90 protein-coding genes and 1 tRNA gene (2 of these 91 cut by a window edge) are annotated in these 115,343 nt (G+C 37.7%); 60 read left to right on the top strand and 31 right to left on the bottom strand.

What is annotated here, in order from left to right; translation table 11 throughout:
• Positions 1–812 carry the 3' portion of a family 16 glycosylhydrolase gene (locus F0365_RS03615; protein WP_169932441.1) on the top strand. The gene continues 721 nt to the left of window position 1, outside the view, so the window shows 812 of its 1,533 coding nt (coding positions 722–1,533); the start codon falls outside the window, past its left edge; its stop codon occupies positions 810–812.
• Positions 813–937: 125 nt separating this feature from the next.
• Here F0365_RS03615 and polA read toward each other — a convergent pair whose 3' ends face one another.
• Together polA and F0365_RS03605 are read right to left on the bottom strand one after the other, a co-directional pair.
• On the bottom strand, positions 938–3,781 hold the full coding sequence (polA, locus tag F0365_RS03610) for a DNA polymerase I (RefSeq protein ID WP_169932440.1): 2,844 nt from the start codon (positions 3,779–3,781) through the stop codon (positions 938–940).
• Positions 3,782–3,958: 177 nt separating this feature from the next.
• A complete protein-coding gene (locus F0365_RS03605) occupies positions 3,959–5,233 on the bottom strand; it encodes an MFS transporter (protein WP_169932439.1) in 1,275 nt (424 codons plus the stop codon).
• 388 nt (positions 5,234–5,621) lie between these two features.
• Between F0365_RS03605 and F0365_RS03600 the strand changes: the two genes are divergently transcribed.
• From F0365_RS03600 to F0365_RS03585, 4 genes are all read left to right on the top strand, one after another.
• Positions 5,622–5,993 (top strand): endonuclease domain-containing protein, encoded by a 372-nt coding sequence (locus tag F0365_RS03600; RefSeq protein ID WP_169932438.1) that lies wholly within the window; start codon positions 5,622–5,624, stop codon positions 5,991–5,993.
• 543 nt (positions 5,994–6,536) lie between these two features.
• Entirely contained in the window at positions 6,537–6,908 is a 372-nt protein-coding gene (locus F0365_RS03595; RefSeq protein ID WP_169932438.1) for an endonuclease domain-containing protein, read from the top strand.
• Positions 6,909–7,249: 341 nt separating this feature from the next.
• Positions 7,250–8,518: a metallophosphoesterase gene (locus F0365_RS03590; RefSeq protein ID WP_169932437.1), complete on the top strand. Its 1,269-nt coding sequence runs from the start codon at positions 7,250–7,252 to the stop codon at positions 8,516–8,518.
• Between the two features lie 205 nt (positions 8,519–8,723).
• Positions 8,724–9,020, top strand: coding sequence for a thioredoxin family protein (locus F0365_RS03585; protein ID WP_169932436.1), 297 nt, complete (start codon positions 8,724–8,726; stop codon positions 9,018–9,020).
• Positions 9,021–9,135: 115 nt separating this feature from the next.
• On the opposite strand, the gene F0365_RS03580 is transcribed toward F0365_RS03585, so the two are convergent.
• Together F0365_RS03580 and F0365_RS03575 are read right to left on the bottom strand one after the other, a co-directional pair.
• The gene (locus F0365_RS03580) at positions 9,136–9,762 is read right to left on the bottom strand and encodes a polysaccharide deacetylase family protein (RefSeq protein ID WP_169932435.1); all 627 of its coding nucleotides are present in this window, start codon (positions 9,760–9,762) and stop codon (positions 9,136–9,138) included.
• A gap of 2 nt (positions 9,763–9,764) precedes the next feature.
• Positions 9,765–13,163 carry a DUF2723 domain-containing protein gene (locus F0365_RS03575; RefSeq protein WP_169932434.1) on the bottom strand — a complete coding sequence of 1,133 codons (3,399 nt, stop codon included), beginning with the start codon at positions 13,161–13,163 and terminating at the stop codon, positions 9,765–9,767.
• Between the two features lie 352 nt (positions 13,164–13,515).
• On the opposite strand from F0365_RS03575, the gene F0365_RS03570 reads away from it, so the two are divergent.
• The 6 genes from F0365_RS03570 to F0365_RS03540 all read left to right on the top strand — a co-directional run bounded on the left by F0365_RS03570 (position 13,516) and on the right by F0365_RS03540 (position 18,801).
• Positions 13,516–13,586 (top strand) — tRNA-Gln (locus F0365_RS03570).
• A gap of 310 nt (positions 13,587–13,896) precedes the next feature.
• Complete coding sequence (locus F0365_RS03565) at positions 13,897–14,337, top strand: hypothetical protein (RefSeq protein WP_169932433.1); 441 nt, start codon at positions 13,897–13,899, stop codon at positions 14,335–14,337.
• 146 nt (positions 14,338–14,483) lie between these two features.
• Positions 14,484–14,927: a hypothetical protein gene (locus F0365_RS03560; RefSeq protein WP_169932432.1), complete on the top strand. Its 444-nt coding sequence runs from the start codon at positions 14,484–14,486 to the stop codon at positions 14,925–14,927.
• A gap of 545 nt (positions 14,928–15,472) precedes the next feature.
• A complete protein-coding gene (locus F0365_RS03555) occupies positions 15,473–16,060 on the top strand; it encodes a DoxX-like family protein (protein WP_169932431.1) in 588 nt (195 codons plus the stop codon).
• Positions 16,057–16,740 (top strand): DUF4166 domain-containing protein, encoded by a 684-nt coding sequence (locus tag F0365_RS03550; protein ID WP_169932430.1) that lies wholly within the window; start codon positions 16,057–16,059, stop codon positions 16,738–16,740. The genes F0365_RS03555 and F0365_RS03550 overlap by 4 nt, the downstream gene beginning before the upstream one ends.
• Positions 16,741–18,054: 1,314 nt before the next feature.
• Positions 18,055–18,801, top strand: coding sequence for a hypothetical protein (locus tag F0365_RS03540; protein ID WP_169932428.1), 747 nt, complete (start codon positions 18,055–18,057; stop codon positions 18,799–18,801).
• 302 nt (positions 18,802–19,103) lie between these two features.
• Here F0365_RS03540 and F0365_RS03535 read toward each other — a convergent pair whose 3' ends face one another.
• The 4 genes from F0365_RS03535 to F0365_RS03525 all read right to left on the bottom strand — a co-directional run bounded on the left by F0365_RS03535 (position 19,104) and on the right by F0365_RS03525 (position 20,914).
• A complete protein-coding gene (locus F0365_RS03535; protein ID WP_169932427.1) occupies positions 19,104–19,541 on the bottom strand; it encodes a hypothetical protein in 438 nt (145 codons plus the stop codon).
• A gap of 21 nt (positions 19,542–19,562) precedes the next feature.
• Positions 19,563–19,763 carry a hypothetical protein gene (locus F0365_RS03530; RefSeq protein WP_169932426.1) on the bottom strand — a complete coding sequence of 67 codons (201 nt, stop codon included), beginning with the start codon at positions 19,761–19,763 and terminating at the stop codon, positions 19,563–19,565.
• 310 nt (positions 19,764–20,073) lie between these two features.
• Positions 20,074–20,301, bottom strand: a complete 228-nt coding sequence (locus F0365_RS16725; RefSeq protein ID WP_317169837.1) for a universal stress protein — start codon at positions 20,299–20,301, stop codon at positions 20,074–20,076.
• Positions 20,246–20,914, bottom strand: coding sequence for a universal stress protein (locus F0365_RS03525; RefSeq protein WP_317169836.1), 669 nt, complete (start codon positions 20,912–20,914; stop codon positions 20,246–20,248). Before F0365_RS03525 ends, F0365_RS16725 begins: the two co-directional genes overlap by 56 nt.
• A 147-nt stretch (positions 20,915–21,061) precedes the next feature.
• Here F0365_RS03525 and rimP point away from each other — a divergent pair, with 147 nt between their 5' ends.
• Genes rimP through infB form a run of 3 tightly spaced genes read left to right on the top strand, consistent with a single transcriptional unit; the run spans position 21,062 to position 25,706 of the window.
• Positions 21,062–21,529 (top strand): ribosome assembly cofactor RimP, encoded by a 468-nt coding sequence (gene rimP, locus F0365_RS03520; protein WP_169932425.1) that lies wholly within the window; start codon positions 21,062–21,064, stop codon positions 21,527–21,529.
• 8 nt (positions 21,530–21,537) lie between these two features.
• Complete coding sequence (nusA, locus tag F0365_RS03515) at positions 21,538–22,770, top strand: transcription termination factor NusA (protein WP_169932424.1); 1,233 nt, start codon at positions 21,538–21,540, stop codon at positions 22,768–22,770.
• 32 nt (positions 22,771–22,802) lie between these two features.
• Positions 22,803–25,706: a translation initiation factor IF-2 gene (gene infB, locus F0365_RS03510; RefSeq protein ID WP_169932423.1), complete on the top strand. Its 2,904-nt coding sequence runs from the start codon at positions 22,803–22,805 to the stop codon at positions 25,704–25,706.
• Positions 25,707–25,774: 68 nt separating this feature from the next.
• On the opposite strand, the gene F0365_RS03505 is transcribed toward infB, so the two are convergent.
• On the bottom strand, positions 25,775–26,143 hold the full coding sequence (locus tag F0365_RS03505) for a translation initiation factor IF-2 (RefSeq protein WP_240961868.1): 369 nt from the start codon (positions 26,141–26,143) through the stop codon (positions 25,775–25,777).
• Positions 26,144–26,332: 189 nt separating this feature from the next.
• Here F0365_RS03505 and F0365_RS03500 point away from each other — a divergent pair, with 189 nt between their 5' ends.
• Genes F0365_RS03500 through F0365_RS03465 form a run of 8 tightly spaced genes read left to right on the top strand, consistent with a single transcriptional unit; the run spans position 26,333 to position 37,814 of the window.
• The gene (locus F0365_RS03500) at positions 26,333–27,679 is read left to right on the top strand and encodes a c-type cytochrome (protein WP_169932422.1); all 1,347 of its coding nucleotides are present in this window, start codon (positions 26,333–26,335) and stop codon (positions 27,677–27,679) included.
• Between the two features lie 20 nt (positions 27,680–27,699).
• Entirely contained in the window at positions 27,700–30,768 is a 3,069-nt protein-coding gene (locus F0365_RS03495; protein ID WP_169932421.1) for a TAT-variant-translocated molybdopterin oxidoreductase, read from the top strand.
• A gap of 27 nt (positions 30,769–30,795) precedes the next feature.
• A complete protein-coding gene (gene nrfD / locus F0365_RS03490; RefSeq protein ID WP_169932420.1) occupies positions 30,796–32,232 on the top strand; it encodes an NrfD/PsrC family molybdoenzyme membrane anchor subunit in 1,437 nt (478 codons plus the stop codon).
• A gap of 12 nt (positions 32,233–32,244) precedes the next feature.
• On the top strand, positions 32,245–32,778 hold the full coding sequence (locus tag F0365_RS03485) for a DUF3341 domain-containing protein (protein ID WP_169932419.1): 534 nt from the start codon (positions 32,245–32,247) through the stop codon (positions 32,776–32,778).
• Positions 32,778–33,470 carry a c-type cytochrome gene (locus F0365_RS03480; RefSeq protein ID WP_169932418.1) on the top strand — a complete coding sequence of 231 codons (693 nt, stop codon included), beginning with the start codon at positions 32,778–32,780 and terminating at the stop codon, positions 33,468–33,470. Before F0365_RS03485 ends, F0365_RS03480 begins: the two co-directional genes overlap by 1 nt.
• 20 nt (positions 33,471–33,490) lie before the next feature.
• Positions 33,491–34,891, top strand: a complete 1,401-nt coding sequence (locus tag F0365_RS03475) for a quinol:cytochrome C oxidoreductase (protein WP_169932417.1) — start codon at positions 33,491–33,493, stop codon at positions 34,889–34,891.
• 21 nt (positions 34,892–34,912) lie between these two features.
• Positions 34,913–35,989, top strand: a complete 1,077-nt coding sequence (locus F0365_RS03470) for a cytochrome c oxidase subunit II (RefSeq protein WP_169932416.1) — start codon at positions 34,913–34,915, stop codon at positions 35,987–35,989.
• Positions 35,990–35,993: 4 nt separating this feature from the next.
• Complete coding sequence (locus tag F0365_RS03465) at positions 35,994–37,814, top strand: cbb3-type cytochrome c oxidase subunit I (protein WP_169932415.1); 1,821 nt, start codon at positions 35,994–35,996, stop codon at positions 37,812–37,814.
• 72 nt (positions 37,815–37,886) lie between these two features.
• Here F0365_RS03465 and F0365_RS03460 read toward each other — a convergent pair whose 3' ends face one another.
• On the bottom strand, positions 37,887–38,393 hold the full coding sequence (locus F0365_RS03460) for a peroxiredoxin-like family protein (protein ID WP_169932414.1): 507 nt from the start codon (positions 38,391–38,393) through the stop codon (positions 37,887–37,889).
• 206 nt (positions 38,394–38,599) lie between these two features.
• Between F0365_RS03460 and ruvB the strand changes: the two genes are divergently transcribed.
• The 10 genes from ruvB (at position 38,600) to F0365_RS03410 (ending at position 56,209) form a co-directional block, all read left to right on the top strand.
• Positions 38,600–39,631: a Holliday junction branch migration DNA helicase RuvB gene (ruvB, locus tag F0365_RS03455; protein ID WP_169932413.1), complete on the top strand. Its 1,032-nt coding sequence runs from the start codon at positions 38,600–38,602 to the stop codon at positions 39,629–39,631.
• Complete coding sequence (locus tag F0365_RS03450; RefSeq protein WP_169932412.1) at positions 39,628–40,983, top strand: cytochrome P450; 1,356 nt, start codon at positions 39,628–39,630, stop codon at positions 40,981–40,983. Before ruvB ends, F0365_RS03450 begins: the two co-directional genes overlap by 4 nt.
• A 176-nt stretch (positions 40,984–41,159) precedes the next feature.
• On the top strand, positions 41,160–43,448 hold the full coding sequence (locus F0365_RS03445; protein WP_169932411.1) for an NADP-dependent malic enzyme: 2,289 nt from the start codon (positions 41,160–41,162) through the stop codon (positions 43,446–43,448).
• 70 nt (positions 43,449–43,518) lie between these two features.
• Positions 43,519–44,100 carry a Holliday junction branch migration protein RuvA gene (gene ruvA / locus F0365_RS03440; RefSeq protein ID WP_169932410.1) on the top strand — a complete coding sequence of 194 codons (582 nt, stop codon included), beginning with the start codon at positions 43,519–43,521 and terminating at the stop codon, positions 44,098–44,100.
• Positions 44,101–44,145: 45 nt separating this feature from the next.
• Positions 44,146–51,324 carry a cell surface protein SprA gene (sprA, locus tag F0365_RS03435; RefSeq protein ID WP_240961866.1) on the top strand — a complete coding sequence of 2,393 codons (7,179 nt, stop codon included), beginning with the start codon at positions 44,146–44,148 and terminating at the stop codon, positions 51,322–51,324.
• Between the two features lie 185 nt (positions 51,325–51,509).
• Positions 51,510–51,887, top strand: a complete 378-nt coding sequence (gene gcvH / locus F0365_RS03430) for a glycine cleavage system protein GcvH (RefSeq protein ID WP_169932408.1) — start codon at positions 51,510–51,512, stop codon at positions 51,885–51,887.
• Positions 51,887–52,309: a VanZ family protein gene (locus tag F0365_RS03425; RefSeq protein ID WP_169932407.1), complete on the top strand. Its 423-nt coding sequence runs from the start codon at positions 51,887–51,889 to the stop codon at positions 52,307–52,309. The genes gcvH and F0365_RS03425 overlap by 1 nt, the downstream gene beginning before the upstream one ends.
• A 54-nt stretch (positions 52,310–52,363) precedes the next feature.
• Complete coding sequence (locus tag F0365_RS03420; RefSeq protein ID WP_169932406.1) at positions 52,364–53,092, top strand: energy transducer TonB; 729 nt, start codon at positions 52,364–52,366, stop codon at positions 53,090–53,092.
• A gap of 101 nt (positions 53,093–53,193) precedes the next feature.
• The gene (locus F0365_RS03415; RefSeq protein WP_169932405.1) at positions 53,194–53,994 is read left to right on the top strand and encodes an energy transducer TonB; all 801 of its coding nucleotides are present in this window, start codon (positions 53,194–53,196) and stop codon (positions 53,992–53,994) included.
• A gap of 100 nt (positions 53,995–54,094) precedes the next feature.
• Positions 54,095–56,209 (top strand): hypothetical protein, encoded by a 2,115-nt coding sequence (locus tag F0365_RS03410; RefSeq protein WP_169932404.1) that lies wholly within the window; start codon positions 54,095–54,097, stop codon positions 56,207–56,209.
• A gap of 12 nt (positions 56,210–56,221) precedes the next feature.
• Here the strand turns inward: F0365_RS03410 and F0365_RS03405 are convergent, their stop codons facing one another.
• Positions 56,222–56,617, bottom strand: a complete 396-nt coding sequence (locus F0365_RS03405; protein ID WP_169932403.1) for a group III truncated hemoglobin — start codon at positions 56,615–56,617, stop codon at positions 56,222–56,224.
• A gap of 128 nt (positions 56,618–56,745) precedes the next feature.
• Between F0365_RS03405 and F0365_RS03400 the strand changes: the two genes are divergently transcribed.
• Positions 56,746–57,459 (top strand): zinc metallopeptidase, encoded by a 714-nt coding sequence (locus F0365_RS03400; RefSeq protein WP_169932402.1) that lies wholly within the window; start codon positions 56,746–56,748, stop codon positions 57,457–57,459.
• 72 nt (positions 57,460–57,531) lie between these two features.
• On the opposite strand, the gene F0365_RS03395 is transcribed toward F0365_RS03400, so the two are convergent.
• Positions 57,532–58,896, bottom strand: coding sequence for a saccharopine dehydrogenase family protein (locus F0365_RS03395; RefSeq protein WP_169932401.1), 1,365 nt, complete (start codon positions 58,894–58,896; stop codon positions 57,532–57,534).
• Positions 58,897–58,949: 53 nt separating this feature from the next.
• On the opposite strand from F0365_RS03395, the gene F0365_RS03390 reads away from it, so the two are divergent.
• Together F0365_RS03390 and pckA are read left to right on the top strand one after the other, a co-directional pair.
• Entirely contained in the window at positions 58,950–59,345 is a 396-nt protein-coding gene (locus F0365_RS03390; protein WP_169932400.1) for a DUF423 domain-containing protein, read from the top strand.
• Between the two features lie 54 nt (positions 59,346–59,399).
• Positions 59,400–61,013, top strand: a complete 1,614-nt coding sequence (pckA, locus tag F0365_RS03385) for a phosphoenolpyruvate carboxykinase (ATP) (protein WP_169932399.1) — start codon at positions 59,400–59,402, stop codon at positions 61,011–61,013.
• Positions 61,014–61,133: 120 nt separating this feature from the next.
• Here pckA and F0365_RS03380 read toward each other — a convergent pair whose 3' ends face one another.
• Both F0365_RS03380 and F0365_RS03375 read right to left on the bottom strand, forming a co-directional pair.
• Positions 61,134–61,874, bottom strand: a complete 741-nt coding sequence (locus F0365_RS03380; RefSeq protein WP_169932398.1) for a uroporphyrinogen-III synthase — start codon at positions 61,872–61,874, stop codon at positions 61,134–61,136.
• 27 nt (positions 61,875–61,901) lie between these two features.
• On the bottom strand, positions 61,902–62,552 hold the full coding sequence (locus F0365_RS03375; protein WP_169932397.1) for a DUF4271 domain-containing protein: 651 nt from the start codon (positions 62,550–62,552) through the stop codon (positions 61,902–61,904).
• Between the two features lie 77 nt (positions 62,553–62,629).
• Here F0365_RS03375 and F0365_RS03370 point away from each other — a divergent pair, with 77 nt between their 5' ends.
• Genes F0365_RS03370 through F0365_RS03360 form a run of 3 tightly spaced genes read left to right on the top strand, consistent with a single transcriptional unit; the run spans position 62,630 to position 65,132 of the window.
• On the top strand, positions 62,630–63,361 hold the full coding sequence (locus F0365_RS03370) for a polyprenol monophosphomannose synthase (RefSeq protein ID WP_169932396.1): 732 nt from the start codon (positions 62,630–62,632) through the stop codon (positions 63,359–63,361).
• The gene (locus F0365_RS03365) at positions 63,358–64,698 is read left to right on the top strand and encodes a dihydroorotase (RefSeq protein ID WP_169932395.1); all 1,341 of its coding nucleotides are present in this window, start codon (positions 63,358–63,360) and stop codon (positions 64,696–64,698) included. Before F0365_RS03370 ends, F0365_RS03365 begins: the two co-directional genes overlap by 4 nt.
• Positions 64,695–65,132, top strand: a complete 438-nt coding sequence (locus F0365_RS03360) for a DUF4296 domain-containing protein (RefSeq protein ID WP_169932394.1) — start codon at positions 64,695–64,697, stop codon at positions 65,130–65,132. Before F0365_RS03365 ends, F0365_RS03360 begins: the two co-directional genes overlap by 4 nt.
• A gap of 1 nt (position 65,133) precedes the next feature.
• Here F0365_RS03360 and F0365_RS03355 read toward each other — a convergent pair whose 3' ends face one another.
• A complete protein-coding gene (locus F0365_RS03355) occupies positions 65,134–66,132 on the bottom strand; it encodes an NAD-dependent epimerase/dehydratase family protein (RefSeq protein ID WP_169932393.1) in 999 nt (332 codons plus the stop codon).
• An 83-nt stretch (positions 66,133–66,215) separates the two neighbouring features.
• On the opposite strand from F0365_RS03355, the gene tyrS reads away from it, so the two are divergent.
• Positions 66,216–67,514, top strand: a complete 1,299-nt coding sequence (tyrS, locus tag F0365_RS03350; RefSeq protein ID WP_169932392.1) for a tyrosine--tRNA ligase — start codon at positions 66,216–66,218, stop codon at positions 67,512–67,514.
• A gap of 110 nt (positions 67,515–67,624) precedes the next feature.
• Here the strand turns inward: tyrS and F0365_RS03345 are convergent, their stop codons facing one another.
• The 3 genes from F0365_RS03345 to F0365_RS03335 all read right to left on the bottom strand — a co-directional run bounded on the left by F0365_RS03345 (position 67,625) and on the right by F0365_RS03335 (position 69,388).
• Entirely contained in the window at positions 67,625–67,936 is a 312-nt protein-coding gene (locus F0365_RS03345; protein ID WP_169932391.1) for a hypothetical protein, read from the bottom strand.
• Positions 67,937–68,186: 250 nt separating this feature from the next.
• On the bottom strand, positions 68,187–69,194 hold the full coding sequence (locus F0365_RS03340; protein WP_169932390.1) for an acyl transferase: 1,008 nt from the start codon (positions 69,192–69,194) through the stop codon (positions 68,187–68,189).
• Between the two features lie 44 nt (positions 69,195–69,238).
• Positions 69,239–69,388 carry a hypothetical protein gene (locus F0365_RS03335; protein WP_169932389.1) on the bottom strand — a complete coding sequence of 50 codons (150 nt, stop codon included), beginning with the start codon at positions 69,386–69,388 and terminating at the stop codon, positions 69,239–69,241.
• A gap of 220 nt (positions 69,389–69,608) precedes the next feature.
• Here F0365_RS03335 and F0365_RS03330 point away from each other — a divergent pair, with 220 nt between their 5' ends.
• Positions 69,609–70,307 (top strand): response regulator transcription factor, encoded by a 699-nt coding sequence (locus tag F0365_RS03330; protein WP_240961864.1) that lies wholly within the window; start codon positions 69,609–69,611, stop codon positions 70,305–70,307.
• Positions 70,297–71,385 carry a sensor histidine kinase gene (locus F0365_RS03325; RefSeq protein ID WP_169932388.1) on the top strand — a complete coding sequence of 363 codons (1,089 nt, stop codon included), beginning with the start codon at positions 70,297–70,299 and terminating at the stop codon, positions 71,383–71,385. The genes F0365_RS03330 and F0365_RS03325 overlap by 11 nt, the downstream gene beginning before the upstream one ends.
• Here F0365_RS03325 and F0365_RS03320 read toward each other — a convergent pair.
• On the bottom strand, positions 71,289–72,398 hold the full coding sequence (locus tag F0365_RS03320; protein ID WP_169932387.1) for a glycosyltransferase: 1,110 nt from the start codon (positions 72,396–72,398) through the stop codon (positions 71,289–71,291). The two genes, F0365_RS03325 and F0365_RS03320, sit on opposite strands and share 97 nt — an antisense overlap.
• A 69-nt stretch (positions 72,399–72,467) precedes the next feature.
• Here F0365_RS03320 and trmB point away from each other — a divergent pair, with 69 nt between their 5' ends.
• The 3 genes from trmB to F0365_RS03305 are packed head-to-tail and all read left to right on the top strand — an operon-like array spanning position 72,468 to position 74,097.
• The gene (gene trmB, locus F0365_RS03315; protein ID WP_169932386.1) at positions 72,468–73,136 is read left to right on the top strand and encodes a tRNA (guanosine(46)-N7)-methyltransferase TrmB; all 669 of its coding nucleotides are present in this window, start codon (positions 72,468–72,470) and stop codon (positions 73,134–73,136) included.
• The gene (locus F0365_RS03310) at positions 73,136–73,762 is read left to right on the top strand and encodes a LysE family transporter (RefSeq protein ID WP_169932385.1); all 627 of its coding nucleotides are present in this window, start codon (positions 73,136–73,138) and stop codon (positions 73,760–73,762) included. Before trmB ends, F0365_RS03310 begins: the two co-directional genes overlap by 1 nt.
• Positions 73,759–74,097 (top strand): MGMT family protein, encoded by a 339-nt coding sequence (locus F0365_RS03305; RefSeq protein ID WP_169932384.1) that lies wholly within the window; start codon positions 73,759–73,761, stop codon positions 74,095–74,097. The genes F0365_RS03310 and F0365_RS03305 overlap by 4 nt, the downstream gene beginning before the upstream one ends.
• Before the next feature lie 54 nt (positions 74,098–74,151).
• Here F0365_RS03305 and F0365_RS03300 read toward each other — a convergent pair whose 3' ends face one another.
• The gene (locus F0365_RS03300; protein WP_169932383.1) at positions 74,152–74,925 is read right to left on the bottom strand and encodes a THC0290_0291 family protein; all 774 of its coding nucleotides are present in this window, start codon (positions 74,923–74,925) and stop codon (positions 74,152–74,154) included.
• 235 nt (positions 74,926–75,160) lie between these two features.
• Here F0365_RS03300 and gdhA point away from each other — a divergent pair, with 235 nt between their 5' ends.
• The 8 genes from gdhA (at position 75,161) to F0365_RS03260 (ending at position 87,882) form a co-directional block, all read left to right on the top strand.
• Positions 75,161–76,504, top strand: a complete 1,344-nt coding sequence (gene gdhA, locus F0365_RS03295) for an NADP-specific glutamate dehydrogenase (RefSeq protein WP_169932382.1) — start codon at positions 75,161–75,163, stop codon at positions 76,502–76,504.
• Between the two features lie 197 nt (positions 76,505–76,701).
• Complete coding sequence (locus tag F0365_RS03290) at positions 76,702–78,987, top strand: T9SS type A sorting domain-containing protein (RefSeq protein ID WP_169932381.1); 2,286 nt, start codon at positions 76,702–76,704, stop codon at positions 78,985–78,987.
• Positions 78,988–79,710 (top strand): DNA repair protein RecO, encoded by a 723-nt coding sequence (gene recO / locus F0365_RS03285; RefSeq protein WP_169932380.1) that lies wholly within the window; start codon positions 78,988–78,990, stop codon positions 79,708–79,710.
• Positions 79,707–82,109 carry a TonB-dependent receptor plug domain-containing protein gene (locus F0365_RS03280; RefSeq protein ID WP_169932379.1) on the top strand — a complete coding sequence of 801 codons (2,403 nt, stop codon included), beginning with the start codon at positions 79,707–79,709 and terminating at the stop codon, positions 82,107–82,109. Before recO ends, F0365_RS03280 begins: the two co-directional genes overlap by 4 nt.
• Before the next feature lie 138 nt (positions 82,110–82,247).
• Positions 82,248–82,883, top strand: a complete 636-nt coding sequence (gene pdeM / locus F0365_RS03275; protein WP_169932378.1) for a ligase-associated DNA damage response endonuclease PdeM — start codon at positions 82,248–82,250, stop codon at positions 82,881–82,883.
• 148 nt (positions 82,884–83,031) lie between these two features.
• Complete coding sequence (locus F0365_RS03270) at positions 83,032–83,877, top strand: hypothetical protein (protein WP_169932377.1); 846 nt, start codon at positions 83,032–83,034, stop codon at positions 83,875–83,877.
• Between the two features lie 131 nt (positions 83,878–84,008).
• The gene (mfd, locus tag F0365_RS03265) at positions 84,009–87,359 is read left to right on the top strand and encodes a transcription-repair coupling factor (RefSeq protein WP_169932376.1); all 3,351 of its coding nucleotides are present in this window, start codon (positions 84,009–84,011) and stop codon (positions 87,357–87,359) included.
• Positions 87,360–87,363: 4 nt separating this feature from the next.
• Positions 87,364–87,882 carry a TrmH family RNA methyltransferase gene (locus tag F0365_RS03260; RefSeq protein ID WP_169932375.1) on the top strand — a complete coding sequence of 173 codons (519 nt, stop codon included), beginning with the start codon at positions 87,364–87,366 and terminating at the stop codon, positions 87,880–87,882.
• A 321-nt stretch (positions 87,883–88,203) separates the two neighbouring features.
• On the opposite strand, the gene F0365_RS03255 is transcribed toward F0365_RS03260, so the two are convergent.
• The 11 genes from F0365_RS03255 to uvrC all read right to left on the bottom strand — a co-directional run bounded on the left by F0365_RS03255 (position 88,204) and on the right by uvrC (position 104,319).
• The gene (locus F0365_RS03255) at positions 88,204–88,638 is read right to left on the bottom strand and encodes a hypothetical protein (protein ID WP_169932374.1); all 435 of its coding nucleotides are present in this window, start codon (positions 88,636–88,638) and stop codon (positions 88,204–88,206) included.
• A gap of 90 nt (positions 88,639–88,728) precedes the next feature.
• Positions 88,729–91,959 carry a carboxypeptidase regulatory-like domain-containing protein gene (locus F0365_RS03250; protein ID WP_169932373.1) on the bottom strand — a complete coding sequence of 1,077 codons (3,231 nt, stop codon included), beginning with the start codon at positions 91,957–91,959 and terminating at the stop codon, positions 88,729–88,731.
• A gap of 116 nt (positions 91,960–92,075) precedes the next feature.
• Positions 92,076–93,707 carry a glucose-6-phosphate isomerase gene (pgi, locus tag F0365_RS03245; protein WP_169932372.1) on the bottom strand — a complete coding sequence of 544 codons (1,632 nt, stop codon included), beginning with the start codon at positions 93,705–93,707 and terminating at the stop codon, positions 92,076–92,078.
• 57 nt (positions 93,708–93,764) lie between these two features.
• Positions 93,765–95,018: a M23 family metallopeptidase gene (locus F0365_RS03240; protein ID WP_169932371.1), complete on the bottom strand. Its 1,254-nt coding sequence runs from the start codon at positions 95,016–95,018 to the stop codon at positions 93,765–93,767.
• Positions 95,019–95,987, bottom strand: coding sequence for a tryptophan 2,3-dioxygenase family protein (locus tag F0365_RS03235; protein ID WP_169932370.1), 969 nt, complete (start codon positions 95,985–95,987; stop codon positions 95,019–95,021).
• Positions 95,988–96,121: 134 nt separating this feature from the next.
• Positions 96,122–96,925 (bottom strand): DUF3108 domain-containing protein, encoded by an 804-nt coding sequence (locus F0365_RS03230; protein WP_240961861.1) that lies wholly within the window; start codon positions 96,923–96,925, stop codon positions 96,122–96,124.
• 86 nt (positions 96,926–97,011) lie between these two features.
• Positions 97,012–98,175 (bottom strand): 4-hydroxyphenylpyruvate dioxygenase, encoded by a 1,164-nt coding sequence (gene hppD, locus F0365_RS03225; protein WP_169932369.1) that lies wholly within the window; start codon positions 98,173–98,175, stop codon positions 97,012–97,014.
• Between the two features lie 114 nt (positions 98,176–98,289).
• The gene (locus F0365_RS03220) at positions 98,290–98,874 is read right to left on the bottom strand and encodes a hypothetical protein (protein ID WP_169932368.1); all 585 of its coding nucleotides are present in this window, start codon (positions 98,872–98,874) and stop codon (positions 98,290–98,292) included.
• A 21-nt stretch (positions 98,875–98,895) separates the two neighbouring features.
• Positions 98,896–100,053: a homogentisate 1,2-dioxygenase gene (locus tag F0365_RS03215; RefSeq protein WP_169932367.1), complete on the bottom strand. Its 1,158-nt coding sequence runs from the start codon at positions 100,051–100,053 to the stop codon at positions 98,896–98,898.
• 185 nt (positions 100,054–100,238) lie between these two features.
• Positions 100,239–102,533 carry a patatin-like phospholipase family protein gene (locus tag F0365_RS03210; protein WP_240961859.1) on the bottom strand — a complete coding sequence of 765 codons (2,295 nt, stop codon included), beginning with the start codon at positions 102,531–102,533 and terminating at the stop codon, positions 100,239–100,241.
• Complete coding sequence (gene uvrC / locus F0365_RS03205) at positions 102,520–104,319, bottom strand: excinuclease ABC subunit UvrC (RefSeq protein WP_169932366.1); 1,800 nt, start codon at positions 104,317–104,319, stop codon at positions 102,520–102,522. Before uvrC ends, F0365_RS03210 begins: the two co-directional genes overlap by 14 nt.
• A 224-nt stretch (positions 104,320–104,543) precedes the next feature.
• Between uvrC and F0365_RS03200 the strand changes: the two genes are divergently transcribed.
• The 8 genes from F0365_RS03200 to F0365_RS03165 form a co-directional block, all read left to right on the top strand.
• Positions 104,544–105,515, top strand: a complete 972-nt coding sequence (locus F0365_RS03200; RefSeq protein WP_169932365.1) for a type I phosphomannose isomerase catalytic subunit — start codon at positions 104,544–104,546, stop codon at positions 105,513–105,515.
• 392 nt (positions 105,516–105,907) lie between these two features.
• Entirely contained in the window at positions 105,908–106,204 is a 297-nt protein-coding gene (trxA, locus tag F0365_RS03195; protein ID WP_169932364.1) for a thioredoxin, read from the top strand.
• Between the two features lie 479 nt (positions 106,205–106,683).
• Positions 106,684–107,220, top strand: coding sequence for an FG-GAP repeat protein (locus tag F0365_RS03190; protein WP_169932363.1), 537 nt, complete (start codon positions 106,684–106,686; stop codon positions 107,218–107,220).
• A 165-nt stretch (positions 107,221–107,385) separates the two neighbouring features.
• The gene (locus F0365_RS03185; RefSeq protein WP_169932362.1) at positions 107,386–111,927 is read left to right on the top strand and encodes a T9SS type A sorting domain-containing protein; all 4,542 of its coding nucleotides are present in this window, start codon (positions 107,386–107,388) and stop codon (positions 111,925–111,927) included.
• 176 nt (positions 111,928–112,103) lie between these two features.
• On the top strand, positions 112,104–113,504 hold the full coding sequence (locus F0365_RS03180; protein WP_169932361.1) for an alpha/beta hydrolase family protein: 1,401 nt from the start codon (positions 112,104–112,106) through the stop codon (positions 113,502–113,504).
• Between the two features lie 154 nt (positions 113,505–113,658).
• Positions 113,659–114,045 (top strand): DUF2237 family protein, encoded by a 387-nt coding sequence (locus F0365_RS03175; RefSeq protein ID WP_169932360.1) that lies wholly within the window; start codon positions 113,659–113,661, stop codon positions 114,043–114,045.
• Positions 114,038–114,550 (top strand): GreA/GreB family elongation factor, encoded by a 513-nt coding sequence (locus F0365_RS03170; protein ID WP_169932359.1) that lies wholly within the window; start codon positions 114,038–114,040, stop codon positions 114,548–114,550. Before F0365_RS03175 ends, F0365_RS03170 begins: the two co-directional genes overlap by 8 nt.
• 331 nt (positions 114,551–114,881) lie before the next feature.
• Positions 114,882–115,343, top strand: partial view of an Mrp/NBP35 family ATP-binding protein gene (locus tag F0365_RS03165; RefSeq protein ID WP_169932358.1) — the start only. The gene runs 681 nt beyond the window's last position; only the first 462 of its 1,143 coding nucleotides appear in the window; it begins with the start codon at positions 114,882–114,884; its stop codon lies off the right edge, out of view.

The following is a 115,343-nucleotide window of genomic DNA, read 5'->3' as shown; positions in this document are numbered from 1 at the left end:
ATCAAGGACAAACCAAGCAATTTACTAGTGCTCGATTGAATTCTAAGTATGCATTTACCTATGGTAGGGTGGATGTAAGAGCAAAATTGCCTTTTGGTGATGGTACTTGGCCTGCCATATGGACTTTAGGTAAAAATATCAACGAAGATGGTGGGTATTGGGACAGTACTTATGGAACCACCAACTGGCCACTTTGTGGAGAAATAGACATTATGGAGCATGGATTGGGAGCTTTAAACCATGTATCTGCAGCATTACACACCAATTGTGCTGGATGTTCTGGAAACACCCGTAATTTTCAATCGACGACATTACAAGACGTGGCTAATGATTTTCATGTGTACTCCATGAACTGGTCGCCACAACAAATCACATTTTTAATAGATGATGTGCCTTTTTATATTTATAATCCTGCTGTAAAGAATATAGATACGTATCCTTTTTATGAAGACCAGTATTTTTTATTGAATGTAGCAATGGGCGGTATAGCGGGTTCTATAGATCCTAATTTTATACAAAGCAGTATGGTGATCGATTATGTACGTGTGTATCAAAATACTTTGAGTATAGCTGGAGAAAACACCAACGAGTCAGATCTAAAAATTTATCCTAATCCAGCCACAGATGTGGTGAATTTAGAAACTTCACAAGCCATAGATAGAGTAGATGTATTTGCTTTATCAGGCCAATTACTAGTGTCAGAAACAGAGGAAACAAACTCATTGGATATCAGCACTGTTAAAACGGGAATCTATATACTTAAGGTATACTCTAGTGGTATCATCATAAATAGAAAGCTCGTTGTACAGTAATATAGTATAAAGCAGGCCCATGTTTTTCTTTTAGGAAAGTAAATGAATCAAAAAAAAGCTCCAAATCAATTCATTGATTTGGAGCTTTTTTTCCACATTCCACATTCCACATTGCTCATGTCATTCTAATGCGCCTCTAACCAATTCTGTCCTATACCCACTTCTACATCTAGCGGCACCGACATTTTATAAGCGTTTTGCATCTCCTCTTGAATGAGTTTTTTCATGTCTTCTAGTTCGTCATTATGAATATCAAAAACCAATTCATCATGCACCTGCAGCAGCATTTTTGATTTGCAATTCATCTGTTCAAACTTTTTATAAATATTGATCATCGCAAGTTTAATAATGTCGGCTGCGCTTCCTTGTATAGGTGCGTTTACAGCATTACGCTCGGCTGCGCCTCGCACCACTGCGTTAGAACTATTGATATCCTTTAAATAACGACGCCTTCCCAATACGGTCTCTACATAGCCGTTTTCACGAGCAAAATTAACTTGGTCATCCATATACGCGCGCAGTTTAGGATAGCTCGCATAATAGGTGTCGATCAGTTCTTTAGCCTCGCCACGAGATAAATCGGTTTGATTGCTCAGTCCGAAAGCGCTGACTCCATAGATAATTCCAAAGTTGACTGTTTTGGCATTGCTACGTTGTTCTCTGGTGACCTCTTCTAAGGCTACATTAAAAACTTTTGCCGCAGTAGAAGCGTGAATATCTTCGCCGCTTTGGAATGCAGCCATCATATTTTCTTCTTCGCTTAAAGCAGCAATGATTCTCAATTCTATCTGAGAATAGTCGGCTGCGAGCAGTGTGTAGTTTTTATCTCTAGGGACAAATGCTTTACGTACTTGTCTACCGCGCTCCGTTCGGATAGGAATGTTTTGTAAATTAGGATCTGTAGAACTCAAACGTCCGGTTGCAGCTACGGTTTGCATATAATTGGTGTGAATGCGCTGTGTTTTAGGATTTACCTGACTGGGTAGTGCATCTACATAAGTGGATTTTAACTTTGCCAGACCTCTGTAGTCCAATACATTTTGAATGATTGCATGATCTTTAGCCAGGTAACTCAACACATCTTCGGCAGTGGAATACTGACCAGTTTTGGTTTTTTTAGGTTTGTCTACCAGTTGAAGTTTTTCAAAAAGAATAACTCCCAATTGCTTAGGAGAGCCGATGTTGAACTCTTCTCCAGCAGCTTCATAAATAGCTGTTTCTAATTGGGCAATGTCTGTTTCTAAAGCTCCAGAAAGCGAATTTAAAAAGGTTTCGTCCAGGTTGATTCCTTCTATTTCCATGGCGGCCAGTACATGCAGTAAAGGCATTTCTATATCTTTAAAAAGGCTGTCAGTTCCTGCACTAGCTAATTCTGGCGTGAAGTTTTCTTTTAATTGAAAGGTGATATCAGCATCTTCAACGGCGTATTCTTTTTGTTTTTCCAGTTCCACATCGCGCATGGAAAGTTGGTTTTTCCCTTTTTTTCCTATCAACTCCACAATAGATTGTGGCGTATAATTGAGATAGGTTTCTGCGAGCACATCCATGTTATGACGCATGTCAGGATTGATCAGGTAATGAGCCAGCATGGTATCAAACATAGGTCCTTTAGCACGCACTCCATATTTGTCCAATACTTTAATATCATATTTTAAATTCTGACCAATTTTTTCAATCTGCTCACTTTCAAAAAAAGGTTTTAGTTGGTCCACAATGCTTTGTGCTGTCTCTTGATCTTCAGGAATAGGAAGGTAAAAGCCCTTTCCTTTTTCCCATGAAAATGCAATTCCTACCAGTTCTGCAGCTAGCGGATCCAGGCCTGTAGTTTCTGTATCAAAACAAACACTGGATTGTTTCATTAAGGACTGCAAGAATAACTTGGTTCCCATTCCTTCTTCCACCAGCTGGTATAAATGATCGCTAGTAGCAAGTGTTTTACGACCTGTTGTTTCGGTTTCTGCGGCTGTTCCTGAACCAGGGGCATCAAAAAGGGAGAATTGTCCTGCGCCCGCGCTCGTAGAATTCGAACTCGCATTTGAACTCGAATTGGAAGAGCTCACTGCCGCAATCTCTTTAGAAAAAATCTTTGCCATTGTTTCCTTAGCGCGACGAAATTCCAATTCGTCAAAAATCTCATGAACGGCTTCTACATCTGGATCGTCCAGCTCGTAGTTTTTGGCATTAAATGTCACTGGACAATCCAGTCGTATGGTGGCTAATTTTTTAGAAAGAAGCCCCAGTTCTGCATTATCGCGTACCTTTTCCTTCATTTTGCCTTTTAGCTTATCGACGTTTGCTAGCAAACCTTCCATAGAACCATAAGTAGCAATGAATTTCTTTGCTGTTTTATCTCCTACGCCAGGCAATCCAGGAATATTATCACTTGCATCACCCATCATCCCGAGGTAATCGATCACTTGCTCTGGTCGCTCCACTTCAAACTTCTTTTGCACCTCAGGAATCCCCCATATTTCAATACCATTCCCCATTCGTGCAGGTTTGTACATAAAAATATTTTCAGACACCAGTTGCGCATAATCTTTATCTGGTGTGACCATATAAGTGGTGAAACCTTCTTTTTCGGCTTGTTTTGCAAGTGTCCCTATCAAGTCATCAGCCTCAATTCCTTCTTCTACCACAATAGGAATATGCATGGCTTTTAAAATACGCTGAATATAAGGAACTGCTATTTTTATCGCCTCTGGAGTCGCGTCGCGATTTGCTTTATAGTCTTCATAAAGCGCTACACGTTCATGACTGCCTCCCTTGTCAAAAGCAACGGCTAGAAATTCTGGTTTTTCTCTTCTGATCACGTCAAATAACGAATTGGTAAAACCCATAATGGCACTGGTATCCATTCCTGCGCTATTGATTCGTGGGTTTTTAATAAGTGCGTAATAACCTCTAAAAATTAGGGCGTAAGCATCTAGGAGAAATAATCTTTTATCGTCTGTACCGTTATTTGTCATCGTAAAAATTTGTGGAGGTTAAAGATAAAATTCTCAGCAGACTTAAATGCAGTTCCTATTATATAAAACGCATTTTTTATACACAGAAAATTTATTTTTTAGTAAAGATGTTGGATACGTGTTCCGCTTTCGCGAAAGCGGAATTACTATAAGAATCACAGAAAGAATAGTCGACTGTTATTCTACATCAGGATCCTCATTATCTTCAAAATCCTTTCTCAAATCCAGTTTTCTAAACGTAGGAGATACCAGTGCTGTGGTAACAACGGTAATCAAAGTCATGGTACCTCCGAAGACTACTGCTGTAACCGTTCCCATCAATTTTGCAGTGAGTCCACTTTCAAAAGCTCCTAACTCGTTAGAAGAGCCTACAAACATGGAGTTGACAGAAGCCACACGACCTCGCATATGATCCGGTGTTTTAAGTTGAAGAATAGTTTGCCGTATGACCATAGAAACGCCGTCAGTAACACCGCTAAAAAACAAAGCCACTACAGAAACCCAGAAGATAGAGGACAAGCCAAAAACAATAATACAGACTCCAAAACCAAAAATAGCCACTAGCAATTTCATACCTGCATTCTTGCTGATTGGGATATAAGCGGTTGCAATCATGGTGAGTATGGCACCTACCGATGGAGCGGCACGCAGCACTCCAAAACCTTCACTACCTACACATAATATATCCTGAGCAAAAATGGGCAGCAAAATAACCGCGCCTCCAAAAAGCACGGAAACCATATCCAGCGTTAAGGCGCCTAAAATGGCTTTGGTTTTGTAAACAAAACTCAACCCTTCTTTTAAACTTTTTAGGATGGGTTCATTAACTTTAGTATTTAATATTGGTTTTTTGGAAATTAGGAAAACGGTAAAAAAGGAAAGCACCACCAAACTAAAAACAATACACAAGGACCAATGCACACCAAACCAACTGATCGCAAAACCAGAAAAAGCAAGGCCAACAACAGAGGCGATTTGCCAAGCAGAACTGCTCCAAGTTGCCGCATTAGGATATGCTTTCTTAGGAACGAGTAGCGCAATCAATGAAAATAATATAGGGCCAAAAAATGATCTTAAAAAACCACCGAAAAAGACCAAAGCATAAATAGCATATAAAACAGTATCGGTAGACCAATCGCCAACGACTTCTGGCCAAGTCAATAAAAATAATCCCAAACTAATCAATGAAAAAGCACCTATACAAAGGGCTAGAAGATTGCGCTTTTCCCGTTGATCCACAATATGACCAGCAAACAAAGCCATGGCAAAGGCAGGAACAAACTCCATCAAACCTATAATAGCAAGAGACCAGGGATCCTTAGTGATAGAATATACTTGCCATTCGATTACAATAAACTGCATGGACCAACCAAACACTAATAAAAATCGCATGCATAGGAAAATATTAAATTCTCTAAATCGCAATGCAGCGTAGGGATCGTTTTTTGACAAAGTGTATGGGTGATGAGGTTTTGGTATATGTTGCAAAACTAAAACAACTGGAGTTCTTATTGCCACTTCTAGAGGTATAAAAAAGAGGAGCTTTTAAATCCCGATTTAAAAAAGCTCCTTTCCTTATTAAAGGAAAGGTGGGCAAATTGGAGCTTGCGGAAATTTGGTCGGAAAGGTTAATGCGGTGCTGGAAATGAGACCAAAATCAGATTGTTCTACAAAGATAAATACCGAATCAACCACTCTGAGATGTCTACGAAATCTCGAATTTAAAAAGCTCCTTTCCTTATTAAAGGAAAGGTGGGCAAAAAGAGCGGTAGCGAATTTTGGTCGGAAAGGTTAATGCGGTGTTGGAAATAAACTACACCGTTTTACCTATCTTCATATCATGAATCGTCGCAAACCCATTCACAACCTTAAGCCTCTAGAAAATAATAGAAAGCAATTGAGAAAGAGACTCACTGCTGCCGAAGCTTTTCTGTGGAATGAATTGAAAAACCAACAATTCCATGGACTAAAAATTAGACGTCAACATTCTATAAAAAACTATATTGTAGATTTTTATTGCGCACAGCATAAGCTTATCATAGAGTTAGATGGGAACTATCATGATGAACCCCTACAGCAAGAAAAAGATGAGGCTAGAGATCAAGAATTAATTGATATGGACTTGACTATAATGAGGTATGAGAATACGTATATTTTTGAAGAGTTGGATCATGTGTTAGAAGATATAAAAAAACATTGTGCGATAGAATAGAGTTTTTGAGAGAAGTTCAAACATCGCTCAACCACTCCGAGATTTCTACGAAATCCCACCTCGCCTATTCTTAGGCGAGGAGCTTTTAGATCTCGAATTTAAAAAGCTCCTTTCCTTATTAAAGGAAAGGTGGGCAAATTGGAGCTTGCGGAAATTTGGTCGGAAAGGTTAATGCGGTGCTGGAAATGAGATCAAAATCAGATTGTTCTACAAAGATAAATACCGAATCAACCACTCCGAGATTTCTACGAAATCCCGATTTAAAAAAGCTCCTTTCCTTATTAAAGGAAAGGTGGGCAAATTGGAGCTTGCGGAAATTTGGTCGGAAAGGTTAATGCAGTGCTGGAAATGAGATCAAAATCAGATTGTTCTACAAAGATAAATACCGAATCAACCACTCCGAGATTTCTGCGAAATCTCGAATTTAAAAAGCTCCTTTCCTTATTAAAGGAAAGGTGGGCAAAAAGAGCGGTAGCGAATTTTGGTCGGAAAGGTTAATGCGGTGTTGGAAATAAACTACACCGTTTTACCTATCTTCATATCATGAATCGTCGCAAACCCATTCACAACCTTAAGCCTCTAGAAAATAATAGAAAGCAATTGAGAAAGAGACTCACTGCTGCCGAAGCTTTTCTGTGGAATGAATTGAAAAACCAACAATTCCATGGACTAAAAATTAGACGTCAACATTCTATAAAAAACTATATTGTAGATTTTTATTGCGCACAGCATAAGCTTATCATAGAGTTAGATGGGAACTATCATGATGAACCCCTACAGCAAGAAAAAGATGAGGCTAGAGATCAAGAATTAATTGATATGGACTTGACTATAATGAGGTATGAGAATACGTATATTTTTGAAGAGTTGGATCATGTGTTAGAAGATATAAAAAAACATTGTGCGATAGAATAGAGTTTTTGAGAGAAGTTCAAACATCGCTCAACCACTCCGAGATTTCTACGAAATCCCACCTCGCCTATTCTTAGGCGAGGAGCTTTTAGATCTCGAATTTAAAAAGCTCCTTTCCTTATTAAAGGAAAGGTGGGTAAAAAGAGCGGTAGCGAATTTTGGTCGGAAAGGTTAATGCGGTGTTGGAAATACTCTAAATACATGTGATAAGCCATATCACTTTCACAGCAGTCGAAGTGTATAAAGTCTGTTTACGGAGCTAGTGATGAAGCGTAAAGTTTTTCACATGAAGGCTTTAACTCTATACCAACGTTTTAAAAATAAAATCGCATTAATTTTGCAACATGACCAGACTCCTTATTGTACTAGCGATTTTTATCGCTCTAGAAATTTATGCCTTTCAGTTAATACGCACCTTATCCGGAGACCACTGGTGGAAATGGGTCTACCTAGCGGTATCTATAGTGGTGATTCTAAATGTGATTTTACAATTTGTATTATATCCAGATCGCGCTCAAATATCGGACTCTAGGGATATAGCCACTACGTTGGTACTGGCCTTCTTTCTGTTAAAACTGGTATTTTTTCTATTTATGTTCGGTGAGGATATTTACAGAAGTATAGAAGGTTTGATCAGCACGCTTTCGCAGAAGCGAGAATCAGATCAATCCTTTTTGCCCAGCAGAAGAGCTTTTATTGCAAAAATAGGTCTGGCAGTTGCAGCTTTACCCTTTGGTGCGATTCTTTATGGAGCATGGCGTGGTAAATACGACTATCAAGTTAGGGAATACGAGCTGTCTTTTGATGATCTTCCAGAGGCTTTTGACGGTTATAAAATTACTCAGTTGAGCGATATTCACGTCGGTAGTTTTGACGATAGGGAAGAAGTGGAGTACGCTGTAAATCTCGCCAATGAACAACAAGGCGATGTGATCCTATTCACCGGAGATCTGGTTAATAATGAGGCGAGAGAAATGGAAGGCTGGGAAGATCTTTTCGGATCTCTTACCGCAAAAGATGGAGTTTATTCGGTTTTGGGAAATCACGATTATGGCGATTATGTTTCTTGGGAACCTAAAAACACTGAAAAATATACTGCCTTAGAGTTGAAAGAAGAGGCCAAAAAGGCTAAAGCAGAAAATATGCAGCAGCTTTATAAAATCCAAAAGGATATGGGCTGGCGTTTATTACTAGATGAAAATGAAAAAATCACTCGTGGCGCTGATTCTATTCAAATAGTAGGGGTTCAAAATTGGGGAGGTGGTCGCTTTCCTAAATATGGAGACCTTCAAAAAGCAGCTACTGGATTGACTAATGAAGAGTTTAAAATACTTTTGAGTCATGACCCTACACACTGGGATTTACAGGTCAAAGGAGACGATAAAAAATACCAGCTTACCTTAAGTGGTCATACACACGGAATGCAATTTGGTATTGAGATTCCTGGTTTTATCAAATTGAGCCCGGCCTGGTTTGTCTATAAAAAATGGGCTGGAATTTATAAAGAGGCCGATCAGTTTTTAAATGTGAACAGAGGTTTTGGTTTTTTAGGATACTCAGGTCGTGCAGGAATATGGCCCGAGATTACGGTGATTACGTTGAAGAAAAGTTAGGCATTAGGGATGAGGTATGTGGTTTTTTAAAATAAGCTTTGAGTTTTTGATTCACGTATAAAGGGAGTAGGTGATGAGGTCCTATTAATGGTGTTTAGTTTTTTGTAAGTTGTTCATCAACAAACAAAGTGGAACAGTCTATTAAAATTAGCTTGTGGTTACTATTATTGTTTTATGTACATTTGAATATACTTAATTTGTGATTATGTCAAAGTTCGGTGAGCTGATTAGTGCAAATGTTCCAGTGTTGTTTAACTTTTTTACGAACTGGAACGAAGATACGGTTGCCATGAATGCGGTGCTTCGAAATGTTGCCGCTGCTCTAGGTGATAAGGCCAAGGTTATTAAAATTGATATTGAGAAAAATCAAGAGCTTTCAGAGGCGCTTAGAATCAAAGGGGTTCCTACATTTATTATCTATAAAAATGGAGAGATGAAGTGGAGACAAAGTGGAGCACAAGATGATAACACCTTGATCCATCAACTACAAAAATTTCATTAGAGTATTGCCGACTTAGATCCATAAAACCGCTGTGCTGTAGGACTCCATAAGCAGGACCGACCCCCATTATATAAAACGCTTTGATCGCATAGGCGCTTATCTATTTGATGCGAAGCTAAGATCCAGAGATAACCCTACTGGTCCATCCATATTCTTTTAGGAATTCTAAGTACGTGGGTAAGATCTCTTCCAGCTGTTTCAAACACTTTTCACTATCATGAAAGACAATAACACTGCCGTTACGAGTATTCTTTTTAAGAGCCTTTAAACAAGAGTCTGAAGTTCTACTGGGATCAAAATCTCCTGAAAGAACATCCCAAAGAATGATCTGATAACCTTTTTCTTTTAAGCCTGTAGCAACTTTATCAGTTATGCGGCCATAAGGTGGTCTAAACAGGCTGGAGTTAACCAGTTGAGAACAATACTCCACATTGTTGAGGTATGCGTCTTTACGAGCGGTCCAAGCGTTTAAATGATGGAAGGTATGATTTCCCACACGATGACCTTTTTCTTGTATCCGATCATAGATTTCAGGGTTTTTAGCTACTTGATCTCCTATACAGAAAAACGTCGCCTGAAACTGGTGTTTTGCAAGTTGGCTCAAGACAAAGTCCGTTGCCTCTGGAGTGGGGCCATCATCAAAAGTAAGGTAGACATTTTTATGTTCCCGATCGCCATGCCAGTGGTAACTAGGAAAAAGGTTAGAAAACCAATCTGGAACACAATCTGGATACCACCCCATCTTTATTCAACCGTATCTGTAGGAATATCTTCTCTTACCGTTGTGACATTATCAACCGCATTATCAAGTAGGTCTCTCAACTCTGTTGCTGCAGCAGAATCGGGAAAGACGCCTTCTATGTTTTCGCCGTTTTTACTGATGTAATAGGCATCATTTAAATACCTGATGAAAGGTTTAAAGTATTCGTTATAGGTAGCTACATGCTTATCGATCATTTTTTGATCATTATAGAAAACAGGTACTTCAGTGATAGAGTTGTATCTAACAACTGCTTGTTGTATACGCGAGTAATTAACTTCTTGCTCAGCGAGTGTTAAAGCGTTGTAGTGATCCAATTCATCTTGGTATTTTAAAATGATCTTGTTCAATAAGTCTCTTGCTTTGTCTTTTCTGTCCAATTCATAATAGCCAGACACAAATGGTTCTAGCATGGAGTAGTTCCCATAATATTCTAAAGGCATGTGTTCCATTCCCAGATCTAAAAGTTCTTCAGCCTTTTTAAATTGACCGTCTTTTGCTAAAGCTTCAGATGCTCGTGCAATATTACTTCGGTAGCCCACACTGTTGCGTCTGGTTTCTACATCGTGATAAATAGTTGCTGAGCCACTATTACCCCATTCCCAATTTTTAATCACTTGATAGGCATAATCAGGATCTATTCTTCCCATATCAAATGGATCACGCCCATCTTCTGGAGTATATTTTATAGGGATCAATCGGTAGGCACAACCATCGAGTTGTAAATACTCCTTCATCCATATATAATCCTCATCACCGAAGGCGCCACCAGAGAAATAAATAGGGCGTTCCCAGTTGTTAGCATTGATAATGTCCAGCATGAACATTCTGTTTTTATAGATCACGTCGTCCTTTATATTGATGACTATTTCATCTACAATTCTATCAGCATCCTTTTGTAGTACGACACCATTTCTAAGAACTGCTTCTTTATTAACAGGTATGGTAATAGATCTTGTAGGGAAGGTATGCTCAAAGTGTTCATTACGCATTTGCTCCTGTGTGACTTTTTTATCACTGGCTACCCATTCCATCCATTCATCTAACTTCATGGTGTCAGGAAACATATAGGTAGCATCTTGAGTCAAGTCTCGCATGCGCTGCTGTATGCGTTCTTTGTCTGCATAGTACAAGGCATCGCGGGTTCCAAACTTGTATTTGCTATGGGTAAGCGTAGAAGGAACAGGTTCACTATCCCAAGCTTTCTTTTTCATATCGTCCATGTACCAGTCGGTACTTAATAGGGAGGTACACACGACACGCACATCAGTGCGGTAACCTTCCACTTCTTGTGCATACCACAATGGGAAAGTGTCGTTATCTCCTATGGTAAAGATCAAGGCATTAGGCAAGCAGCTGTCCAGGTATTTTTTGGCACTAGCGAGAGCGGTGTATTTGTCAGATCTATCGTGATCGTCCCAGTTTTGATATCCCATAAGTAGGGGTGCAGCGGCAAAACAAGCCGTTAAGGAAAGTACCTGTGCGAGTCTTGATTTCATGACATCGCACAGCATTTCATAAATCGCATAAACACCCATTCCTATCCACATGCTAAATACTAAAAAGGATCCTACATATGCATAATCTCGTTCTCTTACTTGAAACATTGCCTGGTTGAGGTATACGATGATGGCCAGCCCGGTAAAAAGAAACAAGGCTAAAGTCACATAAAAAGATTTCAAATCTTTACGTGCGTGAAAAACAGCTCCTAAGATTCCTAAAATAAGCGGTAAGAAGAAGTAGGTATTGCGGCTTTTATTATTCAGCATGTCATCACTTAGTTCGTCTTGTGTTCCCAGTCTCCATTCATCAATAAAACCTATACCGCTGAGCCAGTTGCCGTCATAGGAATCCCATTCTCCTTGCACATCGTTTTGTCTACCTGTAAAATTCCACATAAAGTAACGCATGTACATATAACTGATCTGGTAGTTAGCCATGTACTTCATGTCATTTACAAAACTAGGTTTATCTATATCTACAGCATCACGTAAGGAAACCAGGACATCTATATATTCTTTTATATCTATAGTACCGCGTTGCAACCTGCGCTCATAATCATCGAGCACCGACAAGAGTTCTTGGTTGTTTTTATATTGTTCTTTTACCGTATACTCCAGACCACCCATAAATTCTATATAGTTAGTGGCTCGGGAAGGGTCTGTCATGCGAGGGAAAAATCCTTTATGACGGTCGTTGGTATTAGGTATTGCATCTTTATAATTATTAACGATAACGTATTTACCCAAAGTGTAATCTTTTTCATACTTCGGCTTTTCATCTTTAAAGGCCTCGTTATCTTCTGTGTCGGGATCATCAGGATTGTATCCAGCATACATATCTGTAAAGGACTCACCGTAAAATAACCCAGGGGATGGGTACTGCTCCCTATTGTAATAAGCCAGTAGGGCACGCGCATCGTTAGGGGCATTCTCGTTGATAGGTGTTCCTGCGTTTGCTCTTATAGGCAACATGGTCCACGAAGAAAATCCTACTAAAACAAACATGATGCACAGCGTGATGGTGTTGAGGAGTGGTTTGTTACGCTTTCGCGAAAGCGAGATTAAAAAAGCAAATAATCCAATAATAAGTAATAGGGCGATAATGGTTCCTGAGTTAAAAGGAAGACCGATATCGTTGACAAAAAACACTTCTAAATAACCAAAAATACTGAGGGTGTAGGGAAGCAATAATTTAAAAACAAAAAGCAATACGGCAATAACGGCAACATTTGCCACGATAAAGTTGAAAAGGGTGATTTTCTTATAATGCTTAAAGTACCAAAGCAATCCTATAGCAGGAATGGTAAGAATCCCCATAAAGTGAATCCCGAAAGAAAGTCCTACGACAAAAGAAATAAGAATAAGCCAGCGGTCGCCACGTGGTAATAACATGTCGCGTTCCCACAACAAGCCTATGTAAAACAGGACACTCATCAACAGGGCAGCTGGCGCATAGACTTCTGCTTCTACTGCGTTGTACCAAAAGCTGTCCGTTACTGCAAAGGCAAGAGCGCCTACTGCCGCAGCTCCTAAAACCATGATATCATTTGCTTTATCCTTTAAAATATGTCTTTTTAACAAAAGGGTGAGCGACCAAAACATGAATAGAATCGTAAACGCACTAGAGAATACGGCTAGAAGGTTAACGGTATAGGCAATATCTGTAGCTTCCAACGCAAATATGGAAAAAACAGCACCCATCATTTGGTAAAGTGGAGCTCCTGGTGGGTGTCCTACTTCTAGTTTGGAAGAGGTAGCGATGTATTCACCGGCATCCCAGTAACTCACTGTAGGCTCTACCGTACTCCAAAAAACGAATAATGCTATGGCAAAGACAGCCCAGCCTATGATTTTATTTAATTGTGCGTAGTTGAATTTCATAGTTGTGATTAACTCTGGCGAAAATAAGATTTTATGACCTTACTATACATATAATACGAGGTATGATCTGAATTTATTGGATTAAAACACTGCTTTTTTTTATTCTGCTTCGTTTAAAGAATAGGTTGTGGCAGGTGTTTTTCCTTCACCCTAGCTTGCCATGATCACTTTTATAAACGCAAAATAGGGGGTTAGCGTATGTGATGGAGCCGTGATTTCATAAAAAGGTTCAGGTTGCTTATGGTTTTAGGGCTGATGAGAGCTGGATTTTTGGCTAAAAAAAGACTCCTTATAAATTTATACGATTTTTATTTGCTGAAATTGAGAATTGTTATAAATTTGCGACCGATTTTGTCCCATGGTGTAATGGTAACACTCCGGTTTTTGGTATCGTCATTCTAGGTTCGAGTCCTAGTGGGACAACTGATACAAACCCTTAACAAGCTATATAATAGCGAGTTAAGGGTTTTTTGTTTTACGATAGTACCAACTTGTGTACGAACATTACAAGTTGGTATGCTATTAAAACCCCTGACAGTGCCTTTTTTTACTTAGGAAAGTACGTCTAAGAATAAAGAATACCTTTTTAATTTGCAGTGGGGGATAGGGGAAGCTGCTGTATAAAGCATCCTTAAAACTGGTAAAGTATCATCAAACATGCGTTTATCCGGAGATTTTTAAGGGATATCTATTATATTTGAGTTGATATAACTAGTTGTAAGCAAGCTGAAAAATGAAAAAACTGACAGTAATGATTTTAACATCATTTTGTATTTTTGGTTGCACGGAAATGAATCGAACTGAAAATTTACTTGCCAAAGTTGATAGTTTAAAAATTAAGAATGATTCTTTAAACAAAATATGGACTGAAAAGAAACCTGAATCAAATTATTGGTTCGATGCGGCATATGACGGAGAAAAATTTATTGAAAGCGGAATTACCAAACCAGCGGAATTTATCGAAAAAAATCTTCGTGAAAAAACTGAATTGATTCCTTTACAAGCAGTTTTGGGCGGAACAATGACTTTCGGAAATATTCAACTTTTAAGCAAAGAATGGTTAATAGCAGACTTTGATGATGGACACGTTCAAGGAAGAGCAATTTATAAATACAAATTAAATAAAAAAGGACAATTGGAATTTGAATTACTGAATTCAATCGGATCTGAATAAAAAAAAGCCAGCTTACAGCTGTGTATAATTAATGGCTAGTTCTCGCCTACTTACGAAAATCCTCGCAGATTTTCTATTTGGTTTGTATTTGCTAAATTAGGTTCTTAAACACGCAACAAACCACATACAACAACGTACTACACCATTTGAAAAAAACATTCGTAATTATATTAACCTTAATTGGATTTGTAACTTTTGGACGAGAGAATAAACTTGACCGAATTAGAAATGAAATTAATTTACCAAGTTCAAAAGAGCTGCTCATTGGCAAATGGGTTTTTGTTAAGGCTGTTGATACTTTAGGTAATGAATTCAGAACGGAGGTTGTAAGTAAACCTATGACCGTAAGTATCATAATGTCTGATATCCAAATTAATAACGATTATACATTTCACGAATCACTTCGAATAGATCCTGAAAATATTTATAGAGGAACCTGGAAGATAAAAAATGATAATGAAATTCAATATAAGCGAGAAACGATTGCTGAAAATTCCAATACAGGATATACAACTGACGTTATAATAGAATTAACCAATCAGATAATGATAGTTCAAAACGAATCAAACTGTAAATATATATATATATGAAGGCTGCGGAATAAAAACGGTGTAGAACAACGTATGTGGCTTATAGCTAATTAGTTGAATAATAGAAGTTAAGGTATGTTTGCGAGTCTGCCAAATTTTTAAATTTGACTAATTGCCAAAAACAAAATAATAAGAAATGCGCCGTGGCGATCGGCTTGTGTATCATCCGAAAAGTTAGCATTTATTTATACGCTACATTTTATATACGAGACGTTATAGGGCATTTAAAAAAAACGACACTGTAATTTGAAAAGACGACCATTATATATTGAAACCAAAATAAAAAGTGACTTAAACACCTTGTGGACAAAAACACAAGAACCTTCCCTTCATCAACAATGGGATTTACGGTTTTCCGAAATAACATATGTATCAAAAGATGACCCGACCGAGCCACAAAAATTGGTTTTGGCATTAATGTAAATGGTATTGGAGAAAGTGTTGCAACTAAAACCAAAGACAATGGTGACAGTACCTCTGTTTTAAAGTTTTCATCTGACAACAACATTTCAATAATAAAACAAGGTTCAGGATATTGGAAATATGTGCCTGAAACGGACGGAATTAAATTCTTTACAGGTTATGATTACGAAACCCGTTGGGGACTTTTAGGCGAAATAATTGACAAAATCATTTTCAGACCATTAATGATTTGGGCAACCGCTTGGAGTTTTGATTGCCTTAAAAATTGGATAGAAAAAGGATGTCACCCAAAACAAGCCATCAAAGCACAATTATCGGTTTTGTTAGTAAATATTTCTCTTGGTATTGTATGGATTTATCAAGGACTAATTCCAAAATTGCTTTTCACTGACACAGGAGAATTAGAAATTTTAAGGCAATTAGAACTGTTTAGTGGTTACGAAAAAACTATTCTGACATTGATTGGAATAGTTGAAATCATTTTCGGATTTATATTAATTTTTATTCACAAGAAATCAATTCACTATCTGAATATTTTTGGTTTGCTACTTCTTGCTATGGGAGCAGTTTCTAGCAGTGTGATGATTTTTACACTTCCCTTTAATCCATTCTCATTAAATATTTCAATGATTACCCTTTCAATAATTGCATTACTGAATTTCAGATTTTTGCCAAAGGCGTCTAATTGTATAACTAATCCAAAGAAATGAGTTCAATATATCAGCAGGTTCTAGGTTCTAACTTTCAAAAACTTCACCCTCAAATTCAAAAGCGTTTTGGGTTTGACAGCAATGATAAAATTGCCTCAATTGGAAAAGGACTTATGCAAAACGTATGGTACGGAAAACCCTATACACTACCATTTCTATACATCGGGACTTGGAGAAACATAATGTTTCCACAAAAAGGAAAAGACATTCCTTTTACTATTGAGAATTTTGCATACAAAGACAAGTTTGGAAGAGAAACCGTTACTTGGGTTCGTAAGTATCAATTCCCCAAACGTGAAAGGAGGTTTGATGCAACGATGATTTATAGCGAGCAAAGAAAACGAATTGTGGACTACTTGGGAACGCATCAGCATCTTGCAGTCGATATTGAAATGACAGTTGCAGAAAACGGTGGAATAAAACTTCGCTCAGGAGAACAGCGATTTTATGAAGGTTTTTTAGGCTTTAAATTTCCAATGCTGTTTTCAGGGGAAGCAAATGTTTGTGAGTGGTATGACGATAAAGAGCAAAAATTTAAAATATCGGTTGTAGTAAGTAATAAAACTTGGGGGAACTTATTCGGCTACGAAGGAACATTTGAAACTGAATATATTTCTGTAAATTCACTTACGGACATTCCAAAAGACGTACTGCCAATAAGAGAAGAAATTCGGGAATAGAATCAAATTAGGAAGAAAAAACGCCCTAAAGCAAAGTATAAAAATAATAGGGCAATTGTCACTTAGACCAATGGTAAAAACGCTTTTACGAGGTCGCTACATTTTAAGATTTGGCTTTTGGAGAAAAAAAGACCTGCCTGACGGCAGGTAATAAGAAATCCGCAGTGGCGCACGGCTCGTGTATAATTCAAAAGTTAGCTTCTATTTAAATGCTATGTTTCATATACGGAGACGTTTTTTTGGATTATGAACAACGCAGACAGCGACCATTTTACCATATATAAAAAGCTTCAGTTTATAAAAATAAATAAAGGAAACCCGTTAGCAACAGTATAAATGTATTAAAAGACAGCCCAAACAAACGGTTATATAATATAAAAACATTAGATGTTATGAAATGCGATAATGACCATACTAGATTCAATTACTTCAAGTTATTAAAATCCTTTTGGATGGGCTATGAAAATATGAAATGTGAACAATGCAATACAACATTTGAACACAAGCTATTTAATAGATTTCTAGCAGGACTGATTAGTGGGGTTTCCATTTTAGTTAGTGTTCTAATTTTTGAAGAGCAATCGGTAGTAATATCTATGATGGCATTTATACTTACTGCACTCCTGTTTTCATTATTCACATCCTTTGTGATGAGGTTTAAACGATTACAATAGCAGGAAAATCATATTATTATTTTTAATAATTGGCCTTTGGTCTAGTGGCCAAACTCCAAATATGGTAGGCTACCATGAAATATCTATTAACGGAAGTGATATTAAATCCACGGAGAGTGATTTAATAACAACTTTTGGAAAACCGAACTCGATATCTCAACCAGGTATAGATGCTGGAGCTTTATCTACTGAATGGAATGGCGTCAAGGTAATCTTGTAGTAATGGGACGGAATAAAAATTCATTCTGTTGATGGAATTTTAGAAATAGGAGAGATAGAATAACGAAAAGTGAATACGTTAATAAAAACACCTCAAATAATGATTGACAAATTCACAACACTGTCAGAATTGTAAAAGGCATTCCCGAGCTCCTATAAGATTTAGGAAGAAAAACATAAAAAATATAACTCTAAAATCTTTCGTATTTGGCCGAATGAATTCAGTGATAGCAAATTTCAAATTAGTATTGAAAATGGAAAAATAACAGGGTTCCAGCTCTATCATCCTTGTTGATAAATGAAGGCCAAATGCTTAAATATCAAAAACAAGAGTCGGTTAAAATTTAATTTATCTATTAATATAACTTAAATTTGCACAATAAAATATCCTTTACAAAACCTTTAAACTACCACCTATATTTTGAAGAATTTAATAATGTTCAGTCTTGCCTGTATGATTGGAACAGCAGCTTTTTCCCAAGTAGGAGTAAATACAGCTAGCCCACAAACTACCTTAGATATTACTGCCGAAAATACCGATGCGACTACCGCTGAGGGTATTATTGCTCCTAGATTAACTGGGGACCAAATAAAAGGTAAGGATGCTAAATATACAGTGGCACAAACCGGTGCTTTTGTATATGTAACTGCAGCAGTTACCGGAACACCAGCAGGAAAAACTGTTAATATTACAACGACAGGCTATTATTATTTTGATGGAAGTCTTTGGCAGAATGTAGCTAAGACAGCCGTTGTTTTTACAGCCTCTTTAGGATCTGGAAGTGGATCCGTTACTAGTGCAACAGTTGCACAAAATGGTTTCAATACGGTTCCATTACCCAATATTACCAGAAATTTAGGTGGTGGAACTTGGACCGCGAGCAACAACACTTATAGAGTTCCTATTAGCGGCACTTATATTATAAAATCCAGTATCAGATTGGTGGACAATAGTGCTTCCCGAAATGTTTTTCAAGCAGTGGGCACTACAAATGCAGATATCCCTGATGGTATTTGGCAGACTAATCCAAGTGGTGCTCAGAGATGGACCATGCTGTATACAAGACTCGCTTATTTTAACGAAGGAGATTTACTCCGATTGTACATGTTTTCTGATGGTACGGTCGCTAATTTGTCTGACGCGTCTTTGAATATTGCTTTATTGTAAAACTAAAAGGAGCTCAGTTGGACCAAGTAAGGATATCAATTAAAGTTCTCAACTATTTTATTACAAGCAAAATACATATACCTACCTTCTTGTCTTCCCCTATCAAAAGGGAAAATAAAGAAGGTTACACGTCACTACTCTGTATACTTATTACCTAATGGATTCGGCATCGCTTTGATAAGCGCAGTTGGGGAACATTTCTTGAAATTTTATCCTGATGTCACTTTACCATAAAGGCATGCTGAATTTATACCACACACTATGGTGATTCTTCCAAAATATTAAATGTTGGGAATGAAATTTTAAACGCTGCGATCAATAATAACCATGCTGTACCGGTCCAGAGTTGCTCTACAAATACCGTTTCTACCTTGGTGTTTTTTAGTTTTGAAAAACACATAGTACTCATCTACCTCGTCCACTTTGGGGTGATCATTCTGTTGCTTCGTCTTGCGGTGTTCTAAATGCTTTATAAGTAATTTTTGATAGTGTTTTATAGGAGGCATTCCTTCTAGTCGATTTTCTCTAAAAGTAAGAAGAGGATCTTTCCTTTTATCTGCAACTCTGTGGAACCAGATATAATTTCTTTTAGGAGTAATGATACTTCCGAGCCATTCTATGGCTTTCAATTCAGGGATCTCCTTATACAGTAAGGAAGAAACAGTATCATTCACCCCATAAATTAAATGTTCATAGCCTAATACATAATCGTCATTTTCTTTCAATCCGGTCCATCGCATGCGATTATTAATTAATGCAGCTTAATGCATGTGTGGCTTCACCATCTCAGAGAGAATATAAAGCCGGCCATTTGTTTCTCCGTAAAGTTCAAAATCATTAAAAAAGGTGGATAGCGCTCCATACTTTTTATTAATGCTGTCCACATTAAATATTAAGTAGGACAAAACCACTCTTATATTTTCTTTATCGGTATAATGTATAGAAATGTTTGACTCGTTCATCAAGTATAGTTTTTAAGATTATACGTCAAGAAAGTATGACAAACAGAGAGAGAATCATTTGTTTTTACAGTTGCCCGTATGCTAAACCTCCGTGGCTTTTGTGCTCGGTTGGCACCCATAAAATGCGTTCTTTATACGGTGTCAAAGTTGCTGTTTTATTTAAATAGGATCATAAAAGCTTTGAAATTTTAAAAAGCAGGCTTGTTAAGAGGTGTTCTTTTATGCGGTGTTATTGATAAGTGCTGTAAAATAGGTACGTTGATTAGGAGTTGTTTTTATCTCGCTTTCGCGAAAGCGGGAGCATTCAAATTTACTTGATCCTAAAAGTAATCACAGGCAAGCTGGAGTGATTCACCACGTCTTCACTAACGCTGCCGTTGAAAAAATGAGACAAGCCTTTACGACCGTGATTTGCCATTCCGATAATATCACCTTTTACATCCTTAGTGTAGTTAAAAACACCTTCTTCTACAGAATTGTCGTTATATATGGTGTAATCGGTCGGTCGTACATTGACATTTTTTAAATACTCGGCCACCTTTGCCTCCGCTTCTCTGGTGCTCAAAAAATTGGAAGGGGTATTTACATAAAGAAGGTGTATTTACATAAAGAAGGTGTAGGTTGCATTTTGTTTTTTTTGCAAACGCGCTTGCCTCTTTCAAAGCGCTGGTAGCATTAGGGTCTAAATCTGTTGCGAAAACAAAATCATTGACATCTAATTTCTTTTTCCTGTCTTTTACAACGAGAACTGGAACTTCAGAGTTGCGCACTACTTTTTCTGCATTAGAGCCTATAAAAAGATTGCGCATTCCTTCAGTCCCATGACTTCCCATTACAATTAGGTCTGCATTATGACGTTTTACGGTGTTCATGATACCACTAAAAGCGGCTCCAGTTTCAACATCTCCATGAATAGTAATGCCCTGTAAGTAGTCTGCTTTTAGAAGATTGTCAAACTTTTCTTTTGCAAGTTTCATAAAAAACACGGCCTCTGGGAGGTTAGAACTTGCGTTATTTGCTAAATGTAAGGGTAAATCCAGCTGGTGAAGTAAAAATATTTCTCCGTTATTTTCACGTATAATATCAGCCGCAACCCTTAATGCGTTTTCTGCCTGAATTGAAAAGTCTGTAGGTACAATAATCTTCTTCATAATGGTGGTTTTGAATTACTTAAAGGTACAAAAAAATATAACTTTAGCATGCTGTTTTTTAAGCCTTTGGAAATACTTAAAAAATTAGTATATTTGCCAAGTATTTAAACAAACACGAGGGGACTAAAGTCCCCTCTTTTTATAAATATGTTGAAAGAAAAAGTAGAAAAATTATTAAAAGAGGCGTTTGAAGAGCGTGCAGATTTATTTTTGATTGATTTCAAAATGGGTGCTGGTAACGAGATCAAGGTCATTATTGATGGAGATGATGGTGTTAAACTGTCAGACTGTATGTTTTTTTCGAGAGCAGTAGAACATAATTTAGATAGAGAAGAATATGATTTTTCTATTGAAGTTTTAAGTGCCGGTGCTTCCTCTCCTTTGAGTTTTCCACGACAGTTTATTAAAAACTTGGGTAGAGATATTCAAATCGTGGATAGAGAAAAAAGAACTGAAACAGGTCTTTTAAAGCTAGCAAATGAGGAGGGTATAACCATTGTATGGAAGGCTCGAGAACCTAAGCCTATAGGTAAAGGGAAAGTTACTGTTGAAAAAGAGTGGGCTTTGAAATATGAAGACATTAAGCAAGCAAAAGTTGTTATAAAATTTAATTAAAAAGTAATATGGAAAATCTCGCATTGATCGAGTCTTTTTCTGAGTTTAAAGATGATAAAATGATAGATCGTGTCACGTTGATGGCGATCTTAGAAGATGTTTTTAGAGCCGCTTTGAAAAGAAAGTACGGTGAAGACGACAATTTTGATATTATTATCAATCCAGACAAAGGAGATTTAGAGATCTGGCGTAACCGAGTTGTTGTTGCAGATGACGAAGTGGAAGATGATAACTCTGAAATATCACTGACAGAAGCTCAGAAAATTGAGCCGGATTACGAGGTAGGTGAAGACGTTGCAGAAGAAGTGAAGTTGATACAACTAGGTCGTCGCGCTATTCTAGCATTGAGACAGAATCTTATAGCTAAGATTCATGAACACGACAATACCAATATCTTTAAACATTTTAAAGAATTAGAGGGAGAGCTTTACAGCGCAGAAGTACACCACATAAGACACAGAGCTATTATCTTATTAGATGATGACGGCAATGAGATCATTATGCCAAAAGACAGACAGATCCCATCTGACTTCTTTAGAAAGGGTGAGAATGTACGCGGTATTATTGAAAGCGTAGAGTTAAGAGGTAACAAACCTAATATTATTCTTTCAAGAACATCTCCTAAGTTTTTAGAGAAATTGTTTGAACAGGAAATTCCAGAAGTTTTTGACGGAGTTATTTCTATAAAAGCAGTAGTAAGAGAACCAGGTGAGAAGGCCAAAGTAGCTGTAGATAGTTATGATGATCGTATCGATCCAGTAGGAGCTTGCGTAGGTGTTAAAGGTTCTCGTATTCACGGTATTGTTCGTGAATTAGGAAATGAAAACATCGATGTAATTAATTACACAACGAATATGCAGTTGTACATTGCGAGAGCTTTGAGTCCTGCCAAGATAACTTCCATTACCATCAACGAAGAGACTAAAAAAGCTGAAGTTCGCTTGAGCCCTGAAGAAGTTTCTAAGGCCATAGGTCGTAGAGGTCACAATATTAGATTAGCTGGTAAATTAACTGGTTATGATATAGACGTGATTAGAGAAGGCGGTGAAGAAGACGTGGAATTAACGGAGTTTACTGATGTAATCGACGGATGGGTTATTGAAGAATTAAGTAAGATAGGACTGGACACTGCCAGAAGTGTCCTAGAGCAAGACGTTGCCGACTTAATAAAACGTACAGATCTCGAGGAGGAAACCGTATTAGACGTGGTTAGAATCCTGAGAGCAGAATTTGAAGATTAGATTAGAAATTAAAGTCAATCCTGAACCATTTTATGGCTGAAGTAAAAAACATGAGACTCAACAAAGTTCTAAGAGAATTTAATATCTCTTTAGACCGTGCTGTGGAGCATCTTAATTCCAAAGGAATAGAGATAGAGGCCCGCCCTACCACAAAAATAGACGGCAGCGTCTATCAAGCGCTTGCTGATGAGTTTCAAACTGATAAAAGCAAAAAAGTCGCCTCAAAGGAAGTAGGTGCTGAACGTCGCAAGGAACAAGAAGAATTGCGAATGCAGCGAGAAAAAGAACTTGAGGATAAACAGAAAAGACAAGAGATTATAAAAGCTAAGGCTTCTCTTGATGGTCCTAAACAGGTGGGTAAAGTAGATCTCAATGCTGGTAAAAAAGCAGAGAAAACTACAGAACAACCTGAGAAAACCGTAGAACCTGTTAAAGAAACTACTGCAATAGTAGAGAAAGCTTCTAAGGTACCTGAGCCAGTAGAAAAGGAGCAACCTAAAGGAACCGATCAGGTTTCTAATAGGCCTAAGTCTACAGGAACTACCATTAAAGGTAAAATAGATCTCAGTGCCAATAAATCATCTAGGCCCAAGGCTAGGAAAAAAGAAGAGGCACCTAAGAAGACGGAAAAAGAAACTCCAAAGGCCGCTGAACCGGTAAAAGAAGTTAAAAAGTCAGAAGAAACTATAGCTAAAGTGGCGTCAAAAGAAGCTGCTCCAAAAGAAGCTGCTCCAAAAGAAACGGCTCCTAATGAAGCTGCTGTTAAAATAGTTTCTGAAAATCCAGAATCTGAGGTAATTAAGACAGAGTATAAAAAACTTGGTGGTCTTAAAGTTACTGGAGAAAAAATCGACCTTTCACAATTTGCAAAGCCTAAGAAGAAGGCTGCAGATACCAATAGAGGTAAACGTAAACGTATTTCGAAGCCAGGTGCTCCTGGCGGAGGCGGTGCTCCTGGAAAGCGTCCTAGTAACCCAAGACGTGGTGCGCCGAGTAGTGGACCTGCTCGCAAGAACATTGTCAAAGAAGAGCCTACTGATGAAGAAATTCAGAAGCAGGTAAGAGAGACTCTTGAAAAACTTCAAGGTAAATCTTCCAAGTCGAAAGCAGCGCGTTATCGTAGAGATAAAAGAGATAGTCACCGTGATAAGGTGGATGCTGCAGAGCAAGCACAAGCCGAGGATAAAACCTTACAAGTAACAGAATTTGTTACTGTTAGTGACTTATCTATCATGATGGACGTACCAGTTAACAAAGTTATTGGTGCGTGTATGTCTCTTGGAATGATGGTGACCATGAATCAAAGGCTAGATGCAGAAACGATGTCTATCGTAGCTGACGAATTTGGTTTTGAAGTAGAGTTTGTAAATGCAGACATTGAAGAAAGCATTGCAGAGTTAGTGGATAGTGAAGAGGATTTAGTAACACGAGCTCCTATTGTGACTGTAATGGGTCACGTAGATCACGGTAAAACTTCCCTTTTAGATTATATAAGAAAAGAAAATGTAATCGCCGGAGAAAGTGGTGGTATTACGCAGCACATTGGTGCTTATGGAGTACAGCTAGAAAATGGTCAGAAGATTGCATTTCTAGATACACCAGGTCACGAAGCCTTTACGGCGATGCGTGCACGTGGTGCCCAACTTACAGACATCGCTATTATTGTCGCTGCGGCAGATGATGATATCATGCCTCAAACTAAAGAAGCAATTTCGCATGCACAAGCAGCGGGAGTTCCTATAGTTTTTGCCATCAACAAGATTGATAAGCCAGATGCTAATCCAGAAAAGATCAAAGAAAGTCTTGCTCAGATGAACTTATTGGTAGAAGATTGGGGAGGAAAAATACAATCTCATGATATTTCTGCTAAAGTAGGTACTGGTGTTAAAGAATTACTTGAAAAAGTGTTGCTTGAAGCAGAGTTACTTGACTTGAAAGCCAACCCTAATAAAGCAGCCTCTGGAACAGTGGTGGAAGCATTCTTAGACAAAGGTCGAGGATATGTATCTACGATTTTAGTACAAGCGGGAACTCTAAGAGTAGGAGATTACCTTCTTGCAGGTCCTAGACATGGTAAGATAAAAGCAATGCAGGATGAACGTGGAAACGAGGTTCTGGCAGCAGGACCAGCAACACCAGTATCCGTACTAGGTCTTGACGGTGCCCCACAAGCAGGTGATAAGTTCAATGTGTTTGAAGATGAACGTGAAGCAAAATCTATTGCTGCAAGACGTACACAACTTCAACGAGAACAATCTGTTCGTACACAGAAAACATTATCTCTTGATGAAATTGGTCGACGTATCGCATTAGGAGACTTTAAAGAATTGAACCTAATTCTTAAAGGTGATGTTGACGGTTCTGTCGAAGCTTTAACAGATTCGTTCCAGAAATTATCTACTGAAGAAATCCAAATAAATATCATACACAGAGGTGTAGGTGCTATTACAGAAACTGATGTGTTACTTGCGACGGCCTCTAATGCTATAATAATTGGATTTAATGTACGCCCTCAAGGGAATGCACGAGTAGTTGCCGATAGAGAAGAAGTAGATATACGTACTTATTCTATTATCTATGACGCAATCAATGATCTTAAAGATGCGATGGAAGGAATGCTTTCTCCAGAGCTTAAAGAAGAGATTACAGGTAATGCTGAAGTAAGACAAACCTTTAAAATATCTAAAATTGGTACCATCGCAGGTTGTATGGTAACAGATGGTAAGATATTTAGAAACGGTGGTGTAAGACTTATCAGAGACGGAGTAGTTATACATACAGGTGAACTGGTTGCCCTTAAACGTTTCAAAGACGACGTTAAAGAAGTGGCAAAAGGCTATGAATGTGGTATACAAATAAAGAACTACAACGAGTTACAAGAAGGGGATATTATGGAATCCTTTAGAGAAGTAGAAGTTAAAAAGACCTTAAAGTAATAAGAGTCTGTTATACAAAAAAGCGTCTTCATGAGAATGAAGACGCTTTTTTTATGCGATTGTTTTTGTTAAGGTTTTAAAATAAAGGCGTCTTTATAGTCCTCCTTTATATTAAGTAGGGCGCGATCTGCTTCTAATCTGCTTCGGTAAGTGCCAACCCAGATCTTGTGGTAAGGAGATTCCCATTTTAACTCAGCCTTCCAAGGGAGGTTTAAGGCGTCATAGTTTTCTTTAGTAGTGATCGCTTTATCACGATCTCCATAAAATAATTGTATGGTAAATCTATCTTTAAAATCTCCCGAGCGGTCCATTGCTATTTTAGTAGATATAAGCTGGTCGATTCTTTGCTTGTTTACGGGTTGAGATTCTTGTGCAATTACCTGAAATGCAACTGTGAACAAGGCTAAAGTTAGGAGTAGTGTTGATGGGTTCTTCATAGACATAGTAAGTGTTTTGTAGAATATCTTGCTAAAGCAGGAATTCTATTTAGAATAATTATAAATTATTTTCTTCGTTTATAAGGAGCAAAAATAAACGTTTTATGACCTATTTTTGCACCAGCATTTACGATACGGTAAAATACCGTAATTATTGTGTCAAAGTTATTGTAATATTCATTAAAGAAGATGATAAATAGGAAATTACATTTTTCCGCATGGCAGTTTTTGCTGGCGTTTGTTTTCGTAACACTTAATTCTTTAAGTGTATACGGACAGCAAGACGTTACCACCTCAGATGGTGAGCCTGCGGTACCTGTAGAAGCAGCCGGTGGAGCTGACGCAACAAAGGGAGAAGAACTCTTCAAAGCTAATTGTGCCTCATGCCACAAATTGTACAAAAAACAAGTTGGACCTGCTTTATATGGCGTTTCTCAGAAGTACGAAAAGGAGTGGTTGTACAAGTGGATCACAAACTCTGCCGAATTCATAGCTAGTGGAGATGCGCAAGCTATTGCTATCTACAACGAGTACAATCAATCTAATATGAATGCTTTTCCACAGCTTTCAACAGTAGATATTGATAATATTCTCGCTTACACAGATACCGAAAAGCCTGTTCCTACTATTGCAGTTGCTGGTGCAGATGGAGCAGCGGTTGCTGGATCGGGAGATAACTCAATGACCAACAACCTTATTTTAGGAGCACTTGCACTTGTATTGTTATTGTTGGTAGTTCTTCTTATCGTAGTAAATAAAACATTAAATAGATTTGCTGAAGCAAATGGAATTCAGACAGAATTTGAAGTTGATACGGAAGAGCGCACTCCTATATGGAAAGCTTTTGTACAAAATCAATTTTTGGTTTTAGTTACTGCCGTATTTCTATTATTAGCTAGTGCTTATTTTGGTTACGGTGCTTTGATGAGCGTGGGGATTGATCAAGGTTATGCGCCAGTGCAACCTATTCATTACTCTCATAGGATTCATGCTGGTACAAGCCAGATTGAGTGTAAGTATTGTCACTCTAGCGCTCGTGAATCGAAGCATTCAGGAATTCCTTCCCTTAACGTTTGTATGAACTGTCATAAATCTATAGCAGAAGTGGCACAGACTACGTACCAAGAAGGAATGGATGAGTACGGAATAGATTATAATAAAGAAATTGAAAAGTTATATGCTGCAACCGGTTGGGATACAGACGAACAAGCATTTGTAGGGGAAGAGCAGCCAGTGAGATGGGTGCGTATTCACAATTTGCCTGATCTTGCTTATTTCAATCATGCACAACATGTAACAGTAGGTAAAATAGACTGTCAAACATGTCACGGTCCTGTAGAAGAAATGGAAGTGATGTACCAATATTCACCATTAACAATGGGATGGTGTATCAACTGTCACCGGGAGACTAACGTAGATCTTCAGGGGAATGGTTATTATGAAAAAATTCACAAAGAACTTTCTGAAGCTCGTGGCGGTCGTCAACTGACTATCGCAGATTTAGGAGGACTTGAATGTGGTAAATGCCACTACTAATAAAATAGTTATAGAAATTTATGGCTACTACTAAAAAATACTGGAAAAGTACTGCGCAACTAGATGAAAGCAACGAGATGGTAAAAGATCTTGAGCAGAATGAGTTTGCGAGCGCTATTCCTACTGACGAGTTTTTAGGAAACGATCAGGCGATGGAGGAATCAAACACTTCACGTCGTGACTTCTTAAAATATGTGGGATTTTCAACAGCTGCAGCATCGCTGGCAGCATGTGAAGGTCCTGTCATCTACTCGGTACCTTATGTCAACCAACCGGAGCAAATTATTCCTGGTATGGCTAACTATTATGCAACTACCATTGCAAATGGTTACGATTATGCAAGTGTTTTGGTTAAAACTCGTGAAGGTCGTCCGATTAAAATAGAAAGCAATAGAGATGCTGCTTTTAGGGGTCATGCAAATGCCCGCGTACATGCGTCTGTGTTGTCTTTATATGATAACAACCGTTTAAAAGCTCCAATGATTAAAGGAGTGGAGGCTACTTGGGAAGAACTTGATCAACAAGTTGCGGCTCAATTAGCTCAATTAAATGGCAAAGAATTAGTCGTGCTTGCACAAACTTATGCAAGTCCATCGATGTCCAAAATCATATCGGAGCTAAAGGATACCTATAGCAATGTACGTGTTGTTACTTATGATACCATTAGTGAAGATGGTGCGTTAAATGCTTTTGAAGCCAAATACGGCAAAAGAGCTCTTGCAGATTATGATTTTACAAATGCAGAAACTATAGTTTCTGTAGGTGCTGATTTTGTAGGTGACTGGCAAGGTGGTGGATTTGACAAAGGTTACGCAAAATCTCGGGTACCTAAGAATGGTAAGATGTCTCATCATATTCAATATGAGGCAAACTTGACTCTTTCAGGGGCAAATGCAGATAGGCGTTACCCAGTTACTCCTACAGAGCAAAAGCATATACTTGCTGCGCTTTATAGTAAGGTTGTTGGTGGTGGAGCAAACGTTTCATTATCTGATAAAGTGGCTAAATCTGTTGAGCAAACGGCTATAAGCTTAAAAAGAGCTGGTAAAAATGGAGTGCTTCTATGTGGGATTCCAGATCAAGCAGCACAACAGTTGACGATTGCTATAAATGAAGCTTTAAATTCTTCTATTAGTGATACCGTAGCACCTATAATGACTCGTCAAGGTAATCGTAAATCAGTAGATCAGTTAGTGAGTGATATGAGCGCTGGTAAAGTGGGTGCCATTTTTATTGCTGGTGTAGATCCTTTATACAGTTATGATGATAGTGACGCTTTCGCGAAAGCTTTAGATAAAGTAGCTCTTACCGTATCATTTGCTTCTTCTATGAATGCAACAGCTGCAAAAGTAGATTATGTTGCAACTACTCCGCATTTCTTAGAGTCTTGGGCTGATACAGAAATAAAAAAAGGTCATGTGTTCTTAACACAGCCTACTATAAATACTATATTTAAGACACGTCAATTACAAGAGACCTTATTAAAATGGTCTGGTAATGAGCAGTCTTACAAGGATTACTTAAAAGAAACAACTAGTTCTACTGGAGCGAGTTGGAACCAGTCCTTACAAGACGGTTTTTATAAAAAAACTGCTTCTGATGTAAATATTACAGAAGATGAAGCAGTGAATGAAATGAGTAATGCCTCCGCATTAAATGCTTTGGCAAACGCCAAAAAATCTTCTGGATACGAACTTACTTTATATACCAAAACAGGACTGGGTGACGGTACCATGGCAAACAACCCGTGGTTACAAGAATTGCCAGATCCTATCACAAGAACAACTTGGGACAACTACGTTACTATTTCGCAAGCAGATGCTGAGGCGGTAGGTGTTGTCAATGAGAATGTTGCTAACGGTGCCCTAGATGGTACTCAGGTAGTAGTAACTTTAGACGGTGTAGAAAGAAAGTTTCCTGCTCTTATTCAACCAGGTCAGGCTGCTGGAACGATAGGGATTGCCCTAGGTTATGGTCAGACTGCTGCAATTCAAGAAGAAATGCAAACTGGTGTAAATGCATATCCTTTCTATAAGAACGGTGTTGCTGTACAAGCGGTTACTGTTAAAGATGCTGGTGGTAACCATCAGTTTGCTTGTACACAATTGCAAAATACCATGATGGGTCGCGATATAATTCGCGAAACTGATTTGGCTACTTATAGAACAGGAAATAAGGATAACTTTAATCCAATGCCTGAGGTTTCTTTGAACCACATTGAAACTCCAGTAACTTCTCCAGATGTTGATCTTTGGGAAAGTTTTGATAGATCGGTAGGGCATCATTTTAATATGTCTATCGACCTAAACTCCTGTACTGGTTGTGGTGCCTGTGTGATAGCTTGTCATGCAGAGAATAATGTGCCAGTCGTGGGTAAACAAGAAGTAAGAAAATCTCGTGATATGCACTGGTTGCGTATTGATAGGTATTATTCCTCTACTGATAGTTTTGAGGCTGATGAGGATAAGAAAGATGGTTTTGATGGATTATTTGGAGACAATGGGTCATTAGGAGGTTTTGGAGAGTTGGAGATTCCAGCAGATAATCCAGAGGTGTCTTTTATGCCAGTAATGTGTCAGCATTGTAATCACGCACCATGTGAGACAGTATGTCCAGTAGCAGCATCTTCCCATGGTCGTCAAGGTCAGAATCATATGGCTTATAACCGTTGTGTAGGTACTCGCTATTGTGCTAACAACTGTCCTTATAAAGTGCGCCGTTTCAACTGGTTCCTTTACAACGGGAATGATGAGTTTGATTACCACATGAATAATGATTTAGGTCGTATGGTGATCAACCCAGATGTTACGGTAAGAAGTCGTGGGGTAATGGAGAAATGTTCTCTTTGTATCCAAATGACTCAAATGACTATTCTTGAAGCTAAGAAGGATGGTCGCATGATTAAAGATGGAGAATTTGCTACGGCCTGTTCTAATGCTTGTTCTAATGGAGCTATTACCTTTGGTGATATCAACGACAAGGAATCGGAGATCTTTCAAGTAAAACAACAAGATCGTATGTATCACCTGTTAGAAGAAGTGGGAACTGAACCTAACGTGATGTATCAGGTTAAAGTGAGAAATATATAATTAACTAGGAAAACTAATCAAGACATTATGGCTCATTATGAAGCGTCCATAAGAAGACCTCTCGTTACAGGAGATAAAACATATTCTGATGTAACAAGAGACATTGCAGCGCCTGTAGAAGGTGAGGCAAGTAAGCAGTGGTGGATTGTTTTTACAATCGCTCTCATTGCCTTTCTTTATGGAATAGGATGTATTACTTATACGATCTCAACTGGTATCGGTGTTTGGGGGTTGAACAAGACCATAGGTTGGGCTTGGGATATTACTAACTTCGTATGGTGGGTAGGTATAGGTCACGCAGGGACACTTATTTCTGCGGTACTATTATTATTTCGTCAGAAATGGAGAATGGCAATCAACCGCTCTGCAGAGGCGATGACTATTTTTTCTGTAATTCAAGCAGGTTTGTTTCCCATTATTCACATGGGTCGTCCATGGTTGGCTTACTGGGTATTGCCTATTCCAAATCAATTTGGTTCTTTGTGGGTAAACTTTAACTCACCGCTCCTTTGGGATGTATTTGCAATTTCTACTTATCTATCCGTATCATTAGTATTTTGGTGGACTGGTTTGCTTCCTGATTTTGCAATGATCAGGGACAGGGCAATTACGCCATTTAATAAGAAGATTTACGGAATTCTTTCTTTTGGTTGGTCTGGTCGCGCAAAGGATTGGCAACGTTTTGAAGAGGTTTCTTTGGTGCTTGCAGGATTAGCAACACCATTAGTACTTTCAGTTCACACGATTGTATCTTTTGACTTTGCAACCTCAGTAATACCAGGTTGGCATACAACTATTTTCCCCCCTTATTTTGTTGCAGGGGCTGTTTTTTCTGGATTTGCGATGGTAAACACGTTGCTCATCATTATGAGAAAAGTAGTGAGTCTTGAAAACTATATCACTATACAGCACATTGAGTTGATGAATATTGTAATCATGATTACGGGATCTATAGTAGGTGTTGCTTATATTACAGAGTTGTTTGTTGCTTGGTATTCTGGAGTAGAATACGAGCAGTATGCTTTCTTGAACAGAGCCACTGGGCCTTACTGGTGGGCCTATTGGTCGATGATGACCTGTAATGTAATTTCTCCGCAATTCATGTGGTTCAAGAAATTAAGAACCAGTATCATGTTTTCTTTTGCGATTTCTATTGTGGTAAATATAGGTATGTGGTTTGAGCGTTTTGTAATTATTGTTACATCACTACACAGGGATTATCTTCCATCTTCATGGACTATGTTTTCTCCAACTTTTGTAGATATAGGTATCTTTATTGGTACTATAGGATTCTTCTTTGTGCTTTTCTTATTGTACTCAAGAACTTTCCCAGTTATCGCACAAGCAGAGGTGAAGTCGATCTTAAAAGTTAGTGGGAGTAAGTACAAGAAATTAAGAGAAAATAAAATGACGTCTAATGAAGGGACTTCTTCGGGAGATCCTATCGCACATCCTGGCGAGTAGAACTAAGATATTATGTCAACAAAAATGATACACGCTTTATATACTGACGATGATGTTTTGCTGAGTGCAGTAAAGCAGGTTAGAGATAAGCATTACCATATCGAAGAGGTGTTCACACCTTTTCCAGTTCATGGTCTTGAAAAAGCTATGGGAATTGCAGACACGCGTCTAGCGATAAGCGCTTTCTTGTATGGAATAGTTGGTTTATGTGTTGCTACGGCAATGATGAACTACATGATGATAGAAGACTGGCCTCAAGATATAGGAGGAAAACCTAGTTTTTCTTATTTACAAAATTTACCAGCTTTTGTACCTATTATGTTTGAGTTGACGGTATTTTTTGCAGCTCACTTAATGGTAATTACTTTTTATATGAGAAGTAGGTTATGGCCATTTAAAAAAGCAGAAAATCCCGACGTAAGAACTACAGACGATCATTTTCTTATGGAAATAGATACTCACGGAGCCGATGAAGAAGAAGTTACAAAGTTTCTTTACGACACTGGTGCTGTAGAGATAAAATTAATTGACAAAGAAGCACTCTAATGAATAGATTATTAAAAACGTTCTTTTTTGCTTTAGCTGCTTTGCTTATTGTCTCCTGTGGTGGAGATTCTAAGTCCGTGGCAACAGGTACAAATAGAAGTGTACAATACTTCCCGAATATGTACGAGTCTGTAGGTTATGAAACTTATCAAGAAGGGGAAATATTCCCAGGAAATTTGGAAGCGCAATCCCCAGTGAAAGGATCTGTTTCTCGTGGATGGTTGCCGTATGATTATGAAGATAATAATGATGGTTACGCTTCCGCTAAAGCGAACTTAAAAAACCCACTCCTTTACACAGAGGCAAATTTGGAAATTGGAGCTGAGTTGTATAATATTTATTGTGCGATCTGTCATGGGACAAAGGGGAATGGGAAAGGTCATTTAGTGACTACTGAAAAAATTCTCGGTGTTCCTAGTTATGATGCACGTGAGATTTCACAAGGTTCTATATATCACGTGATGTATTACGGAATCAACTATATGGGATCTTATGCTTCTCAGACTTCTATTGAAGAAAGATGGCAGATAGCGCAACACGTAGATGCACTCACTAGAGATTTAAAAGGACAGCCTCGTCAAGAGTTTGTAACAGTAAATGATGAAATTAATGTTTCTGATCTTATTATCGACGATAGTCAAGAAGGTGATCAACACTCTACAGAAATAGAAACAACAACTGAAGGCCATTAAGCCCTAGAAGATAGTGTAATATGTATAAGGTAACTAGCAAATTAAAGATTTTCGCAATCGTTCTGATGGTTGTTGGAGCACTGTTTACTGCGGTGGGATTTTGGGCAGTTCCAAGTTCGCAAGCTGTAGTTCAACAGATGATCGATGACGATGCTGCTGCTCATGGCAGTGGACATGGAACGGATTCAAACGAACATGGCGTAGCAGAGGATGCCCATCAAGATACAGGTCAAGCAGCTGCTCATAGCTCAGAAGAACATCCAACAGACGATGCTCACGCTGGTGGTCATGAGGACGAGCACGCAGAGCATTTATATCACCAACTACAAAACAGGCCATGGTCAGCGGTATATATCGCAGCTTTTTTCTTTTTTATGATTGGTCTAGGTGCTCTAGCATTTCTTGCTTTGCAAAAAGTTTCTCAAGCTGGGTGGTCTCCTGTACTTTTTAGAGTGATGGAAGGTGTAGGGAGTTATATATTACCCGGTGGGATTATCATGTTTATCCTCTTACTGTTTTCAGGTCTTCACATCAACCATATTTTTGTATGGATGGAAGAAGGGATTGATGTGGTAGGACATGAAAATTATGACGCACTAGTGGCTAGTAAAACAGGCTATTTGAATGTGCCATTCTGGTTGTTTAGAGCAGGGGCATTTCTTGTAGGATGGAACTTGTACCGATGGAATATTAGAAGATTCGGTTTAAAACAGGACGAAGCAAAGGATGGCGATATATCTTGGTATAAAAAAGGTTTTAAACACAGTGCTATGTTCTTGGTATTCTTTATGGTTACAGAATCTATCATGTCATGGGACTGGATCATGAGTCTTGATCCACACTGGTTCTCTACTTTGTTTGGATGGTATGTGTTTTCAAGTATGTTTGTCACTGCTATTACGACCATAGCATTAGTAACTATTTTCTTGAAGTCTAAGGGGTATTTAGAGTTTGTAAATGATTCTCATATTCATGATTTGGCTAAATTTATGTTTGGGTTTAGTATCTTTTGGACGTACTTGTGGTTCTCACAGTTCATGTTAATTTGGTATTCCAACATTCCGGAAGAGGTTACTTATTTTGTAACTCGTATTCAAGATTATAACATTCTTTTCTTCGGTATGGTGGCCATCAATTTCTTATTTCCAATATTGATACTTATGAATTCAGATTTCAAACGTGTTAATTGGTTTGTGGTTACCGCAGGATTATTTATTGTCATCGGTCATTATATAGATATATATGTGATGGTGATGCCAGCGACCGTGGGAGAATCTTGGTTTGTAGGTTTCCCAGAAATAGGTTCGTTCTTATTTTTTGCAGGAGTATTTATATTCTATATATTCCGTACGATTTCCAAAGCTCCTTTAATTCCTAAAGGGGATCCTTTTCTAGGAGAGAGTAAACATTTTCATTATTAAAAACAATAGAAGACATCTGTAATGACAGCATTTCTAATCATATTTATAGCAGCCCTTTTTGCCATTTCAGTTTGGCAAATATCTAAAATTGTATCTCTTGGTAAGGCACCAGAGCCAGATACTGACGCTGTAGAAGTCGCTAATGATGGCGATAATAAACGTCAAGGACAATACATGCTTATGTTCGGTATTGGACTCTATGTATTAATGATAGCTTGCTTTGTGGGTTATCAAGATTATTTTCTACCAGACGCTGCATCTGAGCATGGTGGAGAGTACGACGATTTGCTATTACTTACTACTGTAGTGATCATGATCGTACAGGTTTTAACACAAGGTCTATTGCATTGGTTTTCTTACAAATACCACGGTAGAAAAGGTCAAAAAGCATTATTCTATGCTGATAACGACCGATTAGAGTTTATTTGGACAGCTATTCCTGTAGTGGTGTTAGCCGGTTTAATTCTTTGGGGATTGTTCTCTTGGAATGATATAATGGACGCAAATATGGACGATGACCCTTTAGTTGTTGAAGTTTACGCCTACCAATTCGGTTGGAAAGTTCGTTATAGCGGTACAGATAATACTCTTGGTGATGCAAACGTACGTTTCATTGAAGGACAAAACATATTAGGTATTGACCCTACAGATCAGGACGGTATGGACGATCAAGTAGGAACAGAATTGCACCTACCTGTTAATCGACCTGTGATCTTTAAGTTTAGAAGTCAAGACGTATTACACTCCGCATACATGCCTCACTTTAGAGCTCAAATGAATGTGGTACCAGGCATGGTAACTCAATTTAAATTCAAACCTACGGTAACTTCTGAAGATTATAAGTCGACTGAATTTATGACTAAAAAAGTTCGTAAGATTAACGAAATAAGACGACAGAAAAGTAAAGAATTGATAGCTGAGGGTGATGTGGCTTTAGATCCATATGAATTTGAATACTATCTTCTTTGTAATAAAATATGTGGCGCTTCACACTACAACATGCAAATGAAAATCGTAGTGGAAAGTGAAGAAGATTACAATACGTGGTTAGAAACACAAACAACTTTTGAAAAAACTTTAGCTAACGCTGAAAATTAGAATTATGGGACAAGCTATTGCTGTTACTGCAGATCAAGGACAAAATGATGGTCATCACCATCACAAAGAAACCTTTGTTACTAAATATATTTTCTCTCAAGATCATAAGATGATTGCAAAGCAATATCTTATTACCGGTCTTATTATGGGGGCTATAGGTATTGCTATGTCGGTACTTATGAGAATGCAATTGGCAAATCCAGGTGAGCCAAACATGGTATTTCAAGCTTTATTAGGTAAATGGGCTCCTGATGGGGTAATGGATCCTAATATGTATCTAGCACTAGTTACTATACATGGTACGATCATGGTTTTCTTTGTACTTACTGCAGGTTTAAGTGGTACATTTTCTAACTTTTTGATTCCTTTACAAATTGGTGCACGTGATATGGCATCAGGATTCCTTAATATGGTTTCCTATTGGTTGTTCTTTATTTCGGCAACTATAATGATAGGTTCTTTATTTGTAGAGTTAGGTCCAGCTGCCGCTGGATGGACTATTTACCCTCCATTAAGCGCGCTCCCCGAAGCGATGGGTGGATCTGGATTAGGGATGACCTTATGGTTGGTTTCTATGGCTATTTTTATTGCATCTTCCTTATTAGGTTCGTTGAATTACATTGTCACCGTAATCAATTTGAGAACTAAAGGAATGTCTATGACGCGTCTTCCATTGACGATTTGGGCCTTTTTTGTAACAGCAATCATTGGAGTTGTTTCTTTCCCTGTATTATTAGCTGCTGCACTATTACTGATTATGGATAGAAGTTTTGGAACTTCCTTTTTCTTGTCAGACATTTATATAAAAGGAGAGGTGCTCGCACATCAAGGTGGTTCACCAGTTCTTTTTGAACACTTATTTTGGTTCTTAGGTCACCCAGAGGTCTATATTGTATTGCTCCCAGCTTTAGGGATTACATCTGAGGTTATAGCAACCAACTCGCGTAAACCTATTTTTGGATACCGTGCAATGATCGCTTCTATACTAGCGATTGCATTTTTATCTACTATCGTATGGGGACACCACATGTTTGTATCAGGTATGAACCCATTCCTTGGATCGGTATTTACCTTTACCACTTTATTAATCGCTATTCCTTCGGCGGTAAAAGCATTTAACTACATCACGACCCTCTGGAAAGGTAACTTACAAATGAATCCTGGAATGTTATTTTCTATAGGATTGGTTTCTACTTTTATCACAGGTGGTCTTACTGGTATTATTTTAGGAGATAGTACACTAGATATTAACGTACATGACACCTACTTTGTAGTAGCTCACTTCCACTTGGTAATGGGTATATCTGCTTTATATGGTTTGTTTGCAGGTGTTTATCACTGGTTCCCTAAAATGTTTAATCGCATGATGAACAAGAACTTGGGTTATGTACACTTCTGGTTAACAGCAATTGGTGCTTATGGAGTTTTCTTTCCAATGCATTTTGTAGGTATGGCTGGACTACCAAGACGATACTACACCAACACTAACTTCCCGTACTTTGACGATTTAGCAGACACTAATAAACTGATTACGTACTTTGCTATAGCAACTGCCTTTGCTCAGTTATTCTTTGTTTACAATTTTGTAAAGTCTATTTTCTACGGTAAGAAAGCTCCGGCAAATCCATGGAGCTCTAATACCTTAGAATGGACTACTGGTGACAAACATATTCATGGTAACTGGGATGGTCCTATACCGACTGTTTATAGATGGCCTTATGATTACAGTAAAGTAAATGAAGATGGTGAATACGTTATCTCAGATCAAGATTATGTTCCACAACACATTCCGATGCAGGAAGGTGAAGAAGAAATGAATCACTAAATAGTAAAGAATTATTTCAATAAAAATGCCGCTCCTAGAGCGGCATTTTTCGTTTTATTAGTAATAGGTGTATCAGACCTCTCCTCTTGCAGGATATTGTTTATTTTCTATATAATCAATTGCCTGAATGACATCGTCCAACTTCGGTCTTGTAAAAGGCATTGTCTGTACGGAAGAGAAGTATAAGGTTTGGTCAGCTTTTATTAAAAACATCCCTGGTTCAGAAAATAGTTCTGGCTCCTTTTCATTAATACCTGTGGATAAGTACAGTCCCCATTCTTTGGCTTGTTCTTTTGAAAGCCCATAACCTATAGGTAATTCTTCTACAGCCCATTCTTTTCCGGTTTTTTTAGATTTTTCTTCGCTATCCATACTGATGGCAATAACATGTATTCCTCTTTCTATAATTCTGCTTAGATTTTCCTTTACCTCTTCCAATTGCTTTCTACACACTGGGCAATGATATCCTCTGTAAAATAGGATTAGGGTATATTTATCTGCCTCTTGTTTTTTTAGGGACCAACTGGTATCATTGATAAGGGATAATTCTAAATGAGGTGTTTTTTCTCTTGGTTTCATTTTTTATTTTAAGATACACTTCTAAAGTGTCTGACCTTCACAAGGTCTTATTAAATGTACTACATCTTTTTAGTATTTCGCTTTCCTACCTGCTGGCATGTATGGCGGGAAAGTGAAACAGGGATTATAATTCATATATCACAATAGGCTCATACTTATTACAGAAATAATACAACTCACTGAATATGGAGTAGTATCTTTGAGATATGAATGAAAATATTGATCCTAGTGGTGACCATTTTTCCAATGAGGAAAACGACTTAGATAGAGCCTTAAGGCCATTGTCTTTTGACGATTTTGCGGGGCAAGATCAAGTATTAGAAAATTTAAAGATCTTTGTTGCCGCCGCTAATGGTCGAGAAGAAGCATTAGACCACACGCTCTTTCATGGACCTCCTGGTCTAGGGAAAACGACCTTGGCGCATATTCTAGCTAATGAACTAGGTGTGGGAATAAAGGTTACGTCTGGTCCCGTATTAGATAAACCAGGAGATCTCGCCGGATTGCTTACTAACCTAGACGAACGCGATGTTCTTTTTATAGATGAGATCCATAGATTAAGTCCTATAGTTGAGGAATACTTGTACAGTGCGATGGAGGATTATAAGATCGATATCATGATTGAGACCGGTCCCAATGCTCGAACAGTACAAATCAACTTGGCTCCGTTTACGTTAATCGGCGCTACCACGAGATCTGGATTGCTCACTGCTCCTATGAGAGCGCGTTTTGGTATTGCTTCTAGATTGCAATACTACAACACTGAAATACTTTCTACTATCGTAATAAGAAGTGCCGAGATATTGAACGTTCCTATAGTGCACAATGCAGCTATAGAGATCGCTGGTCGCAGTCGTGGGACTCCACGTATTGCAAATGCATTATTGAGGCGTGTGAGAGATTTTGCTCAAATAAAAGGTAATGGTACTATAGACATGGCCATAGCTAAATATGCGCTGGAGGCATTAAACGTAGATGCGCATGGTCTTGACGAGATGGATAATAAAATTCTCACCACTATTATAGATAAATTTAAAGGCGGCCCTGTAGGCATTACCACCCTGTCAACTGCGGTGTCTGAAAGTGCAGAGACTATTGAAGAAGTATACGAACCCTTCTTAATACAACAAGGTTTTATTATTAGAACTCCTAGAGGTCGCGAGGTAACTGAACATGCCTATAAGCACTTGGGGAGAGTGAAAGCAAACAATACAGGTGGTTTATTTAGTCAATCATGAGAAAAATAGAACAGATTCCAGCGCTTACTTTCCTTTCAAAATCACGACAGATTTATAAGGATCCGTTGCCATTTCATAGAGAGAATTTTAAAAAGTATGGCAATACGTTTAAAATAAGTCCCAAGCCAGGATTAATGATTCATTTTACCTGTGACGAAAAAATCACACAGCACATACTTCAAAAAAACCAAAAGAATTTCAATAAATCTACTTTACAAACGGAAGATCTTGGGAAGTACATAGGTCACGGTTTACTCACCGAGAATGGAGAAAAATGGCGTGCTAATCGCAAATTGATCCAGCCAGCCTTTTATAAAAAATCCATTTCGTCTCTGATGAGAACTATGGATGAAGTGATCCAGGAAGAATTTAATAAAATCAAAACAGACGAAGCAATTGACGTTTATGACGTCTTCAATGATTTAGCTTTTAAAGTTGTGGCACGTAGTTTATTTGATTTGGGTGATATCGATGATCTCGAAGGTAAAATATCAAGACTCCAGTTCATTACTGAGAAAGCTCAAAAAATGCTCATTAAAGAACTGAGGATTCCATGGATGAAATGGTATTTTGATCGGGAATGGCTTTCGGGAGAGAATAGCATACCCTATTCTTTAGAGCTTATTGAAGAAGCTCGAGATATTCTTAGAAACATCATTAATAACCGCAGGTCTAGCGATAGAGAACCTGGAGATCTTCTCGATATGTTATTGCACAGTACCTATGAAGATGGCTCCTACATGGAAGACGACCAGTTGGTCGATGAGATTTTGGTATTGTTTATTGCAGGTCATGAAACTACCGCAAATGCACTGAGTTTTGCCGCACAGTTGCTAGCTCAGCATCCAGAAACAATTGTTAAAGCGAGTAAGGAAATTGGTCATCTAGAAAATGAAGATCTGATGACTGGCTTGATGGCCATGCCGTATATCAAACAATGTGTGGATGAAACCCTAAGGATGTATCCTCCTGCATACGTGACTGATCGTGTTGCCTTAGAAGCAGATAGTTGTGAAGACGTAGAGATAAAAAAGGGCAGTATCTGGTTGATATCCTTTTATGAAATGCACCGCAGAAAAGATCTTTGGGAGGAGCCAGAGACTTTCCATCCAGATCGTTTTGCACCAGATAAGGCAAAGGCGTATAGAGATTTTTATTTTCCTTTTGGTGCCGGGCCTCGCATGTGCGTTGGGAATAATTTTGCGGTTTTTGAAATGATTTTGGTCATCGCTAGAATGTTGGAACGCTTTGAAATTACACCAGTACATGAGGATATCGATTACCATCCATTGATTACGTTGAGGCCTAGAAATGCGGATTTGGTTTTTAAAAAGAAACCAGACGCTTTATAAAGATTGGTGGTAGTTTTACTTTCTAATTTATTTTTAAAATAGGAGTTTATCCTTAGGTAGCTCAGTGCGAAAACAGCATCCCAAAATCCAAAATCCAGTTGCAATATTATCAAGTTCACAAATACTTAAAGCCACAATAGCATTACCTTTGTTTTTACTAAAATTCAAGTGGATTTATGAGTGAAGAAAGCAAAAGAAGAGAGGCCTTGGTATATCATGCAAAGCCTACTCCCGGAAAGATAAAAGTAGTTCCTACAAAGAAACACAGCAGTCAGAGAGATCTTGCGCTTGCCTACAGCCCTGGTGTAGCCGCACCTTGTTTAGAGATTGCAAAAGATAAATCAAATGTTTATAAATATACTGCCAAAGGAAATCTGGTAGCTGTAATTTCTAACGGTACAGCGGTTCTAGGACTGGGCGATATAGGTCCTGAGGCTTCTAAACCTGTGATGGAAGGAAAAGGATTGCTCTTTAAGATTTTTGCAGATTTAGATTGTTTTGACATTGAGGTAGATACCAAAGATGTGGAACAGTTCATACAAACAGTAAAAAATATCGCTCCTACTTTTGGAGGGATTAATCTGGAAGACATCAAAGCTCCGGAAGCTTTTGAAATAGAAAGAAGGCTCAAAGAAGAGCTGGATATTCCAGTAATGCACGATGACCAGCATGGAACAGCTATCATCTCTAGTGCTGCTTTATTAAACGCGCTAGAAATAGCAAATAAGAAAATAGAAGAGGTAAAGATCCTTATTTCTGGTGCTGGTAGTGCAGCGATTTCTTGTACGAGTCTTTATGTAAAATTAGGGGCAAGGAAAGAAAATATCATGATGTTTGATATCGACGGATTGATCACCAAAGATCGAACTGATTTAGGTCCAGAACAGATGCAGTTTGCTACAGATAAGCCAAAGATGAATTTACGGGAAGCCTTTAAAGGGACGGATGTATTCTTAGGACTTTCGGCAGGTAATATTGTGGATGGAGCTATGTTGAAATCCATGAATGAATCTCCTATTGTTTTTGCCATGGCAAATCCTACTCCAGAAATAGATTACCATACCGCGATGGCTTCTCGAGAAGATATCATTATGGCAACTGGGAGAAGTGACCATCCTAATCAAGTGAACAATGTTTTGGGTTTTCCATTTATTTTTAGAGGTGCGATGGATGTTCGAGCTACTAAAATTAATGAAGAAATGAAGTTGGCGGCCACCTACGCCATCGCGCAATTAGCCAAAGAACCCGTTCCTGAGCAAGTAAATATTGCTTATGGGGAATTAAAGCTAGCCTTTGGGAAAGACTATATTATTCCAAAGCCATTTGATCCTAGATTGATCTCAACTATTCCTCCAGCCGTAGCAAGAGCAGCTATGGAAAGTGGTGTGGCAAAAGAACCTATTACAGACTGGGAAAAGTACGAAGAGCAGTTGCTTAGTCGCATGGGGTCAGATAATAAACTGGTGCGTTTGTTATTGAATCGCGCAAGAACCAACCCTAAGAGAATTGTATTTGCCGAAGCAGATAACATCGATGTACTTAAGGCAGCGCAAATTGTAATGGAAGAAGGTATAGGGATTCCTATTTTATTAGGTCGTCGCGATATGATAGAAGAATTGATGGAAGACCTAGGCTTTGATCAACCTTGTATGATCATCGATCCTAAATCTGATGAAGAAAAAGCGCGTCGAGATCGATATGCTGATGAATTCTGGAAACTCAGACATAGAAAAGGAACCACACAATTTGACGCAGGAAAAACATTAAGGCAGCGTAATTATTTTGCCGCTATGATGGTGAAATTAGGAGATGCAGATGCGTTGATTACAGGCGTGGCACAATCTTACCCTATCTCTGTACGACCTATGATGGAAATAATAGGTAAAGCGCCTGGAGTAGATAAAATTGCAACGACTAACCTGATGATAACTTCACGAGGGCCGTTATTTGTGTCAGATACCTCTATTAACATCAATCCAGACGCATTAGAACTGGCTAAAATTGCTCAAATGACGGGTCGCACTGCAGCTATGTTTGGGATTTCTCCTGTAATTGCGATGACTTCTTATGCTAACTTCGGCTCTTCCTCGCATCCTCATGCGACAAAGGTTACTGATGCCGTTAAATATTTACACAAGTATTATCCTGATTTAGTAGTGGATGGAGAGTTGCAAACAGATTTTGCTTTAAATCCAGAGTTATTACAAAGTAAATTCCCTTTTTCTAAGCTCGCTGGCAAAAAAGTAAACACGCTGATATTCCCCAACTTAGAAAGTGCTAACAGTACTTACAAAATGCTCAAGGAATTGAACGGGATAGACTCGATAGGTCCTATCATGATGGGAATGCAAAAGCCGGTTCATATCCTGCAGTTAGGAGCAAGTGTAGATGAAATTGTAAATATGGCTGCAGTTGCCGTAATCGATGCGCAGCAAAAAGAAAAACACGCGAGTAAAAAGCAATAAAAGCCTTTATTGTCTTGACATTTGGTCGTTTATATTTTCTTACATTTGGCATCTTAAAATTTGTTAAATAATGATCGCACAACTGCAAGGAAAATTGGTGGAAAAAAATATGACAGATGTTGTCATTGATTGCGCTGGTGTAGGGTATTTGGTGGAAATCTCTTTACATACCTATTCTTTAATTCCTGAGGGGGAGGCTGTCAAATTATTTACCTATCAATTAGTCCGAGAAGATGCACACCGTCTTTTTGGTTTTGCTGAAAAAACGGAGCGAGAGGTTTTTAAATTATTACTATCCGTTTCTGGTATTGGAGCAAATACTGCTCGGACCATGCTATCGAGCTTAGATCCCAACCAAATTGCGCAGGCAATTGCCTCTGGAGATGTAAGAACCATACAGAGCGTCAAAGGAATAGGTGCAAAAGGGGCACAACGTGTCATTTTAGATTTGAAAGATAAAATATTGCAAGTGCTCGATAATCCACAATTAACAATGGTTTCAAGCAATACTGGAAGAGAAGAAGCGTTATCTGCTCTAGAAACCTTAGGATATATGCGCAAACAAGCTCAGAAAGTGGTGGATACAATTCTCTCTACTCAGCCAGATGCCACTACAGAACAACTTATAAAACAAGCACTTAAACAATTATAAGATTTGAGATATTGTAATAATAATCTGAGGACTTTTGTATTTCTTTTGTCTTTGTTTGTTTTCGCTTTCGCGAAAGCGCAAGAGCCACCAGAAACTCCTCAAGACTCTATTAAAACAGGGGTCCAATTAGGTTCCTTAAAATTGCCAGATCCACCTAGTATAACCACATTGTACACCTATGATGCAAATCTTGATCGTTACGTGTACTCCAGTTCTTTTAATGGTTATAACATTGATTTCCCATTTATTCTTACTCGTGAGCAGTATTTAGATCGCGTACTTAAGCAACAAATGAAGGATTACTTCAGAGAAAAAGCGGCTGCAATAGCTGGTAGAAATGAAGAAGATAAAGCTAAACAAAAAGATTTACTTCCCAACTTCTATGTGAATTCTGATCTTTTTGCTTCTATTTTTGGAGGCTCAGAAATAGATATCGACCCCCAAGGATCTGTAGAAGTAGATTTAGGTTTGTTATTCAACCGTTCTGATAACCCAAGTTTCTCGCCTCGTAATCGACAGAATCTTACTTTTGATTTCAATCAAAGAATTAATTTAAGTCTGGTAGGTAAGGTAGGAACACGTTTGCAGGTAAATGCCAACTACGATACACAAAGCACCTTTAATTTTCAAAATCAAATCAAGCTAGATTATACCCCTACTGAAGATGATATTCTTCAGAGTATAGAAGTAGGTAATGTCGCGATGCCACTTAATTCTCAATTGATACGTGGTGCACAAAGTTTGTTTGGTATCAAAACAGAATTGCAATTCGGTAAAACCAGCATTACTGCCGTATTTTCTGAACAACAATCAGAATCTAGAACCGTACAAGCTGCAGGTGGAGCGACCGTAAATGATTTTGATTTTTTCTCCCTAGATTACGATGAGAATAGACACTATTTCTTATCGCATTACTTTAGAGATAATTACGATAGTTCTTTACAGAATTATCCGTTTATCAATAATAATATACAGATCACACGTGCCGAAGTATGGATTACCAACAGAGGTAACAGAACTCAAGATGTACGTAACTTAGTGGCCATTCAAGATATAGGAGAATCGGACCCTGCTAACGTAGGACTAGACACAACACCTAGTGGATTTTTAAATGTGCCAGCTGGAAATTTCCCAGATAATGCAAACAACGACTTTAACCCTGAAGGAATTAACGGTGGAGCGCAAACGATTTTAAATTCTCAAATTCGAGATATAGCTACGGTACAAGCAGGTTTTGGAGGAGCAAACGTGAATGAAGGTTTTGATTATGTCACTTTAGAAAACGCTCGTAAATTAACGCCTCAGGAATATACGTTAAACACTCAACTGGGGTATATTTCCCTAAGGCAGCGATTGAATAATGATGAAGTTCTTGCGGTATCTTTTCAATATACCGTAGGAGGAAAGGTGTATCAAGTAGGAGAATTTGCAAACGACGGTATCATCGCAACAGACGTAGTCGCAAACCCCAATCCTAACCAGCCGCCAGTAAACAATCAAAGTTTGGTTGTGAAATTATTGAAGAGTAACCTAACTAACGTTAGCGAGCCTATTTGGGACTTGATGATGAAAAATATTTATAATCTAGGTGGTTTTCAATTGACCCAAGAAGATTTTAAACTAAATATCTTTTATCAATACCCGCCAGAGCTCAATTACATCACTGCAGCAGAAGGTACCATGACTAATCCAGCAGTCGCTTTACCAGCCGATGTGGATCAAACCACCTTGATACGGGTTTTTAACCTCGATAGATTAAATCAACAGCAAGATCCACAACCTGCTGGAGATGGGTTCTTTGATTTTGTTCCTGGACTCACCATAGACCCCCAAAATGGGCGCATTATTTTTACTACGGTCGAGCCTTTTGGTAGTCATCTGTTTAGAAAATTAGATAATACGCCCGGTGCCGGGCCAGAAGATTATAATGATCCTACTACTTATAACGCTAACCAAGCGCAGTATGTGTACAGAGATATGTACCGCACCACAAAAGCGCAAGCTTTGCAAAGTGCTGATAAAAATAAATACTTAATAAAAGGAGAATACAAAGCAACTGGGCAGGAAGGAATTCCTATTGGAGGTTTTAATGTTCCCAGAGGTTCTGTTACCGTAACAGCTGGTGGAAGAACACTTCAAGAAGGCATAGATTATACAGTGGATTATCAATTAGGTAGAGTGATTATTCTCGATCAGGCATTGTTAAATTCCAATACACCCATCCAAGTCTCTACAGAAAACAATTCTGTTTTTAACCAGCAAACCAAACGTTTTACGGGTATCAATGTAGAACATAAATTTAGTGAGGATTTCATATTAGGAGGGACCTTCTTAAACTTAAAAGAACGACCGATTACTCAAAAATCTACCTACGGATTTGAGCCTATCAATAATACCATTATGGGTGTCAACTTCTTGTACAATACAGAAGTTCCTTTTCTAACCAGACTGGCAAATAAACTCCCTAATGTAGATACAGATGTCGCCTCAAGTTTATCAGTAAGAGGAGAGTTTGCATATTTATTTCCTGGATCTCCTGCTGGTGATAATTTTGGGGGTCAAGCGGCCGCATATGTAGATGATTTTGAAGGTTCACAAACCTCTATTGATATTTTGACACCATTCTCTTGGTCACTTGCTAGTGTGCCTAAAGCTTTTGAAGGGGTAGGTAGTACAGCAAATCAACTGGCTTATAACTTTAGTCGTGCTAAGATGGCTTGGTATACTATCGATCCTATATTTTATGGAAACCAGCGACCAGCTGGAATTACAGATCAAGATGTTTCTGATTACCGAACAAGAAGAGTGTTTGTAGATGAAATTTTTCCTAATGTAGATTTACAACAAGGACAACAGCAAGTCATCAACACCCTGGACATGGCTTATTACCCTAATGAACGTGGTCAGTACAATTATAATCCGCAGGCGGCTGGGACAAACATACTTCCCAACCCACAAGATAATTGGGGTGGAATTATGCGCCAGTTTTCCAGTACAGACTTTGAACAGACCAATGTGGAGTATATGCAATTCTGGATTATGGATCCATTTCCATATGACAGCACCAATGATGGAGGAACCATATCCATTAACTTAGGAAGCATTTCTGAAGATATTTTAAAAGATAATAGGAAGCAATTTGAAAATGGACTACCTAATGATGGTGGTACCTTACTTACTACAAATACAGCTTACGGAAAAGTTCCAGTAAATCAGTCTTTAGTTTACGCGTTTGATACGCAAGGAGCCGAGCGTAATAATCAAGATATAGGTCTTGATGGGTACAGCGATAATGAAGAATTAACAGATTTTCCAGCTTTTGGGCCTCTAGATCCAGCGGGTGATAATTATGAGTTTTTTGTAGCAGCAAGTGGAGATATCCCTATGCGCTATAAGAACTACAATGGTACAGAAGGTAATTCACCGACAGCCGTTACTCAAGATAATCGCGGTTCTACCACCTTACCCGATGTAGAGGATATCAACCGGGATAATACGATGAATACTATTGATAGCTATTACGAGTATGATATCGACATCTATCCGGGAATGGACGTGACAAATAGCGAGTATATTTTTGACACAAAAACAGTTCAGTCCACACTACCTAATGGGAACCAGATCAGTACAAGATGGGTGCAATTTAGAGTGCCATTAAGTGATCCCAATCGAGAGGAAATAGGCGGTATTGCAGACTTTAGAGCCATACGTTTTATGAGAATGTACCTTACAGACTTTGAAGTAGATACGTTTTTAAGATTTGGTTCTTTAGATCTAGTACGTGGAGATTATAGAAGATTTACAGATTCATTGGACGAGACAGATCCAATCGCATCAGATGATCCTACCGTTTTTGAAGTAGAAGGGGTAAATATTGAGAACAATGAAGCTCGTACACCTATTCCATATAGATTGCCTCCGGGAGTAGAAAGGGAGGAGCTGAGAACTCAAAATCAAAACATACGCCAGAATGAACAATCCCTTGCTCTTAGGGTTTGTGATTTAGAAGCTGGTGATGCGCGTGGAGTTTTTAAGAACATTAGAATAGATATGCGTCAGTATGAGGCACTTCAGATGTTTGTACACGCAGAGTCTTTAGTCAATGAGATGTCTGCTGGAGATGACGAACTAGAAGCATTTGTTAGAATCGGTGTTGATTATACTCAAAACTTTTATGAAATTCGACTCCCATTAAAACCAACGGCATTTGGTACAGATGTGCGAGAAGAAATCTGGCCTCTAGCAAATAATTTTGATATAGATCTTGCTTTACTTCAAGAAATTAAAGCTCGAGTTTTAGGAGACAACGGTTTGAATATTAGTGATCTTAATTTCTTTGATCAGGTAGATCTTGATCCTAGTAGTGCTGGAGAAGAAAATCAACAAAAATATGGTATCAAGGGGAACCCTAATTTCGGTGATATACGCGCCATGATGATAGGTGTGCGTAATGCTACTAACAGTTCTATTTGTGGTGAAGTATGGTTCAATGAAATGCGACTGTCAGGATTGAAAAATCAAGGGGGTTATGCTGCGGTGATGAATATGGATGCAAACATTGCAGATTTTGCCAGTGTAAGCGCTACGGGAAGAAGAAGTACGATAGGTTTTGGAGCTATTGAGCAAGGGCCACAAGAGAGAAGTCGTGAGAATCTCACCCAATATGATGTCACCACTAATGTAAGTCTGGGTAAACTACTTCCAGAAAAATGGGGCGTTTCCTTACCCTTTTCTTATAGCATAGGAGAAGAAACGATTACACCACAATTTGATCCTCAGTTTGAAGATATAGAGTTAGAAACAAGACTTGATAACGCCATTAGTGATGCAGAGCGCGATGCTATAAGAGAACAGTCTGAAGATTATACTAGAAGACAAAGCGTTAACTTAATAGGGGTGCGTAAAGAACGAACTGGCGATGCAACACCCATGCCTTATGATATAGAGAACTTCACCTTTTCAGGCTCTTATAATCAGACCGACCAACGTAATTTTGAGGTAGAGAAGTTTCAAGACCAGTCTGTAAATGTAGGTGGAACTTATAATTATGCTTTTCCTAAAGCTGATTTAGAACCATTTAAGAATGTTAAATGGTTTGATAATTCCTATTTAAAATTTGTAAAAGACCTTAACTTTAATCCGCTACCTAATAATTTCTCAGCAGGGTTAAATGTATTGCGACAGTACAATACTCAAAAATTCCGTGATTTACAGTTGGACACAAACCCAGTAGATTTAAATGGAGATGGTCTCCCAGACGCTCAGAATATTACGCTGGCACCCTTGACCAACCGTAACTTTACCATGAATCACCAATATGCTATTAATTGGGATCTCACGAAATCATTACAGGTAAATCTCTCTGCAAATAACGACCGTTTGATACGTAGCTATGTAAATGAGGACAGTACGATTGATGAGACTTATACCTTATGGACAGACTTTTTTGACGAGGGAATTCCCAACTCGCACTCCCAACAATTGCAACTTACTTATAAGCTGCCTTTTGATAAGTTTCCTTTTCTTGCTTTCGCGAAAGCGAACTACACCTACACCTCTAACTTCAACTGGACTCGTAACCAGCAACAATTTGCGCAGTTGGACGACATTCCAGATTTAGGAAATTCCATACAAAATGCCAATACGCACCGTATTAATGGTACGCTAGACTTAGACAAACTTTACAAGTATGTTGGTTTAGAAAAAAAGAAATTTGGCTTTGCCGCAAACAATGCGACCAGATCTAGAAATAAGTCTAGAACGAGAACTAGAACACCACCGCCTCAAACCGAAGAAAAAAAGGCTGATCAACCAAAAGTTCCTAAAAAGAACTTCGGTAATCAAGCATATAATACGTTGATAGGCGTAGTGACTTCGGTAAAAAGAGCACAAATTAACTACCAAGAAACAAATGGTATTTTCCTACCAGGTTACACTCCAGATATAGGTTTTATAGGTACTTTAAAACCTACCTCGGGTTTTGTTTTCGGCAGTCAGGCTGAAGTGCGAGATCTTGCTGCAAGACGCGGCTGGTTAACGCTATATCAAGATTTTAACCAACAATATAGTGAGGTAGAGACACGTCAACTTGATTTTAATTTTAATGTAGATTTATTAAAAGATCTTTCTATTGATATTTTAGGAAATCGTGCCTTTCAAGAAACTTATTCAGAAAATTTCCGAATAGACGAAGACGACTTAACCTATCAATCGCTTACCCCTAACAACTTTGGTAACTTTAATATTACCAATTTAATGATAGGTACGGCCTTTCAAAGTAGCACTATAGACAATTCACCTACTTTTGATACATTTAGAAGCAATAGACTAGCCGTTGCTGATCGACTGGCGACTGAGTTTTATGGAACAAATGCTTTTACAAGAGATACAGATGGTTATCCACAAGGTTTTTCTAGAAATAGTCAGCAAGTATTATTGCCGGCCTTTTTAGCTGCTTATGAAGGTAGGGATGTTGGTAAGCAGGATTCTAATGCTTTTAGTGATATTCCATTACCTAACTGGACAGTGAAGTACACCGGTTTGATGAATTTAAAGTGGTTCAAGAAGAGATTCCGGAGGTTTTCCATCAACCACGGTTACCGCTCTAGTTTTACAATCAACCAGTTCCAGACCAATTTGGATTATGCAGAAGGTAATGGAGCGCTTACTTACCAAGATCAAGTAGGAACTAATGCATTGAATCAAAACGGCGATTTTAAATCTAGAAACCTATACTTCAATATCAATCTTGCAGAGCAGTTCAGTCCCCTTATCAAATTAGATTTTGAGATGAAGAATTCAATTTCTGTCGCTGCCGAATTGAGAAGAGATCGAGCTATTTCTTTGAGTTTTGATAACAATTTGCTTACAGAGATTAATGGTAATGAGTTGATACTAGGACTGGGTTACCGTATCAAAGACTTGAGGTTTAAAACTAAAGTAGGAGGTAGAAGTACCGTTATCAAGAGTGATTTGAACTTGAGGTTAGATGGTTCGGTTAGAGATAATGTCACTATTGTAAGATATCTAGACTTGGATAATAGTCAGGCAACGGCTGGACAGACTATTTATGGTCTTAAGTTTACAGCAGACTATAATTTAAGCACCGCTTTTACGGCGATTTTTTATTACGATCACACGTTCTCAGAATTTGCCATTTCTACAGCCTTTCCACAAACTACTATACGTAGCGGATTTACGTTGAGGTATACATTTGGTAATTAAAATTTCAGGAAATTGGATTGATTATGGTCAGGGATGGAAGCAACGTATTTCCAAATCCCCCTAGAATTTTCCAGTATTTAATTTGATTTATAAAAACAAAAGATCGATTAATAATAAATAAATCTTTTAGCGTCTGAGTTAATAGATAGAGTTATCTTAAATTTACGCTTTCTAAAATATACACAATGAATATCCCATCAGAATTAAAATACACTAAAGATCACGAGTGGATCAAAATAGACGGAGACGTTGCTACAATAGGTATCACAGATTTTGCTCAAAGTGAGTTAGGAGATATCGTTTACGTAGAAGTAGAAACAATAGATGAGACCCTTGATCAAGAAGAAGTTTTTGGAACGGTAGAAGCAGTTAAAACGGTTTCTGATTTATTTCTTCCACTAACTGGTGAGATCACAGATTTTAATGAAAAGTTAGAAGATGAGCCTGAATTAGTAAATTCAGATCCTTATGGAGCTGGATGGATGATTAAAATGAAGTTTACAGATGCTTCTCAAATTGAAGGTTTGCTTAGTGCTGACGCTTATAAAGAGCTTGTAGGGTAATGCAAAGACTTATTTACTGGTTAGCGCCATTATACACTGCTGCTATCATAATAGCATCATTAATAAAAAATCCTGCGCCACCAGTAAATGTTCATCATGTAGATAAAATATACCACGCTGTTGCGTATTTAATTATGACACTAGTATGGTACTTCTATTTTTACACGCGTTACTTGAGTAAACAAAGCTTCACTTCTATTAGAGTAAGCACCATTCTTAATAATTGGTCGCGTACTATCGCTATAGGAGCCGCAGTTTTCTCTTTTTTGGTGGGTGTTCTTGTTGAATTTGGACAAGAATATATCGCAGTGAATAGAACTATGGATTTTATGGATGTGCTGGCTAATATTGCTGGCATTATTATTGCAATGTTTATGCTATTAATTATAGATAAATTTTTTAACAAACAGAAAACAGCATAAATCTTTTATTAGCACAAAGATTTGGTTATTTTTAGCCTCTTAAATACAGCCATTATGGAAGTAAAGAAATCGGAAAAAGCAGATTTACGTAAAAATATTACGCTATATGCCCTGTCAGGGTTAGCGTTTATGCTATTGCTGTCGTGGCAAGCATTGGAGTATGAATCTAGAACCGTAGTGGTTGAAGAGGTTTTTCAGGAACCAGAAGAATTCTTTATTGAGGAGGAAATTCCTATCACTCAAATGCTGGATACACCACCACCACCACCACCACCGCCACCAGCGCCGGAAGTTATTGAGATAGTTAAGGATGAAGTGGAGATAGAGGAAGTAATTATTGAAGATACAGAAACTGACGAGCAAGAAGAGATCGTAGAGATTGATGAGGTTTCTGAAGAAGTAGGTGTTGAAGAAGTAATTGCTGACGTTCCTTTTGCGATTATCGAAAATGTGCCAATCTACCCTGGTTGTGAGGATATGAAAAACAATGCAGACCGCAAGAAATGTATGAGTGAGAAAATTACAAAATTTGTAAACAGAGAATTTAATACAGGTCTAGCAAATGAATTAGGTCTTTCAGGAAGACAGAAGATTTCTGTCCAATTTAAAATCGATTCTAAAGGGAATGTAGTAGGGATTCAGTCCAAAGCAAAACATCCTAAACTGCAAAGTGAAGCTGCTAGAGTTATCAATAAATTGCCTGCTATGACTCCAGGAAAACAACGAGGTAAACCAGTAGGGGTTATCTATGCATTACCGATCATATTTTCAGTACAAGATTAAAAAGGTACTTTTTAATATATGAAATCCCCAACCAGAACAGGTTGGGGATTTTTTTTGGTATGCTTCTTGACTCCTCCTTGGAATAACATAAACCATTTATTATGAATACTTCAAAAGAGGAAAGAGGTGCTGCAACACCTCAGAACACTCGTAGAGCGGATAAAAAAGCCGCGAACACCAAAGTAAACTCAATTATTAATTTCCAGATTGGATTGATTGCTGCGCTGGTTGCCGCTTTCCTTATTATCGAACTGACGACGGCAATACCAATAGAAAAGAAACCGTTAGCAATCACAGTTGATATGCCCTCTGATGAACCCTATTTAGGTAAATTCATGATCATACCCAACGAGGATTCTAAGCCTAAAATTGAAAAGGTAAAGCCTAAAACTCCTAAAGTAGATTCTAATAAGCCGCCTCAAGTGATAAAAGATAATACTCCAGATCTTCAGGATTCAGATAAAACACCTGAGGTGCCTGTAAAGACCACACCAGTAAAAACCGGTACAACAGAAACAAAAACAGCCCCTTTAGTACCTAAAAATGAAGTGTTAACTTCTGTTCATGAAGTGCCACTATTTCCTGGCTGCAATGCTGCAATGGATCGAGAAGAACGAGTGGTATGCCTGAATAAAAAAATGGCGCGTTTTATACAGCGTAAGTTTGATACAAGTCTCGCAAATTCTGTAGAAGGAAAAGATATGGTAACCATATATGTTCAGTTTACGATAGGTACAGACGGGTTCCCTAAAGATATAATAGTAAAAGCTCCTAATGAGGAATTAGAAAGGGAAGCTTATAAAGTAATTTCCAAATTGCCTGAAATGACCCCTGGTAAAATTAACCATAGGGCGGTTAACGTGATTTACTCACTGCCTATCAGATTTCAAATAAATGACTGATTCCAGTTGTCTTTTCTATTTTTAAAGCCATGAATTTTCATGGCTTTTCTATTTTAGGACACTTATTAAAACAAGTATATTTGCTACTTATTAAGAAGCTATGAAATTTCTATATACGTTCCTTTTCTTGACACTATCTAGCGCTGTCTTTGCCCAGTCAGATATTGAGAGATTCCCTGTTTTTGAAGAGTGCAAAGATAAAGCTATCGACCAATTAGAAGATTGTTTTTACAGTACACTCTATGGGCAACTTAAAGAGACCTACCAGCATCCAGTAAAGAACGATAGCATACCTAATCAATCAGTCACCATGCGATTTGAAGTAGATCGTGAAGGTAGTTTTGTTTTGATACGAACAGATGCTTTAAAAGCTTCCTTAAAGGAGGAGATGATCAAGGCATTTGAAAAGCTACCTAAGGTAGAGGCGCCTACTTTTAATGGCGACCCAACTTACATGCAGTTTATCCTTAATATTCCTGTTCCTATGAAGGAATCTGGTTCTTTTCAAGTCTATAGCAATTCCAATAATGATGCAAAAAAGCAGCAAAGAAAGAAGCAGGTGGAAGACAGTCTCGCTTTCGCGAAAGCGAATGAAGATTACAGCAGCATCATAAGCGACCAGTACGATAGAAATCAACTGAGGTCTGATGCCATTATTCCGCTCTCCTATCAACGATACCATCGATACGAAGCGGCTATGAATCGTGTAGGGAATAACGCGCATACCGCTGTAAAACCTTATACCTTCAATTATGTGGATCAGTATTTTGACCTAGAAGCAGAAAGAGAGTCACTTCTTAAAGATCAAAAGACTTGGTTAGGTCGCAAATGGTATAATGAGCACTTTTTTGAAGTAGCTGGTAAAGACTATTGGTTTGTGGTAGATCCAGGAGTAGACCTACAAGTCGGTAAAGATTCTAGGGATGATGTGAATACATACAATAATACCAGATTAGTAAATGTAAGTGGTGGAATAGGAAGTCAGATTACTTTTGGTACGAATATACAAGAATCTCAAGCAAGATTTCCAGGCTATTTTGAACGCGAAGTAAGACTGCGTGCCCCAGATGGTGGTAATCCTGGGATCGTTCCTGGAAGAGGTATTGCTGAGGATGGCGGTGAAAATATCTTTGATTATCCAGTAGCAACAGGGTATATCAATTACAAGCCCAGTAAATACTTTGATTTACAATTAGGTCATGGACAGCATTTTATAGGTGACGGTTACCGCTCTTTAGTATTGAGTGATAACTCGCAACCATTTCCATATTTTAAGCTTAACGCTAAATTCTGGAAATTAGATTACACGGTTTTATATACCTCTTTAAGAGATGTAAGATCTGAAGTAACTGCTGACGATTCCTTCCGCACGAAGTATATGACGCATCACTACTTAAGCTGGAACGCAACAAAAAGATGGAACATAGGGCTTTTTGAAAGTGTGTTGTGGCAGGATGATAACCAGAGAGGTTTTGATTTCAATTATGTTAACCCGGTCATTTTTTATCAATCCATAGAATTACAAACAGGTTCTCGTGGTGGAAATGCCTTATTAGGTATTACGACAAAATATAAATTCAGTGATCGTTTAACCGGTTATGGGCAACTAACTCTAGATGAATTCTCTGGAGCCTCGGTAGCTAGTGGTAATGGAAGTTATCAGAATAAAAGTGCTTATCAGCTGGGTATGAAATGGCAAAACGCGTTTAAAGTACCTAACTTAATGATGCAATTAGAATACAACAGGGTACGACCTTATACCTATTCTCATAATACTGTCGTTCTTAATTATGGTAATAGCAATCAAGCACTGGCGCATCCTTGGGGTGCTAATTTTTATGAAGCCATCTTAATAGGTCGTTATACAAAAGACCGCTGGTACGGAATTGCCAAAGCTATTTATGGAGAACGAGGTTACGATATCCTTCAAAATGGAGATAATGCTTTCTATGGAGGGAATATTTATGGTTCTGAAGATGATCGTGTTTCTGATAACGGGAATGAAACCGTGCAAGGTAATATCTCTAATTTCTTTTATGGACACCTAGAAGCCGGCTATGTAATCAATCCTGCCAGCAGGTTAAAAGTTTTTGGTCAAGTCATTTACCGCAGTCAGAATCCGCGATTTAATAATGATTTTGTACGTAGTGAAAGCACTATGTGGCTCAATATTGGATTGCGTACTGATATTATGAACTGGTCTTTTGATAGATAAATCAACGGATCATTAATTACTTCTAGCCTCAAAGATTTTTATAAATAATATACTGGCCATATTTCGAGCACGTCTTATGGCAAGATCTGCTATTGGGCCTTCATACAATTCATTTATGGTTGCTATCCAAAGGTTGATCCAGATGCCAAAGTGATTCATCTCTATAGAATTATTTTCCTGTTGATCTAGTTTTTGATGCGCTGTTACTGGGTTTCCTTGATAGCCTTTAGTTATGAATAAGCTGCTTTCCCAAAAGTCAGTGATATGATCTAAATGAGCAGGCCAGTTCTTTATAGTCCGATTAAAAATGGGTCCTAAAGTATCTTCAGATCTTATTTTCTTATAAAACTTGCGCACTAGGATTTGAATATCTGCTCTATTTGTTATGTCTTTTTTTTTTGGTTTCAAAAGCTTTTTATTCAAGTTCTCTGCAAGTTAGTTTTAAAGTTAAGGAAGTAGAGCTCTGCTCAAAAAAAAATTATTTCATTTGCTTTCAAAAACTTAACTTTAAAGCTTATTGTTCTAAACAATAAACTATGATGGGTGGTGATTTAACACGTTATTATATCATCGGCGGACTCGTAATGCTGGTGAGTATGTTGGTCAGTAACAAGCTTAAATCTAAATTCAAGTATTACTCTCATCTAAGACTTAAAAAGGGTATGAGCGGTGCAGAAATTGCTCAAAAAATGTTGGATGATAACGGAATAACAGATGTAAAGGTGATTTCTGTAGCAGGCCAACTTACCGATCATTTTAATCCAAAAGATAGAACGGTAAATCTAAGTGAGGCTGTTTATACGCAAAGAAATGCGGCTGCTGCGGCGGTTGCAGCGCACGAAGTAGGGCATGCGGTACAGCATGCTACAGCTTATTCTTGGTTGGGCACGCGTTCTACATTAGTTCCTTTAGTCCGTATTGCTTCTAAATATTCACAATGGGTGATTATAGGAGGAGTAGCTCTTGCGGCAAGTACGGCCTTGGGCCAATGGGTCTTGCTGTTAGGAATCATCATGTACGGGATGGGAACTTTATTTGCTTTTGTAACGCTACCTGTGGAGTATGATGCAAGTCATCGTGCTCTGGCCTGGTTAGAAAATAATAGCATGCTGACTCCAGAAGAACATGCTGGAGCAAAAGACGCCTTAAAATGGGCAGCTAGAACTTATCTAGTAGCTGCTATAGGTTCACTGGCTACCTTGCTTTATTTTATTTCTATATTGTTGACTAACAGATCTAGAAATAATTAAGTAAATCAAAACAGCCTGTTGTTACTTTGGTAACAACAGGCTGTTTTTTAACTTAAAAGATATTAGTTCTTACTATAAATGCAGTTTATTATAGCCTAGATATTCAGTCTCGTTTTCGCGAAAGCGAATGCCATGCTCTTCTAATTCTTTAAGAATAGGATTGTATACAGAAGCCTTAATTGGGATTTGCACACCAGGTTCTGTAAACTCTCCATTTAAAATTTTCAAGGCGGCAATGGCAACAGGAAGCCCAACGGTTTTGGCCATGGCAGTTTGTAATTCTCCATCACCTAAACATACCATGGTGCTGTCTATTTGTTTCTTTTCGCCATTTAATTCATAGCCGAATTTATGATACATCACAATCATATCTTTTTCGCCTGGTTGCAATGTCCAAGAATCTTCTAATATAGATTGCAGCATTTGTGCTGGGGTCGCTTCCTTAAGTCCGGTTTTTTTCTCGTTATTAAATATATCCAGCTCCTCTAGTTTGAGCCACATAATATCATCTTGATCTATTTTTAGTTCGTGGCGCATCTTTAATTCCACACTATCAGTAGGAGAATAAGGAAGAAAACTATTGATAAAATCACGGTAGGTCATGTTTTCAGATCCTTCTAGTACATAGGTGTCATCTGTCAATCCTAGCTGTACGAACATATTCCATGCTTTGCTAAAGCCTACACGTCTCATAGTACCTCTATATAAGGTAAGAATATCCTTGAGGCCATAAATATCTTTATACTTAAGACTGTTTCTGTTTGCCAAGGCTTCAAAGCGTCCGTAGCCTTCGACATCTAGCATCTCAGTTCTTCTAAAAAGTCGGTTATATGGGATGTATTTGTATTTGCCTTCTTGAAGGAATTTTGCGGCACCACCTTGACCAGCGGTGACTACATTACGAGGATTCCAAGTAAATTTATAATTCCACAGATTGTTATCGTCTTCTGGGGCGACTAGTCCGCCTGTAAAAGATTCAAAAAGCAGTAATTTACCTCCTTGGCCTGTGATGCGGTCAATAATTTGCATGGCGCTCATGTGATCTACTCCAGGGTCAACACCTATTTCATTCATAAAAATGAGTCCCTTTTCTTTCACTTCTTTGTCCAGAGATTCCATTTCTGGACTCACGTAACTAGCGGTAACCATGTTTTTATTAAAAGCGACACAGTCCTTAGCGACTTCGATATGAAACCTTGCGGGCAGCATGGAGATCACGATATCGGCTTTTTGAATCTGTTTTTTGCGTTGCTCTGGCTCAAAAATATCTAATTCCAACGCGGTGGCGTTTTCATGGTTTTTACTCAGGAATTGAGCGCTTTGTAAATTTTTATCGGCTATAAGGAGCTTTAAATTATGTTCCTTAGATTTGTTTAAAAGATGATCTACCAGTACTCCTGTAGATTTTCCGGCACCTATTATTAAGATGTTTCGCATGGCTGTTGTATTTTAGTGCCAAGTTAAGAGTCTTAAGTTAAATTTAAAATATAATGGAAAGAAATTTGTTAATTGCTGGATGTAGTTTTGCTGTAATGGCTGTAATTCTAGGAGCATTGGGTGCTCATGCTCTTGAAAAAGTATTGGAACCGCAACAAGTAAAAAGTTTTGAAACCGGTGTGCGATATCAATTATTTCATGCCATTGCTTTGATTGCTTTTTCTCAAGTGAATCTACTAACGGATGCTTCAAAAAACATTCTATTGTATCTATTTGTAATCGGAATGATTCTTTTTTCTTTTAGTATTTATGGGCTTTCTCTATCTAAATGGCTCCATATAAATTTAAAATTCCTAGGACCTATAACCCCTTTGGGAGGTTTAAGCTTAATTTCGGGATGGTTTTTTGCATTGTGGAAAATCATTTCACATAATTCTATTAATAATTAGTGAGACCCATTTTAGTGTTATATTTTTGTGCGATATCTAACTAAACGGATTATCATGGGTTCAAACACCTCTACCGCGCAATCGATTGCGCTAACCGAATGGGGAATCGAAAATTCCAAAATTAATTACCAACTCACACCTGAAATTCTACAAGAAAAAACTGTCAAGGATTATGGCGGCAAAGAAACTGATAATGGCACACTAGCGGTCCATACTGGTGAATTTACTGGGCGTTCTCCGCTGGATCGTTTTATTGTTAAAGATGATGTGACTAAAGATAGCGTCTGGTGGGGTAATATCAACATTCCTTTTGAGTCAGATAAATTTGATGCGCTCTTGCACAAGGTGACTGCTTATTTAGATGGTAAAGAACTTTTTGTACGCGATGCTTATGCTTGTGCTCACGAGGATTACAGTCTTAAATTAAGGGTTATTAATGAGTACCCTTGGTCTAATATGTTTGCATACAATATGTTTATCAGACCAACGGAAGAGCAACTCGATGGCTTTGATCCAGAATGGACTGTTATAAATGCACCAGGTTTTATGGCTGTTCCAGACCAAGATGGAACAAGACAGCACAATTTTGCTATTCTTAATTTCACTAGAAAGATCGCTCTTATTGGAGGTACAGGTTATACTGGGGAGATTAAGAAAGGTGTTTTTAGTGCTCTCAATTTTATTTTACCTGTGTATAAAAACACCTTACCAATGCACTGTAGTGCAAACGTAGGTGAAGATGGTAATACCGCTATCTTCTTTGGATTAAGCGGTACTGGAAAAACAACACTTTCTACAGATCCAGAAAGAGAATTGATAGGAGATGACGAGCACGGTTGGACAGAAGATAATGAAGTCTTTAATTTTGAAGGAGGTTGTTATGCCAAAGTGATCCACCTGGATCCAGAAGGAGAGCCAGAAATCTATAACGCCATCAAGCCAGGTGCGATTTTAGAAAATGTCATTTTTAATAAAGATAACAGTGTTAATTTTGCTGATACTTCTATTACTCAAAATACACGAGTAAGTTATCCTATTGATCATATTGAAAATATCAAGGAGCCATCTGTAGGTAAGAACCCTAAGAATATCTTTTTCCTGACAGCAGATGCTTTTGGTGTATTACCTCCTATATCTAAATTGACTCCAGGTCAGGCCGCTTATCATTTTATAAGTGGTTATACAGCAAAAGTTGCTGGAACTGAGGCTGGTGTTACGGAGCCAGTTCCTAGTTTTTCAGCCTGTTTTGGAGCTCCTTTTATGCCTTTACATCCTACTGTATATGCAGATATGTTGAGCAAAAAGATGAAGGAGTCTGGCGTTACAGTGTGGCTTGTAAATACAGGCTGGACTGGTGGTCCTTATGGTGTCGGAAATCGCATGAAATTAAAATATACCCGTGCTATGATTACTGCGGCTCTTGATGGTTCTTTAGAAGAAGCTAACAAAGGTAATTATCACTATCACTCTATGTTTGGTGTAGCGCAACCGTTAACATGCCCTAATGTACCCGCAGAAGTTTTGAGTCCTCGTAAATCTTGGAATAATGATAAAGGTTATTATGAAACCGCCGAAAAATTGAGACAGTTCTTTATTGATAACTTTAAAAAGTTTGAAGAGCAAGCCTCAGAAGAAATTCTTGCTGGTGGCCCTCCCAGAAAATTATAATCCTTAAAATTATAACTGATAAAAAAACGGCCTGAATAACTAATTCAGGACGTTTTTGTTTGTTATAATAGGGCCTATAATCTAGGCTGAGGTAGCTCAGGGCAAAAAAGGAATAAAGACTTAACCCTTATCCTTAATATAATTCTCTATAGCCATAGTCATTGATGGAGATTCTGGAGTAGGTGCTTGAATATCAACTCTCAAACCCTTGTCTGTCGCGGCTTTCATAGTCGTATTGCCAAACACCGCAATGCGAGTTTGCTCTTGTGTAAACCCAGGGAAATTTTGAAACAGTGATTCAATCCCACTAGGGCTAAAGAATACTAAGACATCATACTTTACATCTGCAAGATCTGATAGATCACTGATTACAGTGCGGAAAAAAGTACCACTCGTCCAATCTACTCCTAGTTTATCCAATTCTGTTGGAGTAGAATCTCCTAGCTTATCAGAACTAGGGACTAAAAAGATCTCGCTTTTATGCTTCTTTATAAGAGGACATAACTCTGGAAAAGTTCTTTTTCCTACATAAATTTTACGCTTTCGGTATACTACATATTTCTGTAAATAATAAGCAACAGCCTCACTTTGACAAAAATATTTTAAAGAATCCGGAATTTTAAAGCGCATCTCTTCAGATACTCTAAAGAAATGATCCACCGCGTTACGGCTTGTTAAAACAATAGCAGTAAACTTAGACAGATCAATTTTTTGTTCACGTACCTCTTTTGCCGAAGCTCCCTCAACATGTATGAAGGAACGAAAATCGATTCTCACTTTTGTCCTGTCCACCAAATTTTGATATGGTGAATTTTCCATTTTAGGTTCAGGTTGGGAAACTAAAATTGTTTTCACTTTCATATATGTTTTTCTATTAGAGTCAAGTTTTCACAACATAAAATACTTATATAAAAGTAGATAGGGCGTGATTTCAAGCGCGCAAAGGTACAAAATAAAATACAAATGAGCAGAGAATAGAAGGCTTCGGTATGTATATATTAATATCAAATGGTATACAAAAAGAACAAATCCAATGATAATCAGGGAGGTGAGTAGAGCCGTTTCATTCATATCGCACAGATAAATAATAATGCAGTTTATAATAAGTAGGGGGTAAGCAAACATTGCTCTATAAATATTCCTGTGGTGATCAACGATAATTAATAATTGCTCAAAATTGCAAAGGGTTGCGATAAGCTTTCCAATAAAATGTTGGGTGAGAAAAAAAACAGATAGGAATGTCAAGCTTAGTAAAAAGCCGTTAATTTCTATCGGAAGTTGTTTCTCCTTTTGATAAAATACATATATAAATAAGGCTATGTTGATGGTGTATACGACCACATTACCTGTAATTAATACGGAAGAACCCTCTTCTCCATTCCTAGAAAGTTTAATAAATCGGTCTTTAAAGTAACAGCTTAATAAATCAGTAATATGAAACTTAGAAAACCATCTCGCAACAGCGAGAATCAACACACAAAATAATAAGGTGATGCTGATCCAGTCGTTGAGCTCCATATGTCGTAGTTCTATATGCATTTAAGATGGTAAAAATAATATGATTTAACAAACGTTCACAAAGCTGGTTGATTTATTGTTTATTTTAGCCGCTGATTATGAAAAATACGCTAATTATTATTCCTACATTTAATGAGTTGGAGAATATCCAATTGATGGTAGATGCTGTTTTAAATCAAAATCAACACTTACACCTGCTTATTGTGGACGATTCCTCCCCAGATGGTACTGCTCAAGTGGTGAGAAATAATTTAAAGCAATACCCTGACCGATTATTTATAGAAGAGCGCGAAGGTAAACAAGGACTAGGAACTGCTTACATTCACGGATTTAAATGGGCTTTAAAAAGGGACTACGAATATATTTTTGAGATGGATGCAGATTTCTCACACGACCCTAACGACTTGCCTTATCTATACGAAGTTTGTTCAAAAAAAGGCGCCGACCTCGCCATAGGAAGTAGGTATGTAAAAGGAGTAAATGTAGTGAACTGGCCTATGTCACGAGTCTTGTTATCTTATTTTGCCTCAAAATACGTAAGATTGATAACAAGAATGAATATTCACGATACTACTGCTGGATTTGTTTGTTATCGAGCCTCTCTTTTAAGAAAATTTAATTTAGATAAGATTAAATTTGTGGGCTATGCGTTTCAAATAGAAATGAAGTTTAAAGCATTTTTATTGAAAGCAAAAATTGTAGAGCTCCCCGTTATCTTTACAGATAGGTCTAGGGGACAGTCTAAGATGAGCAGTAGCATCATAAGTGAAGCTGTATTGGGAGTAATGATTATGAAAATGAAAAGTTTGATAGGGAAACTAGAGATATGAAAAAAACTTTAATTAAAAATGCAAAGATTGTTACCGATGGTGTAACAAAGCAAGGCGATGTTTATATAGAAGGGGATACAATTATTGAAATTGCAGAAAGCATCAGTGCTAAAAATGCAGATACGGTAATCATTGACATAGAGGGGAATTATTTATTACCTGGGGTTATTGATGATCAAGTACATTTTAGAGAGCCAGGCCTTACTCATAAAGCAACTATTGCAACAGAAAGTGCTGCCGCAGTCGCTGGTGGAATCACGACATTTATGGAGATGCCTAATACAAACCCCCAGACCACAACTATTGAGGAATGGGAAAGTAAAATGGCAATCGCTCAGCGAGATAGTCATGCAAATTATGCCTTCATGTTCGGTGGTACAAATGATAATCTAAAAGAGATTTTAAAAGTAGACACCTCTAGAGTACCCGCATTAAAACTTTTCTTAGGCTCCTCAACAGGTAACATGCTTGTAGATGATAAAGAAGTGTTAAGGGAGATTTTTTCGAATGTAAAACTGCGCATCGCTCTTCATTGTGAAGATGAGGCTACTATCACTGCAAACTTTAAAAAAGCCTTTGAAAAGTATGGAGATGATATCCCTATGGATCAACATCCCGTTATAAGAGATGAAGACGCCTGTTATATAAGCAGTAGTGGAGCTATAGAATTAGCAAGGGAAACTGGTGCTAGAATACACGTATTCCATTTGTCAACAGGCAAGGAAACAGCCCTGTTCTCTAACAAGCAAGCTATCGTGGATAAACAAATTACTTCAGAAGTCTGTATACATCACTTGTGGTTCAGTGATGAAGATTATGCGACAAAAGGAAAGTTTATCAAGTGGAATCCTGCAGTGAAAACAGCTGCTGATCGAGAACAATTATGGGAAGCACTTCTTGATGACCGCATAGATGTCATCGCAACAGATCACGCGCCACATACACTAGAAGAGAAATCAAACCCTTATACTTCTTGTCCTAGCGGTGGGCCTTTAGTCCAGCATGCGTTACCCGCGATGTTACAATTTGTCCACGATGAAAAAATCACTATGGAGAAAGTAGTAGAGAAAATGTGTCACAACCCAGCCTTATTGTTTGATATAGAAAAAAGAGGTTATATAAGAGTAGGCTATAAGGCAGACCTTGTTGTTGTAGATACCAATAACCCCTGGACCGTTACTAAAGAAAATGTGCTAGCAAAATGTGGCTGGTCACCATTTGAAGGAGTTACCTTTAAAAGTCGCATTATGCAAACTTTTGTAAATGGAGAACTGGCTTATAAGAATTTTAAAGTATCTAAAAATAAAAATGCTCAGGAACTATCATTTGTAAGATGAATAAAATAATAGCAGTAATTTTAGTGCTTTTTACAATATCATGTTCTGATGTGGAGAAATCTCCTGAACCAAAAATTTTTTTTTCTAAAGACAAAATGGCTGCGTTAATAACAGATTTATACCTGGTCGAGGGAGCTATTTCTTCTAATAAAGGGGCTTATCTTAAAACTGGTATACAGCCCAGTTCTTTTTTGTATGAGAAGTATGATATGGACAGCATTACTTTTCAAGAGAATTTGAATTATTACACAGACCGAGTAGAAGAGTATCTGTTGATCATGGATGAGGTTCAAGAAAACTTTAAATCACTACAGGATTCTTTAAACGCAAGACAAGAAATAATTAATAAAGAGGAGCAGAGGCGTGTTTCTAACAACACACCTAAGGATCCCGGCAAAGAACTTGAGAAATCAGATCCTGACGAAGAACTTTAAATTAGTTCCTCTGCCTATAAAAAGTAGCAACTCGATCAATAGTTTTCTGTACAGGTGTCAACTCAAAGTTCAATACTGATTTAATTTTAGCATTAGAATACTTAGTTTTTGATGTCATAGACTGCACTTTTGCCATACTTAATCTAGGTGTAAAACCTAATAAATTAGGAACTTTAAGCAGGTAATAAATGAATTTTAAAAAACCGCTTTTGAGTTGAATATTGGGCTTAGATTTCTGTAAGCTTAAAGCAATTTGATCTAAAACCTCGCGATAGGTTTTGTTTTCTGCAACGAGAATATACCGGTCATTTTTAAGTTCGCTTTCTGTAAGGTATTGCATGGCTCGTGTGACATCTCGCACATCTATAAAACCGCTACTGCCCTTGGTATAAAATTTATTTCCAGAGGCCATTTTACTGATCAGTTGACCAGAGCCACTTTTCCAGTTTCCTTCTCCTATGATAACACCTGGGTTAACGATGATAACATCCAGGTCTTCTTGGGTTCCTCGCCAGGCTTCCATTTCTGCGCCAAATTTAGTGATCGCATAATTGGTATTCAGTCCGTCTAGATTGAAAAAATCGTCCTCATTTACCGGTCTATTGCCTATAGCTTCGCCTAGTGCTGCTATACTGCTTACATGGCAAAATTTCTTAACGCCTAGAGCGAGAGCTACATTTATCATATTTTCTGTACCGCGCATGTTGATATTTTTCATTTCCTCAAAAGGAAGATGATCTATCGCAGCGGCACAATGATAAACCGTTGTAACATTTTGCATTGCCATTTCTAGGCTTGGTGTTTCTAGAATATCGGACTGTTTCCATTGAAAAGTATCTACTAGGGCACCGGCACCTTTTTCATAAGATTCAAAGATCTCCCGAGTTTTATCTAAGCTTTTCATATCACGATAGGTAGCAATGATATTTTTTCCGCTTTCGCGAAAGCGGTATAACAAATGTCCCCCTACTAATCCTGTTGCTCCTGTGATTAAAATCATAGTGTAAAAATAAACAATACAAGGCTTAAAAAACCTTTAAAAACAGCCAAACCACATATATTTGCAGCCGTAAAACTTCAATTATGGCTTACAACTTTGTACAAGAATTAAAATGGCGCGGGATGATACATGATATCATGCCAGATACGGAAGAAATGCTTCAAAGTGAAGTTGTTTCTGGTTATATAGGTTTTGATCCAACGGCAGACTCCCTTCACATAGGAAGTCTTGTACAGATCATATTACTCATGCATTTACAACGTGCGGGTCACAGACCTATTGCGCTTGTAGGTGGAGCAACTGGTATGATAGGGGATCCTAGTGGTAAAAGTGCTGAGCGTAACTTGCTGACCCAAGATATTCTCGATAAAAATATCGCAGGAGTAAAAAGTGTGATCGCTAGATTTATAGATTTTGAGGCTGGTGAAGAAGCTACACGTGCAAAGTTGGTCAATAATTACGACTGGATGAAGGACTTTAGCCTTATTGATTTTGCTCGCGATATCGGTAAGCATATTACCGTTAATTACATGATGGCAAAAGAGTCTGTAAAAAAACGTGTGTCTGGAGAAGGCGACGGAATGAGTTTTACAGAATTTACCTACCAGTTATTTCAAGGCTATGATTACTTACATCTTTATGAAAAGGAAGCTTGTAAATTACAAATAGGAGGTTCTGACCAATGGGGAAATATAACCACAGGAACAGAATTGATACGTCGCAAGGCGAGAGGTAAAGCTTATGCAATTACAACTCCTCTGGTAACAAAAGCCGATGGAACAAAATTTGGTAAAACGGAAGGTGGAAACATTTGGCTGGATGCAGATAAAACTAGCGTTTATAAATTTTACCAATTTTGGATCACAGCAACAGATGATGATGCTGTCAACTGGATCAAGATCTTCACTTTCTTAGATCAAGAAACCTGTGAAGCTTTAATTGAAGAACATCAAAAAGATCCTGGTTATAGAGTGCTACAAAAACGCCTTGCTGAAGAGGTGACCACTATGGTTCACGGTAAAGAAGCTTATGAAACTGCTGTAGAAGCTTCTGGAATTCTCTTTTCCAAAAAGGTAACTCCAGAGCAATGGGGTAAAATGGATCAAGCGACTTTATTAGAAATTTTTGATGGCGTGCCGCAGGTAGAAATTGAAAGATCTTCTATTGCAAATGGAGTGGACATCGTTAGCTTTATGAATGAAACTACAGGTTTTTTACCTTCTAACGGCGAAGTACGTAGAGCACTTAAAGAAAACAGTCTAAGTGTCAATAAAAATAAGATTACCGAAGACAAGATGATTACTGAAGAAGATGTGATTGCTGGTAATATGATCTTGTTGCAACGCGGTAAGAAGAATTACTTTTTGGTGGTTTTAAAGTAAGTTTTTGTTTAAGTATTTCATGTTTTTGACAAGGGGAGACTTAAGTCTCCCCTTGTCAAAAACCAATTAGTACAATTAGTATTTTACTAATGGAGATGATGGAGCATAACTTATTCTACTATAGTAAACCTAGATTTACAACCTTCAAAGCAAGAAAAATTTAAAGGCCTTAATTCTAAAAGTCCATCAATAAAACTATAAGAGTATTTGAAAACACCATTAGGAGATTCATAACCTGCGGTAAAATTAAAGCAGCGATAATTGAATTCTATTTCTTCAGAATATACGGTGATTGCTCCATTAGTACATTCTTTAAATGGTGAGGAGATATAAGTATTGCTATTTGTAACTGTGATTTCAAAACCATCTGTCACATCACTCCATCCATTAGCAGTAGTTGGGTTAGAGTAACTTTGAATCAACTTCCATGTTGCTATTATAGTCTCTTTACCGTCTTATGAATCGGTTTCTATTACATCATTACTACTACAGCCAGTGAAAGCTATAATCATAAATAACATATATTTAAATAGTTTCACATTACTTATTTTCATAATTATTAAGTTTAAATAACTAAATAACTACCAAGCTTTTTTGATGATTCAACTAAGTACCTAATTACTTTAAAGGACCTCAGATTCTAATAAATGAAGGAGTGTTTTTAACTAATTCTCAATCCACCGCCATCAAATTGCAACCTCTGATATCAGAATGGTCGAATCTTCCAAGAACTTGAAAACTGCCATCTTCAAAACTCTTCCCTAAGTCCTGCGTTGCAATGAACGAGCAAGAATTATAGTTCGCAAGATCAATAATATTGAGTCCGCCAGTTTTGCCGTCATCTATTGCTGATAGAGGATCGTTAGTGTCTCTTGTACTTACTTTCATCCATGGCGGCGTCGTGAAGTTGATACCATCACTAGCATAGGCTTGTGAAAGTAATTCGGTCATTCCGTATTCGCTTTGAATACTAGCGTTAGGAAATGCTGTTCTAAGTGTGTTGTGGAGCTCTGGTTTTACAATCTCTTTGCGCATCCCTTTCATTCCGCCAGTTTCTATAATGATGACATTCTTTAAAGGCATGGAATGTTCTTCAGCAAGTTGTAAAAGAGCAAAGGTGACTCCTATTAGAATTATTTTTTGATTGGTTTTTTCAAAGCTTTTTAAAACTTTAGCAAGTTCTTCTAAGTTGTTGAGGTAAAAGCCACTTTCTGATCTTGTAGAATCAGTTATCCATCGTTGTGCCATGTGAACTAGAGAAGAGCCGCTGCGATCTAAATAATGAGGCAAAAGGGCAAGAATTACATAGTCTTTACTATCGCCGTAGGTTTCTATAAAACTATGATCTAAACTTTGATTATAGACATGTAGATCGGTAACATGATGTTTTGAGACAATACTGCCTGTGGTGCCACTGCTGGTAAAAGTGATTTGGACTGGTCGTTTATCGCTTACCACGGTATGCGATTTGAAAAACTGTATGGGTATAAAGGGGATCTCTTCTAGACGAGAAGCTTCAGTTTTATTGATGAGGTGACAGTACTGATGATAAACAGGGTTTTCTCGTAATTGATAACGATAAATTTCCAAAGCGATTCTTTCAAATGCTTCACTGGAATGTATATCAAAAACGGGAAATTTCACAACTAGAATTTGAGACAAAAGTAAATAAAAAAGCATCACTAACTGTTATCTGGCCGTTGCTATCAACATCTAAAGTCAGGTTAACCAAAATCTATGGCAAAGCTAGATGTTCCTCTACCATTACGGGGCATGACATCATTATTTGCGTTGATAAAACGCTCCGTATCTATTACGGAAATAAATTTGTTACATTTTTTAGGAATGTAGGGTTTTCCTAAAGTGTACTCCACGGGTCATCAGTTTTTACAGTAGGCTTATAGCTATAGAAAACTATTTGACAACCACGTTTTTATGCTTTGTTTTTAAAGTTTTATGTATTCCGCTTTCGCGAAAGCAGAATACATAAATTATTTTCATAACTTCCATCTTTTAAAACACGGAGTTAACCTAAAGCTAACATGAATTTAAAATCATTGCGCAACTATCTTATTAATTTAGCCTTCTAAGCATATGAAAGAAGAAATGAAAGACGCTAAAGCCAAAATTCTATTAGTAGATGATGAGCCGGATATTCTAGAAATAGTAGCATACAATCTGAAAAACGAAGGGTATCAAGTCTATACGGCAGAGAATGGTGAAGAAGCCCTCAAAAAAGCAAAAAAGAAAAAGCCAGACCTCATTATCTTAGATGTGATGATGCCAGTTATGGACGGAATCGAAGCTTGCGAGAAAATGCGTAAACTACCCGAGCTGGACGGTACTGTGATTACTTTTCTCACTGCTAGAGGAGAAGATTACTCTATGATTGCAGGTTTTGATGCAGGAGCAGACGATTATATTACTAAACCCGTAAAGCCACGTGTTTTAGTTTCTAAAGTGAAATCACTCTTAAGACGTAGAGAAAGTGCTGCTGCAGCAAGCTCAAATATTGTAAAATTAGGTGATCTTATCATCGATCGTGATCAATACAAAATAGTCTACAAGAAAGAAGAAATGATCTTGCCTCGCAAAGAATTTGAATTACTTTCATTACTCACTACAAAGCCAGGTAAGGTTTTTAAACGAGAAGAAATTCTCGATATAGTATGGGGTAACGAAGTCATTGTAGGTGGGCGTACTATAGATGTTCATATTAGAAAGCTGCGGGAGAAACTAGGTGATGATAGTTTTAAAACGGTCAAAGGGGTAGGTTATAAGTATGTCAAATAATACGACATCACAAAGAAAAAGTTACCGATTTGCAATTAGATCATCGATCTACATTACAGCCTTCTTATTTTTAATTTTATTCTTGATCACCTTTATTGATGGGGTGCAATTCCCTGTTCCTGTACTTTTAGGGACGACCATAGCAAGTTTTATTCTGTGTTTTGTGATTATTCAATACCGAGTGCAGCGATTTATTTACCGTCGTATCAAACGTATTTATGAAGATGTTTCACTTCTAGAATCTAGTAATTTTACGGATCGCGAGATTGCGACAGACATGCGCACACTGAAGGAGCAAGTAGAACGATTTGCCCGAAATAAAAAGATCGAAATCGAAACTCTTCAAATACGAGAAAACTACAGGAAGGAATTCTTAGGTAATATATCTCATGAATTGAAGACACCTTTGTTTACAGTACAAGGTTATATAGACACACTTATAGATGGCGCGCATAAAGATAAAGCCATTCGGAAGAAATACCTGGAACGAGCTCAAAAAGGCGTGGAGCGACTTACGTATATTGTAAGGGATATGGATATGATTACCAGACTAGAAGTGGGTGATATGAGTCTGGATAAGGAAAACTTTGACATCATTACCTTGATAAAGCAGGTTTTTGATCAGTTTGAAATGAAGGCAGCAAAGAAAAACATTTCTTTAGTCTTTGATATGAAATACGATCAACCTATTATGGTCCATGCAGACCAAGAAAGAATACTTCAAGTAATTTCAAATCTCATTGTAAATTCCATTAAATACGGAAAACAAAATGGAACCACCGAAGTAGCAGTGGAAGACCTCATCAACAATAAAGTAATTTTAAGGGTAACCGATAATGGTGAAGGAATTAAACCAGAGTTTATTCCTAGGTTATTTGAACGGTTCTTTAGAGTCGATAGAACTGGATCGCGTAAAGAAGGAGGCTCTGGATTAGGGCTTGCGATCGTTAAACATATTGTGGAAGCACATGGAGAGCGTATTTATGTAGATAGTGAGTTAGGGATAGGGTCTGAATTTTCATTTACGCTAGAAAAAGTTTCTTCTAATACCGAAGACAGCGACCTTGAAGAAGACTGAATACTTCCCAACCCTTTATAGTGCTCCACGCGAGATAGCATTTGTATGTGAAATTCTTCTTGAGTAGCGCAGGGAACAATTCCTTTTTGATCTAATAATTCGGCGAGGTATTCTTGTTCAAATTGGCCTGGAGTAGGAATGAAAAATGCTTTTTTACCCATTTTTTGTAGGTCCATAATAGTCGTATAACCACTTCTACTCAATACCATTTCAGAACGATCTAGTGCTTTCTGTAATCCATCTGTAGAAAGATAGTTGTAGTAAGTAAGGCGTCCTTTTTTCTCTACCTTTTGTTCCTTCTCTACTTTACCGGCTATAAATAACACCTCTCCCTCATATGTTTTGAGCTCAGCAAGCAATTTTTTCTCTAGAATACCTCTTTGAGGCTCTGGGCCAGATAGCAATACCATTAGATCGTATTTTTTTTGGTAATTACCAGTATTCTTAAATCTAGAAAGAGGTCCTAGATACACTTTTTCAATTTCAAAATCGTCGTTATAGGAAAGTTTGCCAGATAGGTTGTCTGGTCCATCTACATCAGGAATCCAACAGTAGTCGTATTTTTTTATATAATGCAAGTGCAATTGCGTACTCAACCATGTGGTGGTGCCAGATAATACTTGTAATTGATGTGTTATAATTACAGAAGGTACGAGGTTGCTATAAAGTCCCAGCCTATTGTCAGAGATGATTCCTGAAATATTATGTTTAAGAATGATTTCTTGAAGCATCTGTTGCTCATTGCGTATAGCCATCCATATTTTAGGGGAGTCCTTAAGCATTTTGAGCTTTAAATTTTGCCCTTCTTTGGCATATTCTATGTCATAAGAAGGAAGCTCTATAAAGGTTTGTCTTGGATATTCTTTTTTAAGTAGCGCTAGTGCTAGTCCATCACTAGCGATAATAGGTCGGTTACCCTTTTTAATAATTGCATTTATAATAGGAATACACCTAGTGGCGTGACCTAACCCCCAGTTTAGCGGGGCAACCAAAATGTTTTTGGATTTTTGCATGGAGTAAATATACAATGACTTTGTAATCAGGTATATTTGTAGGTATTAATTAACCTTTAAATAATTGTATTGGGAAGTAAGAATAAACTCAAACGATTTAACGAAAACGAAACATTCAAAAATGTCATTCAGCCCTCTCGGGAGGAGGTGGTCTCTGGTTTTAAACATCAGGGAAAATGGAATGAGTTTTTTGGAAATAATCTCCCTATAACTCTTGAGTTGGGTTGTGGTAAAGGGGAGTATACTGTTGCGTTAGCCCGTAAATACCCCGACCGTAATTTTATAGGTATTGACATTAAAGGTGCGCGTTTCTGGCGTGGAGCAAAAACGGCTCTAGAAGAAGGGCTCGATAACGTTGCCTTTATGAGAACTCAGATTGAGTTGGTAGATTTCGTTTTCGCGAAAGCGGAAATACAAGAAATATGGATCACATTTCCAGATCCTCAAATCAAGTATAAACGCACTAAGCACAGGATGACCAACCCTGATTTTCTATCCAAATACAAACACATCTTACAACCTGATGGTGTTATGAACCTCAAAACAGACTCTGAGTTCATGCACGGTTACACCTTAGGATTATTACAAGCAAGAGGGGAGGAAATCCTGTATGCTCATCATGATATTTATTCTAATACAGAGTCTCCAGAAGAAGTAACAGGAACTCAAACCTTTTATGAAAAACAATATTTAGAGACAGGAAAAGCAATTACTTATATCAAGTTTAAATTGAAGTAATGGTAGGATTATTACACTTGTTTTTTGGTCTTGTAATCGGGTTTGTAGGGGTTATCCCTCCCGGATTATTAAACCTTACAGCAGCTAAAATAAGTGTCAAACAAAACAGAAAAGCGGCTGTAATATTTGCTTTAGGCGCTTCCTTTGTGGTGGTAGGGCAAGTTTATATAGGTGTTTTTTTTTCTAAATTATTGAATGCTAATCCAGAAACCCTATTGCTCTTAGAACAGTTTGCTGTAATTGCTTTTGTTGGTCTTTCCATTTTCTTTTTTATTAGGGCTGCTCTTGATTCTGGAACTCCAGTGGTAAAGCAGATCAATAGGTCTGCTACTAAATTATTTGCTCAGGGAATTATCTTATCTGTGTTAAATATTTTTCCGATTCCGTTTTATATAGGATTCAGTTCCTTTCTTGCGGGAAAAGGATTGTTTGTCTTCACTTACCCAACCGCGCATTTGTTTATAATAGGAGCTTCTTGTGGTACGTTTTTAATGCTACTGGCCTATATAAAATATGTAAAGAAATTTGCTTTTGACAGCAATACTTTTGCCCGCAAGGTTAACTACATCTTGGGGGGACTCACCTTATTGATAGCCATATTTACGATCTTTAGAATATACGGATGAGTACTAAGGACTTTTATCTAAGAGTATATGAAGTGGTCAAGCAAATTCCTTATGGTCGAGTCACCAGTTATGGGGCTATTGCAAAAGTTCTCGGTACACCTCGAAGCAGTAGAACTGTAGGTTATGCTATGAACGCGTCGCATAATGACTCTGAAGTGCCGGCTCACAGAGTTGTAAACCGCAATGGGGTTCTTACGGGAAAGCATCATTTCTCTGGAACTCATCTGATGCAACAGTTATTAGAAAGTGAAGGTCTTATTATTGAACAAGATCAAATCAAAAATTTTAAAGAAAACTTTTGGGATCCACTAGAAGAATTAGGGATACAGGAATAAAAAAAGGGCTATTGAAATTCAATGGCCCTTTTTGTAATAAGTTATCAAGTGGTTTTATAAATAGAAAATATACCCCACGTTAAACCACCATATCCAGTCGTTTGCTCTGTTATTAACATTGTTAGGACTCAATCCATCTACATAGTTGCTGTCGACATAATAGTGCCACTTAGAAGAAATCAAGAGGTCACTTAAAGGGCCTACTTTATATCTAAAACCTATATCCCCTGTTATGGCTATAGCACTTCCTTGTGAGGTGTCTATACGATCTATAAAAGTAGGGAATGTAGTTATTGGGTTTCCTAAAGGTCCTAAAGTGCTTGTGGCTTCAGGTCTGTAATTTACATAGCGAGCTCCGAATCCCAAGTAAGGAGCAATTTTAGGTTGTCCTGATTGAAAATCTCTTATACTCAGTGGGTACCATTCGATCTGTGCGCCAGCTTCAAACACTTTTGCTTTACCTTCCATGGACCTAAGTTGTAAACCGCCTAGTGATAATTTTTCTGATTCAGGACCTAAATGATTTAGAGTAGTTTCATGATAAGCAATCTCACTTCGTATTTTAAAGTGGTCATTCCAGTAGGTATCAGCACTATAACAATCACAATCTGCACGATATGCAAAGTTGATGTAGTGCACTATTCCAACACCTATTCCTACGTTTCCTTTGTTCGTATTAAAATCGTAGCGCTCCCCATAGTCGCTTTGAAAAGCCACTGGGCCAGTGATAAAACCTAGTTCGTGAGAAAAACCTAATTGTGCATTACTAACTGTTACTATTGCAAAGAATAGCAAGACTGTAGCAATATATTTATGTGAGTGCATCATTAATAAAAAGACTTTATGCTAGCGACAAATATAACAAAATGTAGTTCATACAAACATTAAACTTTAGGCATAATACCTTTAGCATTAGATGAACTGCAAATTTTACCGCAACATGGTCTGTTAAAGCTAAGGTTATAACTGTAAATATATTGGTAAAAAAAACCATTCAATACGCTATAATATTATATTTGCACCACGAACGAAAACGTTTTCTTAAAGGAAAAAATTAAAGATAATGGAAAAAAACATCCAAGATTTTATCGATTTGATAAAAAGTAAGAACCCTAACGAACCAGAATTCATCCAGGCAGTAGCTGAGGTGGCTGAAGCCGTTATACCTTTTATCGAGAATAATCCCAAATACGCTAGCGATAAACTGCTAGAACGTATGGCAGAGCCAGAACGTGTAACCATGTTCCGTGTGCCATGGACAGATGATAGTGGGGAAGTGCAGGTAAACCGAGGTTATCGCATTCAGATGAATAGTGCTATAGGTCCCTATAAAGGTGGATTGAGATTTCACCCTTCTGTGAATTTGAGTATTCTTAAATTTCTTGCTTTTGAGCAAGTGTTTAAAAATAGCCTGACCACATTGCCCTTAGGTGGTGGAAAAGGTGGTGCTGATTTTAACCCTAAGGGAAAGTCAGACCGTGAAGTGATGCGTTTTTGTCAGTCCTTTATGGTAGAGCTTCAACGTGTTATCGGTGCTGATACTGATGTTCCAGCAGGTGACATAGGTGTAGGAGGACGTGAGATAGGCTATCTTTTTGGTTATTATAAAAAATTGAGAAATGAATTTACAGGTATTCTTACCGGTAAAGGACGTTCTTATGGAGGTTCATTAGTACGTCCAGAAGCAACAGGTTACGGTAATGTTTATTTTGCCGAAAACATGTTGAAGACACGTGGTGAGAGCGTAAAAGCAAAAACCGTTGTGATTTCTGGATCTGGAAATGTAGCACAATATGCTGCAGAGAAAATCCTTCAAATGGGAGGTAAAGTAGTTACCATGTCAGATTCTGGTGGTTATATTTACGATAAAGACGGTATCGATGCAGATAAACTAGCGTTTATAATGGATCTTAAAAATAACAAGCGTGGTCGTATTTCTGAGTATATAGATACGTATCCAAATGCTACCTATCATGAAGGGGAACGCCCTTGGTCTGTAAAATGTGATATCGCATTGCCATGTGCTACTCAAAATGAGCTTAATGAAGAAGAGGCAAAAACACTTGTTTCTAATGGATGTATTTGTGTAGGTGAGGGAGCTAACATGCCATGTACTCCAGAAGCGATCGAATATTTCTTAGAAAAGAAAATTTTATTCTCACCTGGAAAGGCCTCTAACGCTGGTGGTGTTGCTACTTCTGGCCTTGAAATGTCTCAAAACTCTATGCGTTACAGCTGGAGTGCTGAAGAGGTAGACAATAAACTTCACAGCATCATGAACGATATTCACGAAGCTTGTGTAACCTACGGAAGTGATAAGGATGGATTTGTAGACTATGTGAAAGGAGCAAACATTGCGGGTTTCGTTAAAGTTGCAGACGCTATGCTGGCACAAGGAATTGTGTAGTACTACAAGATTGATATAGCTTTTGCTTTCTGTTTTCTTAAGGAAATAGAAGTTCAAGCAGAATTTGATTCAGTGCGAAAGCGCAATTAAAAACAATACAAACCTCTGTAAAAGCTACAGAGGTTTTTTAATGCCTTAAATTAAGTTTATTTTTGTGCGTATTCATCATATACTAAAGATGGGTACGTTATAGGTGTATGAAAAAAATTGTCCTTATTGTTTTATTGGTTTGCAACTTCACCGTTGCTCAAGATTTTTCAAATTCTTGGGAAGGTCTTTTCTCGTTTACTACTATTGTAGATATTGAGGAATCGGCAACATCAGTTTATGCTGCCAGTGAAAATGCCGTCTTTATATACGATCTCAGTTCGAGAACATTTACCACCTTAACAACAGTGAATGGCCTTAGTGGAGATGAGATAAGTCAGATCCATTATAGTGAAGATAAATCGGTATTGGTGATAGGTTATGAAAACGGTTTGCTTCAAATAATCGATCAAGATGGAGAAGTAATAGACGTAGTGGCTATAAAAGACAAACAAGTCATCCCTCCAGATGATAAAAGAATCAATGAGTTTAAGGAAAGTGGGGACCTTATTTATATTGCTACAGACTTTGGGATTGCGATTTATAATTTAGACCGATTAGAATTTGACGACACTTACTTTATAGGCGACAATGGTGGGCAAATTGAAATCTTATCCATAGAGATTTACCAAGACTTTCTTTATGCTGCCACGAGAAGCTCAGGGATTAGAAGAGCGAGTATTATTGACCCGTTTTTAATTGATTTTATGAACTGGAGTGAGATCAATGGTTCCTTATTTAGTGAAGTCACTAGCTTTAATTCTCAGCTATATGGACTTTCTCTCTCCAGGCAGGTTTTTCAGATGGGAACGGCTAATTTTCAACCTACGACAACTACTTTAAATGCGGTAGCGATAGATGCGCATTCAAGCGATGTATTTTTTACAGTAGCCACACCTAATGCCATACAGGTCTTTGATACTAATTTTGTCGAGATACTGAGTTTAACAACCTTAGGAGGTCTCAATTATAATTTCACTCAAGCGATTAGTTTAGGTAATGATCTGTTCATAGGAACCGAAACTGCGGGGATGATTAGAGTAAATATTCAAGACCAGACCGACTTTGAATTTATTGTAGCAGATGGGCCTACTAGAAACAGAGCATTTTCTATAGCAGCTTCCCCAGATGAGTTATGGGTGGCCTATGGAGATTACGATGAGTTGTACAATCCATTCCCATTAGAACGATTAGGAGTGAGTCATTTAGTAGTAGAGGAAGGTTGGACTAATTTTGAAGCTCCCGATGTTTTAAATATCGCCAGTATTTCTACGATTACAATAAACCCAGATAATACTGATGAGGTATACCTCAACTCTATGCATGATGGATTGTTAGAGTTTACTGATGGAGTGGCAACTACTTTATACGGGATCAACAACAGCACGTTAGAAAGTATTCTTCCTCCGGCAATTGACTTTGTAAGAATTTCCAATAGTGTTTTTGACAATCAAGGGAACTTATGGAGTCTGGCAAATAAAGTGGATAATGCTCTCAATAGAAGAACTCCTTCTGGACAATGGACCAGTTTTGATGTGAGTGAAGAAGTCGCTAGTATTGCTATTGATCAAGGAATAACTAGAATAGTAGCAAATAATAACGGGACTATTTTTTTCGGTACCATTGCAAATGGTCTTGTAGGATTTGATCCTGCTACAAATCAGTTTGCAAATCTTATTGACGACGTAGGTTTAGGGAACTTAGTAAATAGTTATGTAACCACCTTGCGATTAGATTTAAACGGACAACTATGGATAGGATCTAATCAGGGGTTAAGAGTTCTTTTTAATCCCAACAGTATGTTTTCAGAAAATCCTAGTGATGCAAGATCTATAATAATAGAAGACACTAACGGAATACCGCGCGAGTTGCTAGCAGATGAGGCTGTCCTAGATATCGAAATAGATGGAAATAATAACAAATGGGTAGCAACTGCTAGTTCTGGTGCCTTTTTATTCTCTCCTTCTGGTAGAGAAACTCTTTTTCAATTCACAACAGATAATTCACCGCTGCCTACAAATTCTGTAAACGATATAGCTATTGATGAGTCGACTGGCAAAATTTACTTTGCGACCGATAAAGGTATTGTCGCCTTTCAAGGAGAACGATCCAGTAAACCACAAGAAGATTTAGAAAATGTAAGAGCTTTTCCTAACCCGGTACGTCCAGGCTTTGATGGTAATGTTACTATCGACGGATTAACTGATAGGGCTCGTGTAAAAATTACAGATATAGAAGGAAACCTTGTTTATGAAGCCGTTTCACAAGGAGGAAGCATTCCTTGGGATACCCGGAGCTTTTCTGGGAATAAAGTAGCTTCTGGAGTATATTTTTTGTTTATTTCTACTAGGGATAATATAGAAACTACTGTTTCTAAATTGATGATTGTTAGATAAATGCTTGTAAAAACACCAGCAATAGTATTATCTGCTATAAAGTACAGCGAGTCAGACCTTATTGCAAGATTATATACTAGAGAATTAGGTACGCAATCCTTTATTCTTAAAGGAATCCGTAAATCTAGAAAAGGGAAATTGCGCAGTTCCTTTTTCCAGCCGTTGACCCAACTAGAAATAGAAACTCAGCATAAAGGAAAAGGAACGCTGGAATATATCAAAGAGGCACGGGTTATCTTTCCTTACCAAAACATGCATAACGATATTGTAAAAAGCAGTATGACTCTGTTTTTTTCTGAAGTACTGTCCCAACTTCTTACAGAGCAACAGCCTGATGAAGAGCTATTTGAATACCTTTCATCTGTTTTTCAATACTTAGACCAGTCGGAACATGTAGCAAACTTTTCCATTAAAATATTACTGGATATGACCTTTTTTTTAGGCTTTCAACCAGATGTGACCACTTCAGATGCTACCTACTTTAATATGTTGAATGGGAATTTTGATGAAAACGGGTTACAACCACATCACTTAACTGATGTGGAAAGTGAGCAATTAAAAACCTTCATAGGCACGAACTTTGATAACCTACATAAAATAAAAATGAATCGAGAACAGCGTAATGGCCTATTAAATTTGGTCATTGCGTATTTTCAGATACATTTGCAAACTTTTAAAAAACCCCATTCGTTATCAATTTTAAAGCAACTTTTCGACCATTGAAATTAGCACCTATCTTGTTTGTTTTTTTAGGCTTTTTTAGCACAGCACAAACGGTTACGATTTTAAATAAAGTCACTCAGGAGAAGTTAGCTTCTGTAGCTGTTTATAATAAAGACAAAAGTGTTAGTGCTATCTCTGATTTTGAGGGGCAAGTTTCCTTAGATATGTTTTCAAAATTTGACCGTATCTATTTTCAAAGTATGGCTTTTGAAACCTATGTTATTGATAAAAGAGATATAAAAAGTAGGGGCGAGCAAATCCTGATGACCCCTAGATCAGAAAAAATAAACCCTATCGTTATTTCTGCATCTAAGTTTGAACAACGCAAACAAGATATTCCTCAAAAGATCATCTCTCAAAGTGCAGAAGAGGTGCTGTTTAGTAACCCACAGACCAGCGCAGACTTATTACAACAGTCAGGACAAGTTTATGTTCAAAAATCACAACAAGGCGGCGGAAGTCCCTTAATAAGAGGATTTTCAACTAACAGATTATTGATTACAGTGGACGGAGTGCGCATGAACAATGCTATTTTTAGAGGCGGGAATCTTCAGAATGTCATTTCTATTGACCCTTTAAGTATTGATCATACGGAGGTTATTTTAGGTCCAGGAAGCGTTGTTTATGGTAGCGATGCGATAGGTGGGGTAATGAATTTTTACACAAAAAAACCTCAATTTGCCTCAGATTCTACTTTGTTTTCTGGGAATGCAGTTCTAAGATATGCTGCTGCCAATAATGAAAACACAGCGCATTTAGATTTTAATTATGGTACAGAGAAGTTTGCTGCTGTAACCAGTATCAGCATGAATTCTTTTGGAGATTTGAAGATGGGTTCTCATGGACCAGATGAATACCTTAGAAATCAGTATGTAGATAGAATTAACGTACAAGATGTGCTTATAGCTAATGGAGATCCAGAAAAACAAATTCCTACAGCTTACGATCAAATAAATTTATTACAAAAATTCAGTTACCAACCTAATCAACGTTGGGAAGTTGATATGGGATTGATTTATACAGCTACAGGTAACTTCTCTAGATACGATGTGCTGACCAGATATAGAGATAATGGAAATCCCCGTAGTGCACAATGGTATTACGGCCCTCAAAAATGGTTGATGGTAAATGCCAAAGCTACACATAGAGGTGATGGAAAATGGTACGATAAAGCTATATTCTCTCAAGCATATCAGCAGTTTCAAGAAAGCCGCAACAACCGCTCTTTTCAAGATTCAGAGCTGTTTCAGACCAAAGAGCAAGTTGATGTATGGACAACTTCTGTTGATTTTGAAAGGCGCAACAGAGAGAATAATGTGTTGTTTTACGGCACAGAATTTATTCACAATCGCGTAGGCTCTATAGGTAGCGTATTTGATATTGATACAGAGCAACGGGGAGCTGCGCCGAGCAGGTATCCCGATGGTTCCTCCTGGAGATCACTAGCAGCATATGCAAATTACCAATGGAGAGTAGATTCCAAGCTTGTCGTGCAGTCAGGGTTGAGGTACAATCACATATGGCTAGATGCTCGATTTGACGACCAATTTTACGACTTCCCTTTTGAGGAGGCACAATTGAGTACTGGTGCATTAACGGGTGCGCTTGGGGCCACATATCTTCTAGAGAAAACCTGGGAGTTGAGAGCTAATTTCAGTACGGCTTTTAGAGCACCTAATGTGGATGATATAGGTAAGATCTTTGACCCTAGCCCAGGAACCGTGATTATTCCTAATCCAGATCTAGAATCAGAGTATTCTTATAACTCAGAGTTAGGGGTTAAAAAACGCATCAATGATAAATTCACTTTTGACATTTCGGGTTACTATACTTATTTAAAAGATGCTTTAGTTCCTAGAAATTACCAACTCAACGGTGAGGACATGATTTTGTATCAAGGAGAATTAAGTCAGGTACAAGCCATACAAAATGCCGAAAGCAGCATTGTTTATGGCGTAGAAATAGGGGCACAATACGAGATTAATGACCAGGTGCGCATCTACGGCCATTACAACTGGCTCAATGGGGAGCAAAAGGAACTTGATGGTTCTAAAGTGGCAGTGCGCCATGTGTCCCCTAGTTTTGGTGATGCGCACATGGTGTATCAAAATGATCGATTACAATTGGACGCTTTTGTTATGTTTAACGGTCAGTTTGAATTCAATGACTTGGCACCTAGCCAGCAATCTCGCCCTTATTTATATGCGTTGGACAAGAATGGAAACCCTTACTCGCCGCGATGGTACACCATGAATTTGAGATCCAGTTACAAAATCAACAAGGGTTTAACGGCTACGGCAATTTTAGAAAACATAACAGATCAACGTTACCGTACCTATTCTTCGGGAATTGCTGCCGCTGGACGCAATCTTATTCTCTCGTTACGATATGTTTTTTAGAAAGGTCTTGTTGCTACTCTTGTTTTCGCCCTGAGCGAACTCCTGATAAACTTCTATTTCAACAGAAATAAAAAGCGTAGTACTCATCCATCTGTAAAGAGATAAATAACTTATTAGCATTCACAATCAGCTTAGAAAATGGCATTAAAAGTAACACTTCAAGATCAAACCTTTCAATTGCATCGCAGTGGTGCGTGTTATTGGGAAGAGCAAGATGTGATTCTCCTCGCTGATGTTCACTTAGGGAAGAGTGCACATTTTAGAAAGCACGGTATGGCCGTCCCTTCTCAGGCAGACGATCAGGAATACGATAAACTCAACCAAATCATAGAAGAATTCCAGCCTTCTAGATTGTGGTTTTTAGGAGATTTATTTCATTCTTATAAAAATACAGAATGGCATTTCTTTGAACAGTGGATGCGCTCTCAAGAAATAGAAATTGCGCTGGTTATGGGAAACCATGATGTTATTTCTAGAGACTCTTTTGAGCAGTTGGGAATGAAAACTTACGATGTGCTCCATATGGGAGACTTATTTCTGACACATCATCCAGAAGAAATACAAGGGAAGTATAACATTGCTGGTCATGTACATCCATCAGTAAAACTACAGGGAATAGGAAGGCAAAAAATAAAACTTTCCTGTTTTTTTTGTACAGAACACGGGATGATATTGCCTGCTTTTGGAGATTTTACGGGAACCTACTCATTACCACCTAAAAAAGGAAATAGAATTTTTGTCATAGCAGATGATGAAGTGGTGGAACTTCACTGAAATTGAAATTGAAAAATGGCAATTATTCATTCCAGGCTACACTTTTGGATATGAATTTGTCATTCATATCAGATCTTTAGACTATAAAACTTCAGAAAAATTAAGCGGATGTCTTTAACCTTGTCAAAAGACTACCTATCTTTAGAACATGTCTAGAAAACTTACTTCCATTTTAAATTTATTAAGCGTCATCATTCTTATTGCGTGGAATGGATATGCTAACACAGGAAATTACAATGGTAAAAGCGTGGGGGAGCTAAGTGCCGAGTACGATAATCTCTTTACCCCAGCTTCTTATGCTTTCTCTATTTGGGGGGTTATTTTCTTGATGTTAACGATTTTTGGACTCTATGGAGTTTACGTTTCCTTTTCTAAAAAGCATCAGGCAGAAAAGAAAAATTATAAAACTGATTTTATACTAACCACAAGCCCTTGGTTTCTTGCTGCAAATATTTTTTGTGGTTTATGGGTTGCCTTATGGTTGGATGAGCACATTGCCGCTTCTGTAGTGATGATGCTGGGAATCTTATTCTGCTTGTTAATGTGCGTGCGTCAGTTGGATATGGAAATTTGGGATGCTCCATTTCCTATTATTGCATTAGTCTGGTGGCCTTTGTGTTTGTATTCAGGTTGGATAAGTGTGGCAACTATTGCAAATATTGCTGCTTGGTTAAATGGAACCTATGAAATTGCCTTGGATACTCAAGTCATAGTCACCATCCTAATGATTTTTATCGCTTTTGTGATTAATTCGCTAATGATATGGAAGCGTAGCATGCGCGAATTTGCAATGGTGGGTGTTTGGGCGCTTGTTGCTATTTTCGTTCGCTTTCAATCAGAAACAATATTGGATGCATCTAGTGCACAGTTGATCGCCTATACTTCGTTAGGTCTTGCTATCGCTTTATTTATACAATCAGGAATTCACGGATCTATAAATGGCAAAAGCAATCCATTTAAGAAATTTCTGGAATGGAGAGCAGCTAACGGCTAGATTATTTTCTTCTTTTTAATCAGCGACACTTCTTTTTTAGTGGGGCTTTGTACAAGTAAATGCAACTTCTATTAAAGAAATCTCAATATTCTATATAAACTTTAACTAGAACGTATCTTTGCGATCCTATTATGAGTTTTACTACTATTCAAAACCAATTTTCACAAGCTGCACCAACGCAAAGCTTGAGGCAAATCGCAGCACAGTCTCAAGGATTGTCAACGATAAGCGGGCTCAACGGGAGTTCCATTTCTATTGTTCTTAAAACTGTTTTCAAGGATGCTGACAAGCCTTTTATGTTGATCTGCAACGACAAGGAAGAAGCTGCATTTTATTTGAACGACCTAGAAAAGATGGTTGGCGAACAAAACGTACTGTTCTATCCTGGAAGTTACCGGCGACCTTACCAAGTAGAAGAAACAGACAATGCAAACGTACTCTTGCGCGCTGAGGTGCTTAACCGTATCAACTCACGCAAAAAACCAGCAGTGATTGTTACTTATCCAGACGCGCTTTTTGAAAAAGTAGTTACCCGTAAGGAGTTAGATAAAAACACGCTTAAAATTGCGGTAGGTGATCAAATATCTATTGAGTTTGCTAATGAGGTGTTGTTTGAGTATAAATTCAAGCGAGTTGATTTTGTAACAGAACCTGGAGAGTTTTCTCTACGCGGTGGAATTCTAGATGTGTTTTCTTTTTCGAATGACGAACCTTATCGCATCGAGTTTTTTGGAAATGAGATCGATTCTATACGCGTATTTGATGTGGAAACACAACTCTCAAAAGAGCAAACAAAAAAAATCTCCATTATTCCTAATGTGGAGAATAAGCAGTCTGAAGAAACTCGGGAGAGCTTTTTAAAATACCTTTCTAATAATACGGTGGTTTTCTCGATGAATATGGATTTGTTATACAGTCGTGTGGATTCGCTTTTTGCGAAAGCGGAACAGGCATATAATGAGTTGCAAGGAGAAGTAAGGCAGTTGACACCTCACGAAATTTTCAGTGATAGCAAGTTGATCAAAACACAGCTTAAGCAATACAATCATATCGTATTTACTACCTCAAGTGGGGTAGTAGTTTATAACACATCACCGCAGCCTAGTTTTAACAAGCAGTTTGATTTACTGATTGAAAATTTAAAGGAAAACGAGTCAGCCGGATATAAAAATTACCTTTTTTGCAGTAGCGAGCAGCAAGCCAAACGTTTTCATGACATCTTTGACGATATGAAAGCTGAGGTGCAGTATGAAACATTCGTGATGCCTCTGTATCGAGGTTTTATAAGTCATGATTTGCGAATGGTTTGTTATACTGATCACCAAATATTTGATCGGTACCACAAGTTTCATTTAAAGAACGGTTATGCAAAAAAGCAGGCGATCACCTTAAAGGAACTCAACGTATTAGTCATAGGAGATTACGTAACACATATTGACCACGGGATCGGGAAGTTTGGCGGATTACAAAAGATAGATGTGAACGGTAAAAAGCAAGAAGCGATCAAGCTGATTTATGGGGAGCGTGATATCTTATATGTTTCTATACATTCTTTACACAAAATCACCAGATATAGCAGTAAGGATGGCAAGCCCCCGAAGGTATATAAGTTAGGCAGTCCAGCATGGAAAAAATTAAAGGCTAAAACCAAGACGAGAGTTAAGCAAATCGCCTTTGACCTGATTAAATTATATGCCAAACGTCGTGCACAAAAAGGATTTCAATATGCGCCAGATGGGTATTTACAAAATGAGCTGGAAGCTAGCTTTATCTATGAAGACACTCCAGATCAAAGCAGTGTGACGGATGATGTAAAGAAAGACATGGAGAGCGACCGTCCTATGGACCGACTTGTGTGTGGTGATGTAGGCTTTGGAAAAACAGAAGTGGCCATAAGAGCAGCTTTTAAGGCGGCCGTTAATGGCAAGCAAGTGGCCGTGCTTGTTCCAACTACTATCCTTGCATTTCAACATGCAAAAACATTTAATGAACGCCTTGTAGATCTTCCTGTAAAAGTGGATTATTTAAATCGATTTAGAACTGCTAAAGAACGTAAAGGAGTCTTGGAAGGGCTAGAAAATGGCTCTATTGATATCGTTATCGGCACGCATCAATTGGTGAGTAAATCTATTGTTTTTAAAGACCTAGGACTGCTAATTATTGATGAAGAACAGAAATTTGGTGTTGCGGTGAAGGACAAGCTCAAAACACTTAAAGAAAATATAGATACGCTTACATTGACGGCCACACCTATACCTAGAACTTTACAGTTTTCTTTAATGGCGGCACGTGATTTAAGTGTGATTAAAACACCGCCACCTAACCGACATCCGGTAGAGACCAATGTGGTGCGTTTTAGTGAAGAAATCATACGAGATGCGATCAGTTATGAGATTTCTCGTGGAGGACAAGTATTCTTTGTTCACAACCGTATTGAGAATATCAAAGAAGTCGCTGGAATGATACAGCGTTCTGTTCCCGATGCAAAAATAGGTATCGGTCACGGACAGATGGAAGGAAAGAAACTAGAAAACCTGATGCTTGCCTTTATCAATGGAGAGTTTGATGTGCTGGTTTCTACTACGATTATTGAAAGTGGTTTAGATGTTCCTAACGCCAACACGATTTTCATCAACAATGCTAATAATTTTGGACTTTCAGACTTGCACCAGATGCGTGGTCGTGTAGGTCGCAGTAATAAGAAAGCATTTTGTTACTTTATTACACCTCCTTATGATGTGATGACTGAGGATGCTAGAAAACGTATTCAAGCATTAGAAATGTTCTCAGATCTGGGCAGTGGGTTTAATATTGCTATGAAGGATCTTGAAATAAGAGGCTCTGGAGATATTTTAGGTGGTGAGCAAAGTGGTTTCATCAACGAAATAGGCTTTGATACCTATCAAAAAATATTGAGCGAAGCCATCACAGAATTAAAAGAAAATGAGTTTGCTGATCTTTATGAGACCAATGATAAAGAGAAGAAACACGTTACTGAGGTCACTGTAGATTCTGATTTTGAATTGCTCTTTCCAGATGATTATATCAACTCCATTACAGAGCGTTTGTCTTTGTATTCTAAGCTCAACGAGGTGGAAGATGAAAAAGCTTTAGACACTTATAAGAAAGAGCTTATAGACCGATTTGGGGAACTTCCGGAAGAAGCAGAGAATTTACTGACTAGTGTAAGAATCAAATGGGTGGCTACTCGATTGGGATTAGAAAAGATTGTGATGAAAGAAGGCAAGTTTATAGGATACTTTATCTCTGATCAACAAAGCGGTTTCTATCAAAGTGAATCCTTTTCTAGAGTCTTAAAAGCGGTGCAGACCAATCCTAAGATTTTAAGGATGAAAGAAAAACAAACGCGTTCAGGATTGCGATTGCTGCTTACGGTAGAAAATGTACGAACGGTAGATCGAGTTTACGATATACTGAACACGATTATGCCGGTTGCAGCAGCAGCAAGTAATCAAAACTAAAATATTGAAACAACTCACCCATTACGACATAAAAAACAATCAAAAGCAATTCCCCATTACTATTGTTTGTGATGCCATTAGAACTCCTGAAAATATAGGGATGTGTTTTCGTATTTCTGAAAGTTTGGGAGTTGAAAAAATATATTTTCATGAAAACTCACCTGCTGTTGAAAATAAAATCGTTAGGAAAACAGCAAGAAATACGATTCATCAAATAGAACACGATACCTATGCAGATTTTGCCTCAATCATACATAAATTAAAACAAGAAGGTCATGCGATTATTGGACTAGAAATTACTGATAAAAGCATGCGTATTCAAGATTTCGAATTCAAAAAGTATCAGAAAATTGTGTTGCTTTTGGGTAGTGAAAGAAGCGGAATTGAACATATAGATGCAGCAGATCATACGGTATCTATACCTATGTTTGGTGTAAATTCTAGTATGAACGTCATACACAGTTTGGCTATATGCTTGTATGAGATCACCAATCAGCTCTCCGTTAATGGCGGCGAAGAATAGTTTTAAAAAGCTGTAGTTTATTACTGGGATTATAATTTAATTTTATGATTGAAAACCCATTCCTAGCCCATCCCAAAAGTAAAGTGATTTAGGTAAGGACAACTATTTTTTAATACATAGTAGCCAATTCTAATTTGTAGTAACGCTAAACTATACTACAGCCATTTAAATACAAGTTTCAACAGTTTTATTTCCAAGATCTTATAACAAAATGCCTCGATCAAATGAATGACCGAGGCGTTTGTGTTTGTTAAGCTTTCGCATGCAGCTGCGTTAGGATCAACATTCTAAGAAAAAAATAGACAGCAGTATGAAAACATTTTATAACCACTGATTCCATGGCAACCTAGAAAGGACGACTAGAAATGCGAGGGTATAAAAAATAGCAAGCATTTTGAATTTGCCATTACTAACGATTTTCTTCTTGTGTTTGGAATAACCAACCGTAAGTAATGCTACTGCTATGATCATCATCAAAGGATGCTCTAAGGCTAGCAATCTTATTTCTGGTGTGCTCATTACTGTGGAGGTGTCATTGAATAACATGCTAGAGTATGGAGAAAGCGCCCAAAGTGCCAAGCCTATTAATAACTGAATATGTGTTACGATGAGTCCAACCAGTGCTAGACTGAAATCTGTGTTCCCAAATTCTTTCTTACCAAAATAACCTATTATAGCGTTGATGGTAGCTATGGCTAGAACCAGTAAAAGAAGGTAAGCCCATCCAGAGTGAGCCGATTTTAAAATGCTATACATAATGAAAAATATTTGGTTCAAAAATACTTTAAAAACAAAGAACCCTACTCGTTTTGAGTAGGGTTCTTGAAATTATGTTGAAAGTAACTCTTAGTTAAAGATATATCTAAGACCTACTTGCATTTGCCATCTGGAAGAACGAGTTCCTGCGTCATCAATTATCTCAAGTCCTTCCGCAAAGTTAGGGTTGAAAGAGAATTCTGGATCAACTCCATTTCTTTCTACTTCTACAATACCTACGTTAGAACTAATAAATCTTTGCTCACCCCAATCTTTGTTCAAGAAGTTGAAGAAGTTAAAGATGTCTAGAGAAAGTTGGAAAGTGTGTTCCTTATCGTTAAAGTTCAAGCTGAAATCTTGAAGAACTTTTAAATCAACAATGTGATTCCATGGTCCACGATCTCCGTTACGTTCTGCATATTCACCACGACGCTCACTTAAATAGTCGTTACTGTCTATGTAAGCATCAAGAGCTGCCCACTGATCTGCTGCAGAGATACCGTTGTTCTCTACCAAGTTGATTTCACTTTGATCTCTTGGGATATAGAACAATGCATTATCATTAGAGTCATCATTTAAGAGATCTCTTCCTTGATAAATATAGTTGATCGTACCACCTTGCTGTCCATTATAGAACATACCAAATGTAGTTCTGATATTCTCATTCCATTTTATTTCATATGAAGCGTTAGCAGATACTCTGTGTCCAAAGGCAAATTCAGAATTACCTATTCCAGCAGTATTTTTACCATTAACAGTTGCTACACCTCTCCATTGAGAACTGTTTTGTGAAGAAGTACCTTCAAAGATAGATTTTCCTTGTCCATAAGAGTAAGAAACCTGACCTCCAAAACCATTTTCAAAAGGCTTACTGATACTAAAAGTACCGTTGTATGACCATCCTTCGCTAGTATTAGTTCCTAAAATAACTCTTGAATAGGTGTCATCTACTTCGTCACGGCGATCATAGAACGGACGTCCATCAGCATTGTTTAAAGATTCTGTTGATGGAGTAAGGTTTAAGTTTTGATAAAAAATGTTGTTGATGGTCTCGTTGTACAAAAAGTCTGCACTTACGATTAATCCCCAAATATCAGTTTTTTGATCAATACCGATGTTGTACTTCATTACTTGAGGCAACTTGAAATCTGGAGCAAAGATGTCAATTTGTCCTCCTACAGCACCACTACCTGGAGCAGGAGCGCCATTCAAAGGTTGGTTAAAAGGATCAGCTACAAAAGTTTGGCTATCAAATGCATTAGCCTCACCTACACTTAATCCGTTGTTATTATAAGCACCACCTGGCCATACTAGAGGAATTCTAGAAGTAAAGATTCCTAAACCACCACGTATTTGAGTAGTTCTGTCACCAGTTACGTCCCAGTTAAAACCAGCACGCGGAGAAACATGTATCTGACTCTTAATTTTCTTACCTACTCTTGCACCTTCTAAATCATAACCTTCTGCTTCAAGCAGTCCAACGGTTCTGTTATTAAAGTCATCATTTACTGCTCCACTTTCAAAGAAAGGAACATCAAAACGCACACCATAAGTTAATTTAAAGTTATCAGCGATACTCCATTGATCTTGAGCGTAAAGTCCTAATTGAGAATATTGAAATTCAGCAGCTGCATTTTGAATGGCATCTCCAGAAGTTCCAGCTGGATCTACTAAAGAATAAGAATGAAAATAAGAATCTGCAAGAGCATCGTTGGTTGCATCATTGTCAAAATACGTATTGAAGTCTGCAAGTGAATTAAAGGTGTACTGACCATAATTTTGTCTTACAAATACGTTTCTGATGTTATAATTCTCAAAGTTACCTCCGAAAGTCATGTTGTGAGCTCCTTTAGAAACCTCAAAATTATTGGTAACTGTAAAGATGTTTTGTTCCAATATGTTAGCAGTTGAGAATGCTTCAGAACCAAAAGTGATGCGACCATCACCATCGTTGATCTGCACTCTTGGGAAAGGATTTCCTAGTGGATCACGGTTGTCATTTACAGAAGTGTAACTAACGATGAAATTGTTAGATAGGTTTCTACCATTAGTAGTGTTCCATTCTATGGTAGAGAAGTTCGTTTCGGATGGGAAAAATATACCAGCGTTAGCAAAGTTGATGTTTCTGTTATTGCTTTGGCTAGGAGATATAGATTCACCTTTTACATAATTATGCTTTGCAGTAATGGTGTTCTTGTCATCAAGATTATAGTCTAATTTGACAGTGAACTTTTCACTATTTAGTTCTGTAATAGTGTTTTCATACCCACCAGGATTGTAACCGAATGTGTTGATGATGTTGTCTCTTAGCGTATTGATTTCGGCAATACTGCTGTCTCCGTTATAGATATCAGATTCAAATGGTCTAGGCTCTTGTTCTCTTTGAATCTCTGCATTTACAAAGAAGAACAATTTGTCCTCAATGATAGGTCCTCCTACGCGCACACCATAAAGGTTTGCAGTAAAGTCATCTAATTTCTCACGGTTATCTTCACTGATACCTACTGGTGTTTTTCCAGCAAGATCTTGATTACGTGTATAGAAATAAGCACTTCCTTTTACTTCATTAGTACCAGAACGGGTAATAGCGTTGATAGCACCACCTGTAAAACCAGATTGTCTTACATCAAATGGAGCAACGTTAACTTGAATCGATTCAATCGCATCAATGGAGATAGGATTCACACCTATCTGGCCACCGTTAGTACCAGAACCTGCAAGTCCAAAAACGTCATTGTTTACCGCCCCATCAATAAAGATAGAATTGTAACGGTTGTTTTGACCTGCAATAGAGATCGCTCCACCTTCAGAAACTTGAGCTTGAGGAGTTTTTCTTAAGAAATCACCTAATCCTCTAGTTACAGAAGGCATGGTATTGAGTTCACGTTCAGAAATGTTAGTTTCTGTCCCCGTTTTACCAGAATCAAATATTCCATCTCTTACTGCATTAATAACGATAGTGTCAAGAGCATTAGATTCATCTGTCAAAGTGATACTGATTCTTTCAGACTCCCCTAATTGAAGGAAGATGTTTTCTAATTTTTCTTCTCTCTTACCTACGTAAGTAATACTAATCGTGTAAGGTCCACCTACACGCATGTTTGAAATACGGTAATAACCTTCTATGTCCGTAGAAGTAGCGTAGTTTGTTCCTGTAGGACCATGTACTGCGACAATGGTTGCTCCTAAAAGAGGTTCTTGGGCAGTATCTATGTTCTCCATGATACGACCGTTAATGCTTGAGGTAGTAACCTGCGCACTAACTGCGATGCAGCTTAAGAAAAGCCCGATTGCAAATAAAGTGTGTAATGTTCTGTTCATTTCAGAATAAGTTTAGTTTGATGCTGCAAAAATACATGTAAAATCAGCAAACCAATATTAAGCTAACATTAAGAAGTGAACAGCTTGTTAACGTTAATTAACTGAAAAAGAGAAATTTAATTATTTAGAGCAAAAAACTTTTGTAAAAGAGCGCTTGTGCTGGCGTCATGGCCGTCAGATTTGGAGTTTTCAATGTCGGTTAGAATAGCATCGGCTAAGACCTTTCCTAATTCTACTCCCCACTGATCATAACTGTATATGTTCCAGATCACTCCTTCGACAAATATTTTGTGTTCATACATAGCCACCAGCTTACCTATACTTTGCGGTGTAAGCTCGTCTATTAATATGGTAGTCGTAGGTTTATTTCCTTCAAAGACTTTGAAAGGAACCAGTTGGTCAATTTCAGTTTGTGGTTTTCCTGAGGAAGCTAAATCTTGGGCTGCTTCTTGACTTGTTTTTCCATTCATTAAAGCTTCTGTTTGTGCAAAGAAATTTGCCATAAGCTTGTTTTGATGGTCTGGGTGGTTGTATTTCGTTTTCGCGAAAGCGATAAATTGAGCAGGAATCAATTTAGTTCCTTGATGTATCAATTGAAAAAAGGCATGTTGTGAGTTGGTACCTGGTTCCCCCCAAACGATGTTCCCAGTTTCATAATTCACGTGATTTCCATTGCGGTCCACACTTTTACCGTTGCTTTCCATTATGGCTTGCTGTAAATAAGCTGGAAGTCTATGAAGGTATTGAGTGTAGGGTATTACAGCTTCACTTTGCGCTTTAAAAAAGTTGTTGTACCATATAGTAATTAAAGCTAACTGAACTGGAATGTTTTTATCAAAAGAGGTATTCCTGAAATGGATGTCCATATCATGAGCACCATCAAGCAAGCTCTGAAAATTTTTAGAACCTATTCCTAAGGCAACAGACATCCCTACGGTACTCCACAAAGAAAAACGGCCACCTACCCAATCAAACATAGGGAAAATATTTTCTTGATCAATTCCAAAATCTACGGCTCGTTGTACATTGCTACTTACCGCAATAAAATGCTTTGCTACTGCCGATGCTCCTACTTTATCAGTAAACCAATTTCTAATGGTTGTTGAGTTAGTAAGCGTTTCTTGCGTTCCAAAAGACTTAGAAACGATAACGAATAATGTTGTTTCGGGCTGGATCTTTTTTAAGGTTTCCTCCACATGATCTCCTTCTACGTTAGAGACAAAATGAAGGATAAGATCATTTTTATAAGCTTGCATGGCTTCATAGATCATCTCAGGTCCTAGATCGCTACCACCTATTCCTATATTTACAACGGTATCAAATTTCTTTCCATTTGCAGCAGTAATCTCTCCCTTATTTACGGCATCTACAAAAGCAAACATTTTCTTTTTGCTGGCAATTGCTGCGGTTACTTTTTCTCCTACTTTAGAGTTAGTGTCATGGGTTCTTAATGCGGTATGTAAAACGGCACGATTTTCTGTCACATTTATTTTCTCAGCATTAAAATAAGAATCAATAGCTTCTGTAAGATGACATTGGTTAGCGAGGTCTACTAATTTCTCTTGTGTTTCCTTAAGAATCAAATTTTTAGAAAGGTCTAAATAAAAATCTCCGTCTTGTATGGTCAGCTCTTTTGCACGATCAGGATTGTTTTGAAAGGCTTCTTTGAGGTTAAAGTTTTTTGCTGTTTTGTAATGATCTGCTAGCGCTTTCCATGCCGCAGTAGAAGTAGGGTTGATGTTTTTCATGATACAAGGAATTCTAAAAAGATCTATGAGTAATAAAGTTGGTGGTAAGGAACTAGTTTAAAGAATAGGGTTGCTTTCTTTGAAAGGTAATTGATCTATTTCTACTTTTAATGGAGCGACAAACTGAAGGTATTCCTCCATTTTTGCTTGAGGTAAGGGTTCTGCGCTAGGTAAGTTTTGTTTGTAGGGATCTACTTGTCTTCCATTGACCCAAAATCTATAACAAACATGAGGTCCAGTAGCGAGTCCTGTGCTTCCTACTGTTCCTATGATCTGACCTTGTTTTACACGCTGGCCCACTTTTACTTTACGCTTCGTCATGTGAAGGTATTGAGTAGAGTAGGTACTGCTGTGTTTTATTTTTACGTAATTACCGTTACCGCCAGTATAGCTGGACTTTGTGACCGTTCCATTTGCAGTGGCAACTATAGGAGTTCCATAGCCCGCGGCATAATCGGTTCCTTTGTGTGCTTTCCATCTTTTTTGAACTGGATGAAATCTTCTTTTTGTAAATCGGGATGAAATTCTGGAATAGTTCACGGGAGCTTTAAGGAAAAAACTTCGTAGTGTCTTACCTTTTTCATCATAGTAATCGCTCATTTGAGTCACTGTATCTGTGGTATAATCAAAGGCATAGAACGGTGTTTGATCAGTTTCAAAAACGGCAGCTTCTATTGATTCTATACCTGCGTAAATAGAGTCGTTAATGTAGCGCTCCTTGTAAATCATTTTAAAACGATCTCCTTTTTGAAGTTTAAAGAAATCTATGGACCATCTGTAGATGTCAGAGAGTTCATAGATAGCACTTATACCTAGACCTTCATCCTGCATTGCTTCCGATAATGTCGATTTGATGGTACCACTCGCTGTTTTTCTTTTGAAAGAAATGGGATGTTTATCTATATAAGCAGCTATGGTGTCGTTAAATTTCACCACTACATAATCCATTTTGCTAAGCTCGTAAATAAAGGCTTCTGGAGTATGAAGGCTGTCTTTTCTTTTTAAGATTTTAAAGGGTTTTCCAGCTTGTATTCTACGTAAATCGTAGATTTCATTGAGCCTATTTGCTGTTTGGTAAGCACTTTGTCCTTTGACAATATGATGGACGATTAAATCATTGAACGTCGCTCCATTTTTAACCGTGTCTGCAATGATCTCATATTCATTGAGGTCAAAACCATATTTCATTAAAGGCTTCACAATCTTAGGTGTGATTTTAACGATCTCTATTACAGATTCTCCAGTATTTTCTTTACAAGCCGTAAAGCTCAATGCCAGTGCTATACCAGCGATGAAATATTTATTCATCATTTATTTTGTGTTTAATAAGTGATCTACCCACTGTTTTCCCCAGTTATCGTGCTCTTCTTGCGTCCATAGCGATGGAAAAAATGAGATTTTTTGAAAACTAGGTGGTAGAAATTCCTTCCAGTTAGTTCCTCCAGTTGCTTTTACTGCTTTTCCTTCTTTGCGTAAATACCTATGTGCAGCTCCCATATGCATGAGCAACCAATTGATGTTTGCATTTTGGTCTAATACGCGCAATGCATCCTGAAGCTCTTGTGTTTGTTCTTCTTTTGGTAGTGCTAAGTAGCGTTGATTTAAGTTGGTGTGTTCTACTTCTTTTGCAATTCTTAAAAGTCTAGGAGTGTAACGCTTTTCAAACTGTTTTAGTGTGAGCGTTTTTTCTCCAGTATGCCTATCGATACCTCCTTTTTTCCAGTAGATATTTTCAAATAATTCTAGTTGTGTGTGGTTTTTTCCGCTTTCGCGAAAGCGAGACCTAACAGAGGGATGAACTAAATTAACTAAATCACTGCTATAGAACTCTATCATTCTAAACTGAGCACTCTGGAAGCCACTTGCAGGAAGTAAAGACATTCTAAATTTAAGAAATTGGTCGCGTTCCATTCCTTGAATCATCACTTCAAAGGAGTTGATCAATACGGTATAATACCTGTTGATACGTATTATTTTTTCTTTAAAGAATGTAGCTGTAAGCGGTTTGCTTTCTATGATTTGCATTTGTTCATGAATGATCAACTTGAAATACAATTCTGTGATCTGATGATAACTTATAAATATCATCTCGTCAGGAAACTCTGTAGACGTTACTTGAAGACTTAGTAAGGTGTCTAATCTTATATAATCCCAGTAAGTGGCATAGGTGTCATAAAGCAGTCCGTCTAAGTAAGATAGCATGTCTTGACCAGAATTTTTAAACTTATCCTCGAGCAATTTAATGCGCTGGGCAATTTCTGGGCTGATTTCTTCGGACATGTTGTTCATTTAGAATGACTGGCAAAAGTAGTGAACCTAGCGGGTTCTATCAATTCTTAAGGCCATAGTCTTAACTATATTTAACCTAAATACGATCAGGACTTATTTTCTTTATTATTAAGGCCTTAAAAGGGCTAGTTATCTGCTATAATCTGGAAAGAATGCTTCAGTCCTTTAAAGGATTCGAGGTCGGCAGTCAGGGAGCCTACAGCAAGTTTTGCGTTTATTCTCAAGGGTATTTTATTAGCATCTTTTGAGATCCACACGGTAAGACTTTCTTCTTCTTTAAAGACGCGACCTGATTGTACATAAGGTCTAAACTTCAGGGAAGCGACTTTGCCAAACTTTGTTTTTACGACTTCTTCACCTAAATACTTCAATTTAAATTCGAAATTCTCTTTGTCAAAAAACATAGGTAAAGTGAATTCATCTCCTAACTGAAGCGTTTCAATGTCTACCATATTTCTTAGATGATAAAAAGCACTGATCATATCTTGAGTAGAGGGCTCAATTTTTACCACAGTTTTTTCTTTATTCTTCTTATCGTTCACTAAAGCGGTGCCGGCTTCATGATCAAAATCTATTTGTATATGCTTAGTGTGTCCACCTTCGTCTATTTCACGTATAAAACGATATGGTTTTACCGTTTCACGATCTATATAAGTTTCATAATTATCATCTACTTTAAAGAAGAGGTGCAGTAATCCAGTAGATTTCCCTTTTCCTTTAATATGATAAACAGGCTTACCTTTAAGTCTTGCTTTATTCACTTGGAGTTCAGCATAGCTGGCATTAAATACACCGTAGTGAATTCTGAATTTAAACCACTCACCATCTTCAAAGGCCAGCTGCTCTGCAGCGCCTGTCGATAACGTACCTGGAGTAAAAGCTGTAGTTGTTACAAAAACAGCTATCATTAAAAAAATAATCTTTTTCATATTTATAAGAGTTGATCGTGAATTAGTCCCACCACCTTCTATTGCAAAGTCTATTCCAAAATGATAACTAACTAACTATCATTTTATTACAAAGTACCTCGTAAAGCTTGTTCTCTTTCTATTGCTTCAAACAGTGCTTTAAAGTTTCCTACTCCAAAAGATTGTGCTCCTTTGCGCTGTATAACTTCGATAAACATAGTCGGGCGGTCGACAACAGTCTTTGTAAATAATTGTAGTAAATAGCCTTCTTCATCTCTGTCTATAAGAATACCGTGTTTTTTCAACACTTCAACATCCTCGTCTATTTCACCTACACGTTCTATAAGATCGTCGTAGTATTCTTCTGGTACATAAAGAAACTCTACACCTCTATCTCTCATTGCGCTTACGGTAGCTACAATATCATCGGTAGCAACGGCAATATGTTGTACCCCAGGGCCATTATAAAAATCTAGGTATTCTTCAATTTGTGATTTCTTCTGTCCTTTGGCTGGTTCATTGATGGGGAACTTCACTCTACCGTTCCCGTTGCTCATCACTTTGCTCATCAAGGCAGTGTACTCTGTCGCAATATCATCGTCTGCAAAGGAGATGATTTGTGCAAAGCCCATAACTTCTCCATAGAATTTACACCAGGTATTCATTTCATCCCATCCTACATTTCCTACTATATGGTCTATAAATTTAAGGCCAACTGGTTCTGGGTTGTAATGAGATTCCCATTTTTTATATCCAGGGAGGAATATTCCCTTGTAGTTTTTACGTTCTATAAACAGGTGAACGGTTTCTCCATAGGTATAGATCCCAGATGTTACAACTTCACCATGCTCGTCTTCTTCTACGGTAGGCTCGAGGTAAGGCTTTGCCCCTCTTTTAGTAGTTTCTTCAAATGCTTTTCGAGCATCTTCTACCCAAAGGGCAACTACTTTTACTCCATCACCGTGAACGTTGATGTGCTTGTTGAGTTCTCCATCTTTTACTAGAGGCGTAGTAAGAACTAGTCTAATTTTACCTTGTTTTAAGACATAAGAAACTCGGTCTTTAAGTCCCGTTTCCAAACCGGCATAAGCTTCAGATTGAAAGCCAAAAGCAGTTTTATAAAAATGAGCACTTTGTTTGGCATTACCTACATACAGCTCTATATAATCAGTTCCCAGAAGGGGAAGAAAATCTTCGGCTTCTTTAAAAAGCTTCTTAAGGGAATACTCGGTGTTTTGTAGGTCTTTTAGGTTTTTGATATCTGCTGGCATATTGTATTTTTTAATGGAATAAATAAAGGGTTCTAGTAGTAGTAAAAGAAATCTTTACTACCACATGGCTCTTAAGTGAGTTGTTATATCTATACTTTTAAAAATCATAATTTTTTATTTTTGAGAAGTTTCTTCAGTGATTACCTCTTCTATTGGTAAGGCGGAATCAGTTTTTGTTTCCAATGTATCTGGTTCATTATCATCATCGTACTTCCGTTCCTCCTCGGTCTTAGAGGCTTCTGTTTCTTCAGAATTCCAAGTATTATTTTCGTAATAATTATTCCATTCTTTATCTCCCATTGTTAAAGTACTTTGAAATAAGGGAGTAAAGCTTAAAATTATCGTAATAAAGCTTACGATGGCCATTACTAAATTAAAAACTTTTGCATTGTATACGGATTTGTATGTTTTTTGAGAAAAATTATTTGGGTTTCCTTCATACTTTTTAATGCTTTTATGGGCAATTACAAAGCCTATGGTACTCAAAACAAAAGCAAAATAATAACCTCCAAAGCAACAACATAACATAAATAATACGGTAGATATGATCGCTAAAATCATCGCTATATTATCTGCAGGCAATTTTTCTCCTTGATGGGGAAATTGGTAATTCCCTTGGTTTTGGTATTGCTGCTGCTGTTGTCCATAATTATTAGACTGCTCCGATGAATTAGAATAATTAGGGTTGTTATTTTCCAATGTTATTTTTAAAATATTAAATTAATCCAACCAGCTTTTGTGATAACTGTCGTCTGCAATTTCTAATCCTTCTTTAGTAACCATTAAAGGTTTAAAAGTATCTACCATAACGGCGAGTTCTTCGGTCTTTGTTTTTCCGATACTTTTTTCAACAGTTCCTGGGTGTGGTCCATGAGGTATTCCAGCAGGATGCAAACTGATATGTCCTGCCTCAATATCATTGCGACTCATAAAATCTCCATCTACATAATAAAGCACTTCATCACTATCGATATTGCTATGATTATAAGGTGCAGGAATACTATTGGGGTGGTAATCGTATAATCGGGGTACAAAACTACAAACCACAAAAGCGTCTGTTTCAAAAGTTTGATGCACTGGCGGCGGCTGGTGAATGCGTCCTGTTATAGGTTCAAAGTCATGAATAGAAAAAGCATACGGGAAATTGTAGCCGTCGTATCCTACAACGTCAAAAGGGTGTGAAGCATAGACCATGTCAAAAATATCGTCTTGCTTTTTTACTTTTATTAAAAACTCCCCTTTTTCGTCATGTGTTTCTAGAGTTTCTGGTCTTCTCAAGTCTCGCTCACAAAAAGGGGCATGTTCTAACAATTGGCCAAACCAATTTCTATAGCGTTTAGGAGTATAAATAGGGCGTCTACTTTCAACAATAAAAAGTCTATTATCAGCGGTGTCAAAATCAATTTTATAAATAATACCCCGCGGTATCAATAGGTAATCTCCGTATTTAAAATCTAAATTTCCTAAATGAGTACGCAGTGTTCCTGTTCCTCTGTGGACAAAAAGCAATTCGTCTGCGTCGCTATTTTTATAGAAATAATCCTGAGTAGATTCTTGTGGTGCAGCAAGAATAATAGCTACGTCACTATTCATCAAAACGGTTTTACGGCTTTCTAGATAGTCGGCCTCGGGTTGTATTTGAAAACCTTTTAGACGGTAAGATTTAAGATGATTTTTCAGTGCTATTTCTGGTTTGACACTGTATTGATTTTTAATTTCTTTAACCATAGTAGGTCGGTACATATGGTAAGAATTTGTGGACATCCCGTCAAAACCTATGGTTCCAAAAAGTTGTTCTGAATAAAGAGAACCATCGGGTTTTCTAAATTGCGTGTGTCTTTTGGGTGGTATTTTACCCAGTTTATGGTAAAAAGGCATAGCTAGAAATTAAATCTCTCAAATTTCGGAAATTCTTTAGACCATTCCATGATTAAATGCTATTATTTAATTTTTTTATATTCGGAATGCGTTGATTTTATGTTCCACACCATATTAATTTCGCTTTTTTTAGCAACACTAGAGCGGGTACAGCATAGATTTAAAAAAAGCAGAAAGTGATTTGATCAAAATTTAAAACCGATATTCACAAATACCTGTCCGTCTTTCTGTTGGGGAGAGAAGCTGTATTTTAATTCTAACGGACCTAAAAAGGTTTCTATACCATAACCTACGGCATAACCAGTATATCTTGCATTGCTGAACCAGTCGCGTTGTTCAAATAAATTGTCTTGTGTGCTTGCAAAATTAGCGCTGAATACAACATGATTTTTTTTGAACACTTCATAATCTGCTTCAAAAAGCACCTTAATTAGGGAGCCACCGCTCATACTTATAAAATCATATCCATAAAACGGAATTAGATTATTGATTCTGCGGGAGCCATACCCTCCTAAGAAAAAGTCCATAGAAGAATTATCTGTATCACCCACGGTAATACCTAGATGTGCATTTCCCCGTATCGTAAAATTACCAAACCTCTGGGCATGACCAACTTCTACTTGTGCCATAGAGAATTCTTTAAACCGTTCTCCAAATTCGGTATTGAAGGCATATAAGTGAAAATCACTTTCTATTTTCCATCCAGAAGAAGGGAAAAGCGCATTGTCATAAGAGTCTACCAGTACTTTACCATAAAAACTTCCCATACTCCCGTTTGAGAAATCGGTTGTGTCGTTAGTAGGGTCTCCAGTGCTCAATGTTTCTGTAAAAATATGAAGTGATTTTACTTCAATTCCTGCAACAAAATTCACCGATTTATTAATTCTCGTCTGTAAAAAGGCTTGTTGTGTCCAGTCTCTATATTTTATTCTAAGGCTATTGACACTTAGTGATGTAATGTCAATGACATCCTCTACAAACGCGGCATTTACATTTTGTTCAAAATTTATAAATTCACTGTGCAAGCCTATGGACCAGTAACGGCCTTTATCGATATAATAATCAAAATTGTACCTAAGATTATCTCCTATGATCGCGTCAGCTGATATAATATCGTTATCAAAAAATACATTTTTGCGAGCTAGATTGATAAGTGCTGCACTGCGCAACAGTTCATCATAGTGTAGTCCCAGTCGTAAATAATTACGCGCATCGCTTTCAACTAAATCTATTTCTAATATGGAGCCATCATCGTCTGTGATGATTTCATAATTGATTTTAGCAAAATTATCGGTTGCCTGCAAATTGTTGATACCGCTGCTCAAATCTTTATAAGCCACCATACCAGGTGTTTTTACCTTAAACCTGCCTACAATAAAAGCTCTGGTATAATTCTTATTTCCCTTTACATTGATCTCGTTGAGATAAATACTGTCAGCAGTTTTTACTATTAATTCTGGTCTGGAATAGTTGTCAAAGACCAGGCTTTTAAGTTGGTCTGCATGTTCTCTGGCCGCTTCTTCTCCTTTTTGAATAATCTCGCGACCTTGGTCAAAAGAGACTACCGTATAGGCTGCTATATCAGGAGCGATGTAGACATCTGTTTTTGGAGCTTTCACCTTCATATCGTTAATCGTACGGAAGTTATTGATCTGCGATAGGATATCTAGTGCGCCACGTAATTCTTGTAGCGACTTTAAATCTTCCTGCACATCTACACCTATAATGAGGTCCATGCCGCGTTCTTTTAATTTATCGATAGGATAATTATCGGTTACCCCTCCATCTATAAGCAGTTGACCGTCTATATCTACGGGTGCAAATAGAGAAGGTAACGCACCGCTTGCATTTACAGCTTTTGGTAAATAACCGCTATCCAGTACTACTTCTTCACCAGTAGTAATGTCTGTAGCTATACATAAAAAAGGAATGGGTAGTTTGCTAAAATCGTCTATGTCTTTAACATGAGCAAGTAATCTAGAAAGTAGGTCATAGATATTTTGCCCTTTACTCAAGGAGGAGGGAAGCAGTACTTTAAAATCTTTAAAAGGCAAAGTTACCGCATAGCGTTCATTGCTTCTGCGTTCATAATAGGTTTTTGAATTACGGGGTATATCGTCAGAAATGATTTTGTCAAAATCAATGATATTAAAAATAGAATCGATTTGTTTACCAGTATATCCAGAGGCATAAAGAGATCCTACGATCGCCCCCATGCTTGTTCCTGCCACGTAGTCGACTTTTATTCCGAGCGAATCAATGATTTTCAAAGTTCCTATATGAGCCAGTCCTTTTGCTCCACCACCAGAAAGGACCAGTCCGATTTTAGGTCTAGAGGTAGGTTTGCTTTCCTGCGTTTGTAAGTGGTCTGCTTTCGTGCTGTTTTGCAACTGGATAGTCTTTTGTTGTTGCGCTTTCGCGAAAGCGAAACAACAAAAAGCAAAAACCATAAAAAACAAAAGGACCCTACTCTTCTTCATCTTTATAAAAATCTATAATTTTTTGAGCTTTAGAAACTCCTACAATTTCAGCCAGCTCTTTTTTTGTTGCTATCTTAACTCGTTTAACGCTTCTAAAGTGTTTGAGCAAATCTACCACTGTCTTTTCTCCTACTCCAGGAATCTCGTCAAGTTCGGTTTCAATAGCTTGTTTGCTGCGTTTATTTCTGTGGTGCGTGATTCCGAAACGGTGCGCTTCATTACGCATTTGCTGAATGACTTTTAAGGTTTCCGAACGTTTATCTAGGTATAAAGGTACAGGATCGTTGGGATAAAAAAGCTCTTCCAGTCTTTTTGCAATTCCTATTATAGGTATTTTACCTCTTAATCCCAGTCGTTCTAAGGCAGTAACACCACTGGAAAGTTGTCCTTTTCCACCATCAACAATAATCAGTTGAGGTAAGGGCTGGTCTTCTTCTAGCAACCTGCGGTACCTTCTGTAAACCACCTCTTCCATACTGGCAAAGTCATCTGGTCCTTCCACTGTTTTTATATTGAAATTTCGGTAATCTTTTTTACTGGGTTTACCGTTTTTAAACACTACACATGCCGCAACGGGGTTAGTTCCTTGAATATTAGAATTGTCAAAACACTCTAGATGTCTCGGTTCTTCATCCAGATGTAAGTCGGCTTTCATCTGGATCATAAGCCTATTGGTATGTCGGTCTGGATCTACAATTTTAATAGTTTTGAACTGTTCCTGTCTAAAGAATTTGGCATTGCGCTCTGATAAATCAACCACTCTTTTTTTGTCCCCTAGTTTAGGCACGGTTACTTTAAGATTTTCTCCTACTTCTACCTCAAACTGGGTGTAAATCTCTGTTGATTGAGAATCAAATCTGTTGCGCAATTCTACAATGGCTAATTCTAGCAATTGTTTATCATCTTCATCCAGTTGTTTTTTAAGCTCCATGGTATGCGAGCGTGTGATTGCGCCATGATTGATTTGAATATAATTCACATAACCAGCAGCTTCATCACTTACTATTGTAAAGATATCCACGTTAGAAATATTAGGGTTGACTACGGTAGACTTGGCTTGGTATCTCGTAAGAATTTCTAGTTTCTCTTTTAATTGCTGTGCTTCTTCAAACTCCATATTTACGGCATGTGCTTGCATCAACTCGGTAAAATAGGAAACGGCTTCTTTAAAATCTCCTTTTACAATTCCTCTTATAGCTTCTATACTGCGGTTGTATTCTACTTCATGTTGCAATCCAGTACAAGGACCTTTACAATTACCTATATGGTATTCTAGGCATAATTTAAACTTGCCCTCATTGATCTTGTCTTGTTGTAAATCGTAATTACACGTGCGTATTGGGTAAAGCGTTTTTACTAATTCCAGCAAAGTTCTTACTGTTCTAACACTGGTGTAAGGGCCGTAATATTCACTGCCATCTTTGATCATTTTACGAGTTAGAAAAACCCGTGGGAAGCGTTCTTTTTTAATTACCAGCCAAGGATATGTTTTATCATCTCGCAGCATGATATTGTACCGCGGATTGCGACTTTTTATCAAGCTATTTTCTAATAAAAGAGCGTCTGTTTCTGTATCTACCACTATATGTTCAATACGATGGATATTTTTTACCATCGTTTTGATACGGAAACTGTCGTGGCTTTTTGTAAAATAAGACGAAACTCGTTTTTTGAGCATTTTTGCTTTTCCCACATAGAGCAACTGGTCTTTTTTGTTAAAATACAAATAGACTCCTGGAGAAAGCGGCAAGGTTTTGATCTGAACCTCTAAAGGTGGTAATTCCATAGCTCAGTAAAGATAGGGATTATGATGATTTCGCTTTCTATTTTTTAATATAAGTTTATACCTTACTCGCAGCATATCTACTGCTGGATAATTGATGCCACCCCAGCGGTCCAACTAAGGTGAACTGGATCTTTTTGACTTTCAAAACTTTAATTTGAAGGTGAAAATAGCTATTTAGGTGTGGTTATCTTAAATTGCGAGTTCATTCAGTTACGAAGTCATTAATGAAAGTGTATCCTTTGAAATTCGAGCCTGTTTTTCACTATCGTATTTGGGGTGGAGAAAAGCTGAAAACAGATTTTAATAAAAATTACGATCAAGAATCCATTGGGGAGTCTTGGGAAATAAGCGCAGTACCTGGAAGTGAAACTCTAGTGAAGCAAGGATTGTACAAAGGAAAAACAATCAATGAGCTTATAGAATTATATAAAGCCGATTTTCTAGGAGCAGCAGTTTTTCATCAATACGGTGGGGAATTTCCCTTACTCATCAAATTCATAGATGCAAAAAAACCGCTGTCTATTCAAGTACATCCTAGTGATGCGCTTGCTAAAGAACGGCACAATTCCTTTGGTAAAAATGAGATGTGGTACATCATGCCATCTTATGAAGATGCCGTGATTACTGTAGGTTTTAAGGAACAATTAGATAAATATTCTTATCAAAAACACCTAGAAAACAATACCATTACCGAAGTTTTAAATGAATTTCCAGTAAAAGCAGGAGACGCTTTTTACATTCCTACAGGAAGAGTTCATGCGATAGGTGCTGGAGTCGTGCTTGCTGAAATCCAGCAATCTTCAGATGTTACGTACCGCATTTATGATTACGACCGCAAAGATCTAAAAACAGGAAAAACAAGAGAGCTTCATACAGAAATGGCAATGGAGGCCATTGACTTTAAACTACACGATAAATACAAAACGGACTACCATAGGAAAAAAAATCAAGCGAATGAGTTGATCAACTCTCCTTATTTTAAAACTAATTTTTTAAAGATAAAAGGAGAGCAAGAACGAGATCTTTCTCAAATCAATTCGTTTATCATATATATGTGTGTGAAAGGAAGTGCTTTTTTGCTTTATGAAAACGAGTCTTACTCGATCAATAAAGGAGAATGTCTTTTACTGCCAGCAGGAATAGGCAAGGTGTTATTTCAGGCCACATCTACTCAGCTTATTGAGATTTATTTGTAATTATAAGGTATAGGTTTCATTTACTTTTGAGATTCTCTAAGATCCAAGTAAGCTGTATAAATCGCATTGTAAATGCCTTGCTTAAATACAAACGCATCGCAGATGCGCTCGACTTTTTAAATTTAGATTTAAATCTTTTGATTAATGGTTTTGTTTTTCAAACCTAAAGTGTGAGAGAACAAAGCTGTTTTACAGTTTGCTCATCAACTTTATTTAAACTTGTATTTTTGATCTTGTAATAGCTTACCGAGAATATAATGGCATTTGAACCTTAAAATTTATGGAGCCTATCTTAAATTTAAGTTTAGATTTTGATTTAAACTTTTACAGAAAGCTATCTTTGAAAGATAAATATGTCGAGTTCCAATTAAAATTCGATTTCAATTCATCTCATGTCCAGCTTTAAAGAACTTACGAATAGCGATACTCCTGTATTAATAGACTTTTTTGCCACTTGGTGCGGTCCTTGTCAGACCATGATGCCAGTTTTGGAAAAATTAAAAGAGGACTTGGGTGATGAGGTGCGTATTCTTAAAATAGACGTGGACAAAAACAAAGCGCTCGCTACAAAATTCTCCATACGAGGGGTGCCTGCATTCCTGATTTTTAAAAACGGCAAACAAGTCTGGAAAGGTGCCGGTGTGCAACCACTTCACGAATTGAAAGCTCAGCTTGAGAAGGTGTCATAATTTTATTATATGTTACCTTAACCTATTCATCAGTCCATCTTTCTACATTTCTAACACATAAATTTTTGCTTCTGTTTGGGAACCCTATAGGGTAAGAGTCCCAACTATAAAGAGCTTTTTTACAATTGTTTATGACAGAAACTATAACAAATTCTAATTCTAGCCATCTATACACTATTATAGTTCATAGACCGTAATCATTCAAAAATGTAAAGCATAGCCATTTGATTCTTCCTATGTCCACGTTCTTCTCCAAACGAATTTTCAAAGATTATGAAAGGATTAAAAATAACGAATTCACTTTTTCCCGTTTAAACACACCTAAAAAAGTCCATTCACGACATTTTTACCGCCATTCACGACATTTTTTTAAATTAAATAGGTGGAACCACTAATTTAGTTCCAAATTGATTTATGATATACATAATGTCTTATCAAAAAATCTATTTACTTTATTACAAGAACAGCAAATTAAATTTATGAAATATTTTACAAATAATGCAGCAAGGATTTTTCTCTTTATGAGCATTCTATTATCAAGCGCTTTAAGTCATTCACAAACCTGGAGGCAACTAGGTATCGATTTAGATGGTGAAGCGTCTATTGACTACTCTGGTTTTTCTGTTAGTACAAGTGCTGATGGACTTACAGTTGCTATAGGTGCGCCATATAATGATGAGAATGGAAGTGATTCTGGTCATGTAAGGATTTATAGTTATGTAAACAATAGCTGGCAACAACTAGGTGCAGATATTGATGGTGAGGCGGCAGGTGATTATTCAGGACAATCCGTAAGTTTAAGTAGTGATGGGACTATAGTTGCTATAGGTGCGCCATATAATGATGGGAATGGACTTGATTCTGGTCATGTAAGGATTTATAGTTATGTAAACAGTAGCTGGCAAAAACTAGCTGCAGATATTGATGGCGAAGCGGGAAGTGATTATTCAGGAGAATCCGTAAGTTTAAGTAGGGATGGAAGTATTGTGGCAATTGGTGCGGCATATAACGAGTAGAATGGACTTGATTCTGGTCATGTAAGAGTTTATAGTTACGCAAGCAATAACTGGCAACAACTAGGCACAGATATTGATGGCGAGGCGGGAAGTGATTTTTCAGGAAAATCCGTAAGTTTAAGTAGTGATGGACTTACAGTTGCTATAGGTGCGCCATATAATGATGTGAATGGACTTGATTCTGGTCATGTAAGGATTTATAGTTATGTAAACAATAGCTGGCAACAACTAGGTGCAGATATTGATGGTGAGGCGGCAGGTGATTATTCAGGAGAATCCGTAAGTTTAAGTAGTGATGGGACTATAGTAGCTATAGGTGCGATATATAATGATGGGAATGGAAGTGACTCTGGTCATGTAAGGATCTATAATTTTGTAAACAATAGCTGGCAACAACTAGGTGCAGATATTGATGGTGAGGCGGCAACAGATAGTTCAGGTTATCCTGTAAGTTTAAGTAGTGATGGAAGTATTGTGGCAATTGGTGCGATATATAATGATGAGAATGGACTTGATTCTGGTCATGTAAGGATTTATAGTTATGTAAACAATAGCTGGCAACAACTAGGTGCAGATATTGATGGTGAGGCGGCAGGTGATTATTCAGGTTTTTCTGTAAGCTTAAGCGGTGATGGAGCTACCCTTATAATAGGAGCGATAACTAACATCGGAAATGGAAGTGCTTCTGCTGGCCATGCACGCGTTTTTAAGTTGGTGGCAGAGGCTGAGATTAGTGCAGCAACTGATTATGTATGTGCTGCTGGTGATGCTATTATTTTTAACATAGAGCTGTTAATAAATGATCACACAGAATTAAAAATTTATGATACAGACCCTAGTGTATGCATGCCCATTGCTATTGCAACTATTCCATTAGTAGCTGGAACGACTAGTTATTCTTATACCGCAACAGTAAGCGCAAACACCACTTATTATGCAAGAGGTGAAGGTGGTGCAACACTTGGTGAAGCTTCTAGTTTATCTATAAATGTAGGAGATACAGTTGCTCCAGTACCAGATACTCTTGTACTTACTGACTTTTCAAATTGTACGAGTACGGTTCAATTAACTGATCTGACTATTCCTACGGCAAGCGATGTTTGTGATGGAGCAATAACGGCTACTACAAATGCTGTCTTTCCTATTACAACAGACACTACCATTACATGGAGTTACACAGACGCTGCAAATAATACGACAACACAAGATCAAATCATTACATTAGATACAGCAGGTCCAGTAATTTCTACCCAAAGCATTACCGTAAATGCAGGGATCTCATTAAATGCTGGTATGTTAACCACAGCTGCCACAGATAATTGTACCGATGCCGCAAACTTGACCTATAGTTTTAGTCCAGCTAGTTTTGATTGTAGTCAGCTAGGTCTATTAGCGACAGAAAATCAAGTACACCAGTTCTCACAGGTATTTGCTGGTAATCAAAATTACGGCGGTACGCTAGGTGAAGATTTAACCGTTTTAGCAGGACAAAACCTTACTATTACTCAATTAGGAGTTTTTGATGATAATGATGATGGGATAATAGGACCTATTTACATTGATATTTATGATAAAAGCACACAAACAAAAATACCTGGAACTAATATGGTATTTACTGGTGGCAGTGATGAAGTGTTAAAAAATGGATATAGATTTAAGCCTTTAGCCACTCCATTAGTGTTACCTAATGGTAATTACATGGTGGTCGCTTATGGTTTTTCTGACAATGATAAAAATGGTAATAGTAATCCAGCACTTAGCGGTGGACTACCAATTACCTATTCTAGAGATTCAGGAAATAGTATTTTCAGCATGGGTATACGATTTAATGCAGGTGTAGATCAGTATCCTGGTAACACATCTCAAAATAGCGATTTCTTTGCTGGAGGTACTTTCTTGTACGTTGCAGATGCGCCTTCTATCTCTGTACAGCTGCATGCTAGCATACCTGCTGATGGTGATTTTTCTGGTAATCAAGATTGGGCCGGAACGGTAGGTGGTAATTTTACACTTACAGAACCTGTAACAATTGATAAATTAGGAGTTTTTGATGACGGTATAAATGGTAGACAGTCAGCAGGAGTTTTTACGGTTGCGTTATTGCAAAATCAAAGTGGGACTAGAGTAAACATTGCAGAGCTTACTATCGGTCAGAATGACGGTGATATAATCCAAGGCTATCTATTCAAAGCATTACCTACACCTATAGTTATCCCAGCTGGTGAATATACGATTGCAGCTCATGGTTTTAATTCGCAAGATCGCAATAGCAACACTGTTAATGTATCTTTTAATCGAAGTAATATTAGCAATAATACGTCTAATGGCTTGTTCATTATGGGTAGTTCTCAATTTGATGTTGCTGCAACAACACCTATAGTTTATCCTACATTATCAGGAACAAGCTTACCTAATGGTTATCCTGCGGCAACCTTGTCCTATAAACTTATTAGTCAACCATTAGTGACAGTAACAGATGCTGCTGGTAATTCTACTACAGCTCCTTTATTAGTTACTGTGGTAGATGCAATCGCACCAGTAATTACCCTTAACGGTAATGCGGTAGAAGAAGCTATTTTAGGAGTTCCTTTTATAGATTCAGGAACTACTATTACAGATAATTGTGACGCAACTGTTTTAACTGCTGTTGTAGCGGGTGATGTGGTAGATGTAAATACTGCAGGAAGTTATACGATCACTTATAATTTTACCGATGTAAATAGCAATGCTGCCACAGAGGTAACACGTACCGTGAATGTTACGAAAACGTATGTATATGAAAGTGGCGCTTGGACACCTAATGATCCAAGCCATGCGGGCGACCTAGCAAATTTTGATGATAATGTGATCATAAGAGAAGACGTGACTATTCCGAGCAATTTTAGAGCAAACAACCTGACAATAGAAACAGGAGCTACACTTACTTTGGGTGCAAATGTGGAGGTGTTGATCGATAACAATATAAACGCATTAGGAACTCTGGAAGCCAGTAATTCTAGATGGATCGCTTATGGACAGACCGCTGCAAATACTTGGGACATTGCAAATGCTAACATAGGTGTCTTAGACCTAGCAAATGCAACTCTAAGTATTACAGGAACTTATAGAATCAACGAGTCTATCTTTAATGATGACACCGCAAGTACATCAGTTCTTAATATCACAGGAGCTAGCGTCACTTTAGGTAGTACAGCAACTAGAACCGCACTTATCGATGGATCGCAACTTACAGTAATAGGTGACTTGACTGTTGAGCAATACTACAAAGACCGTAGAGCTTTTAGGTTTGTAAGTTCGCCAGTGACTACTACCACTAGCATTTATGAGAATTGGCAAGAAAATGGTAATTTACCAGTAGGTTATGGTACGCATATTACTGGAAATAATGGTGCAAATGGTTTTGATGTTACAGGATCAAATAATCCTTCTATGTTCGGTTGGGATAACATCAACCAGACGTTTAGCCCTCCATCAGGTACTAATGATGCAACAGATGTTCTTGTGGCTGGTCAGTATGCAAGATTATTGATAAGAGGAGATCGTAATATAGACCTCACATCTAACCTAAGTAGTGGTTCCACAACTTTAAGAACCAAAGGGCAATTATTAAACGTAAATTATACGTTGCCTAGTATAGCTTCAACAGACGGTAATTTTATAATAGTAGGTAATCCATATCAAAGCAAATTACCTTTAGGAAACGAGCTCAATAAATTATTTAATCTTGCCGCGACTAATATCAATGCCGTAAAATCTAGTTTCTATTTTGTTTGGGATCCTATGGCAAATACTCGTGGCGCTTACCGTACGTATGGAAGGCAGCTCAATCAAATGATAGGAGCAACTCCAGCAAATTCTGATTATGACGAAGCAGGATTTTTACAGCCGGGACAGTCTGCCTTTATGGTAGCCTCTGGAGTTTCAGCAGCTAGTTTTGTTTTATCTAGACCTTCTAATGCCATAACACCACCACCAACGAGTATAGCAGTAGTGCCTCAAGGCGAGTTAAAGATCTCTTTATACGAGACCAGTCAATTTGCACAAGGATCGGGTTCCATAGATGGAATGTTAGTAAGGTTTGAAAACGCTGCTAATAATGGAGTGGATACTAATGATGCGATTAAATTTAGCAATCTAGATGAAAATTTGGGACGATTGCATACTGATGGTTCTATTTTAAGTGTAGAAAGTAGAGGTATTCCACAACATGGGGAACTACTACCCCTAGAATTAAACAATTACAGACAGCAAAATTACACCTTAGAATTTGCTCCAGTAGGTTTTATGGCAAAACAAGCTATTTTAAAGGATAATTATACCAACACACTTACTGATTTGGATAACAATCAAAACACGGTTTATAGTTATAGTGTTGATCCTAGCGATGCATTAAGCATAGCAGCAAATAGATTTGAAGTACTATTTGAAGATGTTACCTTAAGTGTTGGTGATGATCTCGCTTTCGCAGAAGCGATAGCCATATACCCTAATCCAGTTGTAGGAACTGAATTTTTTATCAATTTTGCAAATCAAGCAGGAGTAAAGTCGGTAACTTTATACAATTCATTGGGTCAGAAAGTAAACAGTTATACTACTTCTGAAATAGGAGAATACCAGGTGAACACGGAAGCCTTAGCAACTGGTATATACTTACTACAGATTGAGAAAGGCGATTCAAAATTTGTATCTCAACTCATTGTGAAATAATTTTTAGGGAATCTTATTTTATGATGTTTAAATATCCCAGTCAGCTATGACTGGGATTTCTTTTTATATCTTATCATGCTTAACTGTTTACCATTTCTTGTTTACCATTTATTAAATTATCCTTTAAACACCTATCTTTAGGGTCTAATTTTGAACTAAATTTATTAATTGAACTCATGAAAACAACACTCCACATCACTTTTTGGATCATAGTTCTACTAAGTTCCCTAGTATCAAACGCACAAGAATTTGAAGGTTCTTGGACAGGAGGAATTCAAGGCATGCCACTCGTGTTTGAAATCTCCAATACGGATGGTGTGTATACCGCAAACATGCAAAGTCCCATGCAGTCTAAAAGTTTTCTTCCGATGGACACCACAACGGTACAAGGAAATAAAATTACTTTAATTCTCAATGCGTATAAAATTAAATATGCAGGCGAGTTAAAGGGTGATAAAGTAATGGGAACTTTTACCCAAGGAAGCTTTTCTGGAGAGCTGAATTTAGAGAAGAAAGCCTATGAAGAAGTAAAACCCAACAGGCCTCAAGAACCTAAAGCCCCTTTTCCTTATAAGGTGGAAGAAGTCTTATTTACCAATGCAAAAGCAAACAACATCAAATTAGCAGGAACATTAACCTTGCCTAGCGAGGTAAAGAATCCGCCGGTGGCGATTTTGATTTCTGGCTCTGGACCTCAAGATAGAAATGAAGAAATAGTAGGCCACAAACCCTTTTTAGTGCTTGCCGACTATTTAACCAGAAACGGAATAGCCGTGTTGAGGTATGATGATCGTGGTGTGGCGCAATCTGAGGGAATACATAAAGATGCCACTAGTGCTGACTTTGCTACTGACGTAGAAGCTGCGGTGAACTATCTCAATACTCGTAAGGATATCAATAAAAAACAAATAGGACTTATAGGACATAGTGAAGGTGGTTTGATTGCTCCTATAGTAATTGCAAACAATAAAAAGGAGGTAGCGTTCTTTGTCTCACTTGCAGGACCAGGTTTACGAGGTGATCAAGTCCTCTTACCACAAATGAGAAAAGGAGCCGAGCTTAAAGGTGCACCAGAAAAGGAGGTGAATTTTGAAATAAACTTAATGGATCAAGTATTTCAGAAGATTATAGTTTCTAAAAATGCTACAAACGAAGACCTTCAGCAAGAACTTAAAATAATGATGACCGCTGCAGCAACTAAAGCACCAGATGCCTTACAGGCTAAATATTCTGAATCCTATATAACAGAGGTAAGCAAGCAATTTGCTGGTAGCTGGATGCGTTTCTTTTTAACTTATGATCCTGCTACTAATTTGGAAAAAGTAAGTTGTCCAGTTTTGGCGATTAATGGTTCGTTAGATTATCAAGTAATCCCTGAAATCAACTTATCTGGTATGAAATCCGCTTTCGCGAAAGCGGGAAACAAAGAGGTAACTTTAAAAACATTACCAGGTCTGAACCATTTATTTCAAAATGCAACAACTGGCAGTGGCTTAGAATACGAGCAGATAGAAGAAACCTTTGATCCAGCAACCTTGCAACTTATAGCAAGCTGGATAAAAGAACGGTTTAATTAATAGTTAACCACGACGGCACGATATCGTCTAAAGGAGTAGCGGTTCGTTTTAAGAAAGATAGCTGTTATTTTTAACCAGTAACAGAGACTCAACTAAAAACAGAATAATGTCGAACTATTTATTCCTACTCCTATTTTCAATTCCGCTTTATACTATGTCACAAACTACTGAAAAATCCACTGCTTTAAACGTGCTTGGCACGGCATTAGAATCTTGCTGCAATGATCCTATGACTGGTTATTGGAGGGATGGTTTTTGTCGTACAGCAAATGAAGATCAAGGCACTCACGTGGTTTGTGCAGTCATGACCGAGGAATTTCTAGCGTACACAAAATCAAAAGGGAATGACCTTACCCGAGCTATTCCTGCTTACCAGTTTCCGGGTTTAAAGGCGGGAGATAAGTGGTGCTTGTGCATTTTAAGATGGTTAGAAGCTGAAAAAGCTGGTGTTGCTCCAAAGGTTGCACTTGCTTCTACAGATGACAAAGCGCTAGAGTATACGACTCTAGAAATGTTGAAGAAATACAAGGTAGATGAGTAGAGGTTTTGTAAGAGAAGGAGATCAAGAAGAGCCAGTAGTTATACCGCAGCGAGCAGTATTGCCTGATAACGTGATTAATTATGTCACGCCCAGCGGCATGAACCAATTAAGAGAAGAACTAAATAGCTTAGAAAAAGATTTTGCAGGAATAGCGGTAGAAGATGAGAAGGAAAGAAGACGCGAACAAACGCTAGTTCTTGGAAAGATAAAATTACTCAAAGAGCGAATGAATTCTGCTCGTCCCATTCTTTTAGAAGAGCAGCCGCAAGATGAAATACGTTTTGGCGCCACTGTAAAGGTTAAAAATTTAGAGCTAAAGACACATCAGGTGCTGACCATTACAGGAGTAGATGAAGCAAATGTAGCTCAGGGTAAAATAGCTTTTACTACGCCTATCGCTCGAGCGGTCATAGGCGCAAAAGTAGGAGATACCGTAGACTTCAAATTAGGACACGAGAATAGGCCGTTACGCATAGAAGACATCCAATACGGAAGCGGTACTTAAATAATAAAAGATCGTATTGAAGCTATTCGTTTATTTCAATACAGAAATGGATGTCGCAATCGACACGGGGTTAAAGTGGTATAATGATTATCTATTCCTTTTATTTAGAATGATTTTTAATTACGAACTCTGAGTAGTACCTTTGTAACATTATTTATTAGTTAAAAATACGCTTGAAATAATTACAGTGATATCAAGTCCAAATGGAATAGAAAAGCAATCTACGTGCTGAGGAGCGCGATTGTATTGTGATATAGAACTACTGGCTGGATAGTAACGAATCACAAGGGATACTTTAAATGATCAATAGAATAATACTCTAAAATTCAAAATGAAAATAGAAAAGAAAGACGTTTTTAAAGCATTGGAAACCATTTCGGTTCCAGGTGAAGGAAAAAACATGGTAGAAAGCGGTGCGATTAAAAATGTACTTGTTTTTGGAGATGAGGTAGTAGTGGATGTAACGATCAATAACCATAGTCTACAAGCAAAGAAAAAAACAGAGGTTTCCATCTTACAGGCGATTCATAAAGAAGTGTATGCAAAAGCACAGATCAAGGTGAACCTTAAAGTAGAAGCGCCAGAAACGGCCGATAAGAAACCAGAGATCAAAGGAAAAGCGATTCCAGGTATTGATAATATTATTGCAGTAGCATCTGGTAAAGGTGGGGTAGGTAAATCTACTGTTACAGCAAATATTGCGGTAACTCTTGCAAAAATGGGTTTTAAAGTAGGTCTTCTGGATGCAGATATTTACGGTCCAAGTTCTACTATCATGTTTGATATCGTTAAT

The organism is Nonlabens sp. Ci31 (genome assembly GCF_012974865.1).
Taxonomy (GTDB): domain Bacteria; phylum Bacteroidota; class Bacteroidia; order Flavobacteriales; family Flavobacteriaceae; genus Nonlabens.
Note: the sequence above shows the minus strand (reverse complement) of the source record. Positions and strands in the feature narration are given on the sequence as shown.

What these genes read in the sequence shown, in the direction of transcription:
- polA (WP_169932440.1), bottom strand. Translation starts at nt 3,781, where the DNA reads ATGACAAATAACGGTACAGACGATAAAAGATTATTTCTCCTAGATGCT.
- F0365_RS03600 (WP_169932438.1), top strand. Translation starts at nt 5,622, where the DNA reads ATGAATCGTCGCAAACCCATTCACAACCTTAAGCCTCTAGAAAATAAT.
- F0365_RS03595 (WP_169932438.1), top strand. Translation starts at nt 6,537, where the DNA reads ATGAATCGTCGCAAACCCATTCACAACCTTAAGCCTCTAGAAAATAAT.
- F0365_RS03590 (WP_169932437.1), top strand. Translation starts at nt 7,250, where the DNA reads ATGACCAGACTCCTTATTGTACTAGCGATTTTTATCGCTCTAGAAATT.
- F0365_RS03585 (WP_169932436.1), top strand. Translation starts at nt 8,724, where the DNA reads ATGTCAAAGTTCGGTGAGCTGATTAGTGCAAATGTTCCAGTGTTGTTT.
- F0365_RS03580 (WP_169932435.1), bottom strand. Translation starts at nt 9,762, where the DNA reads ATGGGGTGGTATCCAGATTGTGTTCCAGATTGGTTTTCTAACCTTTTT.
- F0365_RS03575 (WP_169932434.1), bottom strand. Translation starts at nt 13,163, where the DNA reads ATGAAATTCAACTACGCACAATTAAATAAAATCATAGGCTGGGCTGTC.
- F0365_RS03565 (WP_169932433.1), top strand. Translation starts at nt 13,897, where the DNA reads ATGAAAAAACTGACAGTAATGATTTTAACATCATTTTGTATTTTTGGT.
- F0365_RS03550 (WP_169932430.1), top strand. Translation starts at nt 16,057, where the DNA reads ATGAGTTCAATATATCAGCAGGTTCTAGGTTCTAACTTTCAAAAACTT.
- F0365_RS03535 (WP_169932427.1), bottom strand. Translation starts at nt 19,541, where the DNA reads ATGCGATGGACCGGATTGAAAGAAAATGACGATTATGTATTAGGCTAT.
- F0365_RS03530 (WP_169932426.1), bottom strand. Translation starts at nt 19,763, where the DNA reads ATGAACGAGTCAAACATTTCTATACATTATACCGATAAAGAAAATATA.
- F0365_RS03525 (WP_317169836.1), bottom strand. Translation starts at nt 20,914, where the DNA reads ATGAAGAAGATTATTGTACCTACAGACTTTTCAATTCAGGCAGAAAAC.
- rimP (WP_169932425.1), top strand. Translation starts at nt 21,062, where the DNA reads ATGTTGAAAGAAAAAGTAGAAAAATTATTAAAAGAGGCGTTTGAAGAG.
- nusA (WP_169932424.1), top strand. Translation starts at nt 21,538, where the DNA reads ATGGAAAATCTCGCATTGATCGAGTCTTTTTCTGAGTTTAAAGATGAT.
- infB (WP_169932423.1), top strand. Translation starts at nt 22,803, where the DNA reads ATGGCTGAAGTAAAAAACATGAGACTCAACAAAGTTCTAAGAGAATTT.
- F0365_RS03505 (WP_240961868.1), bottom strand. Translation starts at nt 26,143, where the DNA reads ATGAAGAACCCATCAACACTACTCCTAACTTTAGCCTTGTTCACAGTT.
- F0365_RS03500 (WP_169932422.1), top strand. Translation starts at nt 26,333, where the DNA reads ATGATAAATAGGAAATTACATTTTTCCGCATGGCAGTTTTTGCTGGCG.
- F0365_RS03495 (WP_169932421.1), top strand. Translation starts at nt 27,700, where the DNA reads ATGGCTACTACTAAAAAATACTGGAAAAGTACTGCGCAACTAGATGAA.
- nrfD (WP_169932420.1), top strand. Translation starts at nt 30,796, where the DNA reads ATGGCTCATTATGAAGCGTCCATAAGAAGACCTCTCGTTACAGGAGAT.
- F0365_RS03485 (WP_169932419.1), top strand. Translation starts at nt 32,245, where the DNA reads ATGTCAACAAAAATGATACACGCTTTATATACTGACGATGATGTTTTG.
- F0365_RS03480 (WP_169932418.1), top strand. Translation starts at nt 32,778, where the DNA reads ATGAATAGATTATTAAAAACGTTCTTTTTTGCTTTAGCTGCTTTGCTT.
- F0365_RS03475 (WP_169932417.1), top strand. Translation starts at nt 33,491, where the DNA reads ATGTATAAGGTAACTAGCAAATTAAAGATTTTCGCAATCGTTCTGATG.
- F0365_RS03470 (WP_169932416.1), top strand. Translation starts at nt 34,913, where the DNA reads ATGACAGCATTTCTAATCATATTTATAGCAGCCCTTTTTGCCATTTCA.
- F0365_RS03465 (WP_169932415.1), top strand. Translation starts at nt 35,994, where the DNA reads ATGGGACAAGCTATTGCTGTTACTGCAGATCAAGGACAAAATGATGGT.
- F0365_RS03460 (WP_169932414.1), bottom strand. Translation starts at nt 38,393, where the DNA reads ATGAAACCAAGAGAAAAAACACCTCATTTAGAATTATCCCTTATCAAT.
- ruvB (WP_169932413.1), top strand. Translation starts at nt 38,600, where the DNA reads ATGAATGAAAATATTGATCCTAGTGGTGACCATTTTTCCAATGAGGAA.
- F0365_RS03450 (WP_169932412.1), top strand. Translation starts at nt 39,628, where the DNA reads ATGAGAAAAATAGAACAGATTCCAGCGCTTACTTTCCTTTCAAAATCA.
- F0365_RS03445 (WP_169932411.1), top strand. Translation starts at nt 41,160, where the DNA reads ATGAGTGAAGAAAGCAAAAGAAGAGAGGCCTTGGTATATCATGCAAAG.
- ruvA (WP_169932410.1), top strand. Translation starts at nt 43,519, where the DNA reads ATGATCGCACAACTGCAAGGAAAATTGGTGGAAAAAAATATGACAGAT.
- gcvH (WP_169932408.1), top strand. Translation starts at nt 51,510, where the DNA reads ATGAATATCCCATCAGAATTAAAATACACTAAAGATCACGAGTGGATC.
- F0365_RS03425 (WP_169932407.1), top strand. Translation starts at nt 51,887, where the DNA reads ATGCAAAGACTTATTTACTGGTTAGCGCCATTATACACTGCTGCTATC.
- F0365_RS03420 (WP_169932406.1), top strand. Translation starts at nt 52,364, where the DNA reads ATGGAAGTAAAGAAATCGGAAAAAGCAGATTTACGTAAAAATATTACG.
- F0365_RS03415 (WP_169932405.1), top strand. Translation starts at nt 53,194, where the DNA reads ATGAATACTTCAAAAGAGGAAAGAGGTGCTGCAACACCTCAGAACACT.
- F0365_RS03410 (WP_169932404.1), top strand. Translation starts at nt 54,095, where the DNA reads ATGAAATTTCTATATACGTTCCTTTTCTTGACACTATCTAGCGCTGTC.
- F0365_RS03400 (WP_169932402.1), top strand. Translation starts at nt 56,746, where the DNA reads ATGATGGGTGGTGATTTAACACGTTATTATATCATCGGCGGACTCGTA.
- F0365_RS03395 (WP_169932401.1), bottom strand. Translation starts at nt 58,896, where the DNA reads ATGCGAAACATCTTAATAATAGGTGCCGGAAAATCTACAGGAGTACTG.
- F0365_RS03390 (WP_169932400.1), top strand. Translation starts at nt 58,950, where the DNA reads ATGGAAAGAAATTTGTTAATTGCTGGATGTAGTTTTGCTGTAATGGCT.
- pckA (WP_169932399.1), top strand. Translation starts at nt 59,400, where the DNA reads ATGGGTTCAAACACCTCTACCGCGCAATCGATTGCGCTAACCGAATGG.
- F0365_RS03380 (WP_169932398.1), bottom strand. Translation starts at nt 61,874, where the DNA reads ATGAAAGTGAAAACAATTTTAGTTTCCCAACCTGAACCTAAAATGGAA.
- F0365_RS03375 (WP_169932397.1), bottom strand. Translation starts at nt 62,552, where the DNA reads ATGCATATAGAACTACGACATATGGAGCTCAACGACTGGATCAGCATC.
- F0365_RS03370 (WP_169932396.1), top strand. Translation starts at nt 62,630, where the DNA reads ATGAAAAATACGCTAATTATTATTCCTACATTTAATGAGTTGGAGAAT.
- F0365_RS03365 (WP_169932395.1), top strand. Translation starts at nt 63,358, where the DNA reads ATGAAAAAAACTTTAATTAAAAATGCAAAGATTGTTACCGATGGTGTA.
- F0365_RS03360 (WP_169932394.1), top strand. Translation starts at nt 64,695, where the DNA reads ATGAATAAAATAATAGCAGTAATTTTAGTGCTTTTTACAATATCATGT.
- F0365_RS03355 (WP_169932393.1), bottom strand. Translation starts at nt 66,132, where the DNA reads ATGATTTTAATCACAGGAGCAACAGGATTAGTAGGGGGACATTTGTTA.
- tyrS (WP_169932392.1), top strand. Translation starts at nt 66,216, where the DNA reads ATGGCTTACAACTTTGTACAAGAATTAAAATGGCGCGGGATGATACAT.
- F0365_RS03340 (WP_169932390.1), bottom strand. Translation starts at nt 69,194, where the DNA reads ATGCTTTTTTATTTACTTTTGTCTCAAATTCTAGTTGTGAAATTTCCC.
- F0365_RS03330 (WP_240961864.1), top strand. Translation starts at nt 69,609, where the DNA reads ATGAAAGAAGAAATGAAAGACGCTAAAGCCAAAATTCTATTAGTAGAT.
- F0365_RS03325 (WP_169932388.1), top strand. Translation starts at nt 70,297, where the DNA reads ATGTCAAATAATACGACATCACAAAGAAAAAGTTACCGATTTGCAATT.
- F0365_RS03320 (WP_169932387.1), bottom strand. Translation starts at nt 72,398, where the DNA reads ATGCAAAAATCCAAAAACATTTTGGTTGCCCCGCTAAACTGGGGGTTA.
- F0365_RS03310 (WP_169932385.1), top strand. Translation starts at nt 73,136, where the DNA reads ATGGTAGGATTATTACACTTGTTTTTTGGTCTTGTAATCGGGTTTGTA.
- F0365_RS03305 (WP_169932384.1), top strand. Translation starts at nt 73,759, where the DNA reads ATGAGTACTAAGGACTTTTATCTAAGAGTATATGAAGTGGTCAAGCAA.
- F0365_RS03300 (WP_169932383.1), bottom strand. Translation starts at nt 74,925, where the DNA reads ATGATGCACTCACATAAATATATTGCTACAGTCTTGCTATTCTTTGCA.
- gdhA (WP_169932382.1), top strand. Translation starts at nt 75,161, where the DNA reads ATGGAAAAAAACATCCAAGATTTTATCGATTTGATAAAAAGTAAGAAC.
- F0365_RS03290 (WP_169932381.1), top strand. Translation starts at nt 76,702, where the DNA reads ATGAAAAAAATTGTCCTTATTGTTTTATTGGTTTGCAACTTCACCGTT.
- recO (WP_169932380.1), top strand. Translation starts at nt 78,988, where the DNA reads ATGCTTGTAAAAACACCAGCAATAGTATTATCTGCTATAAAGTACAGC.
- pdeM (WP_169932378.1), top strand. Translation starts at nt 82,248, where the DNA reads ATGGCATTAAAAGTAACACTTCAAGATCAAACCTTTCAATTGCATCGC.
- F0365_RS03270 (WP_169932377.1), top strand. Translation starts at nt 83,032, where the DNA reads ATGTCTAGAAAACTTACTTCCATTTTAAATTTATTAAGCGTCATCATT.
- mfd (WP_169932376.1), top strand. Translation starts at nt 84,009, where the DNA reads ATGAGTTTTACTACTATTCAAAACCAATTTTCACAAGCTGCACCAACG.
- F0365_RS03255 (WP_169932374.1), bottom strand. Translation starts at nt 88,638, where the DNA reads ATGTATAGCATTTTAAAATCGGCTCACTCTGGATGGGCTTACCTTCTT.
- F0365_RS03250 (WP_169932373.1), bottom strand. Translation starts at nt 91,959, where the DNA reads ATGAACAGAACATTACACACTTTATTTGCAATCGGGCTTTTCTTAAGC.
- pgi (WP_169932372.1), bottom strand. Translation starts at nt 93,707, where the DNA reads ATGAAAAACATCAACCCTACTTCTACTGCGGCATGGAAAGCGCTAGCA.
- F0365_RS03240 (WP_169932371.1), bottom strand. Translation starts at nt 95,018, where the DNA reads ATGATGAATAAATATTTCATCGCTGGTATAGCACTGGCATTGAGCTTT.
- F0365_RS03235 (WP_169932370.1), bottom strand. Translation starts at nt 95,987, where the DNA reads ATGTCCGAAGAAATCAGCCCAGAAATTGCCCAGCGCATTAAATTGCTC.
- F0365_RS03230 (WP_240961861.1), bottom strand. Translation starts at nt 96,925, where the DNA reads ATGAAAAAGATTATTTTTTTAATGATAGCTGTTTTTGTAACAACTACA.
- hppD (WP_169932369.1), bottom strand. Translation starts at nt 98,175, where the DNA reads ATGCCAGCAGATATCAAAAACCTAAAAGACCTACAAAACACCGAGTAT.
- F0365_RS03215 (WP_169932367.1), bottom strand. Translation starts at nt 100,053, where the DNA reads ATGCCTTTTTACCATAAACTGGGTAAAATACCACCCAAAAGACACACG.
- F0365_RS03210 (WP_240961859.1), bottom strand. Translation starts at nt 102,533, where the DNA reads ATGAAGAAGAGTAGGGTCCTTTTGTTTTTTATGGTTTTTGCTTTTTGT.
- uvrC (WP_169932366.1), bottom strand. Translation starts at nt 104,319, where the DNA reads ATGGAATTACCACCTTTAGAGGTTCAGATCAAAACCTTGCCGCTTTCT.
- F0365_RS03200 (WP_169932365.1), top strand. Translation starts at nt 104,544, where the DNA reads ATGAAAGTGTATCCTTTGAAATTCGAGCCTGTTTTTCACTATCGTATT.
- trxA (WP_169932364.1), top strand. Translation starts at nt 105,908, where the DNA reads ATGTCCAGCTTTAAAGAACTTACGAATAGCGATACTCCTGTATTAATA.
- F0365_RS03190 (WP_169932363.1), top strand. Translation starts at nt 106,684, where the DNA reads ATGAAATATTTTACAAATAATGCAGCAAGGATTTTTCTCTTTATGAGC.
- F0365_RS03180 (WP_169932361.1), top strand. Translation starts at nt 112,104, where the DNA reads ATGAAAACAACACTCCACATCACTTTTTGGATCATAGTTCTACTAAGT.
- F0365_RS03175 (WP_169932360.1), top strand. Translation starts at nt 113,659, where the DNA reads ATGTCACAAACTACTGAAAAATCCACTGCTTTAAACGTGCTTGGCACG.
- F0365_RS03170 (WP_169932359.1), top strand. Translation starts at nt 114,038, where the DNA reads ATGAGTAGAGGTTTTGTAAGAGAAGGAGATCAAGAAGAGCCAGTAGTT.